The 81,177-nt window shown below is 39.0% G+C and carries 78 protein-coding genes, 1 rRNA gene, 2 riboswitches and 1 other annotated feature (1 of these 82 running past the window's edge); of the genes, 64 read left to right on the plus strand and 15 right to left on the minus strand.

Annotated elements, in window-relative coordinates; all coding sequences use genetic code 11:
- Positions 1-86 carry the end of an ABC1 kinase family protein gene (locus J7W16_RS12105; protein ID WP_210597558.1) on the plus strand. 1,573 nt of this gene lie to the left of the window's left edge, so only the last 86 of its 1,659 coding nucleotides appear in the window; the start codon falls outside the window, past its left edge; the stop codon is at positions 84-86.
- A gap of 5 nt (positions 87-91) precedes the next feature.
- On the plus strand, positions 92-349 hold the full coding sequence (locus J7W16_RS12110; protein ID WP_210597559.1) for a hypothetical protein: 258 nt from the start codon (positions 92-94) through the stop codon (positions 347-349).
- A 75-nt stretch (positions 350-424) separates the two neighbouring features.
- On the opposite strand, the gene J7W16_RS12115 is transcribed toward J7W16_RS12110, so the two are convergent.
- Positions 425-1,075, minus strand: coding sequence for a transcriptional regulator (locus J7W16_RS12115; protein WP_210597560.1), 651 nt, complete (start codon positions 1,073-1,075; stop codon positions 425-427).
- 804 nt (positions 1,076-1,879) lie between these two features.
- Here J7W16_RS12115 and J7W16_RS12120 point away from each other — a divergent pair.
- The 3 genes from J7W16_RS12120 to J7W16_RS12130 all read left to right on the plus strand — a co-directional run bounded on the left by J7W16_RS12120 (position 1,880) and on the right by J7W16_RS12130 (position 5,326).
- A complete protein-coding gene (locus J7W16_RS12120) occupies positions 1,880-2,257 on the plus strand; it encodes a putative zinc-binding protein (protein ID WP_210597561.1) in 378 nt (125 codons plus the stop codon).
- Between the two features lie 146 nt (positions 2,258-2,403).
- Entirely contained in the window at positions 2,404-3,801 is a 1,398-nt protein-coding gene (locus J7W16_RS12125; RefSeq protein WP_210597562.1) for a hypothetical protein, read from the plus strand.
- A 49-nt stretch (positions 3,802-3,850) separates the two neighbouring features.
- A complete protein-coding gene (locus J7W16_RS12130) occupies positions 3,851-5,326 on the plus strand; it encodes an amidase family protein (RefSeq protein WP_210597563.1) in 1,476 nt (491 codons plus the stop codon).
- A gap of 101 nt (positions 5,327-5,427) precedes the next feature.
- Here J7W16_RS12130 and J7W16_RS12135 read toward each other — a convergent pair whose 3' ends face one another.
- Positions 5,428-6,030 (minus strand): YdcF family protein, encoded by a 603-nt coding sequence (locus J7W16_RS12135; protein WP_210597564.1) that lies wholly within the window; start codon positions 6,028-6,030, stop codon positions 5,428-5,430.
- Positions 6,031-6,336: 306 nt separating this feature from the next.
- On the opposite strand from J7W16_RS12135, the gene J7W16_RS12140 reads away from it, so the two are divergent.
- From J7W16_RS12140 to J7W16_RS12160, 5 genes are all read left to right on the plus strand, one after another.
- Complete coding sequence (locus J7W16_RS12140; RefSeq protein WP_210597565.1) at positions 6,337-7,038, plus strand: response regulator transcription factor; 702 nt, start codon at positions 6,337-6,339, stop codon at positions 7,036-7,038.
- Complete coding sequence (locus tag J7W16_RS12145; RefSeq protein ID WP_210597566.1) at positions 7,035-8,498, plus strand: HAMP domain-containing sensor histidine kinase; 1,464 nt, start codon at positions 7,035-7,037, stop codon at positions 8,496-8,498. Before J7W16_RS12140 ends, J7W16_RS12145 begins: the two co-directional genes overlap by 4 nt.
- A 12-nt stretch (positions 8,499-8,510) precedes the next feature.
- Positions 8,511-9,596 (plus strand): LolA family protein, encoded by a 1,086-nt coding sequence (locus J7W16_RS12150; protein WP_210597567.1) that lies wholly within the window; start codon positions 8,511-8,513, stop codon positions 9,594-9,596.
- Between the two features lie 6 nt (positions 9,597-9,602).
- Entirely contained in the window at positions 9,603-10,094 is a 492-nt protein-coding gene (locus tag J7W16_RS12155; RefSeq protein ID WP_210597568.1) for a hypothetical protein, read from the plus strand.
- Positions 10,095-10,316: 222 nt separating this feature from the next.
- A complete protein-coding gene (locus J7W16_RS12160) occupies positions 10,317-11,387 on the plus strand; it encodes a DUF3895 domain-containing protein (RefSeq protein ID WP_210597569.1) in 1,071 nt (356 codons plus the stop codon).
- A gap of 228 nt (positions 11,388-11,615) precedes the next feature.
- Here J7W16_RS12160 and J7W16_RS12165 read toward each other — a convergent pair whose 3' ends face one another.
- Complete coding sequence (locus tag J7W16_RS12165; RefSeq protein ID WP_210597570.1) at positions 11,616-11,999, minus strand: hypothetical protein; 384 nt, start codon at positions 11,997-11,999, stop codon at positions 11,616-11,618.
- A 176-nt stretch (positions 12,000-12,175) separates the two neighbouring features.
- Here J7W16_RS12165 and J7W16_RS12170 point away from each other — a divergent pair, with 176 nt between their 5' ends.
- The 8 genes from J7W16_RS12170 (at position 12,176) to J7W16_RS12205 (ending at position 18,756) form a co-directional block, all read left to right on the plus strand.
- Positions 12,176-12,655, plus strand: coding sequence for a hypothetical protein (locus tag J7W16_RS12170; protein WP_246879979.1), 480 nt, complete (start codon positions 12,176-12,178; stop codon positions 12,653-12,655).
- Between the two features lie 100 nt (positions 12,656-12,755).
- Positions 12,756-13,211 (plus strand): DUF3052 domain-containing protein, encoded by a 456-nt coding sequence (locus J7W16_RS12175; RefSeq protein ID WP_210597571.1) that lies wholly within the window; start codon positions 12,756-12,758, stop codon positions 13,209-13,211.
- Between the two features lie 104 nt (positions 13,212-13,315).
- Positions 13,316-13,564: a binding site (T-box leader), on the plus strand.
- Between the two features lie 60 nt (positions 13,565-13,624).
- Positions 13,625-14,623, plus strand: coding sequence for a tryptophan--tRNA ligase (locus J7W16_RS12180; protein WP_210597572.1), 999 nt, complete (start codon positions 13,625-13,627; stop codon positions 14,621-14,623).
- A gap of 388 nt (positions 14,624-15,011) precedes the next feature.
- A complete protein-coding gene (locus tag J7W16_RS12185) occupies positions 15,012-15,773 on the plus strand; it encodes a DUF2087 domain-containing protein (RefSeq protein WP_210597573.1) in 762 nt (253 codons plus the stop codon).
- Positions 15,774-16,549: 776 nt separating this feature from the next.
- The gene (locus tag J7W16_RS12190; protein WP_246879980.1) at positions 16,550-16,873 is read left to right on the plus strand and encodes a PadR family transcriptional regulator; all 324 of its coding nucleotides are present in this window, start codon (positions 16,550-16,552) and stop codon (positions 16,871-16,873) included.
- Positions 16,870-18,054, plus strand: coding sequence for a DUF2812 domain-containing protein (locus J7W16_RS12195; RefSeq protein ID WP_210597574.1), 1,185 nt, complete (start codon positions 16,870-16,872; stop codon positions 18,052-18,054). Before J7W16_RS12190 ends, J7W16_RS12195 begins: the two co-directional genes overlap by 4 nt.
- Before the next feature lie 144 nt (positions 18,055-18,198).
- Positions 18,199-18,393, plus strand: coding sequence for a hypothetical protein (locus J7W16_RS12200; protein ID WP_210597575.1), 195 nt, complete (start codon positions 18,199-18,201; stop codon positions 18,391-18,393).
- 12 nt (positions 18,394-18,405) lie between these two features.
- Positions 18,406-18,756, plus strand: a complete 351-nt coding sequence (locus J7W16_RS12205) for a DUF2200 domain-containing protein (protein ID WP_210597576.1) — start codon at positions 18,406-18,408, stop codon at positions 18,754-18,756.
- A 160-nt stretch (positions 18,757-18,916) separates the two neighbouring features.
- Here J7W16_RS12205 and J7W16_RS12210 read toward each other — a convergent pair whose 3' ends face one another.
- The gene (locus J7W16_RS12210) at positions 18,917-19,051 is read right to left on the minus strand and encodes a YjcZ family sporulation protein (RefSeq protein WP_210597577.1); all 135 of its coding nucleotides are present in this window, start codon (positions 19,049-19,051) and stop codon (positions 18,917-18,919) included.
- A gap of 263 nt (positions 19,052-19,314) precedes the next feature.
- On the opposite strand from J7W16_RS12210, the gene J7W16_RS12215 reads away from it, so the two are divergent.
- Complete coding sequence (locus tag J7W16_RS12215) at positions 19,315-20,271, plus strand: tRNA dihydrouridine synthase (protein WP_210597650.1); 957 nt, start codon at positions 19,315-19,317, stop codon at positions 20,269-20,271.
- 132 nt (positions 20,272-20,403) lie between these two features.
- On the opposite strand, the gene J7W16_RS12220 is transcribed toward J7W16_RS12215, so the two are convergent.
- The gene (locus tag J7W16_RS12220; RefSeq protein ID WP_419095831.1) at positions 20,404-21,435 is read right to left on the minus strand and encodes a LacI family DNA-binding transcriptional regulator; all 1,032 of its coding nucleotides are present in this window, start codon (positions 21,433-21,435) and stop codon (positions 20,404-20,406) included.
- Between the two features lie 582 nt (positions 21,436-22,017).
- Between J7W16_RS12220 and J7W16_RS12225 the strand changes: the two genes are divergently transcribed.
- From J7W16_RS12225 to J7W16_RS12265, 9 genes are all read left to right on the plus strand, one after another.
- Positions 22,018-23,466, plus strand: a complete 1,449-nt coding sequence (locus tag J7W16_RS12225; RefSeq protein WP_210597579.1) for an ABC transporter substrate-binding protein — start codon at positions 22,018-22,020, stop codon at positions 23,464-23,466.
- A 133-nt stretch (positions 23,467-23,599) separates the two neighbouring features.
- Positions 23,600-24,616 carry a carbohydrate ABC transporter permease gene (locus J7W16_RS12230; RefSeq protein WP_210597580.1) on the plus strand — a complete coding sequence of 339 codons (1,017 nt, stop codon included), beginning with the start codon at positions 23,600-23,602 and terminating at the stop codon, positions 24,614-24,616.
- Positions 24,613-25,443 carry a carbohydrate ABC transporter permease gene (locus J7W16_RS12235; RefSeq protein ID WP_210597581.1) on the plus strand — a complete coding sequence of 277 codons (831 nt, stop codon included), beginning with the start codon at positions 24,613-24,615 and terminating at the stop codon, positions 25,441-25,443. The genes J7W16_RS12230 and J7W16_RS12235 overlap by 4 nt, the downstream gene beginning before the upstream one ends.
- Before the next feature lie 139 nt (positions 25,444-25,582).
- Positions 25,583-26,224 (plus strand): YesL family protein, encoded by a 642-nt coding sequence (locus J7W16_RS12240; protein ID WP_210597582.1) that lies wholly within the window; start codon positions 25,583-25,585, stop codon positions 26,222-26,224.
- A gap of 32 nt (positions 26,225-26,256) precedes the next feature.
- On the plus strand, positions 26,257-28,155 hold the full coding sequence (locus J7W16_RS12245) for a DUF2264 domain-containing protein (protein WP_210597583.1): 1,899 nt from the start codon (positions 26,257-26,259) through the stop codon (positions 28,153-28,155).
- The gene (locus tag J7W16_RS12250; protein WP_210597584.1) at positions 28,152-29,999 is read left to right on the plus strand and encodes a hypothetical protein; all 1,848 of its coding nucleotides are present in this window, start codon (positions 28,152-28,154) and stop codon (positions 29,997-29,999) included. The genes J7W16_RS12245 and J7W16_RS12250 overlap by 4 nt, the downstream gene beginning before the upstream one ends.
- A 7-nt stretch (positions 30,000-30,006) precedes the next feature.
- The gene (locus tag J7W16_RS12255; RefSeq protein ID WP_210597585.1) at positions 30,007-31,131 is read left to right on the plus strand and encodes a glycoside hydrolase family 88 protein; all 1,125 of its coding nucleotides are present in this window, start codon (positions 30,007-30,009) and stop codon (positions 31,129-31,131) included.
- 57 nt (positions 31,132-31,188) lie between these two features.
- Positions 31,189-32,913: a glycoside hydrolase family 35 protein gene (locus J7W16_RS12260; protein ID WP_210597586.1), complete on the plus strand. Its 1,725-nt coding sequence runs from the start codon at positions 31,189-31,191 to the stop codon at positions 32,911-32,913.
- A 103-nt stretch (positions 32,914-33,016) separates the two neighbouring features.
- Positions 33,017-33,928, plus strand: a complete 912-nt coding sequence (locus J7W16_RS12265) for a glycoside hydrolase family 43 protein (protein WP_210597587.1) — start codon at positions 33,017-33,019, stop codon at positions 33,926-33,928.
- Between the two features lie 580 nt (positions 33,929-34,508).
- On the opposite strand, the gene vanT is transcribed toward J7W16_RS12265, so the two are convergent.
- The 5 genes from vanT to vanR all read right to left on the minus strand — a co-directional run bounded on the left by vanT (position 34,509) and on the right by vanR (position 40,406).
- Positions 34,509-36,644: a serine racemase VanT catalytic subunit gene (gene vanT, locus J7W16_RS12270; protein ID WP_210597588.1), complete on the minus strand. Its 2,136-nt coding sequence runs from the start codon at positions 36,642-36,644 to the stop codon at positions 34,509-34,511.
- 4 nt (positions 36,645-36,648) lie between these two features.
- On the minus strand, positions 36,649-37,407 hold the full coding sequence (locus J7W16_RS12275; protein WP_210597589.1) for a M15 family metallopeptidase: 759 nt from the start codon (positions 37,405-37,407) through the stop codon (positions 36,649-36,651).
- A complete protein-coding gene (vanG, locus tag J7W16_RS12280; protein WP_210597590.1) occupies positions 37,404-38,459 on the minus strand; it encodes a D-alanine--D-serine ligase VanG in 1,056 nt (351 codons plus the stop codon). Before vanG ends, J7W16_RS12275 begins: the two co-directional genes overlap by 4 nt.
- A gap of 128 nt (positions 38,460-38,587) precedes the next feature.
- Entirely contained in the window at positions 38,588-39,709 is a 1,122-nt protein-coding gene (locus J7W16_RS22460) for a sensor histidine kinase (protein WP_419095832.1), read from the minus strand.
- Positions 39,702-40,406, minus strand: a complete 705-nt coding sequence (vanR, locus tag J7W16_RS12290; protein WP_210597652.1) for a VanR-ABDEGLN family response regulator transcription factor — start codon at positions 40,404-40,406, stop codon at positions 39,702-39,704. Before vanR ends, J7W16_RS22460 begins: the two co-directional genes overlap by 8 nt.
- 541 nt (positions 40,407-40,947) lie before the next feature.
- On the opposite strand from vanR, the gene J7W16_RS12295 reads away from it, so the two are divergent.
- The 3 genes from J7W16_RS12295 (at position 40,948) to J7W16_RS12305 (ending at position 44,926) form a co-directional block, all read left to right on the plus strand.
- Positions 40,948-41,853 (plus strand): hypothetical protein, encoded by a 906-nt coding sequence (locus J7W16_RS12295; RefSeq protein WP_210597591.1) that lies wholly within the window; start codon positions 40,948-40,950, stop codon positions 41,851-41,853.
- A gap of 136 nt (positions 41,854-41,989) precedes the next feature.
- Positions 41,990-42,601 carry a TetR/AcrR family transcriptional regulator gene (locus J7W16_RS12300; RefSeq protein ID WP_210597592.1) on the plus strand — a complete coding sequence of 204 codons (612 nt, stop codon included), beginning with the start codon at positions 41,990-41,992 and terminating at the stop codon, positions 42,599-42,601.
- 27 nt (positions 42,602-42,628) lie between these two features.
- On the plus strand, positions 42,629-44,926 hold the full coding sequence (locus tag J7W16_RS12305; RefSeq protein WP_210597593.1) for an MMPL family transporter: 2,298 nt from the start codon (positions 42,629-42,631) through the stop codon (positions 44,924-44,926).
- Between the two features lie 330 nt (positions 44,927-45,256).
- On the opposite strand, the gene J7W16_RS12310 is transcribed toward J7W16_RS12305, so the two are convergent.
- Together J7W16_RS12310 and J7W16_RS22465 are read right to left on the minus strand one after the other, a co-directional pair.
- The gene (locus tag J7W16_RS12310; RefSeq protein WP_210597594.1) at positions 45,257-45,466 is read right to left on the minus strand and encodes a lipoprotein; all 210 of its coding nucleotides are present in this window, start codon (positions 45,464-45,466) and stop codon (positions 45,257-45,259) included.
- A gap of 284 nt (positions 45,467-45,750) precedes the next feature.
- Positions 45,751-45,834, minus strand: a complete 84-nt coding sequence (locus J7W16_RS22465) for a putative holin-like toxin (RefSeq protein ID WP_419095836.1) — start codon at positions 45,832-45,834, stop codon at positions 45,751-45,753.
- Between the two features lie 274 nt (positions 45,835-46,108).
- Between J7W16_RS22465 and J7W16_RS12315 the strand changes: the two genes are divergently transcribed.
- On the plus strand, positions 46,109-46,657 hold the full coding sequence (locus J7W16_RS12315) for a hypothetical protein (protein WP_210597595.1): 549 nt from the start codon (positions 46,109-46,111) through the stop codon (positions 46,655-46,657).
- Between the two features lie 128 nt (positions 46,658-46,785).
- Here J7W16_RS12315 and J7W16_RS12320 read toward each other — a convergent pair whose 3' ends face one another.
- Positions 46,786-47,148, minus strand: a complete 363-nt coding sequence (locus J7W16_RS12320; RefSeq protein ID WP_210597653.1) for a VOC family protein — start codon at positions 47,146-47,148, stop codon at positions 46,786-46,788.
- A 180-nt stretch (positions 47,149-47,328) separates the two neighbouring features.
- Between J7W16_RS12320 and J7W16_RS12325 the strand changes: the two genes are divergently transcribed.
- The 21 genes from J7W16_RS12325 to J7W16_RS12420 all read left to right on the plus strand — a co-directional run bounded on the left by J7W16_RS12325 (position 47,329) and on the right by J7W16_RS12420 (position 67,868).
- The gene (locus J7W16_RS12325; protein ID WP_210597596.1) at positions 47,329-47,646 is read left to right on the plus strand and encodes a PadR family transcriptional regulator; all 318 of its coding nucleotides are present in this window, start codon (positions 47,329-47,331) and stop codon (positions 47,644-47,646) included.
- Positions 47,633-48,199, plus strand: a complete 567-nt coding sequence (locus tag J7W16_RS12330; protein ID WP_210597597.1) for a DUF2812 domain-containing protein — start codon at positions 47,633-47,635, stop codon at positions 48,197-48,199. The genes J7W16_RS12325 and J7W16_RS12330 overlap by 14 nt, the downstream gene beginning before the upstream one ends.
- A 330-nt stretch (positions 48,200-48,529) precedes the next feature.
- A complete protein-coding gene (locus J7W16_RS12335) occupies positions 48,530-49,831 on the plus strand; it encodes a TolB family protein (protein WP_210597598.1) in 1,302 nt (433 codons plus the stop codon).
- A gap of 237 nt (positions 49,832-50,068) precedes the next feature.
- Complete coding sequence (locus tag J7W16_RS12340; RefSeq protein WP_210597599.1) at positions 50,069-51,412, plus strand: ABC transporter substrate-binding protein; 1,344 nt, start codon at positions 50,069-50,071, stop codon at positions 51,410-51,412.
- A gap of 94 nt (positions 51,413-51,506) precedes the next feature.
- Complete coding sequence (locus J7W16_RS12345) at positions 51,507-52,310, plus strand: alpha/beta hydrolase (RefSeq protein ID WP_210597600.1); 804 nt, start codon at positions 51,507-51,509, stop codon at positions 52,308-52,310.
- A 276-nt stretch (positions 52,311-52,586) separates the two neighbouring features.
- A complete protein-coding gene (locus J7W16_RS12350; protein ID WP_210597601.1) occupies positions 52,587-53,879 on the plus strand; it encodes a serine hydrolase in 1,293 nt (430 codons plus the stop codon).
- A 236-nt stretch (positions 53,880-54,115) separates the two neighbouring features.
- Positions 54,116-54,221: riboswitch (TPP riboswitch) on the plus strand.
- A gap of 133 nt (positions 54,222-54,354) precedes the next feature.
- A complete protein-coding gene (locus tag J7W16_RS12355) occupies positions 54,355-55,464 on the plus strand; it encodes a LuxE/PaaK family acyltransferase (protein WP_210597602.1) in 1,110 nt (369 codons plus the stop codon).
- Between the two features lies 1 nt (position 55,465).
- Positions 55,466-56,941: an acyl-CoA reductase gene (locus J7W16_RS12360; protein WP_210597603.1), complete on the plus strand. Its 1,476-nt coding sequence runs from the start codon at positions 55,466-55,468 to the stop codon at positions 56,939-56,941.
- Between the two features lie 13 nt (positions 56,942-56,954).
- Positions 56,955-57,722, plus strand: coding sequence for an ABC transporter ATP-binding protein (locus J7W16_RS12365; protein ID WP_210597604.1), 768 nt, complete (start codon positions 56,955-56,957; stop codon positions 57,720-57,722).
- The gene (locus tag J7W16_RS12370; protein ID WP_210597605.1) at positions 57,719-58,486 is read left to right on the plus strand and encodes an ABC transporter permease; all 768 of its coding nucleotides are present in this window, start codon (positions 57,719-57,721) and stop codon (positions 58,484-58,486) included. The genes J7W16_RS12365 and J7W16_RS12370 overlap by 4 nt, the downstream gene beginning before the upstream one ends.
- Positions 58,483-59,496: an ABC transporter substrate-binding protein gene (locus J7W16_RS12375; RefSeq protein WP_210597606.1), complete on the plus strand. Its 1,014-nt coding sequence runs from the start codon at positions 58,483-58,485 to the stop codon at positions 59,494-59,496. The genes J7W16_RS12370 and J7W16_RS12375 overlap by 4 nt, the downstream gene beginning before the upstream one ends.
- Positions 59,497-59,505: 9 nt before the next feature.
- Positions 59,506-60,282, plus strand: a complete 777-nt coding sequence (locus tag J7W16_RS12380; RefSeq protein WP_210597607.1) for a 3-oxoacyl-ACP reductase — start codon at positions 59,506-59,508, stop codon at positions 60,280-60,282.
- Positions 60,283-60,584: 302 nt separating this feature from the next.
- Positions 60,585-61,004, plus strand: a complete 420-nt coding sequence (locus tag J7W16_RS12385; protein ID WP_210597608.1) for a DUF3237 family protein — start codon at positions 60,585-60,587, stop codon at positions 61,002-61,004.
- A 582-nt stretch (positions 61,005-61,586) separates the two neighbouring features.
- Positions 61,587-63,050, plus strand: a complete 1,464-nt coding sequence (locus tag J7W16_RS12390) for a GIY-YIG nuclease family protein (protein WP_210597609.1) — start codon at positions 61,587-61,589, stop codon at positions 63,048-63,050.
- A gap of 77 nt (positions 63,051-63,127) precedes the next feature.
- A complete protein-coding gene (locus J7W16_RS12395) occupies positions 63,128-63,451 on the plus strand; it encodes a DUF6036 family nucleotidyltransferase (RefSeq protein WP_210597610.1) in 324 nt (107 codons plus the stop codon).
- Positions 63,448-63,696 (plus strand): DUF6036 family nucleotidyltransferase, encoded by a 249-nt coding sequence (locus J7W16_RS22470; protein ID WP_419095833.1) that lies wholly within the window; start codon positions 63,448-63,450, stop codon positions 63,694-63,696. Before J7W16_RS12395 ends, J7W16_RS22470 begins: the two co-directional genes overlap by 4 nt.
- The gene (locus J7W16_RS12400; protein ID WP_210597611.1) at positions 63,689-64,168 is read left to right on the plus strand and encodes a hypothetical protein; all 480 of its coding nucleotides are present in this window, start codon (positions 63,689-63,691) and stop codon (positions 64,166-64,168) included. The genes J7W16_RS22470 and J7W16_RS12400 overlap by 8 nt, the downstream gene beginning before the upstream one ends.
- Before the next feature lie 392 nt (positions 64,169-64,560).
- Positions 64,561-65,565 carry a macro domain-containing protein gene (locus J7W16_RS12405; protein ID WP_210597654.1) on the plus strand — a complete coding sequence of 335 codons (1,005 nt, stop codon included), beginning with the start codon at positions 64,561-64,563 and terminating at the stop codon, positions 65,563-65,565.
- An 83-nt stretch (positions 65,566-65,648) separates the two neighbouring features.
- Positions 65,649-66,290 carry a vWA domain-containing protein gene (locus tag J7W16_RS12410; RefSeq protein WP_210597612.1) on the plus strand — a complete coding sequence of 214 codons (642 nt, stop codon included), beginning with the start codon at positions 65,649-65,651 and terminating at the stop codon, positions 66,288-66,290.
- Between the two features lie 114 nt (positions 66,291-66,404).
- A complete protein-coding gene (locus J7W16_RS12415; protein ID WP_210597613.1) occupies positions 66,405-66,980 on the plus strand; it encodes a hypothetical protein in 576 nt (191 codons plus the stop codon).
- A 174-nt stretch (positions 66,981-67,154) separates the two neighbouring features.
- Positions 67,155-67,868: a hypothetical protein gene (locus tag J7W16_RS12420; RefSeq protein WP_210597614.1), complete on the plus strand. Its 714-nt coding sequence runs from the start codon at positions 67,155-67,157 to the stop codon at positions 67,866-67,868.
- A gap of 91 nt (positions 67,869-67,959) precedes the next feature.
- Here J7W16_RS12420 and J7W16_RS12425 read toward each other — a convergent pair whose 3' ends face one another.
- On the minus strand, positions 67,960-68,136 hold the full coding sequence (locus tag J7W16_RS12425; protein WP_210597615.1) for a hypothetical protein: 177 nt from the start codon (positions 68,134-68,136) through the stop codon (positions 67,960-67,962).
- A gap of 82 nt (positions 68,137-68,218) precedes the next feature.
- Between J7W16_RS12425 and J7W16_RS12430 the strand changes: the two genes are divergently transcribed.
- The 6 genes from J7W16_RS12430 to J7W16_RS12455 all read left to right on the plus strand — a co-directional run bounded on the left by J7W16_RS12430 (position 68,219) and on the right by J7W16_RS12455 (position 75,176).
- The gene (locus J7W16_RS12430) at positions 68,219-69,916 is read left to right on the plus strand and encodes an ATP-binding protein (protein ID WP_210597616.1); all 1,698 of its coding nucleotides are present in this window, start codon (positions 68,219-68,221) and stop codon (positions 69,914-69,916) included.
- A 309-nt stretch (positions 69,917-70,225) separates the two neighbouring features.
- Positions 70,226-70,639, plus strand: a complete 414-nt coding sequence (locus J7W16_RS12435) for an RrF2 family transcriptional regulator (RefSeq protein WP_210597617.1) — start codon at positions 70,226-70,228, stop codon at positions 70,637-70,639.
- A gap of 184 nt (positions 70,640-70,823) precedes the next feature.
- Positions 70,824-71,531 (plus strand): nitroreductase family protein, encoded by a 708-nt coding sequence (locus tag J7W16_RS12440; RefSeq protein ID WP_210597618.1) that lies wholly within the window; start codon positions 70,824-70,826, stop codon positions 71,529-71,531.
- Between the two features lie 690 nt (positions 71,532-72,221).
- Positions 72,222-72,386 (plus strand): hypothetical protein, encoded by a 165-nt coding sequence (locus J7W16_RS12445; RefSeq protein ID WP_210597619.1) that lies wholly within the window; start codon positions 72,222-72,224, stop codon positions 72,384-72,386.
- A 206-nt stretch (positions 72,387-72,592) separates the two neighbouring features.
- Entirely contained in the window at positions 72,593-73,345 is a 753-nt protein-coding gene (locus J7W16_RS12450; protein WP_210597620.1) for a sulfite exporter TauE/SafE family protein, read from the plus strand.
- A 154-nt stretch (positions 73,346-73,499) separates the two neighbouring features.
- Positions 73,500-75,176 (plus strand): alpha/beta hydrolase, encoded by a 1,677-nt coding sequence (locus J7W16_RS12455; RefSeq protein WP_210597621.1) that lies wholly within the window; start codon positions 73,500-73,502, stop codon positions 75,174-75,176.
- A gap of 193 nt (positions 75,177-75,369) precedes the next feature.
- Here the strand turns inward: J7W16_RS12455 and J7W16_RS12460 are convergent, their stop codons facing one another.
- Complete coding sequence (locus J7W16_RS12460; protein ID WP_210597622.1) at positions 75,370-77,067, minus strand: M3 family oligoendopeptidase; 1,698 nt, start codon at positions 77,065-77,067, stop codon at positions 75,370-75,372.
- A 234-nt stretch (positions 77,068-77,301) separates the two neighbouring features.
- Positions 77,302-77,384, plus strand: a riboswitch (cyclic di-GMP riboswitch).
- A gap of 42 nt (positions 77,385-77,426) precedes the next feature.
- On the opposite strand from J7W16_RS12460, the gene J7W16_RS12465 reads away from it, so the two are divergent.
- The 5 genes from J7W16_RS12465 to J7W16_RS12485 all read left to right on the plus strand — a co-directional run.
- Positions 77,427-78,377: an AAA family ATPase gene (locus J7W16_RS12465; RefSeq protein WP_210597623.1), complete on the plus strand. Its 951-nt coding sequence runs from the start codon at positions 77,427-77,429 to the stop codon at positions 78,375-78,377.
- A 7-nt stretch (positions 78,378-78,384) separates the two neighbouring features.
- Positions 78,385-79,692: an McrC family protein gene (locus tag J7W16_RS12470; RefSeq protein WP_210597624.1), complete on the plus strand. Its 1,308-nt coding sequence runs from the start codon at positions 78,385-78,387 to the stop codon at positions 79,690-79,692.
- Positions 79,693-79,740: 48 nt separating this feature from the next.
- Entirely contained in the window at positions 79,741-80,070 is a 330-nt protein-coding gene (locus J7W16_RS12475) for a hypothetical protein (RefSeq protein ID WP_210597625.1), read from the plus strand.
- A gap of 264 nt (positions 80,071-80,334) precedes the next feature.
- Positions 80,335-80,520 carry a hypothetical protein gene (locus J7W16_RS12480; RefSeq protein WP_210597626.1) on the plus strand — a complete coding sequence of 62 codons (186 nt, stop codon included), beginning with the start codon at positions 80,335-80,337 and terminating at the stop codon, positions 80,518-80,520.
- Between the two features lie 574 nt (positions 80,521-81,094).
- Positions 81,095-81,177 (plus strand): 16S ribosomal RNA (locus tag J7W16_RS12485); the annotation flags it as partial.

Genomic DNA, 81,177 nt, shown 5'->3' on the forward strand with positions numbered 1-81,177 from the left:
TCATTAGTACGTTGTTCTATCTACGTTCACTGCTTTCTTACCGGCGGTTAGTGAAACGATCGTTCAAAAATGAATCGAAAGGATGATCACCATGACAGAGGAAAAGGTACAGAAACAAGCAACAAAAGAATACGGTCCATATGAGTTCAAGCTTGAAGGATTGGAGGATGGCTACCGGGTAACGTTTAAAGGAAATAAAGAAGAGATCAAATCGCAGCGACGGGTAGGAGCTTCATTTATCAATTTCTTGCGACAAGCAGAAAAAGCTGGCTGGCCAATTCCGTTTCCGTTTCGTCTCTTGTTGAAGTTTTGGAGTGAGTATAATGGGAAAGGGGAAAAAGTGGGTTAGGTTTGAAAAAATAAGACTATATTCTGTTTCTGACTTATTTCGAGTCAGGAACTTTTTTTGTGGTATGTTGCAAGATTAAATATGAAGCTGATACGTTCGGTTTCGCTTATCCCCACTTGCTACACGGAGGATCTTTGAATCAACGAGTTTATGTAGGAGGCGTCTAGCATGACGATCACTAACTCGTAGATGAGTGGCGAGCTCTAGCGGGGTGAATGGACGAAGCAGTCGCTCGGCGAATCTGACAATTTCTACTTCTACCCATGGTAGTGGTGGAGAGGTAGTTGTTGAGATGAATTTTCCTATAAAAGCAAGAATAAATTGTTGACATTGTTTAGGCTCATCCTTGATTGATAGATAAGCAATTGGTAGTATAGTCCAGCCATCTAATGCTAATAAAGAATGCCGCCAGCATAAATCCTTAAAACGTCTCACGTCAAGATCCCTCGCATGAGGCCCATATCCTTGAATTTCAATACACCCTTTGGCATCCATCGGCCTATAGGCAAGGTCTAGGTAACGGTATCCGTTGTTGAGATCTCGCACTTCCCATTCGGGATACAAATGATCAAAGTTCCCTACAGTGGGGAACCAAATCAAGCGAAGAAATTCAACGGTTCCATGACCCAATCCCTTCTCTAGGAGCTCTCGTCGTCTATGATTCTTTTCCTCAGAAATATTTAAATAAAGCCAATTGTCATATTCTTGCTGGAATCGTAGTTTCATTGATTCACTATCCTCTCTGGTTTTTGTTTGTTGGGGATTACTTACGGACATCTGTTCCGCTAATCTGCGCGAAAAATAGACATATTTGGGAGTAACGGACATTGAGTACGTTAATTTTGTTAAATAGCTGTCAATATAGAAGGAATGACCAGAAATAAAGGAATGGATGTCCGTAAAGAAACAAAAATGACGATTTTGAAGAAAATAACGGAACAGATGTCCGTAAAATAATCGAAGGGATTTTTGTTAGGGGTTTTACTGGTGGGATCTTTTTTAAATACTGCATTTTTAATTTTTATGGATGTGTTTATGGTTGATAAATGATAGCTCAATCATAGAGTTATTGAGAATAGAATTTTGGATATGCTTGCATAAGCTACTGTTTCATTAATTCACTATCCTCTCTGGTTTTTGTTTGTTGGGGATTACTTACGGACATCTGTTCCGCTAATCTGCGTGAAAAGTACACATAGTTGGGAGTAACGGACATTGAGTACGTTATTTTGCTAAATAGCTGTCAATATAGAAGGAATGACCAGAAATAAAGGAATGGATGTCCGTAAAGAAACAAAAATGACGATTTTGAAGAAAATAACGGAACAGATGTCCGTAAAATAATCGAAGGGATTTTGCTAGGGGTTTTACTGGTGGGGTCTTTTTAAATATACTGCATTCTAGTTTTTAATAAAAGTATCGATTTTGACAAATGGATTCAATCTAGTGTGATCTACCTAACAGCATAAAATACTTTCCCTGTTTAAACTAGCTATGAAATGATAAAAAAAGCATAAAGGGAGGAAAATCATGCGGAAATCATATATGCCTCTTGTCTATTCGTGCTCTGGCTGTTCATCTGCAGCACAAACCGCTAATGCCATTGTTTTGAGGATGGACCGAGAGCAGGTAGCGGAAATGTCTTGTATTGCAGGGGTTGGGGGTGATGTTAAGTCGCTTGTCAAAACTGCAAAGTCCGGAAGAAGTATTATCGCGATCGATGGGTGTTCGTTATCGTGCAGCAAAAACTGCTTGGCAAGACATGGTGTCGGAGTCGATTCTTATCATGTTCTTTCAGACTATTCAGTACCAAAGCTCAAAGGCAAGGATCCAAATCCCGATTTACTCGAGCAAGCGTATAAGCAAATCATGGTAGATCTTCACGAAGAAAATTTAGTGATTAGATAACTCTATTGTAAGCAAAAGCCTTGGTTCATGAGAACCAAGGCTTTTTGTGGAGGAGAGAAGGCTGTTCCAAATCTCCTTTAACAAGGAGATTATTGTAGCACATTACATAATTTACCTGTAGTATAAATGGTAAGAGGTGAGGAGATATGACGAAACAGAAACTACTATTGGTTTTGGCCGTCTTTGCAGCCCTTGCCATTTTTGCATTTGTGAGTAAAAACGTGCAAATAGATACCATCGGAGAATTGGAAGAAGAGATTGAAAATGAGACAGAGAAAGAACCACCCAATGAACAGGTGCAACACCATCCTTTCGTTCAGGAAATGACCGAGGATGAATGGAAACATCATACGGCTCAACTAATCCCAGGATTTGAATGGGCTCGTGAATTAGGGTTAACTCGTACATATGATGAAAAATGGATGGTTAAGGGAACAGATAAAACATTTAAGATTGAAGAAATTTGGTACAGCAAAGATTACGTCGCCATGATTTATAGTGTGGATATCGATGAAATAGCATCAGAACTAGAAAGACCCAGCTGGCATTATTCGATTTATTATAATGAAGAGAAATATCTTCAGATAGAGGGACAGAGGATGTCGAACTTTGAAGATGATCGTATCGTTAATGGGCGTTACCACCAGATTGCTTTATTTCCAGCCATACGTAAGGAAGACCAAATGTTGGTTAGAGAAGTAGAAGAGTTAGATTTACGAGACATGACAATTACTTTACGTGGAAGGATCTATCATCTCTCTAATCAGAAGGTTCCTGTCTCTTTTAATGCAGATGACTTAGAGCAGCTAACAGTTGAAATGGATCAAAAGATTGAACTTGATGAAAATATAAGGATTACCTTCAAATCCCTTCATATAGCCCCTGGTTATACGTATCTGAATGCTGTTCTTGAAGATAACCAGGATCAAGTTATGTTTATACGAACTTCATTAACTGATGATACTACTGGTCATCGTTCTTCAGGACATTATACAAATGATCCTTCTAGCGAAGAAAAGAGAGAAGAAGTGGCGGTGAAGTCTATGTCATTTTACCCAATTAATTACCTTCCAACTAATTTGAACTTAACAGTTGATTCAGTAGAGATGACTAACACTGAAGTCATAGAATTCAACGTACCGATCCAATTAGAGGAGGATAAGACGCTAGAACCGATTGCAATTAATGAGCATTATAATGGGATTGTTGAGGTGAAATCGAGAGAAGAAAATAGAGTGGTTTGGGGTATTACATTTGAGGAAACTGGTGTTGAAACAAATCAAAAAGTGACTACTGACATGATTAACTTTCCCTTAAATTCAAGTAAGTTCAAGCCTAGTAATCTGATTTCTTACATTGACGATAGGGGTCAAGTAATGCCAGATAGCTCTTACAAGAATATGGGGTCTTCTGATACCACGATGCATTTGGGGATAGATATATCAACTCTTCCCAAAGAAACTGAGTACGTCACAGTTAAAATCGAAAACCTTCTATTTGAGACAGCTGTTAATAAAACAATCCAGATTTATGAAAATGAATAACGACACTTAATCGTTTGTCATAGAAACACTTAAAGGATGGAGAATAAGGATGGGCATGCATTTTAAAGACTTCTTCAAGGAAGAGCTAACAGTCGATGAGATACAAGAGGCTATGGCCGCTGGAGTGATCACATCAAAAGAATTGGTTATGTATTATCTTGATCGAATAGCAAATTATGACCAGGATGGACCTAAGATAAATTCTATACTTGAAATCAATCCTGAAGCAGTCTTCATTGCCGAGGGACTCGATCATGAACGAGAAACAATAGGTGCTAGGGGACCATTGCACGGAATTCCTGTTGTTTTGAAAGATAATATTGAAACGAACGATAAGATGCATTCAAGTGCAGGAATGATTGCCCTCGAAACCCATCTGGCTAGTAAAGATGCCTTTCTCGTGAAGAAGCTTCGAGATGCAGGTGCTGTTATCATGGGGAAAACGAATATGACAGAATTAGCTAATGGGATGTCTAGTGAGATGTGGGCGGGTTACAGCTCAAGAGGAGGACAAACATTAAATCCTTATGGTGATCCGACTTTGTTTGTTGGTGGCTCTAGTTCAGGATCAGCGGTGTCAGTTGCTGCAAATTTTACCGTTTTGGCCGTTGGAACTGAAACGGACGCGTCGATTCTAAGTCCTGCGATCCAAAACTCAGTAGTAGGAATTAAGCCAACTGTCGGTTTAATAAGTAGAAGTGGTCTGATTCCATTCACTTATTCTCAGGATACAGCTGGGCCCTTTGCAAGAACGGTGAAAGACGCCGCGATCCTACTAGGTGCTCTAACAGGCGTAGACAATGCTGACGCTGCTACTTACAAAAGTGAAGGACGGTTCCAGAAAGACTATACAAGCCATTTAGATGCTAAAGGACTAAAAGGTGCTAGAATTGGTATCTTTCAAAACGCATCTAAAGAATTTTATCAATCTGACGAGTTTGACGAGGAACTATTTACGAATGCTATTAATGTTTTAGAGGAGGAAGGTGCCACTATCGTTAACAACATCGAAATTGCTGCCTTTCATCGAGAATGGAAATGGGGCGTGAATTTTTACGAATTAAAACATAGTCTAGAGAATTATCTAGCTACATTGCCAAGACATTTGCCTGTCCACTCTATATCTGAATTAATTGAGTTTAATAAATGCATAGCAGAGAAAGCATTGAAATATGGTCAGGATAAACTGGAACAAAGAGCAACATTTCCGAACACACTAAGAAATTCTGACTATTTAAAAGCAAAGCTAGAAGACTTATATTTTTCACAAGAACAAGGGATCGATTATGTCCTGAAAACGTATGAGTTAGACGCGATTGTCTTTCCGTCATACATAGGTTCAACGATTAGTGCGAAAGCTGGATACCCTTCTATTGCTCTTCCAGCTGGGTATATGAAAAGTGGTAGACCTTTTGGGATCACATTAGCAGGTCCTGCTTTTAGTGAAGGTGCCTTAATCAAACTTGCCTATGCTTTTGAGCAAGCAACGAAAGCTCGAAAAAGTCCACCTACATGTACAAAATAGTTGGTTTTGGGTGAGGGTTTGCTAATTCATTAGGATATATTGTATTCAGATGCATCTCTTTGAGGTGCATTTTTTGATTAAGGTATTCGATCATTTCCGACCTATTTTATTTCCACGTCAGCCAACGCACCTTGTTTCACATATCTTATCAGTTTTACAGATTCATCCTGTACTCGTTTCCGACCTAAATCAGATAAAAACCAGTTATCCTTTCGAGTGTTGTTGTCCTCAGCAGCACATAAAGTATAGTTAATCCAGCTAGGCATATATGTCTTTAGGGTCAGATGGAGTCTTTTCATATGATAGGATGTTGTAACGGCTAAAAGACGGTTGATTTTATATAAATGAAACTCCCGGTCTAATACCAATAATGAAGCCAAAACATTTTCTAATGTATGTAATGACTTGTCTTCAATTAGTATATCTTGTTCAGGAATACCTAAGGATATTGCTTCTTTTTTCAAAGAAATGGCCTCTGAGAAATCATTTCCACTCCATGTTACTCCGCCTGAAAATAATATTTTGCTGGCTCGTCCTGCATTATATAATTCGACTGCCTTTGGTAAGCGATAGTGAATTGCTTTACTGCTGCCGACTACAAAAATGCAATCACCATCCTTACCATAATCTTCAATATCTGAATACAATAGCTTTGTCATTTGTCTGTCTGATAGCTTTTCAGTTTCTAATTTAGATAGATACATGATAGCCTCCTTATCTGAATTCCCCATTAAAAATATACCACAATTTACAAGTTGATGACTGGCTGAGTAAACGGTCTTTGGCTTTATTGGTTGAGTTGTTTGATCAGCAGAAAATCATGCTCACGCGGTGGTTTGTAAGGAAACCCTCTAGCCTCTAGGCAGGTCAAAAGATTATCGCTAAAATAAAATAATGTGATCTCCTTCCAGATGGGAGAGCAGGGACCTCCAATTATAAAGTATTTATTAAATCTAAAATCTTATCAATAAATCAGTCTACAATAGGTTTTGTGAGAGGGGTAGGAAGAAATGGTTTCGATTTTACTCGTTGAAGATGATAAAGAAATTGCGAGAATTTGTCGTGATCACCTTAGTCGCAATGGAATGAGGGTGACCTGGGCTTCGACAGGATTAGAAGGCTGGGAGGATTTCAAGCAAGCGAGCTACGATCTTGTGCTTGTCGATTTAATGCTTCCCGAAATGGACGGCTTTCAGCTGTGCAAAAATATTCGATTATCGAGTGATGTTCCTCTACTTATTATTAGTGCGAAACAAGAGGATGAAGCGAAAATTAAGGGATTGGATTTGGGGGCTGATGACTATATCACAAAGCCATTTAGTCTAGTCGAACTAACAGCACGGGTGAACTCTCATTTACGGAGGTATCAAAGATATCAGGGAATAGAAGTTGCTGAGAAGCGGTTTTCCTTTAATGATGGTTTGGTGATTGATTTAGAGCAACGAATGGTCAAGGTTGATGATAGTGAAAAATCATTAACGTCGAAGGAGTTTGCAATGCTGCAACTACTAATGACACATCCATGTCGGACGTTTTCTAAATCTGAGCTATACGCACAGGTCTGGGGTGAGGTGGATGTGGATGGCAATAATACGATCAATGTTCATATTAAAAGCCTCCGCAAGAAACTTGGGGAACATCTAAAAGAACCGAAATGGATTGAGACCGTCTGGGGTACGGGGTATCGATTTATTGGAGAAACCCTTTCATGAAAATTCGGACATGGTTAATGGTTACGTATTTAATAGTGATGTTCTTACCACTCGCTGCAGCATACGGATTCTTTCTGCTTGTCCAAGAATGGGATCAGTCAAAACGGTTAGCAGATATGTTTGAATTAAATGAACAAATTCGGACGATAGAGGATCATCTTCAGTCCCGTAGTCTCTATCAAGTTCAGCCTAAGGAAGAAATAGAAAAGCAGTTGCCAGAGGAGACGAAAAGGGCTGGGGTGACGATTCAGCTCTATCGTTCAGATGGCGTCTTGGTCTATCATTCTGATGATGACTATCAGACATTACAGCAGGTGGACCGTTCCCAATTAATGAAGAATCTCTACAATTATGAGTTATCCTATCAATTCTTAAGTGTCAAAAAGCCGATCTACGAAGATCAGCAAATTCATGGGATTTATGAAATCCAGATGGATCGTTCAGATTGGGTCGACGGGGTCAAGGAAAGAAGAACAATGATGATTGCCTCGCTAATGATCTTATTTACTGCCTTGTATGGTGCTGTCATTATTTTATTGCAACGAAAACTGAACAGGCCGTTGAAGCAATTAATGAATGGCATGTCATCATTCGCTGCAATGCAGAAGCCAATTCATTTCAAGCAAAAGAAAAATGATGAGATTGGCCAGCTGATGAGACATTTTGAGCAGATGCAGGAGCAAATTGTAAATGCTCAACAGGCAGCTAAAAAAGAACAAGAGGAAAAACAGCTGATGATGGCGTCGTTTTCCCATGATATAAAGACGCCATTAACCGCATTGCAAACGTATGCCGAAGCATTACAGGATGAGTCGAATTTAACGCCAGCTGAGCGTAAAGAATATCTACAAATTCTTAAAAATAAATCCAGTCATTTAAAAGGGATCATTGAGGATTTGACGACCTATGCCAAATTACAATCTAGCCAATATGATATCGAGTTACCTGAGGTGGATGCAGAAGAATTTTTCGATATGCTATTTGAAGGCTATGACGAGCTCGCACGTCAGCAGGGGATTTTGTTACAGAAACACGCCGTAATCTCAGGAACCTGTTTTATGAATGACCAGCAGATGGTTCGCTATCTTGATAATTTGATGAGCAATGCATTACGCTACACCCCGACAGGTTCCATGATTGGCCTTGCTGTTATTAATGCAGGCGAGGAACTACCTGAGTGGATTTTTGAGGAAGCACGCAGTCAACTAGAGCAATTCCATGAAGATCACGCCCTACTAATTGTGCAAAATGATGGGCCGAAAATCCACGACTTAGAAGCGGTTTTTACCCCCTTCTACCAAGAAGAGGATGCGAGAACGTTTGAACAGGCAAAGCATACGGGACTAGGCCTCAGCATTGCAAAGAGAATTGCTGAGAAGCATAACGGTGAGATGAAGCTATCCTCATTTAATGGAAAAGGTACATTAATTACGATGAGGTTTAAACAAAAAAGGACGTAGGAGTGATTGTCTATGAAAAAGTCATTGGAAAGCTTATCAATAATTAGCCTAGGATTGGTGTTGGGGGCATGTTCAGTTCAAGAAACAGGCCACTATTCCCCAGATGAAATTGTCGCAAATGCCGTTGAACAGAATAATGACATTCAAGGCTATTACATGAAGGTGGATTTTGAAGTATATAAAGGTCAAGAGCTGATTGATGACTCAACGATGGAGCAGTGGATGGACAATGAAGGGAATCGAACGAAGGTGATCTCAGCAACAGCAGATGGAGAAGTCACGATGTCACTAAATGACGGGAAAAAAGTTATTTTCTACTCAGATTCGCAGGAAGCTGCATACGAAATGGACGCTCCTGAGCTTAGTTCGGAATGGACTGGACAAAATCAACGTGAACAAATTGAGATAACTTTAGAAGAAACAAGGAAAACCCATGATATTGAATTAATTGGCGATGAGGAATTGAATGGCTTCGATACGTTTCATATTAAGGCAGTCCCAAAAGAGAAAAACAGTTTAAGAGGAGTAGAGGAATACTGGGTGACAAAGGAGCATTGGATGATCGTTCAGTCGATTACGGAAAGTGACGATATCAAGGTGAATTATAAGGTGACCGAATTGGAAGTGAATCCGAGCTTTGATGATCAGACGTTCACACTTGATTTACCTGAGGGAGTCGAGATCAAACCATTTGAAGAAATGAATCCGGCCGAAGAGGTGACCTTAGAGGATGCTGCCGCTATTTACGGGCAACCAATTCTAACAATCACCGACGGAGGATATGAGCTCGTCCGTATAGAGCAATTTCGGATGGAGAACTTTGATCGAACTGAGATCAGTCAAGAATACCAAAAGGATGGCTTTTCACAGCTAATCCTATCATCCTTTGAAACACCGGAGGAAGAGGGCCTCCCAATTGGATTTGGAAAAGAGGAAGAAATCGAGCTTCGAGGGACGACAGCTATCTACACGGAGGAAGTCATTACAAATCTCATCTGGGATGAAGCAGGCCTGCGATATTCCTTATTAGTTCAGAATCCAGATCTAACAAAAGAAGATGTCATTAAAATTGCAGAAAACCTAGAGTTTGTGGAGTAATTGACAATGAAAAAGCGATTATACCTTCATTTGTATGACAGAAGGCGAGAGCAATTCTGTACGTATGTTGAAAAGCACAAAGATAGGATCTTTCAGCTCAGCTATCTACTCGTTAATAACAAACAGATAGCTGAGGAAATTTCTAAAGAGGTACTAATCGAAGCCTATGCTGATTTCGATTCACAGCGAAAAGGACGAGAAGATAAGATTTTGCTGTATAAACAAGTGATTAAACACACGCTGACGATTCTAGATCAGCAAGTAGATGAAGTGAATGGCTCTATCATGCATGTAAAGATGTCAGTGGCAAAAGGGTTAATGAACCTAGCATTTGAAGAACGCGCCATTCTCATATTAAAGCATGTGTGCCTGCTTTCGATTAGTGATATTAGTGAAGTGGTTGGCTTACCTAAACCACTGGTGAAGGAACGTCTTATACAAGCGAGAGACATATTAGTTTTGGAGATTGTGAACGGTCCTGTGATTGGTGTAGGATGATATGGAATGCACTTCAATTCTTATAAAAAATATAAAAAGGAATCCGAGCAATTAGTGCTTTGGTTCCTTTTTGTTGTGTAGAAGGAATCTACATTTCTATGTTCTTCTCTCTTTTCCCTTAATAAACTCTCCCAAATTCATCTAAAATAATGCTACTATTAATACAAATAGAAACGGAATCGACAGATAGGAACAATCAGATAGAAATGAGGAGAGGATAGTATGTATCAAATTGAGCCTCTAAGTCAAAAAGAGAGAGATCAGTTATTAATTGAGCTCAGTGACGGGCAGAGGGCATTTGTGATCGAGCTTATGAAAAGGGGCAGAAGAACGGTTTTTTCAAATGTTCTAGCAAAGGATAAAGCGAGTGGAAGTGATGAGGACGATATCGAAGAAGTAGCAGCACAATGGGAGCTACTAGACTATCTTGATGCGGGTGAAACGTGGCAAAGTACGTCTGACCTACACTGCGAGTGCGGTCGTCCCCTTAGATACCAGTACATCGTCCAAAACGAAAAAACGAGAGAGATTAAGAAATTTGGTATTAAACATTTTGAAGAACATACCGGAATCCCTCCGCATCTTGCTAAGGATATCGTTAAAGGCATTGAAAAAATAGATTATGAATTAGATGAAGTGTTAGTAAAACTAGCAAATGGTTGGACACTTGCGGACGAGGGTATAGGCGATATTCCAGCTTCGATTGAGATTCCAAACGATATTCAGGAACATTTCGATCATGACGTTCCTCTGCTAGACAGGCAGGTTCAGCGGTTGCGAACGCGAATTTCCGAACAATCTCGTGCAGAAAAAAGAAGACAGCAGGAAAATGAAAAAGCCGAACAGGAAAAAGAAGATAGAAGACAAAGAGAAATTGCAGCTGAGCGTAGAAACCTCATGTCTGCCAAGCTTAGCTCTGGGCAACAAGTCATAAAGAGCAATATTCAATTAGATGCAAAACTACAGCTAGGTGTTCTGGTTTATATCGACAGTTTAAATGGCACAGAATTTCGTGCTATTGACGTCTGTAACGACTTAGTAAAAAATCACGGTGCTCCCAAAAAAACGTATTCAACCGGCACTCTCCGAATCTACCCACATGTATGTCTCTTTTTGGATGCACTTGTAAAAGACGATAAACTGGAATTAAGTGACGAGCATGGGTTGGGGGCTCGGGCTTATAAGTTGAATGATGCTGTAGATTTGGTTGAAGTTGAGGAAAAGATTGAAGAAACTAAAACGAAACCTGAAGTAGAAACTGAAACTGACCAGTTGAGTTTGTTTGAGTTTTGATGTTGGAACACATAGTTGTTGAAGTCATGTTAGGTTTTTTTTAGGATTCCCTATTAAAAATTGAATGTCAGGGATCAGAAGATTTGTTTATACGATCATCATTTTAAAAAAGAGGCGTAGAAAAGTATTATTAAACATAAAGAGGAGGGTTTTTTTTCCAATTTGTGTGTTCAGATTCGTTTCGTGGAAGGTGTGAATAGGACGATCATTCAAAAACGAACGGTTGCTTCATTTGTTCGTTAACTGTTTAACGGAGTTTGTATCAATAAATTCCCAGCCTCCTTTCCTTTCTGATATATGTGTAACAACCTCATATTGCTTAGTGTCTATTTCAAATATATAGGTTACGATACAATAATCATGGTTTCCTACAAAATCTCTATGTTCAAAATAATGCTTGAACTGAATGTCTTTATCAACAACGATCATCTCAGCATGATCTATCTCTTCGGCTTTAATAAATTCCATAACTGCATCTTCAGAAGGCTTTTTAGCTTCACTATAAATAGCTTGTTTTTCCAGGTATTCGGATAAAAAAGTTATTAAAAGAAACGCTCCTACAAAAATTAGCGAGTAAACCAGTGGTTTTAATAACTTTTTCTTATTTTTCACAGCATTGACCTCCTCCAGTATTTGGTGATTAAAGTATAACAGGCTTCTTATTTTGATAAAGACTTTTAATATTTAGATTTAGTTAATTTTAATAATACACTTAAAGTTCTATTAATTCCGTTGGTTGACGGGGGTTTGTTTGGTGAGGGTTTTTGATTATTAAACGGGAGGGTATTATGATGAAAGATTATCTTGATCTAGAAGAAGAGGAAATTATCTACTATGTCTATAATCTAAATTGGTCCCTTCCGAAAGAAGCACAAGAGGAATCGATCTTGATTCTTTCACAATTACCTGAGGAAAAGGTAGATCGAGTGCTTCCTAAATACGGGAAAGAATGTTGGCAAAACGGTGTGCTGGTCATAAAGAAAATTGGCTATCCAAGAAATAAAAAGGCTTTGCCCAAATTAGCACGATTACTGCAAGATCGAAATTGGCCCGGAGCTCTAGAAGCAATTGAGGTATTTAGAAGTATGGGTAGGGAAATTAGTGTGCCATACATTGAAAAGGAATGTGAAGAGGCGTTACGCTGTCATGATGCTGATTGGCTTGAACATCTTTGTTTCGCTTGCGACTGTTTAAATTTAACTAAAAGTGACTTTAGCAATGAAGACAACTTTCTGCAAATGAAGAAGCTAGCTGAAGGGTTAGATTAACAGGAAGGGTTACAATAGCTGTAAGCATCCTGCTTAAATGCTAATGAAATTGGTAAGGATATAACGAATTAACGGCTATATCGCATGGGAGGCATAGATCGTGTCAGAGCATGGAGCAATTATTAAGAAGCTGCAGTTAAAAGATCAGAGTAAGCCGGTATTGATCATAAATGGACCTAAGGAATATGACGAAACTATCACCTTTGAAGCAGAAGTACATAAAGAGGTTAGATTAGACTCGTATCCTTTTGTGCAAGTATTCGGCTCTTCTAATGAAGAAATTCAAAGTCATGCGAGAGAGGGTTTGAAGGTTCTTGAGGAAGACGGCTTATTATGGCTTTGTTATCCGAAAAAGTCTTCTAAGAAGTATAAAGGGTCTAATTGTAGTCGGGAGACAGTCGCTGGATTACTTGCTGATGAAGGATTTGAGCCCGTTCGGCAAATAGCTATTGATGAAGACTGGTCCGCATTGCGCTTCAGACCAGTTGATAAAATTAAAAAGATGACACGGAAGAACGCAGTAACAGAAAAAGGAAAAGAACGTATTGTAGAATAGATTGGTATCGGGCATTAATTTGTTAATGGCTATCTTATTCAGAGTGAGTTCTTAGATAAAACATTGACCTTTTCATATCCATAATTTAGAATGAAAAATAATAATTGAGAGCAATGAAGAAGAAGAGTAAACGTTAAGAACGCTTTAGAGAGCTGATGGTTGGTGAAAATCAGTGCAGGACTAATGTTGAATGGGCTTCTGAGCTACTTGACTGAATTAATAGTAGGTTGAGCGGAACGTCTTACCGTTAAAGGAGACTAAGTATCGAAACAACGACTGATGTTTCTGTACGGCTAAGTGCGTTTGCTTTTGTAAACGAATTAAGGTGGCACCACGGGTTACTCGTCCTTTTTTTTTGGGACGGGTAACCCTTTTTGTGTTTAAAATTATTTGTTATAAGGGAGGGATTAGTTATGGGTAGAACGATATTAACAGGGATCAAGCCAACAGGACAAATTCATTTAGGGAACTATATCGGAGCAATCAAACCAGCATTAGATCTAGCTGTATTGCCTGGCTATAAATCTGCTTATTTCGTAGCGGATTATCATGGTCTTACACAAATCCATAATGCTGAGGAGTTTAGACAGTTATCATATGGGATTGCAGCAACATGGTTAGCACTCGGACTTGATCCTGAAAAGGTAGTCTTTTATAGACAATCGGATGTACCTGATATTTTTGAATTAAATTGGATCTTGAGTTGTTTTTCATCTAAGGGTTTAATGAACAGAGCTCATGCATATAAAGCGAGTGTCGAACGTAATAAGAATTCTGAGAAAGACCAGGATTTCGGTGTGAATATGGGTTTGTATAACTATCCAATTCTAATGGCTGCCGATATTTTGATGTTTAAAACCGAGGTAGTACCTGTCGGGAAAGACCAGGTTCAGCATGTCGAAATCGCCAGAGACATTGCTGAGGTTTTTAATCATACCTACGGTGAAACATTTTTGCTACCAGAATACAAAATTCAAGAAGATACGGCTGTATTACCTGGATTAGATGGCCGGAAAATGAGCAAAAGCTATAATAATACAATCCCACTTTTTGAAGAACCGAAAAAGTTATTAAAGCTGATAAATAAAATCAAAACAGATTCATTGCCACCAGAAGCACCAAAAGATCCAGAGCATTCTCCTATCTTTATGCTATATAAGGAATTTGCTTCAGAGATTGAAGTGGAACAAATGAAGGAACAATATCTCACAGGCATTAGCTGGGGAGATGCGAAAAAGGAATTGTTTAATGTCATGAATCGATTTCTTGAGGAACCGCGAGAAAAATACAATGAATTAATGTCCTCTCCAGAAAAAATTGATGAGATTCTTAGAGAAGGAGCAGAAAAGGCTAGGTCTATTACCACACCATTTTTAAAGGAGATTAAAAGCAAAGTCTGGATTTATGTTTAAAAGGTTTTTGTGTGTAAAGGAAATTGAAGTAGGTTTTACTACTAGATTCTAGCTGAATTATTTATTAGGATGTTTACCAAATATATGATTCATTCACTAATGAGCTTTCGAATTCTTTGATTATGTTTATTGCGACAGTCTAGAGCGTTATAACTATACTTTTTTATGAAAATTAAAAGGATCGCTTCTTTAACAAGCCCCTATTTAAAGTAAACAGATGAAATAAGAATCTGTTTATTTTAAGAGGGGCTATTTTTCATGTCTAAATAGTAAAAAAACAAAGAGCATATTACCCCTTGTGAGAAATCATTAAAGGATAGTTGTTATTTTATAAACAATAAATTAAAATGTTTATATATTAATAAACGTTAAGGAGTTTTGTTTGCTTATGGATAATGAAGAGCGTTTTTGGAATGCAACAGTTGATGAGCTTGCAAATGGGTACGTTCATTCGAATGATGAATTTACTTGTCTTCTATGTAATGAAAGCTTTGTAGATGGGATTATTTATCCGATGGATGGTGTTTTGTACGAAGCCAAAAAAGCAGTAAGTCGACATATACAGGATACTCATATCTCAGTCTTTGACTATTTACTTAGTCTGGATAAGAAACACACGGGATTGTCAGATCACCAAAAGGAATTACTGGATTTTTTCATGAAGGGGTTAAGTGACAAAGAAATCGTACAAGAGTTGAATGGTGGTAGCCCTTCTACTGTTAGAAATCATCGATTTAAACTCAAGGAAAAGGAAAAACAAGCAAAGGTATTTCTTGCGATCATGAATCTATTAAGTAAAAAGTCAGATAAACAAGCTGAACCTAATTTTGTTAGTTTTCATAAGGGGGCAACAATGGTGGATGAACGCTATGCAACAACAGAAGAAGAAAAGCAAAAGGTGCTGTCAAGATATTTCAAGCAAGGTGCCGATGGAGAATTAGATACGTTTCCAAGTAAGGAAAAAAGGAAGCTGATTGTATTACAACATATTGTAAAGCGCTTTGAACCAACTAAAAGATACTCTGAAAAAGAAGTGAATGAAATATTGAAAGCAATATACAGTGACTTTGCAACAATCAGAAGATACCTGATTGAGTATGGTTTCATGAAGCGTAGCAAGGATTGTACTGAATATTGGATTGGGAATTAAGGTGGTTCAAATGAATGTTGAACTTACAAGATTTAAAGTGAAAGATGGCAAGTCAGAAAGGTTAGGGTTGGTATGGAACCATAGCGGTCATTTCAATCTCAACCTAGCTACACAATTTTGATTACATTTTTTTGGGGTGAACAGTGGTGGGTGTGTTTTTTGAAAAAAGAAAATCGACGAAAAAAGATTTACTAATAATCATTCTTTTCTTTATAAACGCGATGATAAGTATCATTCGATATTTTACAGATTTAGAATTATCTTGGCTGTTCATTGTTGTAACTTCCGCGTTAGTCGTGCTTGCATTTTTGGTTCTTTTCGAGGAGGAAAAATTGAAGAAATAAATAGGGCTTTCTCTGCTGAAGCTTTTTGATGGTGGAAGTTAAATAGGGTTTTTAATTTATACTGAGTTAGTTTTTAGGTGAAGATCTAATAAGAGGCTGGGACAAAAGTGATTTAATTACTAGAAAATGCGAACAAAGATAGTTGGTGGACGCAAACCGCTCCTGAAATATACTTCGCTTTCCGCGGGAAGCCGCTGAGCCTCCTCGGCTACGCCTGTGGGGTCTCACCCTTGGCTTTTTCATCCCGCAGGAGTCTACGTATATTTCATCCGCTATGTGATTACTTTGTTCGGAATTTCAGTTAGACACTTTAGTTATGTCCCAGCCTCTTATTTTGATCTATAAAGAAAATATTTACAATTTTTCATCAAATCTGCTACTGTTATGTTATACGATATATCGCGTTACATAATAATTGATGGTAGGTGAGTTATGGGGAATTCGGATTATACGCCGATGACAGAGGCAATGTATTATGTTCTGCTTGCTTTATCGACGCCTCTTCATGGTTATGCAATGATGGAAGCGGTTCAACGGGTGTCGAGTGGTCGGATTAAGATGGGGCCAGGTACTCTTTATGGGATTTTAAAAAGATTGCAGAAGAATCATCTCATTTTTTTAGAGGAAGCAGATGGTCGGCGAAAAGTCTATCAAATTACAAATCTTGGTCGGGAAGCGTTAGAGTTAGAATATAAGAGATTAATAAGCATGGTCGAGGATGGTGCTTGGATCGTACGGGGAGGTGACAAGGCATGAAAAAAACAAAAAGGAAATGGATTTGGTTTGATGCTTGGGATATAGAAGAATTTGAATCGTGGCTGACAGACATGGCTGAAAATGGATGGAAATTGATCCGTTTGAATCATTGGATCGCCACATTTGAACAATGTGAGCCGAGACAGCTTCAATACCGATGTGAGATTAAATCAAAGAACCAAGCAGATAATGAACGTATCGACTTTTACGAAGAATTTAGTTGGGATTATATTGGTTCGAGGCAATTGATTGATGTTTTTCAGTGCGAAGGAGAAGTAACATTGAAGGAGGAGTTACATACAGATGCAGCGGAGTTTAGTGATGCTCTTTCAAATTTGAAAAGAGAGATTTACTGGAGGGCTCTTACAGCAGTTGGTCTGACGCTTGCTCTTTTTTGGATAACTTGGAGCAGTCTAACTCTCTCTTCTACTAGTCATTTTCTTGATAATACCTCGACACAGTTAGGGTGGATGTTATTACCTTATTATTTAATTCTCTGCTGGACTATGGTAAGGGGGATGGTTCATATTTCATTCCTTGTCAAAAAGTTAAAAAAGGGACAAATGTTAAATCACAGAGTCAACTATAGGAGAAGACTGCATATTAATCGAGGCGTCGTTGGAGCTGTGATTGTGTTAACGGTTGTCTATTTCTCTTTTTCTATGAGTGAACTCTTAGAAACGTTGGGGGAAAATCAACATCCGAAAATCCCAGAAAACGTCTCGGTTCTTTCGTTACATGATGTGTTGGGAGATACTTTTATTCAGAGTGGAAATGGCAATCATGATAATCACTATACGCTCGAATCGAGTTTATTAGCACCAGCTCAGGTCGAGCTATATCAAGGTGGAGAAGTACCGGGTATGGAATGGGAGGATGGCAGTGGCCCATATACGCCAACTATTCGTTCTTTTGGTTACAAGCTTAGAACAGAGTGGCTAGCAGAGCGTTTTGTGACAGCAATGCTAGAAGATTCATTTTCTTCTCTAAGCAATTACTCCTTTGAGACAGACCTGGACTTTGATGAAATCTGGGTCAGTCAAACAGATTCAGCGAGCTTCACTTTTGTTGCACGCATCGACCAAGTTGTCTTTCAGGTATATTATTTTGGGATGGAGCCATTGGAAGAGGTTTTGGCTTTGAGTGTGGAGAAAATGAGGGGCTTTTTGGATGAAGAGTAGTGATTGACTTATCAAATGATTTTCCTTATGTTACCATTTATGATAGAGGTAGAAGCATCTTGGATAAAAAATATTCAAGGAAGAACCGTTCATTTTTGCTTCTAAGAATAGAACGGGATAAATGGTCAATCGAGGGGTGGAAGAATGCTAAAATGGAATCTCACATATGGTTTAAGTTTTTTCGCTGTATTTACAATTAATGACATGATCTTTTCTGAAGAAATACAGTGGATCGACAATCTTGGTATATCAATCCTTGCATTCTTGTTCAAGTCTTTATGGGAGTGGTCAAAAAAACCGTACGACTGGAACAAACATAAAAATAAGGTTATGAAATAAAGGAGGCATATCTTGACCAAACATAAAATCTATACAATGAGCTTCGCAAGTGTCTATCCTCATTATGTGACGAAGGCTGAGAAAAAAGGACGTACGAAAACAGAGGTTGATGAAATTATCCGTTGGCTGACAGGTTACAGCCAAAAGGAGTTAGAGGAACAACTAGAACAACAGACTGATTTTGAGACCTTCTTTGCGGAAGCGCCCCAGCTAAATCCTTCTCGGACCTTGATCAAGGGTGTGATCTGTGGGGTTCGGATTGAAGAGATTGAAGAACAAACGATGAAGGAAATTCGCTATTTAGATAAGATGATTGACGAATTAGCAAAGGGAAAAGCGATGGAGAAGATTTTACGGGCGTAGCGATCGGTTATGATTGAATACAGAGTCTCGAAAATACTATTAGGTTGAATATGTTTTGGTTTGGCAATGTATTGTTTTTCTAAATTAAAGTTTCAAGCAGTAGAAAAAGGGTGACCAAATGTCCGCAATTGGACGTTTGAGTCACCCTCACTTATTTTAATTAAAGCCAAGAAGCGCCGACAATGATAAGAAGGATGAACAACACGACAATCAACGCGAAGCCATTACCTCGTGTAGTTGGTGTGACGGGAGCGCCATAACCGTAACCGTATGGTGTATATCCGTAACCGAACATGCTCAATCACTCCTTTCCGGTATTACATTAATACTATATGTAAAAATGTCTGGGGTGTGTTTGAGTAGAGTGAAAATAGGCGGAGAAATCAAAGTGCAAAGCGTTCCTATTGTAGCGTATTTGTCGAATTTTAGTTTGATCAAACGCATTTATTCATGGTATAAGTATAAAGGGAGCAGAGAGACCTTCTTTGCTTTTTATTTTTTTGGGCTTACATGCGGGTTTATCCTGATGCCCCATGAATGAGAGGATTTGAGAGTATGATGAAAGATAATTTTTGGCGTGAGCTACCACGTCCGTTTTTTATATTGGCACCAATGGAAGAGGTGACGGATGTTGTATTCCGTCATGTCGTGAGTGCTGCAGCTAGACCTGATGTCTTTTTTACAGAGTTTACTAACTCGGAAAGTTATTGTCATCCAAAGGGGCATCATAGTGTTCGCGGGCGCTTGACATTCACAGAAGATGAGCAGCCAATGGTCGCTCATATTTGGGGCGATAAACCGGAATTGTTCCGTCAAATGAGTATTGGTATGGCTGAAGAAGGTTTTCGTGGACTTGATATCAACATGGGCTGTCCCGCGCCCAATGTCGCAACAAACGGCAAGGGCTGTGGTTTGATCCGTCGTCCAGACGTGGCCGCAGAGCTCATTCAAGCAGCGAAAGCAGGAGGATTACCTGTAAGTGTGAAGACAAGACTTGGTTATACGAACGTCGATGAGTGGCGGGGCTGGCTTACGCATGTGTTGAAGCAAGATATCGCTAATCTCTCCATTCACCTACGTACCAAGAAGGAAATGAGTAAGGTTGATGCCCACTGGGAATTGATCCCGGAGATTAAGCAGCTTCGAGATGAAATTGCACCAGATACCCTTTTGACAATCAATGGCGATATTCTTAATCGTCAAATGGGTGAGGAACTCGTTCGTCAAACAGGTGTGGATGGGGTAATGATTGGACGCGGAATTTTCAAAAATCCATTCGCCTTTGAGCGTGAACCAAAAGAGCATAGCAGCAAGGAATTGATTGATCTCTTGAGATTGCACCTTGACCTCTACGACCACTATTCAGAAATGCTAGAAACACGCCCATTCCAAGCACTTCGTCGCTTCTTCAAAATCTATGTCAATGGTTTTCCGGGTGCGAGTGAGTTAAGAAATAAATTAATGACAACAAAGACAACGGATGAAGTGCGTGCGATGCTTGATCAATTTCAGTGATAGATAGTTCGGGTATAAAATGATTTACTTAAGCTGAAAGTTGATTTATAGATGAAGTCAGGGAACCTCATCGTTACGAGGTTCCCTTATTTGCTTACATAAGTAAATAAGAAGTTAAGTAATAACATACCATTACTGACTAGTATTCGCATGGATAGAGTTCAAGTTTTTCGTTGAATTCCTTATTACTAGTTTGGTCCCGATATAAACCTTTTTCGGGATTTTACGTTCGTTGGTGAGTCGTTCGATGATTAAATCGATTGCTGTTTCTCCCATGAGTTCAGTTTCTATTCTTACCGTACTTAGAGAAGGATAGATATACTTCGAAATACTCACATCATTAATTCCGATGATGCTTACTCGATCTGGTACTGAAATATTTTCCTCCTGTAATGCTCGTAAAGCCCCGATAGCGAGAGGGTCATTCCCTGCATAAAAAGCTGTAGGTAGATCATCCTTCAACGTATGAATTGCATTCTTCATAAGTCTGTATCCTGCGTTTACGTTGAATTTTTCAATGAAAACATACCGTTCATCAAGGAGTCCTTTTTCCTCCATATATCTTCGGAAAAACGTTTCGCGTTTCTCTTGGATAGGTGGTTGATCATCTGCGAAATTTTGAGTTCCTCCTAAGAATCCGATCTCTTTATGTCCAGTATCTAATAGAAAGTCTAGAACTTGACTTGAGACTCGTTCGAAATCGACTAATACTGCATCGCAGCTGTCATCTACATAGAAAGAATCGATCATCACAATATTTGGGGTAATATTCTTTAGCTTTTCTACCTGTTCCTCAAATGTATCGCCGACAACGATGATACCATCGATATCGGTTACTATATTATCTAAATCGCCTTTTAGATACTTAAGTAACTCAACTTTATGATAATCCGCTCGTTCCTCGATCCCGACCCGAATGGACATGTAATACACATCATCTAACTCTTCTTCTTCTGTTTTAATATGAACGAAGGCAATTCTCCTATGGGCGGGTGTTCTTTTCCGTCTCTTTCTATAAGAGAGTTCCTCGGCTACTTTGAAAATTTGTTTTTTGGTGCTTTCACCAACAGATAAACTTGAATCGTAATTTAATACTCTAGATACAGTAGCGCTTGATACCCCTACTTTTTCAGCAATATCCTTAATCGTCGCCAAATTCTTCACTCCTTTTTTCCGACACCGTCAGTTCTGCTTTTTATTAGTTAAGAGGATATGTATTAGTCACTAAAATGAGTTGTTTCTTAAAGGTATAGCAGATTTGAAGAATAGTCAAATTAAGCTAGTAAATATTTACTTAATATTTACTAGCTTAATTAATTTATAATTGTTTTATCGTATGATTATAATAAAATTTAACTATATTATAGACGTTTATGTACTAATTAAGTAAAATTTTATATTTATTTAAGTAAATATTTACTTGACTGATATTACTTACTGGGATAACATGGTAATATAAAACGCTTACATAAATGAATTAATAAATATTTACTGAATGTAATGTTTGGTAAATAGTTTTTGAGGTTGGGACTTGACTAAAGTGTCTAACTAGAATACAGAACAAGCAATCATGTAGCGGAGTATATTTCAGGAGCGATTTACATCCGCAAACTATCATTGTTTGGATTTTCTATTAGTTAAATCGCATTTGTCCCAAACTCAAATAAAAAGTCATGACATAGGGGGATAGTCTTATTTAGTGAAACTGGTTTTTCTTATTACTATTTAAGTTGAGGGGGAAGGGTAATGAAAAAGAAACGTTTTCTATTAATGATTAGTTTACTAGCGTTTGGCTTAATCCTTGGGGCTTGTGGAAATGAGAGTACTAGTACAAATGAAGATAGCGACGATGGTGACAGTGACGTTGTAACCTTAACATTTTGGAATAGATATGCTGAGCTTCGTGGGGGATTAGAAGTATTTATTAAAAATTTCGAAGAAGAACATCCCAATATTAAAATTGATTTGCAAGAAACACCTAGTGGAACGGCAGAAACTCAATTACGAACTGCCTTATCAGAAAGTCAACTACCTGATTTATGGACTAATACAGTAGAACTAAAGGAACTTATTGCTGTTGATGCAGTCAAAAACTTAGATGAGGTTTTCACAGATGAAGTAAGAGCTTTGTTTCATGAGGGTACTTTCTTTGAAAATGGAACAACTTCTGATGGATCTGTATATGGTTTCCCATTAGCATCCCCAAGAAGTAAAGCAATGATGGCTTATTACAACAAGGATGTTTTTGAGGAATTAGGATTAACAGAAGCTGACATTCCAGCTTCATGGGAGGAGTTTGAACAGCTAGGTAATCAGATTGTCGAAAAATCTGGAGGGGCTATTTATCCATTGGTATGGAATAATCCAGGTTGGGCAAATGATCAATTAGTATCAATGATGGGGACGGCGATTAGTCCTGAAACTCCGTGGAGGCACGACTTTAAAGAAGGTGTTCCAATGTTATATACACAAGGGAAATTAGAGTCTGCCGTTTGGTTAAAGGATATGCTAGATAAGGGGCTTATCGCACCCGAAAGTGTTGAGATTGGACTAGGGGAAGCGGAAGCGATCTTTGCAATCGGAGGGGCTGCTTTCTTATATAGTGGAGACTGGGTTGGTAGACAGCTTTCTATTGAAAATGAGTTTGAAAACTGGGGTGTAGCTCCACTCCCAACGAAGGATGGCAAGCCTTACTATTATCGTGCTGGATCGGAAGCAAGTAGTATTCAGGTAAGTAATGATACAGAGCATTGGGAAGAAGTAAAAACATTCTTAGAATATGCAATTGAGCATTTTCACAAAGAGGTCTATGTCAATACCGGAGCGGGAATTCCTGCGAAAATGAATGTCGAAGGAAATCCGCCATTTGAACAGGCTGAAGATATTAGTGAATTACAAGAGCAATTGGTGATCCCTGTGCCGAAGCCGGGTGAGTTAAATCCTGCAACGATTCAATTCGAAAGAGATGTAGCGGCGAAATTAGAAGTTGCTGGAATTGGCGATGCGATTGTTGGTTACTTAACGGGGAACATCGATGATTTAGAAGCAGAGCTTGAGAAATTAGACCAAAGTTACAAGGATGCATTTTTTGAGACATTAGAGGAAAATAGCGATGTTTCTCAAGAGGATTATATTTTCCCTAATTGGGAGCCATTTGTCCCTTTTACAAACGATATGTATGAGGAATTAAAATAATTTAAGTTAAGTAGTGTGGAGCCAGCGTCACTATAGTCTAGTAATCTAAAAGACTATAGTGACATGTGCCTGGCTGCTGTTTTACTACAGGCAAGGAGTGTTACCGATTACTCATAGAAAGGGTGAATTCAACATGTCTAGTCGTATTCAACCGAATTCTGAGCGTGTATCCCCTAGTGTTCCGCCCGGAAAAGAACCATCTTCACGTAGTAAGCTGAAAAGAAAGAAAGCTATTTGGGCATATATCTTTCTCGCACCGCAAATCATTGTATTTTTTATTTTTTCGGCATACCCAATTGTCATGAGTTATGTGTATTCCTTTTATGATTGGACTGGAATTGGTCCGTTGACTAATTTCATTGGATTTGGAAACTACGTCCAGCTTCTCCAGTCGGATCGCTTCTGGAATTCCTTATTTGTGTCTATTTACTACATACTTGGAACGACTGTTCTAGGTGTTGGGGTTGCACTTATTTTAGCTATTATCTTGAATGATGCCAAGCTAAAGGGAAGAGGGTTTTACAGAGTTATTTACTTTTTGCCTGTAGTAACGACAACAGCGATTGTTGGAATTATTATGAGCAATCTATTTGGTGTGCGAGGTCTTGTTAACCAAGTGTTAATGCAGGCGAATATTATTGCCTCACCGATTACATGGCTTACAGAAGGCACTTTAGCCATGTTAATTTTGATTGTTGTCGGTTCTTGGAAAGGTCTTGGTATTAATATGGTCTATTGGTTAGCGGGTCTTCAATCCATTCCGCATGATCTGTACGAATCAGCCCAGTTAGACGGGGCTGGCTTCTGGAAGACACTGAGGTATATCACATTACCGTTATTAAAGCCAATGCTTATGGTCATTGTCTTATTATCATTAGTTGGTGGAATTAATGCCTTTGATCTAGTTAAAACATTAACAGATGGTGGTCCAAACTTTGCGACAGAAACGCTAGATTTATTTATTTACAACTATGCCTTCTCTAGTCAACTTGGTGGGACATCGACTCGAATGGGTTACGCTTCTGCAGCGGGTGTTCTGTTAGGTATATTTACATTCATTATAAGTACAGCATTTGGGGCAGCGGCATTCGGTAAGAATTTAATGAAACGAAAAGTTCAAATAGATCCTAAAGGTGGTGCGAAAAAATGATAACAACCAAGTCAGCGCGCCTCATAACGCACATATGTTTAATCTTTTTCGGTATCATTTGGATCTATCCATTTATCTGGATGATCTTCTCGTCTCTAAAAACAAATAGGGAATTTCTCACGAGTGGAACATCGCTTTTACCAGAAACGATGCAGTGGGAGAATTATTACAGAGCCTGGGAAACGGCCAACTTCTCAGGATACTTCATCAATACGATTATCTTTACGATTTCTACGGTTCTAATTGTGATCTTCCTGTCTTCCTTAACAGGCTATGCACTTGGTCGAATAGATTTTCCAGGTCGAAAAACGATCATGATTATTGTTGTAGCTATTATGTTCATCCCGAAAGGATATACGATTATCCCGTTATTTAAAATCATAAGCTTTATGGGGTTACAAGATTCTGTTCTCGGTATGATTGTCGCTGAATCGTCAGGGGCTCATGTCCTTTTCATATTAATGTTTGCCTCCTTCTTTGCTAATATTCCTAAGGAGCTAGAGGAAGCGGCGGAAATTGATGGTGCTGGATTTTTGACAGTATTTACGAAAGTGATGTTGCCACTAAGTATGCCTATTGTTGCGACAACAGCGATTATGCAATTTATTTGGACGTGGAGCTCATTCTTAGTTCCTCTCGTTCTTTCGATTAGTAAACCGGAGATTAGAACACTGGCTGTTGGAATGCAAAGCTTCGTTGGTACGTATGCGACCGATTTCTCGGGAATGGCAGCAGGGGCTACGATTGCACTATTGCCTGTGATGGTTATCTTTATAATTATGCAACGCTACTTTATTGAAGGAATCGCAGGTGCGGTCAAAAACTAATAAACTGCTGGTAAAGATAGCCTCAGGAACGATTCCCTCAGCTGAAGGCCACTGAATAAGTTAACATTCGTCCCTGTTTTAGTGGCCTCTATAGTCAAGAGGATAAATTTAAAGGTGTATTACCTAAAGGGGTGAGAATATGTTCACAATGGATTCGCTTTTATATAAATTCACCGTATGGTTTATGCGCTTAGCGTATGTCAATATTTTGTGGATCGTGCTGACGATCACTGGATTAGGCGTATTTGGCTTTTTCCCTTCGACAGTAGCGATGTTCGCGGTTGTCCGCCATTGGATTAGAGGAGATACCGAGATTCCAATTTTAATAACATTTTGGAGCCATTATAAAACGAATTTTATGAAAACCAATATGCTTGGCATGGTTATGACGCTGCTAGGTCTCATGATTTATTGGAACCTATTGTTTTTTATCAGCATGAATAATCAAATCGGTGCAATGCTATTTTATTTAACAATTGCACTAGCACTTGTTTATTTTGTGGTTGTATCGTTTATCATTCCGGTCTATGTTCACTATGATCTCAAAGTAGTGGGTTACCTCAAATACGCATTTATTATTAGTTTATCGTATCCACACCACGCTCTTTATATTGGATTTAGTTCAATTGTCATGTATTACGCTACATTATTCTTTCCGGTCCTCTTTCTATTCTTTTCAGGTAGCTTTCTAAGCTTACTGATCATGCGATTTGCTTATGTTGTTTTTGAAAGAGTAGAGAGGAAGAATAGTTCAAAAGAGGTCGTAGCGGCCGAGGTCTAAACCGATACAATCTCACTGGAGGTTTCATACTTATGAAGAACTTTAACCTAGCGATCTATCAGAACAAGTTAACGTCAAAAGAGGATATTCAACTAGCTATTGAAGAAATTTGTCAGCCGGTAACAAGCTGCTCCAACACATCATCGACCGCACATCTTCATATTGGAAATACAAGTGCAGCCTACCCTGATCCGATTGCTGAAATGGAGGGCTTCTCAAGATTGTTATGGGGAGTTGTTCCGTATCTGGCAGGGGGAGGGGACTATACTTCTTGGGAAACGACACTTCAAGGGATCACGAATGGAACGGATCCTAACCATGAAGAATACTGGGGAACGATTCATGATTATGATCAACGTAGCGTCGAGATGGCGGTTTATGGCTTTGCACTCGCACTTGTCCCAGAAAAAATCTACGAGCCACTAGCGGCGGAAGCGAAAGACAATCTCGTAAAATGGCTATCTCAAATAAACTGCAAAAAAGTCCATGATTGCAACTGGCTGCTGTTTGCTGTCCTTGTCAATATCGGGTTGAAAACGGTGGGAGTACCTTATGATAAAGAAAGGATAGATAAGAATTTAGATAGAATAGATGAATTCTACCTCGCTGATGGCTGGTATTCAGACGGCGTCAATGGCCATTGTGACTACTATACTTCTTTTGCGATTCACTATTATTGTTTGCTGTATGCCAAGCTAATGGAGAAGGAAGACCCCGAACGTTCTGTCCTATACAAGGAACGTGCTCGCCTATTTGCTCGTGATTTCATTTACTGGTTTTCAAAGGATGGTTCCGCATTACCATATGGAAGAAGTCTGACGTACCGTTTTGCTCAATCGTCTTTTTGGAGTGCAATGGTCTTTGCCGAAGTGGAGGAGTTTACATATGGCCAAATGAAAGGCATTATCTTAAACAATCTCCGTTGGTGGTTTACCCAGCCGATTTTTCATAAGGATGGCACATTAACTATTGGTTATGCATATCCGAATTTAGTCATGGCTGAAAACTATAATTCACCAGGGTCTCCTTACTGGGGCATGAAAATATTCCTGATATTAGCACTTGATGATCACCATCCCTTCTGGCAAGCAGAAGAGCAGGAGCTACCTCATCTAAATAATATTTCCGTTCAAAAACCAGCCCATCTTGTGATATTTCGACAAGAGGAAACGGGGCATGTAGCTGCTTTTAATTCTGGTCATCCTTCTACAAATGATCACACGCATACATCAGCGAAGTATGAAAAGTTCGTGTACTCGACCTCGTTCGGATTTAGTGTACCTCGAGCGGAGTGGGGTCTTGGCCAAGGTGCATTTGACTCAATGCTCGCGGTAAGTGAGGGTGATCATTTATACCGAGTAAAGAGGAAAAATGAGGACTATGAAATAAATGGAAATATTATTTATATGAAATGGAAGCCGTGGGATGACGTTGTTATACGCACATGGATCGTAGCTGGTCTTCCTTGGCATATTCGAGTTCATCATCTTGATTCCAACCGGAAGTTGGACGTCGCTGATGGTGGATTTGCATTAGGGAAAACAAACGAGGGTTTTCGAGAAGAAGCGGTTAATGAAGTGAAGGACGCTCATTCTGCTTTCGTTAAAACCCAGCTAGGCAGAAGTGGAATTGTCGACCTAACCCGAAAAGGAAATGTGGCTCTGATCCATCCTAATGCCAATACAAACATCCTTCATACACGTACTGTTATTCCAACAGTTAAAGCGTCTCTTTCTAAAGGTCATCACATACTCGCAACAGCAGTATACGGAGAACCAGGTCATGACAAACCGACCGACAGTTACAAGGAAGTACCGTACCTAGAAATGGATGGAACAAAACTAACCATCTATTCCGCAGATAATCGTATTCTCTTTCAGCAAGACTTATCAGAGTCTCCCTCTAGCGAAAACAAAGGAGTTTTAAGATGAATCAAAGAAAGATTAGTTCATTGCTCACTTCAACTATAGCTCAATTGTTCTCAAATAAGGAAGAACAAGACAAGTGGTTTCTCCATCTGAGCCAAAATCCGTCAACTCTTGTGGAAGAAATAAGGGTAGAGGCTGAGAAGCAATTAAAGGAATCTGACCCTGTACTTAGCCATTCCTTATTCAAGATTTTTTTAGAAAAAGGATCGCGGCTAGAGTATGAACGAGTGTATTTTTCAAAACGAAGGCGTTTAAATACATTTGCGATTATGACACTGTTAGAGCCGGACAATCAGATATACCGAGATGCATTGCAAAACTCAATTTGGTCTATTTGTGATGAATACACATGGTGTTTACCTGCTCATTTAGGAGATTTGAAAGAAGGGAGAGGTGAAGATCTATCGCTTTTTCAAGATACAAGTCACGATGCGATCTCACATTCTATTGATCTCTTTGCAGCAGAAACAGCCTTTGCCTTAAGCGAAGTCTATCATTTAACAGAGCATCTGATTGACCCGATAGTCGGTCGGAGAATACAGGAAGAAGTCTATCGAAGAGTGTTTTGGCCCTTTCATCATCGTAGCTTTCACTGGGAGGTAGCCACACATAACTGGTCCTCCGTCTGTGCAGGTTCGATTGGCGCCGCGGCAATCTATTTAATAGATGATAAAGAAGAGCTATCTAGCATTTTAGCAAGAGTGATCCAAGCATTGGAGTATTATTTGCAAGGCTATTATGATGACGGTGCTTGTTTAGAGGGATACGGCTATTGGCAATATGGCTTCGGGTTCTTCGTGTATTTTGCTGATTTGTTAAAAAGGAAAACAGCCGGGCAAATTGATCTGTTCCAGTCGGAGAAGGTGCATCAGATTGCCATGTTTGAACAGAAAAGCTTCTTAACAAAAAAGCAGATCGTCAATTTTTCCGACGCTGTGCCAGAATCAACTGTCTTTTTAGGTCTTAGTCATTATTTACATCAGCTCTATCCAGACATTCAACTGCCGGAAGAGGAAATAGCCTCTCGCTATGTAGATGATCATTGTAGTAGATGGGCTCCGGCGATACGTAACCTATTGTGGGTCTCGGATGAGTTAAAAGGAAAACCATGGCAGGATCATTCGTATTATTTAGCTGAAGCTCAGTGGTTCATTTCTCGAGTTACCTATCGAGAAAGTAGGTACGCATTTGCTACAAAAGGTGGTCATAACGCAGAACCACACAATCATAATGATAGTGGTCACTTTATTCTTCTCGGAGATCATGACGTGTTTTTGCAGGACCTTGGTAGTGGAGAATATACGAAAGAGTATTTTGGTGAAAGACGATATGAGTTTGTCTGCAACAGCTCTGAGGGTCACTCTGTGCCGATTATTAATCAACAATACCAAGGAGCTGGAAAGTCTTTCGCTGCTTCTGAATTTATCGTGGTGTCAGATGACGAGTTAGAAGAGGATACGATAAAACTAGATTTATCTCGTGCGTACGACGTGAAAAGTTTGAATCAATTAGAAAGAAGGTTTACGTGGAAGAAGCAGGGTCGCCCGTCACTCCAACTGAAAGACACGTATACATTTACTGAAAAACCAGAATCGATTATTGAACGTTTTATCACGCCGGTTTTTGACGTAATGGAAGACGTGAAAGGGATCTACCTTGAAGGGGATGGGAATCAAAAGCTACGAATAACCTATCAGCAAGACAAACTAGCATTTAGGAAGAAGAAAATGAAGTTTTCCAATCATCAAGGAGAATTGCAAGAGTTTATAGCATTAGATTTCATTGTGAAACAACCTGAAAAGCGATGTACAGCTGAATTTACATTTCAATTTCTGGAGAAAGGGTGAGAGGATCATGGATAAGCAAAAATGGGTAGAGGCTGCATGGGATGATATTACAAATAAGATTCGTAGAACGAGTAAGAAGATTGGTGCCAATTTCCCTCATTTAAGCAAGGATGGTACATATGAGTTGGCAGCACCTCATTGGTGGACGGCTGGTTTTTGGCCAGGGCAATTATGGTTAGTGTATCGTGATACGAAAGAGGAATCGCTCCGTCAAATTGCTGAGGATTGCGAGCGGCAATTAGATACTGTCATCACCGATTTCTACCGATTGGATCATGACATTGGCTTCATGTGGACCCTCACAAGTGTGGCGAGATATAAGCTCCTTGGCGAGGAAGACTCCAAGCGTCGGGCACTATTAGCGGCAAACTTACTGTTGGGCCGCTTCAATGCAAATGGTAATTTCATTCGTGCTTGGAATCCGTGGTTTGAAGGTGATGAGAATAGCGGTTATGCGATTATCGATTGCGCGATGAACCTCTCCCTATTGTTTTGGGCATCAGAGACAACTGGTGATCCGAGGTATAGAGCAGTGGCAATGAAGCACGCCGATACAATACTTGATCATTTTATAGAAGAAGACGGTTCTGTACATCATATCGTTCATTTTGATCCAGAGACAGGTGAGCGTCGTGAGTATATTGGTGGTCAGGGTTATGCGGCGAATTCCGCCTGGTCAAGAGGAACTGCTTGGGCCATCTACGGATTAACATTATGCTATCACTATACGAAAGAAGAGAAATACGTATTAGCGGCCAAAAAGGTAGCTCACTTCTTTATATCAAACCTCCCTGAGGATTATGTGCCACATTGGGATTTTCGAATTCCTGAAGAGGTTACACGATATCGTGACTCCTCTGCAGGCGCCATTGCCGCATCAGGTCTCTTACTATTATCGGAAAACGTAGCATCAACAGAGTCAGAGCTCTATCGAAAGGTCGGAGTGAATATTCTGAAATCACTATATGAAAAGTACGGAACATGGAGTAATGTAAAAGAAGACGGACTAATTCTTGCGGGAACGAGTCATTATCCTGAACAAAAGGGATTAGAAGTACCAATTATCTATGGAGATTACTTTTTTGTCGAAGGCATTGCAAGGTTAAAAGGAAATACACAATTGTTTTGGTAAGAAGAAGGATATGACAAATACAATGAACGAGCTAATGCAGCGGGAGGTTACAACATAATGTTAAAAGCAGGCAACGGGGAATTTCTTTTAGAGGATAAGTCATTTCAAGTGTTATCTGGTGCAATTCACTATTTTCGTGTCGTCCCGGAGTACTGGGAAGATCGATTACGAAAGCTAAAGGCAATGGGCTTAAATACAGTGGAGACGTATGTACCGTGGAATTTTCATGAGCAAAAGAAAGGCGAGTTCAGCTTTTCTGGAATGGCCGATATCGAACGTTTTATTAGCACAGCACAAGCTCTAGGGCTATATGTCATCGTTCGTCCATCGCCATATATTTGTGCTGAATGGGAGATGGGTGGTCTACCAGCATGGCTATTAGCGGAAAAGGAGATCATCCTTCGTTCGAGTCAGCCAGCTTTTTTGAAACATGTGGAAGAGTACTATGACGTCTTGCTTCCGAAAATGGAGAAGCATTTAAGCAAAAACGGTGGACCGATTATTGCGATGCAAATCGAAAATGAGTACGGGGCATACGGGAATGATCAAGACTATTTGCATTTTCTTAAAAAACAATATGAAAAGCACAACATAGACACCTTCTTGTTCACATCAGATGGACCTCGGTTTATTAAACAGGGCTCATTGCCGAATGTGACAACGACACTTAATTTTGGTTCAAAGGTTGATGAAGCCTTTGCTGCGTTAGAATCGTTTAAGCCAGGCTCTCCTAAGATGGTAGCAGAGTTCTGGATTGGTTGGTTCGATCATTGGGAAGGTGAGCATATTACTAGAGACCCAAAGGATACAGCGAAAAATTTTGAAGATTTATTACAGATTCAAAATTCGGTAAACTTTTATATGTTCCATGGTGGAACGAACTTTGGATTCATGAACGGAGCAAACCATTATGACAAATATTACCCTACAATCACAAGCTATGATTATGACAGCTTGTTGTCTGAGAGTGGGGATGTAACGGAAAAGTATAAGCAAGTAAAGGCAGTGCTAAAGAAATACAAAGACATACCAGAAGATGTAGAAAATGAAATTCCAAGAAAAACGTACGGTGCAATCAGGGTAAATGAATCTGTGAGCTTGTTTGACGTTCTTCAGGATATAAGTGTAGTAAAAGAGAATCTAGTGCCACTAAGTATGGAGGATGCGGGCCAATCGTATGGCTATATTCTCTATTCAACTGAAGTAAATCGCCAAGGACAGTTAAATCTCGATACAGACTTAATTCGCGACCGGGCTTACATATATGTTAATGGAAAACTAGAGAAAACGATTTATATCAATGATGTAGAAGAACGAGTAGCGATCGATTTTCCTAACGAGGTAAATACGCTAGAGATTTTGGTCGAAAATATGGGTCGTGCAAATTACGGGAAACATTTAACCGATAAAAAAGGATTAGTAGGCAATCTTTGGTTAGGTGAACAATATTGGTTTGATTGGACAATGCATTCGATTGAATTAGATGTCTTGCCTACCTGTTATGAGAATGGAGAAGATACTCGTTACCCGAAATTCTTTAAGGGTACCTTTGATGCGGCTGAGCGTGGCGATACATTCGTCGATCTTGCTGGTTTTACTAAAGGAAATGTTTTTATCAATGGGTTTAACTTAGGGCGTTACTGGACTTCGGTAGGACCACAACAACGACTATACTTGCCAGGACCACTATTACACGAAAAAGACAATGTGATCACTGTGCTAGAATTAGAGAAGACAACAGCAAATGAAATTCAATTATTGGATGAACCGAAGTTAGGTTAGGGTTGGAGTTAGTACACATCATTTGTACAGCTATTAATATTCCTTATTAATATAGTAGTATCCGTAAAATAACGATGAACATTAGTGAGGAGATGACTAAGAGATGAATAAAGGTAAACAGGAAGCCTACTTATTTGTGCATTTTATTCATGAAAAAGAGAGTAAAGAAAACGCGGAACAAGTTTATTTTTCGGTTAGTAAGGATGGATTACGCTGGGAAACAGTAAATGATAAAAAGCCCGTACTGACTTCAACACTCGGAGACTGCGGGGTAAGAGATCCATTTATTATTCGGTCGCCAAAAGAAAATAAATTTTACCTAATTGGTACTGATTTATCGATCTATTATCGTAGGGATTGGGAGGCAGTTCAGAGGTCTGGAAGTCAACATATGGTCGTTTGGGAATCTAATGATTTGGTGAAGTGGTCAGAGCAACGGTTAGTTAAGGTGGGACCTGAAACAGCTGGTTGTGTGTGGGCTCCTGAAGCGATATATGACAAAGAAACCGATGACTTTTTAGTATTCTGGGCCTCTAGAGAGAATTTTGGTGCTGAGAAACAGAAAATCTACTATTCGAAAACGACCGACTTTATCACTTTTACTGAGCCGAAGATTTACATTGAAAGAGAGAATCATATTATTGACACAACGATTATTGAAGAACAGGGGAGATACTATCGTTTTTCAAAAGACGAAACGGTAAAAAGCATTACGGTCGAGGTGTCTGACCACTTGCTTGGGGAATTTACTACACTTGATACGAATTTGGGTGAACTCTATGGAGTAGAGGGCCCAGCTTGCTTCAAATTAAAAGGTGAAGAAAAATGGTGTCTATTGCTAGATCATTATGAAGTTGAAAAGAAGTATATCCCTTACTATTCAACAGATCTACATGCAGCACAGTTTGTAAAAAGTGAAGAGGATATGGACATAGCTGTAAATTCTAAGCACGGTGGCGTTATGCCGATTACTTTGGATGAGTATCATGCTGTGATTGCCGCTTATGGGAGATGATCAGTATTATATTTACTTTGGGTAATCTTTGTATGTAAGTATGATAGAGGAAGAGGAATGTCAACCGAAGTTAGGTTAGGATTAAAGGCTAGAGGCTGGGAGAGAACTAAAGGGTTTAACTGAAATACCGTACAAAGCGATCATGTAGCGGATGAAATATACGTAGACTCCTGCGGGATTTAAAGCGAGGCCACTGAAAAAGTCCTTTTTAGCACATTCGAGGAAGCTGCAATGGCTCCACTCGTTGCACGCTTGCTATGAGAAACCCACTCCTAGCAAGGCTTAAGAGAATGCAACGGTTTCGCTCATTGCTTAAAGGCCACTAAAAAAGGTGAAAATCATACCTTTTTCAGTGGCCTCATTTAAAGCCCAGGGTGAGACCCCGCAGGCGTAGACGAGGAGGCTCACCGGCTTCCCGCGGAAAGCGAAGTATATTTCAGGAGCGGCTTACGTCCGCCATCTATCATTGTTCGGATTTTGTATTAGTTAAATCACTTTTGTCCCAACTTCTAGTTGTGTTGTAGGATGGACTTTATTCAAAGATCCCGAGCATTTCGCACGACCAATGTACAAAGAATTTCTAATCTAAGTATACGTAATCTAGCCGTGGCCCCAATCCACTAAGGATCTCATTTGTAATGGTTCCAGATTGGCGTGCAATGTCTTCACAGCGTATTTGTTCGGTTCCATCTACACCTATAATCGTTACAACATCATTGTTTTCTACTTCATGAATATGGGAGACATCAATCATTAATTGGTCCATACATATTCGACCGATGATGGGGGCTCTTTTCGAATGCAGCATTACGTAGGCATTGTTTTCGTATAGGCGTCTTGGAATCCCATCTGCGTAGCCAATTGTAACAGTAGCGATTTTCATATTCGATTTAGCTGTGAATTGTCTACCATAACTAATAACTTCTCCTGGCTGGATTTCTTTGATTAAGGCAATTCTTGCTTTTAGTGATAACACGGGTTTTAAATGAACGCTAGCACGTATTTTGTCATCGGCACTTAATACGCCATATAGTGCGATTCCTGGACGTGCGTAGTCACAAACTAAATCAGGGTAATTTAATATCCCGTAGCTTCCTTGGATATGCAACTTTCCTGTGTGATATCCTTTTGCTTTAAGTAAATCAATCATCTGATTAAATTGCTGAATTTGCTTTTGGGTGAATCGAACATCTTCATCTGCTAGACTATCTGCAGTCGATAAGTGAGAGAACATCCCCTCGACTTTTAGATTTTTACATTCGAATACCTTTTCGATTTCTGCGAGATTTTCTACATTGACGCCAAGTCTATGCATGCCAGTATCAATTTTTATATGAACTCTAACCTTTTTGGGGTATTGATTCAGCATCAGTGCATAGGGAAAATCTACTACTGTCTGGATGAGTTGGTATTTTTCTAAACTTGCTAGTTCTTTTGGATTTGTATAGCCGAGAATAAGAATATCCCCTTTAATTCCATTTTGACGAAGACGTACTCCTTCTGCTAGTGTAGCGACCGCGAACATTTTCAATCCAGCTCGCATTAATTCCCTTGCAATTGCTACATCCCCATGACCGTAGGCATTCGCTTTGACAACGGGCATTAATTGACAGTGACTAGGAAGTATTCGCTGCAGTTCCTTCGCATTATGCCTGAGTGCTGCCAGGTCAATTTCGACCCATGCTCTGTTGTCTGGTAATAAATCAATCTTTCTTTTTCTACCTTTAGGTGAAAATTTCGTTAAAATCCATCCTGCAAAAAGGGAGAGAAAGCTAACGATCAAGTAATGAATGAAGTTGTTGTAAATGAATAGCTGTTCCTGATCAATGACCTTAGCAAATCCACGAACGAGGACAATCATCCAAGGATGAATTAGATAGATGATTAAGGAAAGGTCACGTAGGGTTTTGCTATTCTTCCCAGGTAATTGTAGTGAAAATAGAAAGAGAAAATACATACAGGGCACAAGTAGGATGTACATACTATCGTGTCTTTGCCAAGAAAGACTGTTTAGTAAAAGCCCTTCGATAAGTAGTAAAACACTAGAGATAACTAGACCTGTGACAATCTGTTTGGTGGAAAGTCTATTATTAGATTTCGAAATTGCCATTCCTAAAAGGAGATAGATAGGGATAAAAAACAGTCCATTTCTAGTATACTCAAACAGAGTAAAGATCATATCGTAAAAGCTCGTTAGGATATCGGTTTGTTGAACAATTCCGTAGTAACTATCCCCTAGTAGTCCGATGCCATACAATAGGATCGCTACAAGGAAAGATATAGTAAAACCGAACCTCTGAATTCCAACAGTAACAAGGAATACACCAAGAATCATAGCTGGTAAATACCATAGATGATAAAAGGTACCATCAAAAAGAATGTCCTTGATCAGATCTCCCCACAAAAATTTTTCTCCAAAATAGCCTGAATAGAAATTGATAGGTAAAAAAAGAATGATGGAAATTAAATAGATGGTGCCAATTTTAAGAACAAAACCTTTTATGTAAGCATTGTCCCTTTTTGCAATAGCTGTATAGAGAAAATAACCTGTTACCATAATGAAGAATGGCACGGCAAAACGTCCAATTATACGAGTGAGTACAAAATCAGCTGTTTCATCCATCGTATACAATGGGGAAGTGTGAACAGCTACTACGAGCAAGGCTGCTAGTAGACGAAATAGATCTAGTGCTCCGGTGATTTTTGAATGTCCCATACCATCACACCCCGAACATTGTGAGGATAAAGCCATCAACATTATTACCAGATAGTTGATAGTAGAGCTCATCAGGTATTTTCAGGATGATTGGATTCGCTTCTGCCTTAATGTAGCAAATCTCTATTTTTTTATTTTCTGTCTGAAAACAATAGTGCTTTTCCCCGTATTTATAGTCCTGAATAAATGTTACATATTCCTCTAAACAAAGATGATGATCCTGCATGATTTGTGCATGAGGGTATCCTACGTACCGAAAATGCCACGGCTCATGGGAGATGCCGGTAACTGCTTCCTTGTTCTTTTGATATCGCTCAATAAAACCATATTTTGCAGCTTGATTTCGGAAGTCTTCAGCAATACCAGAGTAGGGGAAGTGGGGTCTAATGAAATCTATTTTCTCTGCCTGTTCGCCTAAATCAATGGCCAAGCCTGTCTGGTGTTCACTGCAATTTGGTAATGCCACGTATTTTTCCGTAAATAGCTTCCCATACTCTAGTAAAGAAGTCTGATAGATTTCTTCTTGCTCTTTTAGACTCCGGTACCCACTAACTAGCGCTATTTTATTTTTAGCAGCAATGGAATCAAGCAGCTGTCCTAAAAGGTTTGCAGTATTTTTTTCTAATAATAATTCATTGGATCTTAATCCAATGGGTAATAAATGTTTGGTAAATTGACAAGGATTTTTAATAGCATGATTCTTGTTGACGAGTATTTGGTAGCCTTTATGGATGTCTTCTTTAGATAAGGTTATTTCACTCATTTCTCTAGCCCTAATAGAATGAGCTTGTCTACAAGTGCTCCAAACTCCAATCCAATGCCTTTCATCATCGTTGGGAATCGGCTATGTTCCGTAAAGCCAGGAAATGTATTTACCTCATTAAAAACGAGCTCATATTCTGGAGTGACAAACATATCGACCCGTGCCAATCCACTGCATCCTAATGTACGGTAAATAGTGATTGCTGTCTCCTTCACTTTTTTGGTGAGTTCTTGATTGATTCGAGCAGGGACGTGAATGTTAGACGTTTCTAACGTGTATTTTTCTTTATAATCAAAAAATTCCGTTGTCAATTCGACCTCATCTATTTCACCGACAGTTAAGGTTTCGTTCCCTAAAATCGCACATCCAACTTCGAAGCCCTCAATATTCTCCTCGACAATTACTTGATCATCATAGAGAAAAGCTTGATCAATAGCAGCTTGTAGCTCTTCCTTCTGATAAACCTTTGAGATCCCGTGGGATGACCCTGCTTTGACCGGCTTTACAAACAAGGGATAGGTAAGGTGGTTTGTTCCCTCGACGACTTCTGATGATAGATACTTAGTTGACAAGACAACGGAGGAGGGTGTCCGAATGCCCGCTAAGGATACTAATTGATGAGCTTTGTCTTTATCCATACACAAGGCTGATGAGAGTGTATGACATCCGACAATAGGTATGCCAGCAAGGTTAGCAATACCTTGTACAGTACCATCCTCGCCGTGTTTTCCATGTAAAATCGGAAAAACAACATCGATGATTATGGTCTGAACGGATCCATCCTCTTTGAATTCAATAAGTTTATTTGCATATCTGTCTGGAGATAGTACGACTGAATAACAGTTATCATGATCCTCAAACCATGTATTAGTGCGGATTTGATCGACCTCGCCATCATAACGAAGCCATCTGCCATCCTCCGTAATCCCAATCATGATAGGTTCGTATTTATTCTTATCTAGGTTGGTAATTATGGCATATGCGGATTGTAGCGACACCTCGTATTCACTAGAATAACCACCGAATAAAATAGCAACTTTTATCTTTTCCATTTGATTTTCTCCTTGTTCGTAAATTTTCAATACAATAAAAAAACACTTTCTATTTGATACAGCAATCGTACCAAGCTAGAAAGTGTTATTCTTTCGTATTAGATGAAGAAAATCTGATTATTTTCTATTTAATTTCTTACAAAATTCCTACGAAGTGTTGGAAGCGAAATGGTGAATTCAATATTGTCGTTAGAACTAGAAACGGAAATGGTTCCTTTATGTAATTCGACAATTTCCTTGGCGATCGCTAGTCCTATACCAGCTCCACCTGTATTGGTGCTTCTAGAGCTATCTAAACGGTAAAATCGCTCGAAAATACGGGTTAATTTTTCTTTAGGAATGGTATGGCCCTTATTAGAGAATCGAATAGTTACACCTTGTTCTTCTTCGGTAATTCTGATGCTGATCGTACTATCAGGAAAACTATAACTGACAGCATTTCGAATAATATTATCAAACACTCGCTCCATTTTGCTTACATCACATTTCATCTCGATAGCAATAGGGGAGTCTAACTGAATTGTTAGATTCTTTTCTTCCATCAGTGGTTGGAACTCAAATGCTATTTGTTCAAGCATTCGGGTTACGTTCACCTGACTCGGCTCTAAGGTTAATTGACTTAAACTAAAACGAGTAATGTCAAAAAACTCATTGATTAAGTCTTCCAACCGAACAGCTTTATCTAACGAAATAGAGGTGTACTTTTGCCGGAGTTCTTTTGATATATCTTGTTCATCTCTCAGTAAGGTTAGATAGCCAATCACGGAAGTAAGGGGTGTCTTTAGATCATGGGCAAGATAAACGATTAAATCATTCTTTCGTTGCTCGGCTTCCCTTGCTATTCGCTCATTTCGAATCGCTTCTTGCTTGACTTGATTCATTTGATCTTCCACTTGCTTTAACTCTAGCGGTAGACGAATCAGCTCATCATTCTTTGACACTAAATCATTACTTGCTTCCACGATAGTATCAAAATAACGACTAATTCTTTTCCAATTAATGACTAGAATGATAATAAATCCAATAATCCAACATCCAGCAAGTAACAAAAGGGGATGAATATTAATTAGTTGAAACAGTGACCCAAAGAAGTAATCACTAGGATACCAGTTGGAATTTAATATAATCAAAGCAGAGATAGAAGCGGTCAAAATTAATCCAACAGTGAAAAGAATGACCATAACAACGAATCTGTAAAATATTGCTCTTGTTATGTCCTTGCCTAAATAAGTTGACTTACGATTACTCAATGGTATAGCCAACCCCCCATACTGTTTTAATAAACTTCGGATTTCTTGATTTTTCGTTCATCTTTTCTCGTAAACGACCAATATGGGCCATCACTGTGTTATTGTTATCAATGTATTTTTCTCCCCAAACTGCTTCAAAAAGGTCTTCGGATGAAACGACCTTCCCTTTGTTCTCACATAAATACCATAAGATCGAAAATTCTAGCGGTGTAAGGGGGAGCTGTTTGTCGTAAAGGATACATTTATGATTGTCTTTATTGATATATAATCCTGCAAAATCATATGTCTTAGGATTTACGTCGATGTTTTCGGATGTTTCCGTTGGGTTATAGCGCTTATACCTTCTTAATTGGGCCTTTACTCGTGCAACCATTTCTAGGGGGTTAAAAGGTTTGGTAATATAGTCATCTGCACCAAGCGTAAGTCCGGTAATTTTATCTATATCTTCTATTTTTGCTGTTAACATAATAATAGGATAATGATATTTTTCCCTAATTCGCTGACATAAGGTAAAGCCATCTACGTCTGGTAACATAATATCTAGTATGGCTAAATCAAATGTTGTGGATTGAATACAATCTAACGCTTCCTTTCCGTTAGATAATTTATGAACGACATACCCTTCATTCGTAAGATATACCTCGATTAAACTAGCAATTTCTGTTTCATCTTCAACAATTAAAACACTTGTACTCATTTCTTCACCTTCATTGTTAAGAGATAATTGCTGCATTCTACTAAACTTCAATTGGATTATATCATAGTTCTTCTGACAAGAAATGATATTCATAAGCGACAGGTGAGTAGGTTTCGAACAAGAAGAACGTTATACGAAGCAATCCTACCAGATGGGCTTGTAATACCGTTTTTATCAAATTGATGAAAGCGGGAAAATAAGTACATCTTCTCTAAAAAATAAAAAAAGGAAAGGTTCTGGTGACTCAAACGGATCCTGTTCTAAAGACAGAAGGCAGTACAATATACTTAGGAGTGTCAGAGGAATTTTCCGTTCTTAAGGGTGGGGTGTTCTGATTGTCATCCTTTATCTAAACAATGTACATACGTTGAAAACATTAATGAAGCAGTTAATACAATGGCTATAAGAAGTAAGAGGGCAAGATTAGCTGTGTTATATCACCAAACTAAGAGTCGTATCCTGTCACTAGTGATATCAAAACCTGCAAAAAAGGGATGTTAGAGTCACCCCAATTCTTTTATAAAATAGGAAGGAGATCATAATGGTAAAAAAGTACGGACTGATTTTGATCCTTACAATCGCGATGACTGCTTGTACAAACGAGGAAATGGTAGAAGAAGAAATAATGAAGGATGAAAAAACGGAACGAGACTGGGCATCTATTTCTTTGTTTGATTGGGAGAAGGAGGAAATTCGCTTACCGAAGGAGGAGTTTCAAGATTACTTACATTGGCTTAGTAGTCGTGAAGATTCTGAAATTGAAAAGGCCGAAATGATTGATCATAAGACCATCGATGTCTACTTCAGTGATAATATGGATGAATTACTCGTTGACATACCTGAAGAACTGGTGGTTGAGCCGACTAAAGTTTACGAGACGGTGGCAAGTATCCAGGATACCCACTTGCGTGAAGCCTACAAAGCATCGACCTACTATCAGAATCAGATTGAGCCGACCATTCGTTATTATGACAATGAGGATCAATTAATAGTATCATTCAACCAATCAGCTGAGGTGCGCACACAAGAAGAGGAAGAACGTAAGGAACAAAACCGTACAGACCTTGGCACGTATGGTTTCAATCAATCCGTGATGTTTGAGAATTTTACCATCACCTTTACGGGGGGGAATAACATTCCAAGAAGGTTGGAGGACGAAATATATACACCGAAGCATGTCGTTCATCTTGGAGTTGAGTTTGAAAATACATCCGATCGCAAGTTTTTTGCATCCGTTGATTTATTTACGATTACGGATTCCTGGGGGAATGAACTCGATCTTTATAAATTTGATGATCGCCTGGCCGAATTCGTTGATCCAGGCCAAGCGATTCACGGCCCGATCTACTTTGTCGCATCTGGTAAAGGTCCTTATGAACTAACATATCGAACAGAGGAATCGAAAGCGACGTGGATTGTGGAAGATGAGAGGGTAGGGCTCGATTAATAGGCCGTTTAATCAGGTAGATGCCTGTCTAAGAATCTTTCAGGCACGCATAATAAAAAATGCACAATGGGCAATGTTGCCCTTTGTGCATTTTTGTGTTATAAATTTATCTATGTTCATTTAATGGGGTGAAGGGATGTCAGAAGAAAGTCTAAGGCTGAAAAAGAAAAATGCTACAAGACAGGCTCTTGCTGAAGCTGCTTTTGAATTAGCGATGGAGTGTGGGGTAGATGGTTTTGTAGTAGAGGATATCGTGAAAAAGGCAGGTTTTTCAAGGAGGACATTTGCTAATCATTTTTCCTGTAAGGAAGAGGCTATAGCTAGTGCTCTGACGATGGGTGATTTTCAAGAAACAGAAGAAGAGACGTCTTCGGCATTAGAAGGTCTTACACCATTAAGTATGATCGAGTTACATATTCTGCGTAGTTTTACGATTGATAAATTAACAAGACTACATGAATTAGTTTCATTATCTAAAGGCCATCCAACTCTTAGATTGTATGTAACCGGTGCTTTAAAAGGAGTACAGGACTATGCAAGAAATTGGATCAGTGAAGAGTTTGGTAGTGAATACTCCGATGAGTATTATCACCTATTAATTGGTGCGGTATTTGGTGCGGTCATGCCTGTACTTGATGGAAGTATTAATGTTCAGCTTCCTGTAGGTGATGTAGACAAGCAAGATAACAATGATTTCGATGAATACATGAAAATCGTATTCTCAAAATTAAGAGAAGGCTTCAAGTAAGTTAAACATAGGGTAGGGGTGCAGAGAATGTCAAAATTATTTTATAAAATAGGCCAAACAGCTTATAACAAGCCATGGGCATTTATTGGCAGCTGGTTGTTAATTCTAGCTGTGATCGTCGCTTTGATCGTAACGAACGGTGTTAACACGACGAGTGAGACAAGAATTGACGGTACTGAGTCTCAAGAAATCCTTGATCAGCTATCAGAAGAGTTCCCAATGGCTTCAGGTGGACAGGGAAGTTTTATTTTTGAGGTTCCTGAAGGAGAGCAGGTTGATTCTGCTGAAAATATCGCCTCGCTTGCTACGGCAATTAACGATATTTATGAGCTGGATTATGTTGTAAATCCACTTGATATGCTAGAGGAAAGTGGCGGTATGGCTCAGCTACAAGAAATGCAAAGCCAGCTCGGGCAGGTACTCGAACCAAAAACAACGTATAGACCTTTAGTTGTTAATGAATTTCCAGTTCTAGGTGTTAAGATTTCAGAGGAAGGGAACATTGCTCTCTTTTCATTTCAATTGACGGAACAAGTCGAGAACCTATCTGCTGATGAAGTTGATCAATTAATTGACTTAGCTAGTAACGTAGAAGACGACTCAGCGATTAGCGTACTTCAAACAGGTGCACTTAAAGGTAGTGCTGATCTTCCTATAGGGGGAACGCATGAGATTATTGGTCTAGCTATAGCAGGTGTGATCCTTGTTATTACGTTAGGATCGTTAATTGCAGCTGGCCTACCGTTAATGGTTGCCCTTATTGGTGTCGGTGTTGGTGTTGGCGGAACATTTGCCTTTTCAGGTTTGTTCGAAATTAACAGCCTTACTCCAGTCCTCGCGTTAATGATTGGTTTAGCGGTTGGGATTGATTATGCATTATTCATTGTAAACAGACAAAGAAAGCTAATCCTTGAAGAAAAGCTGTCAGCAAAAGAAGCGGCAGCACGAGCAGTAGGTACAGCAGGGAGTGCAGTGTTCTTCGCTGGATTAACGGTCATAATCGCCCTTTGTGGATTATTAGTCGTACAAATTTCCTTCTTGAGCGGTATGGCTCTTGTTGCTTCAATGACAGTATTCATAGATGTACTTGTTGCACTTACGTTATTACCTGCCCTGCTAGGGTTAATAGGAGAAAGAATTGTATCAACGAAAACTAGAAATAAAAATAACACAAAAGAAAGCAGACCTACTTTTGCCACTCATTGGATTAATGGAGTCATTAAGTTCAAATGGCTTGTAGTTGCTCTTGTCATTGTCGTTTTAGGAACGATGGCGATTCCAGTTACTGAGATGAATCTAGGAATGCCTTCAGGAGCAAGTGCGAATAAGGACGCTCCCGAAAGACAAAGTTATGATGTCATCTCTGAAAGTTTCGGAGAAGGCTATAATGGAACATTGTTACTTGTAGCTGAAGAAAAGGATGCTAACCCAATTGATCCACAGGAATACATTCAATTAATTGCAAACATCGGTCAGCTTGATAGTATTTTAGAGGTTCAACCAGGTGGGTTTAATGAGGATGGCACGATAGGGATAGTGAGTATTACCCCAACAGGTGGTCCATCAGACGAAGCAACGCGGGATTTAGTTGAGTTTTTAAGAATGAATGATTCAGTTATTGAAAACACAAATCTTGACGTAGGAGTAACGGGGTTAACTGCTGTTAATATCGATATCTCAGAGAATTTATCTGAAGTTTTCCCAATCTATATCGGGGTTATTGTTGTCTTATCACTGGTGATCCTACTGATTGTATTTAGATCAGTGATTGTCCCAATAAAAGCTACACTTGGTTTCCTATTAAGTATTATGGCTACATTTGGTGCGACGACAGCTGTATTCCAATGGGGCTGGTTCGGTTCACTATTTGGGATCGATACGGGTGGACCGTTGCTAAGCTTCATTCCGGTTATGGTTACAGGTATTTTGTATGGTTTGGCGATGGATTATCAAGTATTCCTAGTATCCTCAATGCGTGAATCATACATCCATGGCCATAAAGGTGATAAGGCTGTTGTGAGCGGATATACGATTGCGAGTAAAGTTGTCGTTGCGGCAGCATTAATCATGGTCTCAGTATTCTCAGGCTTCATTTTCACACATGACATCATGATCAAGCAAATCGGATTTGCTCTTGCCTTTGGTATCTTAATTGATGCATTCTTAATTAGAATGATCTTCGTACCAGCAGTTATGTCGATGTTTGGTGACAAGGTTTGGTGGCTACCAAAATGGTTAGATAAACTCTTACCTGACCTAGACATTGAAGGGGAAAAGTTAATTCAAGAGCTGAATAAGGAAAGTGAATTGAAGAAGAATAATTGATGAGGGTTTAACAAAGCGGGGGAATTTAACTATGAGGAAATTCGGACAGTGATCGTTAGCGGAACGTAAACCGCTACTGAAATATACTTCGCTTTCCGCGGGAAGCCGGTGAGCCTCCTCGTCTTCGCCTGTGGGGTCTCACCCTTGGCTTTTGATCCCGCAGGAGTCTACGCATATTTCATCCGCTACATGATTGCTTTGTTTGGAATTTCATGTCCCAGTCTCTTAGTTATATTGTTGAACAACTAAGTTAATCAATTAAAAAAAAAAAGAGACCACTGATACAAAAATATCAATGGTCTCTTTTCGCTTTTGCTAAATAAGAGACGGTTATTCGTCAATTACTTCTTTCTCGTCGATGATTTCACCGTCACCAAGCTGATCTTCTTCTTCAATCTCTACTTCTTCAAGTTGTCCATTTTCTTCTTCAACTTCAATTTCTTCAATTGGCTCAGCTGGAGCAGGTACCTCATCATCTCCACATGCAGCTAGTGTGAAGATGGAACAAGCTACGATTGAAAGAGCAAATAGTTTTTTCATGTTTAAAACCTCCTTTTCTTTTAGTATTTTCAACTTTTTGTTAATTATTAGGTGTTTTTTAAAAAACTAATCGGCATTTGGCAAGGGAGTAAGATCTTTAGATGCTTTGTAAGGAAATGTTATTAAAAAGTTGAATCATCTACGCCAATCATTTAAAATAAAGAAAAGAGACCACTGATGCTATAACATCAGCGGTCAACTGCAACAGAACAGCCCTTCAAGAGGGGCGGCTTTTTCTTTGAATTGAAATAATCCACCTAAGCCTGCACAAGCTCAAGGGTGGATTATTTTCTGTCTATAAATGACAGAAAAGCAATGAGCAGTGTTGCGAAGAGTAACATAAGTGTTAATGCTTCGAATACTGTCAGTTGGCATCACCCCCTTTCACTGGGGATGCCGCCACCCTTGAGAAGCCTATTCTATTACGAATAAATTGTATCAAAGATTTTAAATCGAAGGAACATTTGTTCGTATTTTAGGTGTAAAATAGCTGAAATTAAGTTGTTTATATTTAGAGTTGGATTAGCGAGTTAATAATACATACGAGAAATCACAATCGACTTTGGTCGTCTTGTATTGTAATAATTTCTATTCTCCTCTAAGGAAAATAATGTTAATATAAATAAAGGAAAGAGGAGGATGATGACGATTTTTAAGTTTATTTTTTACGCTGTTTTGTTTTACTTTTTTGGATTCTATTATGCGAATTTTACAAAAGACACGGTGTTTGATAACTTCTTTGTCATGCTAGTTAGTATTTTTATCATTATTTTCTTATTTGAGTATTTAATGAATTTTGTGGAGAAGAAAAAAGCGACGGAGCCAGAGGGTGAGCACAGGAACGAAACATTTGATGAGCTAATGGCTGAATTAAAAAACGAATTTGAGAAAACATGGACTGTAGGATTTAAAGACCATCAGATTAAAATTGTGAATGCCTATAACCAAGAGGAATTATATATAAATGAAAAGCTTGTCGCCAAAAAAACGAGAAAACACTGGTATTCTTGGATCCGGCCGTACCAAACGTTATCAGCTGTTATCGAAGAGGATAATCAACGTTTCCAAGTGAAGGTGAAAATGGGTGGACTAATCAGCTTATATTGCAAAGTTTACGTAGATAAGCAAGTGATTTTAAATGAGAAGGTGAAATATTCATTTTCATCAAACGGGTTAAAGGAAAAGGACTAAACGAAAAGGGTAAATAGCTAAATGCTATTTGCCCTTTTTGTTTATCTCAGAGAGAGCCAGAACATCAGCGAAATCTCTCTTAACAATTCTAAAAAAACCTCATATTATTTTCTTACTTCTATGTTCAATTATCTTTCTACCAACTCTAGCTTCTCGCCATTTGGACCTTCGAAAAAAGCGATTTTAGTTGTGCCATTTAGAATGAGTAGAGGTTTTTCATCTATTAATTTAACACCTGCTTCTTTTAATCGCATGAGTTCAGTTTCGATGTTTTTTACAGTGAAGGCTAAGTGGTTTACGATTCCTTCGTTTTCAACTGGGACACCGGAAACAAGTTCAATCTCTACACTCGGCTGTTCTGGGAAAAATAAAAAAGCCAGTTCAATCGTTTCATTTAACCATTCTCTATTCCTTAATTCTAAGCCGAGTATATCCCGATAGAATGATAAAGACTCTTCCATGTCATTAACCATGATCCCTACATGTTCCATTTTCACAATGTATTCCTCCTACTATTCACCTGATTAGTCACTGAGTAAATTATACCCTTCTTGTGCTTGATCTTCAATTTTGCAGTACAAATGTTGAAAACGCTGTTGACTATTCAGTTGAACTGTATTAAATTATTATTAAGTTGAAATGTATAGTTGAACTGAATAGAGGGTGAGAAGATGAAACATAAATTATTGCCGCTGTCCGAAACGATGCATTATATTTTATTGGCTCTACGTGAACCACTCCACGGCTATGCTGTAATGCAGAAGATAGAAGAAATAAGTAATGGTACTGTTATTTTAGCTGCTGGGACATTATATGGAGCAATTGAGAACTTGACTAAGCATGGTTGGATTGAACCTGTTGGAAATGCAGGTCGGAGAAAAATGTATCTAATAACTACAGATGGAAGAGCTGTTTTGAAAATGGAACAAGAAAGGCTAGTGCATATTTTATCCTTGTATGAAGGAAGTGAATCAAATGAAGAGGGTTAAAGTATTTTTTAATATTGAAAAAGAAGAGCAATGGTTGAACGAGCAATTACAAAAAGGCTATCGTTGTAGAAATATTAGTAGTTTAGGGATATACACCTTCGAGAAAACTGATAAGAGATATGTGATGCGACTTGATTATCAAGACTACCTATCTAAGCAAAAGTTAGCGGAATACAAAGGGATATACGAGGATTTCGGGTGGGACTATTTAAATGGGTCGTGGTTTAGTGGAATACGCTATTGGCAAAAAGAAGATGATGGTCAAACTGAGATCTTCTCGGATCGCCAGTCAAAGAGTAATTATTATAAAAGATTAATGGATTATTCATTTTGGTTGGGTACGCTCTGTTTGGCTTATTCATTTATGCTCTACAGCGACTCGGCATTATATCATAAAGGTCTTTGGAGCATGGAAGGTTCATTGTTTTGGAAAGCATTATTATTTGAAACGCCTTTTGTTGTCTTGAAGTTGTTGCCGGTGATTTTGGTTGTTTTGTTGGCGAGAAGCTTCTATAAATCTTATCGGAAATATTCAATGTTAAGAGAGAACTAATGAGGGAAGGTTGAGTGTGGGTTTCCTAGAAGTAGTTGAGGATCATGTAGCTATCAAAATTAGGTCTTATATTTAACTGATAGTTAGCCATACCTAACGTAGTATGTTAGTGTGATAGAGTTTTTAAAAACAAGCCGTAACTTCCTCTGGGGTTGTTACGGCTTGTTTAGGTTTAGATGAAACCTTGATTCGAAACTGTTATTTTTGGAAACGCGAGAACCGTCCCTTCGTTTCCTAGATTTATTTGATTATGAATGTTCGTTCTAGTAAACTTACTGTGAGTTTACCATACTATTTCCAATTGTGAATTCGCAAAAAAGGAGGGGTTACATGCGTAACAAGCAGAGACTTCTATCTGTTTGTGGTATTGTTTTCGTGATATTGGTTGTGTCTATCCTGTATGAATTAATGAGTGATCCAGATTCCTATCGCTTTTATACAGGTATTGGAAGTGGGATTGATGTATCTGAAGATGGAACTGAGCTATTATTTTCATATTATCAAGAGGGTAGTGAGTCGATTTACTTGTCTGATCTTGATGGAGCGAACGTACAACAATTGACGAACGCAGACGGAGAAAGACATCGACAACCAAAGTATTCAGGTGACGGGGAATCCATTCTTTATCTAAATGAAAATGAAGATGGTATTCAATCTATTGTTGTTGCGAACAAAGATGGAAGTGAACCAAGACAGGTAACGGAGCGTGATCAACAAGTTACCGAAGCGATTTTCTCTCCAGATGGGAATCATATTTATTATAGTGCCATACCTAGTAAAGATTTTGGTGTTTTAGAGGGGACGGCGGATAACGGTTATGATTTGTACTCAGTTGATCTGACTAGTAATGAAGTCACGAATCTGACAAGCCAAGACTACTTTACACTAAGTGCATTATCCGTTTCATCAGATGGAAAGACGATTTATTTCAGTCTGTTTGAAGGAGAAAAACAAGAACTGTTTGCTTATAATCTTGGGGATGGCACGGTCAGGCAGCCCCTCCCGCAATTACCTGAGTTGTATTCACCTATGATGGCAAAGGATCAGCAAACACTTGCCTATACGGCAGTCGCTGGGCAATCAGAGGATAGCTTATTTGAATATGAATTGTTTTTGTATGATGTTGAGTCCGATAAAACAAAGCAAGTGACACAGTTTGGGACCCAGGTCTCGTCTCCAGTCTTTTTCAAAGGAACAACTGAACTTGCTTTTCTTGAACAGACGAATTGGCCTGACGATCCTAGTGAGTTTCAACCGTGGGTGATGGATCTAGAAACGGAAACCTTAAACAAAATAAACTTGCAACTTCCAGAAGAGCAAAAGGAACTGAGTGTAATTCAAATCGTTGACGGAATGATTAACGGAGTAATGATTGCGAGTTTGTACGTTTTGTTGTTTAGTCTATTGACTGTTTATAGCCACTTTCACCTTGGGAAGGCGTTTTTGCCAACTATTATAAGTGGTAGTCTGACGGTCCTGCTTCTAGGTAGCAGCTTTGTGATTGCAGCAATGATAGATCCTTGGTTAGCACTAGCGATAGGAGTACTGGCGGGTGCATTGTTTGTTTGTACAGTCTTAATTTTAATCTTTACGGTCGTGTTTAGATTTCTCATGAAAAGACGTTTGGCGTAGTAGTAAGTTTAAAGTTCCTGCCTCCTTTTGATTGATAGCATCGGGAGTGGGAACTTTTTACTTGAAGTGTAGATTGAATCTATTGCTTGTGGCTTTGAATTGGAAACGCGAGAACCGTCCCTCTGTATCTTCCGTGTTTTTTTATAGTTTTTTAACATTTAGTATCTATAAACTGTTTCATTTAACCTATATGCTGTAAATGTAAGCACTTACAATTACATTTATGGGGGTTGGAAGATGAAGGTGAAGTTGAAATTTATCTTATTGTTGCTTGTCTCTCTTTTCTTTATCGCAGCGTGTGGCGGAACGGATGCGACGACTGACGAAGCTGAAGATCCAGAAACAACGGATGCTGCAACGGATGATGCTAATGAAGAAGCTCCAGCAGGGGAAGAGAATGTCACGATTCGCTTTGCATGGTGGGGTGGACAAGAGCGTCATGATATGACTCTTGAAGCAATTGAACTTTTTCAAGCTGAATATCCAAATATTACAGTTGAAGCTGAATATACCGGTTGGGATGGTTATTGGGAAAGATTGAATACGCAAGCAGCGGGTAGTAACCTTCCTGATGTCATTAGTATGGATAACTCTAAACTAAATGAATATAATTCACGTGACTTACTAGCGGATTTAACACCATTTATTGAAGCGGGAACGATTAATTTAGAAAATGTCGATTCAGTCTATCAAGAAATTAATCATATTGATGGTGAGGTTCTTGGTATCTCTGCAGGAGCCAATGCCTTGGCAGCACTGATTAATAGAACCGTATTAGATGAGCACGGGATCGATTTACAACCTGGTTACACATATGAAGATCTTTATGATGCAATGATCAAGATTAAAGAAGCTGAGGAAGGTGAATTCTTCGGTTATGATCTTGGAAATGCTGAATTTGAAATGTTTACTTTTTATGCACGTCAAAATGAAGAGTCATTGTTTAACGAAGAAGGAACTGGTTTAGGTTATTCAGATGAAACGCTTGAAAATTTCTTTACCTTTATTCAAAAGATGGTGAAGGACGGGGCATCTCCTAGTCATGATGTGACGATGGAATATATTGAAGGTGGCCTATCAATCGTTGCGGAAGGTACCGCGGCAATGGGGATAACGACAAGTAACCAAATTATTGGAGTGTCTCAGCAAACAGAAGATACGATGGAGTTAGGCCTTTTACCTGCACTTGAAGGTGGTACACATGGAAACTGGATTCGTCCAAGTATGTCATTCTCGATTTCAGAACAGTCAAAGCAACATGAAGCTGCGGCACTATTAATTGATTTTCTCACTAATAGCATCGAAGCAAATGAAATCCTGAAGGCGGATCGTGGTGTTCCTATCTCATCTGAGGTTCGTGAGCATCTTGCATCAATTGTTGAAGGACCTGTAAAAGCTACATTCGACTACTTAGAGTTAGTCGCTGATTACACAAGTCCTGCAGACCCACTATCTCCAGCCGGTGAATCTGAAGTTCGTGGTTCATTCATTAGAATTGTCGAATTAATCAAATACGATAAGATTTCACCTGCAGATGCAGCTAAGCAATTCCGTGAAGAGGCAGAAGCCATTCTTCAATAAGCTTCTTCAGTGTAACCTCTTTAAGCGACAACAATTGTCTGCTTAAAGAGGTTTTTCGTTTCATACTAATTCCTATGAAGAAAGGATAATTCAAGTGGAAATCCTATTGTGGCCAGAAGGAGCTCCTCTTTCTACCGGGGAAACGGATGAAGACCAACCTGCAATAATTCCGTATTTGGTAGGAGAGAACGCACCTGTCGTTGTTGTTTGTCCAGGAGGAGGGTACGGTAGACGAGCAGATCATGAAGGTGAACCGATTGCTAAATGGTTGAACTCGATTGGCATTTCAGCTTTTGTTTTAAGATATCGCGTCGCTCCATATCGATACCCTTGTGCTTTTCTTGATGTTGCACGGGCGATTCGAATGGTTCGATATCATGCAGAAAAGTTTCAGATTAACCCTGAAAAAATCGCTGTGCTTGGTTTCTCTGCAGGTGGCCATCTTGCGTCGATGATCGGAACTGCCTTTGATTATGGGAATTCTTCAGCAGAGGATCCAATTGAAAAGACGTCGAGTCGACCTAACCTCCTTGTGTTATGTTATCCAGTTATCACGATGAAGGAACCATTTATGCATGAAGGCTCACGCATCAATCTGTTGGGTGAACAACCCGATAAGGGACTAATTGAGCAGCTAAGCAGTGAACGCCAAGTTACAAAAGAAACCCCTCCAACCTTTCTATGGCATACATCAGATGACGCTGCCGTTCCTGTAGAGAATAGCCTACAGTTTGCCTCAGCTTTGCGAAAGAACAATATATTATTTGATCTACATGTCTATGCAAAAGGACGTCATGGATTAGGGCTGGCGGAAGAGGATTTGCATGTAGGTGGCTGGACTAGAGCTTGTGAATCGTGGTTCAAGTTGAATGGGTTTATTGCAAATAGTACTAGTTAATGACTTTTAGATTGATCCTTGTGAGACATCTCTTTTCGGTGTGTGGGAATGCTGGCACAATTCCTAGCTATCTGTGCTGGTATTCCTTGCCTGACAACCGTCCTTTAAGGATAAATAGACTTTGACTAAGATAAAAACTGTTATTTAAGATGGAAACACGAGAACCGTCCCGTCGATTCCTCGATTCCTCGCCGATTCCACCGATTGTGAAACCAAAACTTTAAGTGAATCGTAATAATAGTAACTATCAACAAAATCATTGAAAGGAGATACATAATGTATCTATATTTATGGATCGTATTTATAGGCTTTATCCTTTTGACCGCATTGCCGTTGTTTTCTAAGAAAAGAAGAACGAAGTGGGCTGTGGGGCAAGCTGTTGCGGTTACTTCTGCTATTATCCTAGCCATTTTTTTCATTGAAATGGTGAATACACCACCATTACCGGCAATTATTTTTGTAGTCATTGTTAGTTTTTTAGCTGATCGATCTACTTACACGAAAACAGGGTTGATTATCGTTGGTGTTATTCTCAGTATTTCTGCTGGAGGAGCCTATTATTTATTTCACGACGATCCTGAGTATGTGGAAAATTACATAACTAACAATCCTGATCTGGCTTCAATATATGTAAGTGTTGACGGAGAAACAGTTGTCAGCCAAGAGGCAGATCTGAAGCGCCCACTCGCCAGTGTAGTAAAGACAATTATCGGTATCGAATATGCCAATCAAGTAGCAAATGGGACAATCGATCCTGAGGAACGTATCCCAGTAGAAGAACTGGACAAGTTTTATCTTGCTAACACTGATGGTGGTGCACATCCCGCCTGGCTTGAGGAAATGAAAGCCCATGATAAAACAAGCAATAATGAAGTGTCATTGCATGAAGTGGCGAAGGGAATGATCACGTTCAGTTCCAATGCGAACACCGATTTTTTAATAGAAAAACTAGGAGCTGAATCGATTAATACAGTTATAGAAACGTTAGAGCTTGAAAATCACGATCCGATCTATCCGCTTGTCTCAGCCTTATTAGTATCAGAATTTGTAAAAGATCAGCATGAAGAAAGCTTAAGCAACGACCAATTAACGGAGATGATCGAAACGATGCCTCTTGAGAAATATAGGGAAACAGCCTGGAAAATCCATGATATGCTGTATGAAGAAGAAGGGATTTATGTCAATGAGTCCATTTCTATTTCAATGGACTTACAGGAGGTTTGGTCTGACAACTTGCCTAATGCAACAGTCGAGGATTACAGAAAAGTAATGAGTGCGATTTCGAATAATACCGCCACCATTCCAGGTGGTGAGGAGATTCTCCGAGACGTTATGGAATGGCCTATGGAACTTCATCCTTCTAATCGGGAAAAGTATGCTCATTTTGGAGCGAAAGGCGGCTCAACTGCTTTTGTCCTTAACCAGGCTCTTTATGTGGAAAGTAATAACGGAAAAAAGATGGAGCTAATGATCTTTACAGAAGGGTTTTCTTTTATAGAACAACTTAAAATGAACCAAAATATGAATTCATTTTTAAATAAAGTCCTTGACGAGCATTTATCCGAGTAAATCTTCTATTCTATTTAATTGCTAGTTAGTTCCATTGGATTATTTTGATGTTTACTGCATATGAATTTCTACTTAATGAGTTAAATAACCGAAAATAGGTAAGATGTATAGTGATTGAGAATACAAGAGTCTGAATAGCTTTAGTAAACCCCTTGCTTTTTTCTCTAAAACTCAAAGTTGACATGTTAAAATGGCATGATAAGATTGAAATGATTCATTAACTTTATAGAACGAACTGTTACCACTAGGGGGGCCTTATTTGGCTGAGATGAGAGTGTCGCTTTCAAACCCTTTGAACCTGAACTAATTAATAGTAGCGTAGGGAAGTGGACATCAAAAAAGCTATGTAGTTTCTTCCGTATTATCTAGTTAAAAATGATGGCCGCTCTCTATTCGAGAGCGGCCTTTTTTTGATTCTTAAAAGGGGCTTCAGCCTGTCGCAGTCTTACAAATCACTAGTATTGGAGTGTCACATGTGTTAGAGGATTATTTAGCGTTAAAACAAAAATTGAGTACATTCATCTCTCAGCCTACTTCGACGGAAGAGGCCTTTAATGAGATGGCATTAAACGTATTTCAATTTCAATATGACCATAATCAGCCCTTTCGTAAATTTTGTAGGAAAAGACGGGTTTCTCCGAGAAATGTGAAGCACTATACGGAAATGCCACCTGTTCCGATCGATGCTTTCAAACTAACCACATTATCCTGTCATCCAACAGAAGAGACAGAGGCACTATTTATGACAAGTGGAACAACTAACCCTGAAAAACGGGGAAAAAACTATCATCGTGATTTAGAAGTCTATGATTTATCGATGAAGACGCATTTTAAATCTCATATTATTCCTGATCGTGATCAAATGAAAATGTTCGTTCTTTTTCCGACAGAAGAGGAGATGCCAAACTCATCGTTAGCACACTATTTACATATTGCGATCGATACATTTGGTACTGAAGACAGTCAATATGCTTTTTCAAAAGAAGGCTTTGAACTAAATCGCTTGATTGACGAGCTGCAACAACAGCAAGAGCCTATCCTGCTAATCGGTGCGACATTCTCTTTCATTCATTTATTAGATGAGTGCAAAGAGAGAGGAATCCGGTTTAATCTTCCTACTCATAGTCGCATCATGGATACAGGTGGTTCTAAAGGACGATCACGTGAAATGACTCCAAGCGTATTTAAACAAGAAATGAGCGAATTGTTCTCGGTTCCACCTGAACTGTGCGTCAATATGTACGGAATGACAGAATTAAGCTCACAAATCTATGACCGTAGCCTGATGGACTTTTATAACGATCAACCAATACGTACACGTAAACAGACACCACATTGGGTTAAAACAGTCATCATGGATTTAGAGAAAATGGAAGAAAAAGCTGTAGGTGAAAAGGGAATCATTGTTCACTACGATTTAGCAAATATCAATTCGGTGATGGCCATTCTGACAGAGGATATGGGCGTTCAAGAGGAAGATGGGTTTTATTTATTAGGTCGAGCAAAAGGTGCAGAAGCAAAAGGGTGTTCACTAGCTGTAGAACAATTTATCGCATCCTCTAAGAAATCTGAAGGAGGGATTTAACATGTATAAATGTTATTTCGTTCCGAGTCAATGTAAAGATCTTTTTGAGGGTGCCGCATTTAAAACGCTAGTCTTTGAAAATCATGGTGAAAGAGTAGAATTAGCAGTCCCTGAATTAACTCCAGACATGGTAGCTCAAGTCATTGAAACGATAAAAAAGCAGCAGCAAACCTATTTAAAAACGCTTAAGACGAATGATGTCATTGCCATCATGGATCAAGCGGTGCAAAAATGGCTGGACCCTCAATATGAGTTACGTCAACTCGCAGAACGATGGCTGCCTGTTATTACGGGCTACGATCGAGAAATGATTCGGTTATACATTAATCGTTATTTGAGGCAATTTCGCAAAGAAAAATTACAGCGAATGATTGATGAGGATTTTCCCAACCCTCTAATACTAGATGAATTTCGGCCACGTAAATCAGGAGGGTTGTACCGGGCGTATGGTCCAGAGGTTATGACTCATATTTTTTCAGGAAATGTTCCAATTTTACCACTGTGGAGTTTAACTGCTGGGATTTTATTAAAGTCTGCAACATTCGGAAAGGTGTCATCATCAGAGCCGTTATTTCCTGTTCTCTTTGCAAAAACATTACAGGAAATCGATCCCGATCTTGCAGAGGCGATAGCGATTGTCTCGTGGAAGGGTGGAGAGGATGCTTTAGAAAAGCTTAGTTTTTCTCAGTCTAATGCGGTCATTGCCTACGGAGGGAAAGAGGCGATTGAGCGGATTAAAGAAAAAGTCCCATCCGATGTTACCTTTCATGCACATGGTCATAAAGTCAGCTTTGGCATGCTCGCGAGTGAGTGTTTGGCAGCAACGAAGGTTTGGCGGACAGCGAAATTAGCTGCACATGATGTGTCTTGGTTTGACCAACAAGGATGTTTGTCCCCACATGTATTTTTCGTGGAACGTGGCGGCAAATACGGGCCTCGTGAATTTGCAGAAATGCTAGCAAATGAAATGGGAAATTTTCAAAGCATGCACCCAAGGGCGACATTAACGGAGGAAGAGCAGCACGCTATTGTAAGTCAAAGGTCGGTTCTCGAATTTGAGAGTTATGAGTCGGAAAAGGTGAATCTCATAAAGAGTGAAGGGAATACGGCATGGACGGTTGTCTACCGTGAGCTAACAACGAATACAACCGAAGAACTCTTTCCTTTCTCACCATTAAACCGCTTTATTACAGTGATACCGGTCGATAATATGCTAGAAGTTAAACAGTACATAAAGGGAATGACTGGCTATATTCAGAGCGTAGGAGTTGGGTGTGCACCACAGCATCTTACCTCAATCATTTCGATGTTAGGTGATGCAGGAGTTAACCGGATCTGTGCAGTAGGTTCAATGCCCCAGCCCCAGCCAGGCTGGCACCATGATGGAAGATTTCATTTAGCCGATCTTGTACGTTTTTGTGATGTAGAGTCTTCCCTTGAAGACCAGATGGATGAATTTGATCCTTACCGAGATTAAGAGGTGAGAGGAAATGGCAATAATGATAGATTGCAAGAATGTCGGTATTACGTTTGATCAGTCAAAGGTCTTAGCGAATGTGGACTTACAGATTCAGGACGGGGAATTTGTTAGTATTATTGGAAAAAGCGGTAGTGGAAAAAGTACATTATTACAAGCAATCGGGGGCTTGCTTACTCCTACAGAAGGTCAAGTCACGGTTGCTGAGAAGGTAATAACCGAACCGGTTGATGAGATAACATATGTCTTTCAAAAGCCAGTTCTCTTAGAATGGCGTAATGTCCTTGAAAATGTACTCATGCCAATTGAGCTTAAACATAAAAGAAAACCAACGAAAGAGGATATCACACTTGCTAAAGCGATGCTTCACTCTGTTGGACTCGCGGGGCATGAAAACAAGTATCCTCACGAGTTATCCGGTGGGATGATGTCTAGAGTCTCGCTTGCAAGAGCCTTACTCACAAGACCGAAAATCCTCTTAATGGATGAACCTTTTTCTGCGTTAGATGCCATGACAAAAGAGCAATTGCAGCTTGAACTGATGCAGCTTTCTGTTCAATTTTCTACAACAATTGTCTTTATTACTCATGATATTACCGAAGCGGTCTATTTGTCTGACCGCGTTGTTCTCTTAGGAGAGCAGCCAGCGAAGGTGAAGAAGGAGTTTTCGATTCCATTTAAGAGACCGAGAGCTAAACAATTAAAATTCGAGCCGAGTTTCACATCCATTATCAAGGGGATTTATGAAGAAATTGAAGGACGAGGAGAGAACTCATCATGAAAAAAACTAGCGTCTATTCCTTGTCCATTTTTATCATCATTCTCGTTATCTGGGAGGCTACGGTTCATCTCAGAGATATTTCCCAAATTATATTACCGTCACCATCCGCCGTGGCTATGAATCTTGTTCAACACACGCAGAGCGGTTATTTTCTACCACATATTATGACAACATTGATTGAGGTGCTCGGCGGATTTTTGGTCGGTTCGATGATCGGCATTGGACTTGGTTTTCTTGTTGCACAATCAAAGACGGCGCAGGAAATATTACATCCGTATATCATTGCCTCACAAGCAATGCCTAAGCTAGCATTAGCACCACTCCTTGTTCTCTGGTTTGGTTTTGGTTATACGCCAAAGATGATGATTGTGGCGTTGGTCTGTTTTTTCCCGTTGTTTGAGAGTACGGTCACCGGACTTTCGTATGTCAGTCAGGAGAAGCTGGCGTTATTTCGGTCTTTACGGGCAACCTCCTTTCAAACGTTAATCAAACTGCGTGTGCCGACAGCGATGCCTTATATTTTTTCTGGGCTTCGCGTATCGATCGTATTAAGTGTAGTCGGAGCTGTTGTGGCAGAGTTTATTGGGGCAAACAAAGGGTTAGGGGCACTAATCATTGCTTCACAAGGAATGTTGAATACAACGTTAATGTTTTCCGTTTTTATTTTACTTACGGTCATGGGGATCATCCTTTACCAAATGATCAATTTGATTGAACGACTGTTTTTTAAGAAATATAGTTACTCGAGGGGGAGACAAACATGAAAAAAGGACTAAAGAAAATAAGTGCAGCAGCAATCTTCACCGCTTTGACGCTAACAGCTGTTGGGTGTGGAAATAACAGCACAACGAATGAACAAGAAGTGAAAGAAATCAAAATGGCTTCTTGGAGCCAGAACATTACCGAACAGAGCAATCTTTATGTAGCAGAGGAGAAAGGCTGGTTTGAAGAGGCTTATCTTGATTTTGAATTCATACCTGGAGCAGGTGGCGGAGAGGCTGTTCGAAATATTATTGCTGGGAATGCGGATATTGCTTTTGCCAACGTGGAAGCTGTTCTTTTAGCGATGGAGCAAGGTGAAGAACTAAGAATTATCTATAACGTCTATCCAGAGAATGTCTTTAATCTTGTTTCCCTGAAGGATAGTAATATTCAATCGATGGAAGATTTGCGTGGCAAGGATGTTGGTGTGTATAGTCGAGCTAGCGGAACGTATCAAAACCTGCTCGTGCTCCTTCATCAAGCAGGGATGACAGAAGAGGATATTAATATTGTCGAAGCAGGTGTCCTAAACTTCGGACCATTAATGAATAACCAAGTTGTCGCAACAGCTGCGACAGACACAGGCCTATTCGATGCTAAAAACAAGGGGCTCGGGGAAGTAAATGTGATTGAAGTAAAGGATGTGTTGAACACTCCTGCAGATGTATTTGTTGTGACAGAAAAAGTGTTTCAGGAAAAAAGAGAGGAATTAATCCGTTTCTTACAGGTATACCGTGATAGTGTAGCTTACACGATGGAGAATCCAGAGGAAGCAGCAGAGATTGCTGTAAGTGCAGCTATTGATGGAGAGGATCAAGCGAGAAATCTTGAAATTATCAAGATTCGTAATCAAACGTCGATGAATGCAGACACGGAGGAACATGGTTTAGGATGGCTCAACGTTGATATATTAAAGGAAGTAGAAGAAACGTACTATGATCTAGGACTTCTTAGTAAACGAGTCAATATTCACGAGATTACAACGAATGAACTAGTTGAAGAACTAGAGTAGGAGTTGCCCATGGATACACAATTACGAGATAAAGTCGTCATCGTCACAGGTTCGAGCCGAGGGATTGGTGCGGCTATCGCAACGGGATTTGCAGCACAAGGAGCTACGGTCATTATCAATTATATAAGAAACAAGGAAAAAGCTGAGGAACTTGCAGATCGATTGATGGATGAATATGATGTTGAAACGTTCACGGTCCAAGGAGATGTGACGAAAGAGTCAGATATGGAAGCAATGGTAGAGAAAATCGTAGCGGAATTCGATACGATTGATATCGTTGTTAACAATGCCCTGCATACATATACCTTCGACCCTGATGGAAGAAAGCTCGCCTGGGAGATGGAATGGGATGATTACCAACGACAACTAGATGGGGCATTAAAAGGGACATTCCATGTTTGTAAGTATGTCATGCCGATAATGAAAGAAAAACGAGCGGGCCGGATTGTTAATATGGTTAGTAATCTCGTGTTTCATCCGATTGTTCCTTACCATGATTATACAACTGCAAAAGGAGCCGTTCTCACCTATTCGCAAAATCTAGCGGCAGATGTTGGTGCATTTGGAATCACTGTCAATTGTGTAGCACCAGGCCTCGTATATCCAACAGATGCAAGCCGAACAACGAAAGAAGAAGTAAAAGACATCATCAAACAGCAAACAGCACTCCACCGAATTGCCAAACCCGAAGATGTCGTAGGCAGTGTTCTATTCTTCGCAAGCAACTGGTCTTCCTTCGTAACAGGGCAATGTATGGTAGTTGACGGTGGCTTGGTGATGAGATAGGGAAACGCGGAGGGAAACGTGGGGATGGTTCTCGTGTGTATAAACCGAAAGAAACTCACTTGAGAAGGGTTTAGAGGGAGATGGGTGAGTCATTGAGAAACAAATTAATGACTCGAACACTTCCTGAGGCACAACCCATCGTTTACGGTTTTCATATACTACTTTAGAATAAGGATGACTCATTCAGAACAGGAGTCATCCTTTTTGTTTAGAGCAGACATTCCTTGGATTAAAGGCAGCTGCTGATTAGATATTCTGCAAATTACTAACGACAACTGTTTATTAGGTTAGGAGGGAAAAGAATGAATATGGAAGAAGTTTTAACCGTACATGTTCAGTTAAACAAAACAATGGAATTGGAGAATAAGATTGGCGATTCGGTCGTCATGATTACATTTAGCGGGGCAGCAACGGGTAAATACTTCGAAGGGAAGGTGCTTGAAGGTGGAGTAGATACCCAGATAATAGGCAGACATGGTGATCACCATACTTTGTCAGCTAGGTATATGATTGAAGGAACAGATTTTACGGGGACGCCGTGTAAGATTTTTATCGAAAACAATGGAAGTGCCACAAGTAGTAAAGAAGGTATTTTGTTCCGTACTTATCCTAAGATACTTACCAACAGCGAAGCATTGGCTTTTTTGCATAATGATATTCTAGTTGCGGAGGGAATTCATAAAGAAACGGGGATTGATATTATAATATATCGATTGGTATAGGGGAACGAAGGGAAAAGGAAACAAAAGGAAACAAAGGGACGGTTCTAGTGTTTAGAAAATCAAAGGAATATGGTTTGGTTTAGAGGTGTGCGAGGTCATCGATTGAACAAATTAATGACTGGACATTTACTGGAGTACTTACCAATCGTATATAGGGTTTGCATATATAGAAAAAGGGTGACTCGTTCAGATCAGGAGTCATTCTTTTTGGTTTGAGCAGTGAAGTAATTTAGCTAACCATTCTTCGATTCAGGGGATATTTCAAGAACAATTTGAGCAATATTCTGGATAGTGAAATAACATAAATGATGTCTTGGCCTGCGTAATTCTTGAAGGCTTCTTTGGTTAGGCTGTGTAGCCGGAATTCCTTTTTACATTGCTGGGTTTTACTTCTGCTTCTGCATAGAACCACATTTGGTTTGAAGAAGGATCGGTGGTTGGATTTGGTGAAATTTGAAACGTGAGAACCGTCCCTCCCTCCACGCTAATTACATAGAGAGGGAAAAAGTGGATTTATGTAGAATGTTATTAAATGAAGCTTTTTGTCAATTATAACCAATAAAGTGTAATGGAGGGAATAGATTGTTTAAAAAAATAAAAGAGTTACTAAACTTAAACAAAACCATTCGAGAAAAAGAAGCTAACTTGAAAGAAATTGAAGAAAGAACGAGCAACAAAGAAAAACTAATGGAGGAAACGATATCTGAAGCTAGAGCATCAATCTTATTGGAGTCTAAGGAAATCATTGAAGCTGCTGAAGAAGAAGCTAAAGAAATGAAAAGCCAGGCAATTACAGATGTAAAGGATTTACTTGAAAAGAAAGAGATTCTAAAGAGAGAGACTGACGAAAATGAAGCAGCTGTAGAGAAACTAGAAAAAGACATAAAGAAATTGCAAAAAGCAGCGACAAAATTTAAAAGTGAATCAGTTGGCATAAAGGAATTAATTGAGAAATTTCCAGGTGCAATCAACTATTCACTGGTTGAAAAAGAACTTGAAGTATTAGAGAAATCCCTAGGTGACGGAGTATTAAATACTATTATTGAACTTGATTTACATCACAAAGATTCAAAGCAGCTTCGAAAAGAGATGAACGTTAATAACAAAGAGATCAAAAAGTTACTTACCGCATATGAAGAACGATACACGACTAAAGCAAATAAAACGATCTACCATCTAATGGTAATAGGATTGCAAGCAGAACTACAAAACATTCTTTACACTTTAAGCTATACGAACCTTGATAAAGCATTAGAGAGTGCAAAAGCTTTAACAGACAAATATCTAACTATCTGTGGGAATGGGAATGCCAACATTTTACCAACAATCACACGTTTCTTATCTGAACTAGAGCCATTATTTAAAAATGCGATTGAAATTGAATATAAGTATTATGCACAAAAAGAAAAAGAAAGAGAAGAACAAAGAATCATAAAGGAACAAATGAGACAAGAAGCAGAAGAAAGAAAGCTTCTAGAAATAGAGAGAAAGAAGATTGAAAAGGAAGAAGAAAAATATCGGAATGAAATTAGTAACAATAGGGAGTTACTAAGTAGGGAGACGGATCTCGATAAGATTGCAGCCTTAGAAGCAAGGCTTAAAGAACTAGAGGAACAGGTAGATAAAATTGAGGAACAAAAAGAAGAAATTATCAAACGAGCAAACGGGAAAGCCGGGTATGTCTATGTGATCTCAAATTTAGGTTCATTCGGTGATAACATGTTCAAAATTGGGATGACAAGACGGCTTAATCCACTAGACCGTATCGATGAATTGGGAGATGCATCTGTTCCATTTAAATTTGATATTCATGCTATGGTTTTTAGCAATGATGCAGTTGGATTGGAACAACAAATACACCACTCCCTCGAAGCGAACCGAGTCAATAAAATAAATTTACGTAAAGAATTTTTCTATTCGGATGTAAGTAAGCTTGAGGACATTGTCCAAGATATAGATCAAACAGCCGAATTTACGAAGACTATGAAAGCGATAGAATACAGACAAAGTCAGAGTGAGAAAGATGAAGAGTCAAGGGTGGTGTAAATCCAATTCATATTATTTCCTCCCTCATATTAAAAGGGAGGGGGATTTGTGAAATAATTACAGTGGGTGATATAATAATGAAAAATAGGACTGTATATCGCTCTTCCGAAGACGTTTTTAGAGCACTGTATGAATTAGACTATGATTTGTCCCAATTAAATTTAAAAAGTAAAATTCATTTAACCATTTTTGGTGGGACGGCACTACTATTAATGACAGAAGCTCACGTTACTAAGGATATAGATGCATTCATCCAGTATCAAGATGCTGATAATCGTATAAGATCCATTTTAGCTAAGTATAGCGTAAATGATAAAATGAGGGGAGTCATGGAACTACCCCCTTTAGATGAAATTATTGCAACAACGAAAGAGATAAATGGAGAGACTTTGAAAATTTGATTGTCCGTTTACCATCTACAGAACATTTAGTTATTTCTAAATTATTTGTTTCAAGGCAAACAGATAAGGACGTTAAAGATATAATTAATTCCGGCATACTAAGTCAATGTAACATCGATTTGCTTAGAGACATGTATGATGATTATAAGGAATATACGATATTACCCTTAAAACGGTACAATGATCTAGATGAGGTACTTGAGCTATGGGGACAACAGAAACAAAGGAGGGATTCCAATGGATGAAAAATTATTTTTTGAACGAATCAAAGAAGAACTGCAATATCTAGCATATGGTGATTATTCCTTTGATGACTTGCTACGGAAAAGTCAGACAGACCGTCGCGTTCGTAATGCATTTGTCTTCTATGCTCTCTCTAACAAAGAATATCGAAACCGTTTTAACTTATTGTCTTATCAAAACCTCTTCGTTCAGAAACTAAAAACATTCCTGTTGCAATCCTTTGTTTTAGTTGAAAAGGATCCTTATTATAGAGATGAGGTAAAGGTTTTTGCCCGAAAGCTTCGAACAAAATACCTTGGGCGAGAAACAGTGGTCTTTACCAAGCATCCTCACTATAACGAATCGGTTGAAATGGAAAAGTTCTTAGCAGGTGTCGTTAACTCCCTGTTAAATGAACAGGAGATGACTCCTGAGAAAGAAGAGTATGTTAATAGTAAAATGAAAAATTTAGACAGAACGAAGCTGTATGTCTAACGGAAACATGGCGGAAACAAAGGGACGGTCCTAATGTTCCTGAAATTGAAAGGCATTCGTCTGAGAAGGTTCTAAGGTGTGTGACATTGAGGAACAAATTAATGAAAAGGACACCTCTGCCAAATGTTTATGGTTTAACATATGCTATTTTAAAAAAGGATGACTCATTCAGATCAGGGAGTCATCCTTTTTTGTTAGAGCAGACAATCCATAGGTTAAAGGTAGCTGACTTACACAGCGGGTATGCGTGTATCTTTGTTGCAAATGAAATATTCCTACTTCCCCGTTTTTATAATCTTCTTATTATTGATAGTGAGGCTTTAATAGAGCCAAGCTCAAATACAAATCAAGTATCAATTAGACATATACCGATCATGAAAGGAGAGTTACTCATGCCATTAGAAATGGTTCGTCATGATCTTACCAAGATGAAGGTAGATGCGATCTTGAATGCAGCAAACCCCGAATTGAAAATGGGTGGTGGTGTTTGCGGGGCAATTTTTCAGGCTGCCGGTGCTCAAGAACTGAAACGTGCATGTGACGCCATAGGTGGCTGTCCAATCGGACAAGCTGTTATCACAGATGGGTTTCAATTGCCCGCAAAGTATATCATTCATACACCAGGGCCCGTTTGGCAAGGGGGTTCTTATCAAGAGGCAGACTTGTTAAGAGCTTCATATCAACATTCTCTGGAGCTTGCGGAAAACTATCACTGTGAGTCTGTGGCATTTTCGTTGATTTCAACAGGGATTTATGGCTATCCGAAAGAAGAGGCATTGCATATCGCTATTTCAACCATTAGTCAATTTTTAATGGATCACGACATGCTGATCTATTTAGTCGTATTTGACAGAGACTCATTTGGAATAAGTCAGAAACTCTTTGCATCGATACATGAATATATTGATGAGAATTATGTTGAAGATAGTGCTCTTACTTTTACCCGTCGACAAGCACGATTCGTCGACGAATTAAAAGAGTCTAATAGGATTTCAGAAGATATGATCAAACATGAGAGTCCGTTAGAAAGTAGCTTATTTCATCTTGTAGAGGAACTTGATGAGTCATTTTCAGAGCGTCTTCTTAGACTTATTGATGAAAGAGGACTAACGGATGTGGAGACTTATAAACGGGCGAATCTGGACCGACGCCTATTTTCAAAAATACGTAAGGAAACGGGTTATACACCGAAAAAGAAAACAGCGATTGCCTTTGCAATTGCGTTAAGACTTAGTGTAGACGAGACGAGTCATCTGCTCTCAGCTGCAGGATATACTTTATCTCGTAGTCAAAAATTTGATATCATTATTGATTTTTTCATTAGGCAAGGTAATTTTGATATTCACGAAATCAATGAAGCCTTATTTGCTTTTGATCAACCTTTGCTTGGTGGGTAGAGATGTCGCTTTTAAAGCGACCTTTTCTTTTGGGAATCTTGGTATCCTTCATTTATAAATCAATGAAATGGAGGATGACAAGAATGAAAAACAATGTAACCGAAATCGTCTTTATTCTAGATAAAAGTGGTTCTATGTCAGGGCTTGAAGCAGACACAATTGGTGGCTACAACTCGATGCTTAATAAACAGAGAAATGCGGATGGTGATGCCTTTGTGACGACGGTCCTATTTAATCATCAAAATCAACTAGTCCATGATCGAATCAATGTAAAAGCGATCGCACCGATTACCGAAATGGATTATGAGGTTGGGGGAACGACGGCCCTTCTCGATGCAATTGGATCTGCTATCAACAAAATGATGAATGTTCAAACATACACAACTGAGGATGAACGAGCAGGTAAGACCTTATTCGTTATTACAACAGATGGAATGGAAAACGCAAGTCGAGAATTCACATCTACCCAGATTAAAAATATGATCGAACAGCAAAAAGAAAAACATGGCTGGGAATTTATCTTTCTAGGAGCCAATATTGATGCAGTAGCAACTGCAGCACAGTTTGGAATTGAAGAGGATTTTGCGGTGGACTACCGAGCTGATGCTATGGGAACAAAGTTAAATTATGAAAGTGTAAACGAGGCCGTCGTTAAGGTCCGAAGCGGGCAGAAAATGGACCGAAGCTGGAAGAATGCTATTGAACGCGACTTGGAAACGCGGTGAAACGCGGGGACGGTTCTAGTGTTTAGAGATTCCAAGAAATGAGCTTGAGAAGGGCCTCTAGGTAGTATTTGACAGCTTCACTAATACCGAGTGGATAAGAAATGAGGGAGACATATGGCCATCAACTATAAGCAGTGTATTAATTGCGAGTCCAAAAACACATTGAATCTCTTATATGGCATGCCAACCGATGATGCCTCAAAACAAGCTAAAGAAGGGAAATTTAAGCTTGGTGGATGCTGCGTTATAGTTGGTGGGCCGGAGTATTGTTGTAACGTTTGTGAGAGTGAATGGAATAAGGAGCAGGCTATTGATGCAGCGTATGAAAAAATCATAGGTCTTAATGCATATGTTGGTGGATTCTTTGGTGCTTCTTACAATGTTGATTTGGACTTAATTAGTGGGAGTGCAGCTTGGAGTCATTGGGAGAACGGAGAAGAAGTTGCTTCGGAGTGTAAGGCTCTTAAAGAAACTACTGTTAAAAAATTGATTGAAGAGCTGAAGATCATCAACTTTCTCAATTGGAAAAGGGAATATATAGAACCGGGTGTACTTGATGGGACAAGCTGGAGCGTGGAGCTTATCAGAGAGGGGCGTAACCTAAAAAGATCCGGAGCAAATAAATTTCCAGAAGAGTGGGATGATTTTTGTAAATTAGTAAGGAGAATGACGGGTAAGCGTTTTTCTTAGGTTAATAGTTGTTATGAGGAGACTATATAGTGAACAAATTTAGGAAACGCGAGAACCGTCCCGCTGTCTTCTCTGTTTCCCGATGGCCATGCACTATTTAACTTCAGCAGAATATACTTAGCATTGTGCTTGTGTCAATTGAGATATTCTGTAATGCAACCTAGGAGAGTGGGGATGACATTGAAGAAGTTAGTGTTCATGGTTTGTACGGCTTTATTGACTTTTATGATGGTTGCGTGTGAGGCGACGACAACTGAAACTGAGAAGCCCAATGATTCTGAGGCAGCCGTCGATGACTCAACAGACACAGAAGAAGCTAATCTAGAAACAGAATTAGAAACGGATCTAGAGGCAGAAGCAGAAGCAGATTTAGAGACTGAATTAGAAACAGAACAAGCATCCGAGGATGTAGTAGACCCTGAACCTGAAATGGATGAAGAGGGAAAGGACGTAACCGAATCAACTGAAGACCTAGATGAATTAACACAAGCTTTTTTAGATTACATGGATTTCATCGGTCAACTTGCTCCAGAAGAAAATCGTTTGATATCAATGTATGATAGTGTAACGGGAGAAAATTACGTTAATGATGAGTTGTTATATAACGCACTGGTTGAGGAAATCATTCCAGACTATCGCCTGTTTTCCGACGAACTGGAAAGTTATATGGCACGTCAAAGTGACATAAGAGAGTTACACGAACAATATATAAAAGCCGTAAATATTCAATATTCAGCCTTTACTCTTATGGTAGCGGGCATTGAGAATCAGGATTACGAAACGATAACCGAAGCTAATCTTAATCTAGATGAGGCGCGCTCAATTCTTAGAAACTGGATTTATGAGGTAGAGGACATTGCGGAGCTAACGGGTGTGAATATTTATTAGATCAATATATAAATCAATCATAATTAAAACGAAGGGTTTCTTGTGCCAATATGGTGAAAGAAATCTTTTCTTTTTTTAAGCAGAGTTTCTTTTAACCATTTAAGGAGAGACCTGTGATAATCACTATTTCTGCTACATAGAGACGCTTCGGTACATCATCGATAGTTTCTTTTTTAAAGAAAGCTGGAGGAAACATGAGAACCGTCCCGCTGTTCTCCGCTGTTCTCTCTGTTCTCCGCTGTTCTCCCGCTGTTCTCCATAAAAACATTGATCTTTCATCAGAATGTCTTTAAAGTAAGATGAGAACAAGTCCCTGTCTGGAGTAAAACTATAGAAATTGGAGTATCAGCATGAATAAAAATCAAAGTACAATGAGTCAATTAAATAGGAATTATGCTCTAGATCGAACAGGTGCACATATTCTTTATATGTACAGTAAGCTAGATCCATATATTGATAACGCAATCTGGTTTATTTTGAAAGGGCTAGAAGAAAAAGCTTCACTATTAATCATCGAAACAGAGGAGCTTCTTGGGCGTATTCGGGAGCAATTAGGGAAGGATGGGATTGAAGAAAGCGATTTAACGAATGTGATCTTTGTGAGTTCAGAGAAATTCTATCTTAGTCATCACTATTCAACAGGGGAAACCAATCACCTTAATCAACTCTTGAAACCATTTATTGACGAGGGCCATTCTATTCGAACATGGGGACATATTCCACCGACGAGTCAAGCCCCTAGCATGAAGGAGATCATTACATTTGAATGTAGCTGCGATCAATACATATTAAATAATAACATCATTTCCGTTTGCTGCTATAATGATTTGAAAACACCAGCTTATTTACAGAATGAACTGATGAGAGTGCATACTCATTTTATGACAGATGATGAATATGCAAGATCCCCGCTTTATAATATGAAAAATCTCCATACCCCAATAAACGAAAAATTAGAGAAGCTAAAGCAAATTGAAGAGGAAAATATTGAACTACTTAATAAAAACAGTCATCTTACTCAAGAGAATACAAGAGTGAAAATGACCAATGAATTAATTAAACAAAAGGAAACAAAACTCCGAACGATTATCAATGAGCTACCCATTCCAGTCATTATTCGCAGAGAAACGAAGCTTCTTTTTACAAATGATCTTGCTCTAGAGATTATCGTTCAGAATGAGGCCGAGCTTCAATCATTATTTGAGATGAGTGAACATCGTACAAAACAGGAGTACCAATTCACCTTATATGGGAAAAAAAGATATTTTATCATGAATTCAATTTCTGTTTTATTTGAAAATGAACGAGCTCTGCTTCATTCATTTATCGACATTACTCAGGAGAAGGCCAACGAACAATTAATCGTACGTTCAGAAAAAATGAATATAGCGGGAGAGCTTGCGGCAAGTATTGCACATGAGTTACGGAACCCGTTAACAGCGATAAAAGGATTTTTCAGTATGTTAAGAGCGGACAGTGATAAGAGCAAAGAGATGTATTACAATATTATTGAGAATGAGCTTTCTCGAGTTGAACAAATATCAAGTGAGCTGTTAACGTTGGCGAAGCCTCATTCTGAGAATAGAAAACGCTATAACTTAGTAACGCTAGTAGAAGAAGTCAGGCTTCTATTGACATCGGAAGCCAATATGAAATGCATTGAAATTATAACAAAATCCGAAAAGGAACGAATCGACATCCTTTGTGAAGACACGAAGATTAAGCAAGTATTCATCAACTTAATTAAGAATGGAATTGATGCGATGGAGGACAACGGTCGCATTGTCATCGAGATTACTCAATTAGAGCAGACCATTCAAGCGAGAGTGATTGACCAAGGACAAGGGATCCCTGAAGAATTGCTAACGAAAATGGGAGAGCCTTTTTATACGACAAAAGAAAAGGGAACCGGGCTTGGTCTGATGATTTGTTATCAAATTATCGAGAAGCACAACGGCACGATCCACGTTGATAGTCAACTAGGTAAGGGAACAACATTCACGATTACGTTTCCAGTGATTGAAGAAAGTGCTGCTGTTTTGATGTAGGTAGGGTATGTGTGACAGTGATAACAATGAAACATCGCCTTTAGTGGTGGGTACGGACATTGGTTCCGTTATTTAAGCAAAATACGTTGTTTTTTAGTTGTAACGGACATCTGTTCCGCTATTAAGTTAAATCCTAGTGCATTTTAGTTAAATTGAGTGAAATAACGGACCAAATGTCCGCAACCACGATCTTGCCTCGCTTTTTTCCGAAAATAACGGACTCGATGTCCGTTGCGCCGTTTCTTTGTAAAGCACTTTGACTTCTTATCAAGAATGTTTCAGAATAAAGGGAGATGAAGAGGTGACACAATGAGCGAAAATGTAACGAGTGTAAAGTGGTTTGGCATGGCGGTTCAGGCATTGGTGGTGATGGCCAACAATGATGGGCTATGTCCAAGCGGTCAATTGGCAGAAAAGCTTAATTCCAAATCAGTTTTTTTGAGAAAAATATTAAGGCACCTGGTAAAAAAAGAGCTAATTCAAGCGAAGGAAGGCCGGGATGGTGGCTATTATCTTGTAAAGGATCCTGAAGACATTAAACTTTCGGACGTGTATGATGCGATGAGATCGGAAACGTTCCCGAAAGGATTCTTTGATGTGGAAAGCAAAGAATGTTTTGCCCCTTCGACACGTGAATCCCTTTTTGAGCTTCGAGATGAGATGGAGAGCTGGGTCGTGAGCGGTTTAGAACAAAAGACGATTAAGGATTTAATGAAGCCGTAGTAAGCGAAGCGGTGCTTACCACTCGTACTATCACTCACGCAAAACCAAATATAGAACAATAATTAGAGGATGACATCGCTTATGATATCGTTCTCTTTTTTTGATAATTAACTGTTGTTGACAAAGATACAGTTTAGGTTCTATACTGTTCCTGTGAAAGATACAGTTTGAAGGAGGAATTTTTATGTCTGATAAAACTATGAGCAAAGAAGAGTACTTAAATAAAGTAAAAGAACTTGATACGACGAAAGAAGCACCGAAACAGTTGGAGGATACGGACTTTTTGACGGTGGCGAAAGAACGTCGTTCGGTACGTCAATATGACCCTAATTTCAAAATAGAACAAAGTGAAATTCGTGAACTGCTAGAAACTGCAACGCTCGCTCCATCATCTAGTAATCTTCAATCTTGGAGATTCTTAGTAATTGAAGATCAGAAGGAAAAGGAACGATTACTGCCAATCGCCAATAACCAACAACAAATCGTTGATGCTTCAGTAGTCATCGCTGTGCTTGGTGATCGTGAAGCCTATAAAAATGCTGATACGATCTACAGTCAAATTGCTGAAAAAGGCAACATGCCTCAAGATGTTAAAGACATGTATGTAAACAGCATTTTCGATAACTACGGGAATTTCCCTAAAGAACGTTTAACGAAAATTGCTCATATTGACGGCGGAATCGTCGCTCTACAATTAATGCTGGCAGCGAAAGCGAAAGGCTTTGATACGGTGCCGATGGGCGGTTACGATGAAGCACAATTTATGGAGGCTTTCAATGTTCCGGAAAGCTATGAGCCGATCATGTTGCTTTCAGTAGGAAAAGGAACCAAAGCCGGATTCGAGAAAACCCGTCTTCCACTTGATGATGTTCTATCTTGGAATCGATTCTAAATGAAAAAAAGTCCTGCCCCTAGTACTTAAAGACACTGAGGGCAGGACTTTTTTTCTAGATTGAATCTAACTATCTACTAATAAATTGGGTTTTTGTGGTAATATAATTACAAGGAAGTCACCCAGTAAATACCAACATAAAAGGGAGGAGAAAAAAATCAAAGAAACGTTTCATCTCAAATTAAATGCATATCTACTGCTTACAATTATACCGTTATCCATTCTTGGATATTATTTTGCCGCAAACCACGAATCCTTGTTTTTCTTATACGAATGGTTGGTTGCAGCTTTAGTTATAATCTCAATCCTATTCTCGATTAAAAACATCGTATCAATTAGCAATGAGCTGAAGTGGGTCGCTATTTCTATATTGACTTTTTTACTTCAATTTTCAGTACTTGGCTTATTTGTCGGGCCATTAACACTTTATCCAATGTTTTATCTTTATTATGTTTTTGCACTACTTTCTTTTGTTGTTTGTATAATAGCAATCAGTAAAAACAACACTTTAAGAGGTATCCCGATCATATTCATTATAATTACAGCATTATTCACGCTATATATCGTGTTCTTACATAGGTTGTGGGGAAATGACTTAGGAATCGTGGGGACGGTTCTGGTGTTTTAGAAACTGAAAGAAGTTCGACTGAGTAGGGTCTCGGGGGTGTGAAGTTATTGAGGAGCAAGTTAATGACTAGGATGCTTCCAAGGACACTACCAATCGTTTACGGTTTTGCATATATTTCTTTAGAAAAGGATGACTCATTCGGATTCGAGAGTCATCCTTTTTGGTTAGAGCAGACATCCCATTGGTCAAAGGTAGCTGCATTATATAGACGATATATGTGTATCTAAGTTCTTGCAAATCTGTATAATAGGAAGAATGTTCTGGAATTCTTATTTGGAGACTCGAATATATTACAGTCTACTGATATGGTTAGACATTGAGCGTTTTTAAAAATAGTTTATATAAAATGAATATTAGAGTACTATTTGTTAACAAATGATTAATTTGAAAGAAACGCGAGAACCGTCCCGCTGTTCTTAAGGAGTTGACCGAAATGATTGATGAATTATCTTGGGTGTATCTATTGATCGTCATCATATGTGCGATGTGTATTGGCGTGACGAAAACGGGTTTGCCGACGCTTGGAATCCTTGTGACAGCAACAATGGCGTCGATATTCCCGGCACGAGAGTCCATTGGAATTGTTTTACCTATGCTGTTATTTGCCGATGTCATAGCTGTCACTTATTATCGTAGAAGTGTAAATTGGAAAACCTTGCTGTCTTTACTTCCGTGGGTTCTTGGAGGGTTGATTGCTGGTTATTTTCTATTGTACTCAATTGAAGAAAGTAGACCGATAGAGATTATCTTAGGAACGATCATTTTAACGTTAATGGCTCTTCAAATGGTAAAAGAACGTTACGGTCAAAAATGGTTAGAGCATTTACCAGATTCAAAAGTCTTCATCGGGATCATGGGTACTCTTGCCGGATTTACGACAATGGTGGGGAATGCGGCAGGACCGATTATGTCCATTTTCTTGATAGCCATCGCTCTACCGAAGAAAGAATTTATTGGAACAGGTGCCTGGTTCTTTTTAGCAGTTAATTTAATTAAGATTCCGATGTATGCACAACTTGGGCTCATCACTAGTGAAACACTGTTCTTCAACCTATGGCTGATTGTCCCTATTCTAGTAGGAGCATATTTAGGCATTAAATTTTTATCACTCATCCCAGAAAAATATTTTCAGGTCATTATATTAATCTTGGTGACAGTAGGTGGATTAAGGCTATTACTTGGTTAATGGATTTGGCTTCTAAGCACCAAATTTGCCCTCTTGCCTGACGGATTGGTAAACTTTTCTTATTCTTATTTATTGCTTAGAGTTGTATAGTAAGCTCTTACTATTCTAAACTTAGGATATTAGAATAATAATTTCAAAAAAGAGGGGAAATTAAATGCCTTTATCTGATGCTTTATCTACTTCAGTATCAAATTTGGAAAGGAAACCCGTAAGCCGACCGTTACGTAGCATTTCATCCACATTGGTGGGGCTGAATATTCTTTCAATTATAGCCGGTATTCTATTTTTATTGGACTTTCAAATGGCGAGCTTCCTGATTGTGTTTGGGGTAGTATTGCTTCTAACCTTTATAGGAAATATCGTAGTTGCTGCAATACCTAGTAATAAGAATGCCTTGGATCAAGGGTACCTATGGTTTATGGTTTCGGCTATGGTTTTGCTGCCGATTCTAAATACGGTTGCCTCTAGCAATCCGTCTAACCAGGATTCTACTAGTTGGTTATCAAGTGTCATCCTTTTTGTGTTGCTTGGATTTGGAACGTTTATGGCTTGGACGAAACGGACTAGGTCTAATTCGGAGCTTATCGGATTTTCTATTCAGAAAAAACGCTCGATCAAAGTAGTAGCCGAATTAATTTTATTAGTATTGTGTCTTTTGGTTGGTCTGTTTGTTGCCTATCGACTTATAGTAGGAAAGACGGGTGGAGTAGTTGAAATGTTCTTCCCTGGCTATTCGCTCTTTTTTAGCATTGGCACATTAGCCATTACGGCTTTACTACTAAAAAGAAAACGAACAAAGACTAGAGTCACACTAGCCATTATAGGGATAGGGATCGCTGTCACCTTCAGCAGTCCGGTTATCGCAACGCTTTTTACTTTAAATGAAGCTGAACAGGAGTTCTCTGAGGTGTTTGGAGATAACTGGGGAGAAGCTATTTCAGCCGAGGCGAGTGCGTCCTTTTTAAACACATCTTTCTCACTGCCACATTATTTCTTTGGCACAAGTACAGAGGAATATACGTTGCTAGAAGACATTCTCTTTTATGAAGGGGTTGAAGGTGTGGATAAGGATATTAACCTATCATTTGACGCCTATCTACCACCTGAAAATAGCGAGGATCTTCCTGGTAATCGAGCCGTGCTACTCCGAATTCATGGTGGCGGCTGGACCATTGGCGATAAAGGGGCAGGTAACGCTGCACAGGTAAATAAGTATTTCGCTAGCCAAGGCTATGTTGTGTTTGATGTTCAGTACGGCTTAAGCAGTGAGGATAAGTTCGTGGAATTCGCACAAGTGCCTGAAAACATTGTAGCGGACTTTACGATTGACGATATGGTCCGACATATTGGGCTGTTTACCGATTATTTGGTTGAACATAATGATCAGTTTCAAGGGGATTTGGACACAGTATTCGTATCTGGTCCGTCAGCCGGAGGGCAGCTTGCGAACGCAGTAGGTCTAGGATTAGCAAGTGGTCAGTATACCGACATATTGAATCCGGCGTTAACGGTTAAAGGAATCATCCCACTCTACCCAGCAAATGGCTTAGCGGGAAATGTTGGTATTGATGGATCAGCCGAACTAGTTGATCCAGCGTTACTAGTGACTGAGAATAGTCCGCCTGCGTTAATTTTTCAGGGGACAGAAGATGGCGTAGTGGATGCTTCCATTTCAGAAGAATTCGATGAGACGTATGCTAACCAAAACAACGATGGCTCGATCTTATTGATGATGCCATTCGCAGGTCACAACGCTGATTTTTATTTCTCAAGCCATTATAATCAGATTCTTATGTATTATATGGAGCGATTTATGTATTTGAGTCAGTAGAGGAAACGGGGAAACGAGGGGACGGTTCTAATGTTTCTTTCGTTTCGCCAAACAAAGGAAATACGAGATCCCCTTTGGCCATATGAGCTTGTATCAACTCTCTATACCGTTTTAAAGTCTAAATAAAAAGGACCACTGATGGCATACATCAATGGTCCTTATTTTATGATATCAGGGTATGGTAAAGTGTACCCTAACGAATATCTTGAATAACGGTCTCTAGAAACTCACCCATTCGCTTCACGACTGGTTCTGTAAAATCAAAACTGACCCCAGTTTCTTCATAAATCGCAGCGATGGATTGATTGTAGTCCGCACTTGCCCCTTTTTTAAACGATTCGATCGCTTGTTTTGGATCTTTTCGATAATTCTCAAGCAATTGTAGAGCACCAAGCATTGAAATAGAGTATTCAATATTATAGAAAGGAACCTGAAAATAATGAAGAGTTCCTGCCCAGCTCATCCCGACTTCTTCCTCAAGTCCGGACGTGTCGACAGGGTTTAAGCCATAACGTTTTGAGATTTCAAAGAATTTTTCATCACGCTCTTTGGCAGTGTGGTTCGGGTTCGTATACATCCAATGCTGGAAGAGATCGCCTGCTAATGGGCCGATTAACATTGTAAATGCACGTCTAAGCTCTTCACGCTGTGCACTCTTAAAATCTTCTTCGTCTGGATAAAAACGATCCAGCTTATCCAATAAAAGCAATTCCATTCCATGAGAATACAGTTCTGCCACTTCCATTCGCTGTTGGTAGTCTTCAATAGGACCATGCTCGGAAAATTCGAGATATCCATTTAATGCGTGACCCATTTCATGAATTAACGCAATCAGCGAGAAAAAGGAAGGACTAAAGTTTGCAAAAACAAAGGTATCGCCTGAAACAGGTAGGCTTGTACAAAAACCACCTGGGCTTTTTCCTTTTCGATCTCCAAGATCTAGTAACCCATGCTCTCTCATGTAATCGAAACGGTCTGCAAAATAGGGATCGGTCTTTCCGAGCATTTCAGAAACACCATCCATTAGAGTCGTTACCTCAGAATATGGTGGGTTTTTCATTAATTTAGCGGTGTTATCCCAAGGGCGATATGTATCGACACCAAGCTTGGACTTAAATACCTCTGCAAGTCGATTCCAAGCTGGGATGATATGTTTCTCAACATTTTCATGAAAGTCATAGCAATCTTGGACACTGTACTCACGATTTTTGGCGACAAACATATAGTCACGATAATTTTCAAAGCCGGCATTTACAGCAATTTGGTGGCGTAATTGAACGAGCTCGTCCATGATTGCATCCATATCGGACTTAATTTGACGATGAGCTGACATCATTGCGTGATACGCTTTTTCTCTTACTGCTCTGTCTAGATGATCAAGTTGAGATTGGACAAACGGAAAAGGCTTTTCCTCCCCGTCCCAATCAACGGTTAATCCTCCCATAATTTCACTGTACTTCGTTGAGAGCTCTTGCTCTTTTACCATTAATGGAATGTTCTCTTCTCTGAACAGTTTCACTTTCGACTCGCGCACGCGACGCATTAAACCATATCGTTGTTCATCTAATTGATTTATGTAAGGAGACTCACAGTATTTCTCATTCAATTTAGCTTCATATTTCATTAAAAGAGGCTGGATGACTTGCTGATCATGAAGATAAATCGATTTGATTTCTGCATCCTCTGTGTTACGTAAGAAGTCAACTTGATGACCTGTCATAGCTTCTGTGATTTTAATCATTAAATTCTTTTCAGCTTCTAACCAGCTTTCTAGATCAGAAACGGATTCAATTGATACTTCAAGTAGCTTTTGAATTTGAGCTTCTACTGCCTCTACCTCTTGTAAATCAATTAATTCTTTATAATAATTATGATTCAAATCTTGTGTCATGGATAACTCTCCTTCTTTTTTCTATTTAATTATCACAACCATTATACTAGAAAAACGTAGACGTGGGGACGGTTCTCTTGTTTCTTTCGTTTCGCTAAACGTAGGAAACGTAAGAACCGTCCCCGCGTTTGCCCCGCGTTTGCCCCGTTTGTAGTAAAAAAGTAGTTTACTGATCTAGGAAAAAAACACTATGAAATTACCTGATTATTCATTATAATAAAGGGAATTAACAATTAAATATCAGGGCAAATTTACTGAAAGGTAAAGACGCAAAGCCACGGATCTAAGGTGAAAACTATGATAGCCGGGTTGCGGATTCGGAAAGCATTCGGAGCATTCTGCTAGATTTTCAAAATGAGATGGCTGTTGGCGATATCGTCCTTTCTTTACGAACAAGGGATTCAATCGACGGGATAGGGATTGTGACAGATGAGTATGAATACGATGATAGTTACGATCATTACGGACGGAAAAGAGAAGTTAATTGGATCGCAACTGACATCAATGAAAATATCCTTGCGATGAATGGGAATAAGGGCTTAACTCAGCGAACCGTGTATAGGCTCAATCGGATCACGTTAAATGACCTATTACCTATCATTAATGAGCATAAAACGAAGGTGGATGAGGTACAAGAGGAACGGAACCATGTCTTCATTATCGACGAGATTAATAGAGGGAATATTTCTAAAATCTTTGGTGAGTTGATTACGTTAATTGAAAAGCAAAAAAGACTTGGGATGAATGAACAAGCTAAGGTAAGACTCCCTTATTCGAAAAAAGAATTTGGTGTGCCGAGCAATGTCTATTTGCTAGGGACGATGAATACAGCAGATCGTTCGATAGCAATGCTAGACACGGCGTTACGTCGGAGATTTAGATTTATTGAAATGCTTCCAGATGTTGGTGCACTGGATGGGATTGTGGTGAACGGGGTGAATATTAGACGCCTTTTAGAAACGATGAATAAGCGAATCGAAGTTCTTTATGACCGTGAACATACGATTGGACATGCTTATTTTATTGAGTTAAAAGACAGTCCCGATTTGAGCAAATTAGCTCGCATCTTCAAAAATGCGGTTCTTCCGTTGCTACAGGAATACTTCTATGAGGATTACCGCAAGATTCAACTCATTCTCGGGGATAACATGAAAAATGATGATAGTAAGTTTATTAGCGAGAGAAAGATTGATCAGGGCTTATTCGGTCGTGCGGATGAAGTTGATCTAGATATACTTGAGAGTACATACACGATTAATGCAGCTGCCTTTGAGAATCCTGAAGCCTATCGAAAGATCTATGAAAGCTGATGTTAAGATGACGAAGTATTATGTTGTAAAAGAGTATGATTGTTTAGTCAGGGGTTTGAAGGAGTCATTGCCGCCAAGTAAATATATATGTATTCCTGAGAAAACATTTGATGAATTAGAGAAGTTTATCCTATCAAGTAATCAAGAAGATGAAACAGACCCAATTGAACTCATGTCGATCTCAAGTAAAAAGGGGATAGGAAAGATTATCCGGGTCAAAAATTATGTCGGGCTCATTCAAATGAAGGATGGTACGAAGATTGAAGTCCTTCCGAAAATCCATCTTAAAGGAGACTCTGACTCTGAAGATCGAACGAGAAGGATTTTCCTGAAGATGTTGAGATCACTTAATAGCTTTGCTTTTAAACAATTCAATTTCTCGAGCTTAGGTGTAATGAAGCATAACCTCTTTGAGATCTTTATTAAGATGTTCATTGAAGAGGTTCGGGAGCTAACGAAAAAAGGGATACGCTCAGGCTATGTGACACATGAGGATAATGAGACGTTTCTTAAAGGGAAATTAGATTTCACCCAGCATCTGAAAAAGAATGCTGCTCATAAAGAGCGATTTTATATCAAATATGATATCTATAGTCAGAATCGGATTGAGAATAAATTAATAAAAGCAACACTAAAGAAACTCTACAAGCAAAGTAGCAATTTGCGAAACAAACGAGACATCGAGCAGCTTCTGATGTTTTTTGAGTTAGTAGAAGAATCTGTCCATCACCAGGATGATCTGAAGAAGGTTAAACTTGATCGAAGTATGAAGGATTACGAGGTCATTTTGAAGTGGTGTAGTTTGTTTTTGCTAAATAAGAGCTTTACTCCATTTTCTGGGCAGGAGGTTGCATACGCTCTCTTGTTTTCGATGGAGAAGGTGTTTGAAGCGTATGTGGCCAACTTGATGAAAAAGGAGTTAGGGACAGACTATACGATTAGTACTCAAGATAAGTCCTATCATTTATTTGATCAACCAAAGAAATTTAGGCTTATACCGGATATCGTTGTTAGAAAAGAGGGATCTGCTGTATTTGTTATTGATACGAAATGGAAGGTACTTCATGGTAATCAGCGAGAAAACTATGGGATCTCGCAATCGGATATGTATCAGATGTATGCTTATGCGAAGAAGTATCAGGCGACTAGGGTTGTTGTTATTTATCCTTTGAATGATCGGTTGGAGGATTTGGATATTGTGCCGAGGTTTGTGAGTTTTGATGGTGTGAGGGTTGATGTTGAGTTTGTGGATTTGGAGGATGTTGGTGTTAGTTTGGAGGGGGTTGTTCGGAGGTTTGGTGAGGATGAAAGATAAAGTGCTTGACCTCAGGGCGTTAATAAAATAGAGAAGGAGGATACTTCCGTGACTAACCAGTATATCTGGCCCCTCATTATATTTCTGCTAGCAATGATCATTTTATTTGGAACCATTTATAAGAAAAGAAAGCCTAGACTAGTCCTTATTAAAAACCATAAAACGAAATCAAAAATAAATAAATTAGAACAATCGCAGCAACAGGAACTAACTAAAATGGCTGTAGACCAAGAGCATTTACTATTCTTGAAGGCATTAATAGAAGAAAGAATATCTGAGAAGGATTATGATGAGTGGGCGAATTCTAGAAGGCATGAAGGACCAGATGTGTTTCGTAAACTATTAAAACGGCCGTATAGACTATCAAGGAGATTGTAAGTTTTGGGAGTGATTTTCTTTTTCACTCGTGATTATAGGGATTTTGATATAAAAGTTTTAAGTAGTATTGCGTCAGCTGTATTGGTAAGTCATATTGATAACATTGCTTTAACATGCTTAAAAACAAGTAGAAGAAGTAGTTTTTATTTCAACAACACATGATGAAATGTGGTTTGTATTTAAAGTGATATTCATATGTAAGTGCTATAATGGATAAAAGGCAGCCATTTGATTTTGCGATTGATCTCTTAGTAGGGATGTATAATGAGTAAGGATAATGCAGTGTATATTGGTTCCACTCCCAAGCATCTAACTCGTGTTGCTAAAGAAATGAATATGAAAATAAGCTCTCAGAATAATAGACGATTACTTGAATTACTAGGTTACAGCTACAAATCAACTGTTCATGGAAAAATATCTGATGTTATAGTAACTGAAAAAAATATTTAGTTTTGTATGAAAGAATAACCTTCTTATAATAAGGAGGGTTTTTTCTATTACTGGACTTTTCACTCATTGAAATTCACCCACCAATTACTTAAAACAAATGGCTGACCTGCTGGAGGTTGTCTATGCTCTTGGTAAGCTTGAAGGGATTGAATCCGCTTAGATCGATGGTATTCGAAAGCAGAAACGTTCGCTGTATTTTAGTGAATCTATTATCATTAGATAACCACGTCAACTATCTTAATGATTATGGTATCTATTTATATAGTAGAAAAAAATTAGGGTAATATTGGTAGGGGGTTTTAAAAAAATAATAGTTGTATTGTTTGTGCTGAGATGATATATTATTCCTTGTCGCCAAAACGACGTGACATAACAAATTAAAATAACATAAAAAACTGTTGCATTCGACAATTTATTATGTTAAGATAATATTCTAGCCGTTGAGAGATGCGCTAAACGAGTTCTTTGAAAACTGAACAAAAGCCAAGCGAAATAGAGATACATGATATCTCGTCAATTTAGACTTTTTCAAAAAGTCAGCAACAAGTATTGAGCTATTTAAACTCAAACCAATTTTATGGAGAGTTTGATCCTGGCTCAGGACGAACGCTGGCGGCGTGCCTAATACATGCAAGTCGAGCGGACTAATGGGAGCTT

Origin of the sequence: Halalkalibacter suaedae (assembly GCF_017939705.1) — a bacterium.
Taxonomy (GTDB): domain Bacteria; phylum Bacillota; class Bacilli; order Bacillales; family Bacillaceae_D; genus Halalkalibacter; species Halalkalibacter suaedae.

Excerpts from the sequence above, each read along its gene's own strand:
- J7W16_RS12110 (WP_210597559.1), top strand. The coding sequence starts at position 92 with ATGACAGAGGAAAAGGTACAGAAACAAGCAACAAAAGAATACGGTCCA.
- J7W16_RS12115 (WP_210597560.1), bottom strand. The coding sequence starts at position 1,075 with ATGAAACTACGATTCCAGCAAGAATATGACAATTGGCTTTATTTAAAT.
- J7W16_RS12120 (WP_210597561.1), top strand. The coding sequence starts at position 1,880 with ATGCGGAAATCATATATGCCTCTTGTCTATTCGTGCTCTGGCTGTTCA.
- J7W16_RS12125 (WP_210597562.1), top strand. The coding sequence starts at position 2,404 with ATGACGAAACAGAAACTACTATTGGTTTTGGCCGTCTTTGCAGCCCTT.
- J7W16_RS12130 (WP_210597563.1), top strand. The coding sequence starts at position 3,851 with ATGGGCATGCATTTTAAAGACTTCTTCAAGGAAGAGCTAACAGTCGAT.
- J7W16_RS12135 (WP_210597564.1), bottom strand. The coding sequence starts at position 6,030 with ATGTATCTATCTAAATTAGAAACTGAAAAGCTATCAGACAGACAAATG.
- J7W16_RS12140 (WP_210597565.1), top strand. The coding sequence starts at position 6,337 with ATGGTTTCGATTTTACTCGTTGAAGATGATAAAGAAATTGCGAGAATT.
- J7W16_RS12145 (WP_210597566.1), top strand. The coding sequence starts at position 7,035 with ATGAAAATTCGGACATGGTTAATGGTTACGTATTTAATAGTGATGTTC.
- J7W16_RS12150 (WP_210597567.1), top strand. The coding sequence starts at position 8,511 with ATGAAAAAGTCATTGGAAAGCTTATCAATAATTAGCCTAGGATTGGTG.
- J7W16_RS12155 (WP_210597568.1), top strand. The coding sequence starts at position 9,603 with ATGAAAAAGCGATTATACCTTCATTTGTATGACAGAAGGCGAGAGCAA.
- J7W16_RS12160 (WP_210597569.1), top strand. The coding sequence starts at position 10,317 with ATGTATCAAATTGAGCCTCTAAGTCAAAAAGAGAGAGATCAGTTATTA.
- J7W16_RS12170 (WP_246879979.1), top strand. The coding sequence starts at position 12,176 with ATGATGAAAGATTATCTTGATCTAGAAGAAGAGGAAATTATCTACTAT.
- J7W16_RS12180 (WP_210597572.1), top strand. The coding sequence starts at position 13,625 with ATGGGTAGAACGATATTAACAGGGATCAAGCCAACAGGACAAATTCAT.
- J7W16_RS12185 (WP_210597573.1), top strand. The coding sequence starts at position 15,012 with ATGGATAATGAAGAGCGTTTTTGGAATGCAACAGTTGATGAGCTTGCA.
- J7W16_RS12190 (WP_246879980.1), top strand. The coding sequence starts at position 16,550 with ATGGGGAATTCGGATTATACGCCGATGACAGAGGCAATGTATTATGTT.
- J7W16_RS12195 (WP_210597574.1), top strand. The coding sequence starts at position 16,870 with ATGAAAAAAACAAAAAGGAAATGGATTTGGTTTGATGCTTGGGATATA.
- J7W16_RS12200 (WP_210597575.1), top strand. The coding sequence starts at position 18,199 with ATGCTAAAATGGAATCTCACATATGGTTTAAGTTTTTTCGCTGTATTT.
- J7W16_RS12210 (WP_210597577.1), bottom strand. The coding sequence starts at position 19,051 with ATGTTCGGTTACGGATATACACCATACGGTTACGGTTATGGCGCTCCC.
- J7W16_RS12215 (WP_210597650.1), top strand. The coding sequence starts at position 19,315 with ATGAAAGATAATTTTTGGCGTGAGCTACCACGTCCGTTTTTTATATTG.
- J7W16_RS12225 (WP_210597579.1), top strand. The coding sequence starts at position 22,018 with ATGAAAAAGAAACGTTTTCTATTAATGATTAGTTTACTAGCGTTTGGC.
- J7W16_RS12230 (WP_210597580.1), top strand. The coding sequence starts at position 23,600 with ATGTCTAGTCGTATTCAACCGAATTCTGAGCGTGTATCCCCTAGTGTT.
- J7W16_RS12235 (WP_210597581.1), top strand. The coding sequence starts at position 24,613 with ATGATAACAACCAAGTCAGCGCGCCTCATAACGCACATATGTTTAATC.
- J7W16_RS12240 (WP_210597582.1), top strand. The coding sequence starts at position 25,583 with ATGTTCACAATGGATTCGCTTTTATATAAATTCACCGTATGGTTTATG.
- J7W16_RS12245 (WP_210597583.1), top strand. The coding sequence starts at position 26,257 with ATGAAGAACTTTAACCTAGCGATCTATCAGAACAAGTTAACGTCAAAA.
- J7W16_RS12250 (WP_210597584.1), top strand. The coding sequence starts at position 28,152 with ATGAATCAAAGAAAGATTAGTTCATTGCTCACTTCAACTATAGCTCAA.
- J7W16_RS12255 (WP_210597585.1), top strand. The coding sequence starts at position 30,007 with ATGGATAAGCAAAAATGGGTAGAGGCTGCATGGGATGATATTACAAAT.
- J7W16_RS12260 (WP_210597586.1), top strand. The coding sequence starts at position 31,189 with ATGTTAAAAGCAGGCAACGGGGAATTTCTTTTAGAGGATAAGTCATTT.
- J7W16_RS12265 (WP_210597587.1), top strand. The coding sequence starts at position 33,017 with ATGAATAAAGGTAAACAGGAAGCCTACTTATTTGTGCATTTTATTCAT.
- vanT (WP_210597588.1), bottom strand. The coding sequence starts at position 36,644 with ATGGGACATTCAAAAATCACCGGAGCACTAGATCTATTTCGTCTACTA.
- J7W16_RS12275 (WP_210597589.1), bottom strand. The coding sequence starts at position 37,407 with ATGAGTGAAATAACCTTATCTAAAGAAGACATCCATAAAGGCTACCAA.
- vanG (WP_210597590.1), bottom strand. The coding sequence starts at position 38,459 with ATGGAAAAGATAAAAGTTGCTATTTTATTCGGTGGTTATTCTAGTGAA.
- vanR (WP_210597652.1), bottom strand. The coding sequence starts at position 40,406 with ATGAGTACAAGTGTTTTAATTGTTGAAGATGAAACAGAAATTGCTAGT.
- J7W16_RS12295 (WP_210597591.1), top strand. The coding sequence starts at position 40,948 with ATGGTAAAAAAGTACGGACTGATTTTGATCCTTACAATCGCGATGACT.
- J7W16_RS12300 (WP_210597592.1), top strand. The coding sequence starts at position 41,990 with ATGTCAGAAGAAAGTCTAAGGCTGAAAAAGAAAAATGCTACAAGACAG.
- J7W16_RS12305 (WP_210597593.1), top strand. The coding sequence starts at position 42,629 with ATGTCAAAATTATTTTATAAAATAGGCCAAACAGCTTATAACAAGCCA.
- J7W16_RS12310 (WP_210597594.1), bottom strand. The coding sequence starts at position 45,466 with ATGAAAAAACTATTTGCTCTTTCAATCGTAGCTTGTTCCATCTTCACA.
- J7W16_RS12315 (WP_210597595.1), top strand. The coding sequence starts at position 46,109 with ATGACGATTTTTAAGTTTATTTTTTACGCTGTTTTGTTTTACTTTTTT.
- J7W16_RS12320 (WP_210597653.1), bottom strand. The coding sequence starts at position 47,148 with ATGGAACATGTAGGGATCATGGTTAATGACATGGAAGAGTCTTTATCA.
- J7W16_RS12325 (WP_210597596.1), top strand. The coding sequence starts at position 47,329 with ATGAAACATAAATTATTGCCGCTGTCCGAAACGATGCATTATATTTTA.
- J7W16_RS12330 (WP_210597597.1), top strand. The coding sequence starts at position 47,633 with ATGAAGAGGGTTAAAGTATTTTTTAATATTGAAAAAGAAGAGCAATGG.
- J7W16_RS12335 (WP_210597598.1), top strand. The coding sequence starts at position 48,530 with ATGCGTAACAAGCAGAGACTTCTATCTGTTTGTGGTATTGTTTTCGTG.
- J7W16_RS12340 (WP_210597599.1), top strand. The coding sequence starts at position 50,069 with ATGAAGGTGAAGTTGAAATTTATCTTATTGTTGCTTGTCTCTCTTTTC.
- J7W16_RS12350 (WP_210597601.1), top strand. The coding sequence starts at position 52,587 with ATGTATCTATATTTATGGATCGTATTTATAGGCTTTATCCTTTTGACC.
- J7W16_RS12360 (WP_210597603.1), top strand. The coding sequence starts at position 55,466 with ATGTATAAATGTTATTTCGTTCCGAGTCAATGTAAAGATCTTTTTGAG.
- J7W16_RS12365 (WP_210597604.1), top strand. The coding sequence starts at position 56,955 with ATGGCAATAATGATAGATTGCAAGAATGTCGGTATTACGTTTGATCAG.
- J7W16_RS12370 (WP_210597605.1), top strand. The coding sequence starts at position 57,719 with ATGAAAAAAACTAGCGTCTATTCCTTGTCCATTTTTATCATCATTCTC.
- J7W16_RS12375 (WP_210597606.1), top strand. The coding sequence starts at position 58,483 with ATGAAAAAAGGACTAAAGAAAATAAGTGCAGCAGCAATCTTCACCGCT.
- J7W16_RS12380 (WP_210597607.1), top strand. The coding sequence starts at position 59,506 with ATGGATACACAATTACGAGATAAAGTCGTCATCGTCACAGGTTCGAGC.
- J7W16_RS12385 (WP_210597608.1), top strand. The coding sequence starts at position 60,585 with ATGAATATGGAAGAAGTTTTAACCGTACATGTTCAGTTAAACAAAACA.
- J7W16_RS12395 (WP_210597610.1), top strand. The coding sequence starts at position 63,128 with ATGAAAAATAGGACTGTATATCGCTCTTCCGAAGACGTTTTTAGAGCA.
- J7W16_RS12400 (WP_210597611.1), top strand. The coding sequence starts at position 63,689 with ATGGATGAAAAATTATTTTTTGAACGAATCAAAGAAGAACTGCAATAT.
- J7W16_RS12405 (WP_210597654.1), top strand. The coding sequence starts at position 64,561 with ATGCCATTAGAAATGGTTCGTCATGATCTTACCAAGATGAAGGTAGAT.
- J7W16_RS12410 (WP_210597612.1), top strand. The coding sequence starts at position 65,649 with ATGAAAAACAATGTAACCGAAATCGTCTTTATTCTAGATAAAAGTGGT.
- J7W16_RS12415 (WP_210597613.1), top strand. The coding sequence starts at position 66,405 with ATGGCCATCAACTATAAGCAGTGTATTAATTGCGAGTCCAAAAACACA.
- J7W16_RS12420 (WP_210597614.1), top strand. The coding sequence starts at position 67,155 with ATGACATTGAAGAAGTTAGTGTTCATGGTTTGTACGGCTTTATTGACT.
- J7W16_RS12425 (WP_210597615.1), bottom strand. The coding sequence starts at position 68,136 with ATGTTTTTATGGAGAACAGCGGGAGAACAGCGGAGAACAGAGAGAACA.
- J7W16_RS12430 (WP_210597616.1), top strand. The coding sequence starts at position 68,219 with ATGAATAAAAATCAAAGTACAATGAGTCAATTAAATAGGAATTATGCT.
- J7W16_RS12435 (WP_210597617.1), top strand. The coding sequence starts at position 70,226 with ATGAGCGAAAATGTAACGAGTGTAAAGTGGTTTGGCATGGCGGTTCAG.
- J7W16_RS12440 (WP_210597618.1), top strand. The coding sequence starts at position 70,824 with ATGTCTGATAAAACTATGAGCAAAGAAGAGTACTTAAATAAAGTAAAA.
- J7W16_RS12445 (WP_210597619.1), top strand. The coding sequence starts at position 72,222 with ATGACTAGGATGCTTCCAAGGACACTACCAATCGTTTACGGTTTTGCA.
- J7W16_RS12450 (WP_210597620.1), top strand. The coding sequence starts at position 72,593 with ATGATTGATGAATTATCTTGGGTGTATCTATTGATCGTCATCATATGT.
- J7W16_RS12455 (WP_210597621.1), top strand. The coding sequence starts at position 73,500 with ATGCCTTTATCTGATGCTTTATCTACTTCAGTATCAAATTTGGAAAGG.
- J7W16_RS12460 (WP_210597622.1), bottom strand. The coding sequence starts at position 77,067 with ATGACACAAGATTTGAATCATAATTATTATAAAGAATTAATTGATTTA.
- J7W16_RS12465 (WP_210597623.1), top strand. The coding sequence starts at position 77,427 with ATGGCTGTTGGCGATATCGTCCTTTCTTTACGAACAAGGGATTCAATC.
- J7W16_RS12470 (WP_210597624.1), top strand. The coding sequence starts at position 78,385 with ATGACGAAGTATTATGTTGTAAAAGAGTATGATTGTTTAGTCAGGGGT.
- J7W16_RS12480 (WP_210597626.1), top strand. The coding sequence starts at position 80,335 with ATGAGTAAGGATAATGCAGTGTATATTGGTTCCACTCCCAAGCATCTA.